The sequence below is a fragment of the Tabrizicola sp. T74 genome (genome assembly GCF_057219935.1).
The window spans coordinates 54,800-162,132 of sequence record NZ_JBXVVT010000005.1 but is presented as its reverse complement, the minus strand read 5'-3'; the positions used below and the strand labels follow the sequence as shown (position 1 = coordinate 162,132).

The 107,333-nt window shown below is 65.5% G+C and carries 121 protein-coding genes, 2 tRNA genes and 1 other RNA gene (1 of these 124 cut by a window edge); 58 read left to right on the top strand and 66 right to left on the bottom strand.

From position 1 onward, the window contains the following. Positions 1–229: 229 nt before the first annotated feature. The gene (gene lepA / locus AC2EAL_RS15600; protein ID WP_484725162.1) at positions 230–2,029 is read left to right on the top strand and encodes a translation elongation factor 4; all 1,800 of its coding nucleotides are present in this window, start codon (positions 230–232) and stop codon (positions 2,027–2,029) included. Positions 2,030–2,507: 478 nt separating this feature from the next. Further along, positions 2,508–2,981, top strand: a complete 474-nt coding sequence (locus AC2EAL_RS15595) for a hypothetical protein (protein WP_484725161.1) — start codon at positions 2,508–2,510, stop codon at positions 2,979–2,981. 30 nt (positions 2,982–3,011) lie between these two features. Here AC2EAL_RS15595 and AC2EAL_RS15590 read toward each other — a convergent pair whose 3' ends face one another. Both AC2EAL_RS15590 and AC2EAL_RS15585 read right to left on the bottom strand, forming a co-directional pair. After that, complete coding sequence (locus tag AC2EAL_RS15590) at positions 3,012–3,146, bottom strand: entericidin A/B family lipoprotein (protein WP_484725160.1); 135 nt, start codon at positions 3,144–3,146, stop codon at positions 3,012–3,014. 123 nt (positions 3,147–3,269) lie between these two features. After that, the gene (locus AC2EAL_RS15585; protein ID WP_484725159.1) at positions 3,270–3,470 is read right to left on the bottom strand and encodes a hypothetical protein; all 201 of its coding nucleotides are present in this window, start codon (positions 3,468–3,470) and stop codon (positions 3,270–3,272) included. A gap of 257 nt (positions 3,471–3,727) precedes the next feature. Between AC2EAL_RS15585 and AC2EAL_RS15580 the strand changes: the two genes are divergently transcribed. The 4 genes from AC2EAL_RS15580 to dtd are packed head-to-tail and all read left to right on the top strand — an operon-like array spanning position 3,728 to position 6,457. Then, the gene (locus tag AC2EAL_RS15580) at positions 3,728–4,036 is read left to right on the top strand and encodes a hypothetical protein (protein ID WP_484725158.1); all 309 of its coding nucleotides are present in this window, start codon (positions 3,728–3,730) and stop codon (positions 4,034–4,036) included. A gap of 49 nt (positions 4,037–4,085) precedes the next feature. Beyond that, positions 4,086–5,051, top strand: a complete 966-nt coding sequence (locus AC2EAL_RS15575) for a phosphoribosylaminoimidazolesuccinocarboxamide synthase (protein ID WP_484725157.1) — start codon at positions 4,086–4,088, stop codon at positions 5,049–5,051. A gap of 42 nt (positions 5,052–5,093) precedes the next feature. Further along, positions 5,094–6,017 carry a carbohydrate kinase family protein gene (locus tag AC2EAL_RS15570; protein ID WP_484725156.1) on the top strand — a complete coding sequence of 308 codons (924 nt, stop codon included), beginning with the start codon at positions 5,094–5,096 and terminating at the stop codon, positions 6,015–6,017. After that, positions 6,014–6,457 (top strand): D-aminoacyl-tRNA deacylase, encoded by a 444-nt coding sequence (dtd, locus tag AC2EAL_RS15565; RefSeq protein WP_484725155.1) that lies wholly within the window; start codon positions 6,014–6,016, stop codon positions 6,455–6,457. The genes AC2EAL_RS15570 and dtd overlap by 4 nt, the downstream gene beginning before the upstream one ends. Here the strand turns inward: dtd and AC2EAL_RS15560 are convergent. From AC2EAL_RS15560 to AC2EAL_RS15550, 3 genes are all read right to left on the bottom strand, one after another. Beyond that, entirely contained in the window at positions 6,454–6,984 is a 531-nt protein-coding gene (locus AC2EAL_RS15560; protein WP_484725154.1) for a hypothetical protein, read from the bottom strand. The two genes, dtd and AC2EAL_RS15560, sit on opposite strands and share 4 nt — an antisense overlap. Before the next feature lie 107 nt (positions 6,985–7,091). Beyond that, entirely contained in the window at positions 7,092–8,984 is a 1,893-nt protein-coding gene (locus tag AC2EAL_RS15555; protein ID WP_484725153.1) for an acyl-CoA synthetase, read from the bottom strand. Positions 8,985–9,095: 111 nt separating this feature from the next. Further along, positions 9,096–10,877, bottom strand: coding sequence for an ABC transporter transmembrane domain-containing protein (locus AC2EAL_RS15550; protein WP_484725152.1), 1,782 nt, complete (start codon positions 10,875–10,877; stop codon positions 9,096–9,098). Between the two features lie 116 nt (positions 10,878–10,993). Between AC2EAL_RS15550 and AC2EAL_RS15545 the strand changes: the two genes are divergently transcribed. The 4 genes from AC2EAL_RS15545 (at position 10,994) to AC2EAL_RS15530 (ending at position 15,047) form a co-directional block, all read left to right on the top strand. After that, positions 10,994–11,821 carry an alpha/beta fold hydrolase gene (locus tag AC2EAL_RS15545; RefSeq protein WP_484725151.1) on the top strand — a complete coding sequence of 276 codons (828 nt, stop codon included), beginning with the start codon at positions 10,994–10,996 and terminating at the stop codon, positions 11,819–11,821. Further along, a complete protein-coding gene (locus AC2EAL_RS15540) occupies positions 11,818–12,783 on the top strand; it encodes a threonine ammonia-lyase (protein WP_484725150.1) in 966 nt (321 codons plus the stop codon). The genes AC2EAL_RS15545 and AC2EAL_RS15540 overlap by 4 nt, the downstream gene beginning before the upstream one ends. Beyond that, entirely contained in the window at positions 12,780–13,559 is a 780-nt protein-coding gene (locus tag AC2EAL_RS15535; protein WP_484725149.1) for an alpha/beta fold hydrolase, read from the top strand. Before AC2EAL_RS15540 ends, AC2EAL_RS15535 begins: the two co-directional genes overlap by 4 nt. Positions 13,560–13,808: 249 nt before the next feature. Next, on the top strand, positions 13,809–15,047 hold the full coding sequence (locus AC2EAL_RS15530; RefSeq protein ID WP_484725148.1) for a mandelate racemase/muconate lactonizing enzyme family protein: 1,239 nt from the start codon (positions 13,809–13,811) through the stop codon (positions 15,045–15,047). Between the two features lie 81 nt (positions 15,048–15,128). Here the strand turns inward: AC2EAL_RS15530 and AC2EAL_RS15525 are convergent. Together AC2EAL_RS15525 and AC2EAL_RS15520 are read right to left on the bottom strand one after the other, a co-directional pair. Further along, positions 15,129–15,205 (bottom strand) — tRNA-Arg (locus AC2EAL_RS15525). Positions 15,206–15,237: 32 nt separating this feature from the next. Then, on the bottom strand, positions 15,238–15,702 hold the full coding sequence (locus AC2EAL_RS15520; RefSeq protein WP_484725147.1) for a GNAT family N-acetyltransferase: 465 nt from the start codon (positions 15,700–15,702) through the stop codon (positions 15,238–15,240). 145 nt (positions 15,703–15,847) lie between these two features. On the opposite strand from AC2EAL_RS15520, the gene AC2EAL_RS15515 reads away from it, so the two are divergent. Beyond that, a complete protein-coding gene (locus AC2EAL_RS15515) occupies positions 15,848–17,065 on the top strand; it encodes a hypothetical protein (protein ID WP_484725146.1) in 1,218 nt (405 codons plus the stop codon). Positions 17,066–17,068: 3 nt separating this feature from the next. On the opposite strand, the gene AC2EAL_RS15510 is transcribed toward AC2EAL_RS15515, so the two are convergent. Continuing rightward, complete coding sequence (locus AC2EAL_RS15510; protein WP_484725145.1) at positions 17,069–17,380, bottom strand: ETC complex I subunit; 312 nt, start codon at positions 17,378–17,380, stop codon at positions 17,069–17,071. Between the two features lie 231 nt (positions 17,381–17,611). Further along, positions 17,612–18,472 carry a class I SAM-dependent methyltransferase gene (locus tag AC2EAL_RS15505; protein WP_484725144.1) on the bottom strand — a complete coding sequence of 287 codons (861 nt, stop codon included), beginning with the start codon at positions 18,470–18,472 and terminating at the stop codon, positions 17,612–17,614. Between the two features lie 147 nt (positions 18,473–18,619). Between AC2EAL_RS15505 and uvrB the strand changes: the two genes are divergently transcribed. The 3 genes from uvrB to AC2EAL_RS15490 all read left to right on the top strand — a co-directional run bounded on the left by uvrB (position 18,620) and on the right by AC2EAL_RS15490 (position 22,235). Next, entirely contained in the window at positions 18,620–20,803 is a 2,184-nt protein-coding gene (uvrB, locus tag AC2EAL_RS15500; protein ID WP_484725143.1) for an excinuclease ABC subunit UvrB, read from the top strand. 1 nt (position 20,804) lies between these two features. Beyond that, a complete protein-coding gene (locus tag AC2EAL_RS15495; RefSeq protein WP_484725142.1) occupies positions 20,805–21,506 on the top strand; it encodes a hypothetical protein in 702 nt (233 codons plus the stop codon). 300 nt (positions 21,507–21,806) lie between these two features. After that, positions 21,807–22,235, top strand: a complete 429-nt coding sequence (locus AC2EAL_RS15490) for an excinuclease ABC subunit B (RefSeq protein ID WP_484725141.1) — start codon at positions 21,807–21,809, stop codon at positions 22,233–22,235. A 3-nt stretch (positions 22,236–22,238) separates the two neighbouring features. Here AC2EAL_RS15490 and AC2EAL_RS15485 read toward each other — a convergent pair whose 3' ends face one another. Next, the gene (locus AC2EAL_RS15485) at positions 22,239–22,556 is read right to left on the bottom strand and encodes an antibiotic biosynthesis monooxygenase family protein (RefSeq protein WP_484725140.1); all 318 of its coding nucleotides are present in this window, start codon (positions 22,554–22,556) and stop codon (positions 22,239–22,241) included. A 50-nt stretch (positions 22,557–22,606) separates the two neighbouring features. On the opposite strand from AC2EAL_RS15485, the gene AC2EAL_RS15480 reads away from it, so the two are divergent. Next, positions 22,607–22,795 carry a hypothetical protein gene (locus AC2EAL_RS15480; protein WP_484725139.1) on the top strand — a complete coding sequence of 63 codons (189 nt, stop codon included), beginning with the start codon at positions 22,607–22,609 and terminating at the stop codon, positions 22,793–22,795. Here the strand turns inward: AC2EAL_RS15480 and AC2EAL_RS15475 are convergent. The 6 genes from AC2EAL_RS15475 to AC2EAL_RS15450 form a co-directional block, all read right to left on the bottom strand. Beyond that, positions 22,792–23,928, bottom strand: coding sequence for a TFIIB-type zinc ribbon-containing protein (locus AC2EAL_RS15475; protein ID WP_484725138.1), 1,137 nt, complete (start codon positions 23,926–23,928; stop codon positions 22,792–22,794). The genes AC2EAL_RS15480 and AC2EAL_RS15475 overlap by 4 nt on opposite strands. A gap of 3 nt (positions 23,929–23,931) precedes the next feature. Next, positions 23,932–25,047 (bottom strand): SPFH domain-containing protein, encoded by a 1,116-nt coding sequence (locus AC2EAL_RS15470; protein WP_484725137.1) that lies wholly within the window; start codon positions 25,045–25,047, stop codon positions 23,932–23,934. 18 nt (positions 25,048–25,065) lie between these two features. Then, the gene (locus tag AC2EAL_RS15465) at positions 25,066–25,929 is read right to left on the bottom strand and encodes a DUF2927 domain-containing protein (RefSeq protein WP_484725136.1); all 864 of its coding nucleotides are present in this window, start codon (positions 25,927–25,929) and stop codon (positions 25,066–25,068) included. 89 nt (positions 25,930–26,018) lie between these two features. After that, entirely contained in the window at positions 26,019–27,191 is a 1,173-nt protein-coding gene (locus AC2EAL_RS15460) for a toxic anion resistance protein (RefSeq protein WP_484725135.1), read from the bottom strand. Positions 27,192–27,204: 13 nt separating this feature from the next. Further along, entirely contained in the window at positions 27,205–28,068 is an 864-nt protein-coding gene (locus tag AC2EAL_RS15455; protein ID WP_484725134.1) for a 5-bromo-4-chloroindolyl phosphate hydrolysis family protein, read from the bottom strand. Next, complete coding sequence (locus AC2EAL_RS15450) at positions 28,068–28,238, bottom strand: hypothetical protein (protein ID WP_484725133.1); 171 nt, start codon at positions 28,236–28,238, stop codon at positions 28,068–28,070. The genes AC2EAL_RS15455 and AC2EAL_RS15450 overlap by 1 nt, the downstream gene beginning before the upstream one ends. A gap of 120 nt (positions 28,239–28,358) precedes the next feature. On the opposite strand from AC2EAL_RS15450, the gene AC2EAL_RS15445 reads away from it, so the two are divergent. Then, the gene (locus AC2EAL_RS15445; RefSeq protein WP_484725132.1) at positions 28,359–29,327 is read left to right on the top strand and encodes a hypothetical protein; all 969 of its coding nucleotides are present in this window, start codon (positions 28,359–28,361) and stop codon (positions 29,325–29,327) included. On the opposite strand, the gene AC2EAL_RS15440 is transcribed toward AC2EAL_RS15445, so the two are convergent. Then, complete coding sequence (locus tag AC2EAL_RS15440; protein ID WP_484725131.1) at positions 29,324–30,373, bottom strand: pseudouridine synthase; 1,050 nt, start codon at positions 30,371–30,373, stop codon at positions 29,324–29,326. The genes AC2EAL_RS15445 and AC2EAL_RS15440 overlap by 4 nt on opposite strands. Positions 30,374–30,426: 53 nt before the next feature. Here AC2EAL_RS15440 and AC2EAL_RS15435 point away from each other — a divergent pair, with 53 nt between their 5' ends. The 3 genes from AC2EAL_RS15435 (at position 30,427) to AC2EAL_RS15425 (ending at position 32,271) form a co-directional block, all read left to right on the top strand. Beyond that, positions 30,427–30,891: a nucleoside deaminase gene (locus AC2EAL_RS15435; RefSeq protein WP_484725130.1), complete on the top strand. Its 465-nt coding sequence runs from the start codon at positions 30,427–30,429 to the stop codon at positions 30,889–30,891. Between the two features lie 336 nt (positions 30,892–31,227). Beyond that, positions 31,228–31,680, top strand: a complete 453-nt coding sequence (locus AC2EAL_RS15430; protein ID WP_484725129.1) for a hypothetical protein — start codon at positions 31,228–31,230, stop codon at positions 31,678–31,680. Positions 31,681–31,935: 255 nt separating this feature from the next. Next, entirely contained in the window at positions 31,936–32,271 is a 336-nt protein-coding gene (locus AC2EAL_RS15425; RefSeq protein WP_484725128.1) for a hypothetical protein, read from the top strand. A gap of 215 nt (positions 32,272–32,486) precedes the next feature. Here AC2EAL_RS15425 and AC2EAL_RS15420 read toward each other — a convergent pair whose 3' ends face one another. Then, positions 32,487–33,185 carry a metal-dependent hydrolase gene (locus AC2EAL_RS15420; protein WP_484725127.1) on the bottom strand — a complete coding sequence of 233 codons (699 nt, stop codon included), beginning with the start codon at positions 33,183–33,185 and terminating at the stop codon, positions 32,487–32,489. A gap of 55 nt (positions 33,186–33,240) precedes the next feature. Here AC2EAL_RS15420 and AC2EAL_RS15415 point away from each other — a divergent pair, with 55 nt between their 5' ends. The 10 genes from AC2EAL_RS15415 to AC2EAL_RS15370 all read left to right on the top strand — a co-directional run bounded on the left by AC2EAL_RS15415 (position 33,241) and on the right by AC2EAL_RS15370 (position 40,068). Then, the gene (locus tag AC2EAL_RS15415) at positions 33,241–33,900 is read left to right on the top strand and encodes a hypothetical protein (RefSeq protein WP_484725126.1); all 660 of its coding nucleotides are present in this window, start codon (positions 33,241–33,243) and stop codon (positions 33,898–33,900) included. Positions 33,901–33,927: 27 nt separating this feature from the next. Next, positions 33,928–34,215, top strand: a complete 288-nt coding sequence (gene gatC / locus AC2EAL_RS15410; RefSeq protein ID WP_484725125.1) for an Asp-tRNA(Asn)/Glu-tRNA(Gln) amidotransferase subunit GatC — start codon at positions 33,928–33,930, stop codon at positions 34,213–34,215. Then, on the top strand, positions 34,212–35,696 hold the full coding sequence (gene gatA, locus AC2EAL_RS15405) for an Asp-tRNA(Asn)/Glu-tRNA(Gln) amidotransferase subunit GatA (protein WP_484725124.1): 1,485 nt from the start codon (positions 34,212–34,214) through the stop codon (positions 35,694–35,696). The genes gatC and gatA overlap by 4 nt, the downstream gene beginning before the upstream one ends. A 31-nt stretch (positions 35,697–35,727) precedes the next feature. Beyond that, positions 35,728–36,486: a hypothetical protein gene (locus AC2EAL_RS15400; protein WP_484725123.1), complete on the top strand. Its 759-nt coding sequence runs from the start codon at positions 35,728–35,730 to the stop codon at positions 36,484–36,486. Between the two features lie 14 nt (positions 36,487–36,500). Further along, positions 36,501–37,214, top strand: a complete 714-nt coding sequence (locus AC2EAL_RS15395) for an N-acetylmuramoyl-L-alanine amidase (protein ID WP_484725122.1) — start codon at positions 36,501–36,503, stop codon at positions 37,212–37,214. An 11-nt stretch (positions 37,215–37,225) separates the two neighbouring features. Further along, positions 37,226–37,631: RNase P RNA component class A (gene rnpB / locus AC2EAL_RS15390), an RNA gene on the top strand. Positions 37,632–37,753: 122 nt separating this feature from the next. Further along, entirely contained in the window at positions 37,754–38,413 is a 660-nt protein-coding gene (locus AC2EAL_RS15385; RefSeq protein WP_484725121.1) for an EF-hand domain-containing protein, read from the top strand. Between the two features lie 100 nt (positions 38,414–38,513). Continuing rightward, positions 38,514–38,681, top strand: coding sequence for a 50S ribosomal protein L33 (gene rpmG / locus AC2EAL_RS15380; RefSeq protein ID WP_135448918.1), 168 nt, complete (start codon positions 38,514–38,516; stop codon positions 38,679–38,681). 150 nt (positions 38,682–38,831) lie between these two features. Next, complete coding sequence (locus AC2EAL_RS15375) at positions 38,832–39,524, top strand: VIT1/CCC1 transporter family protein (RefSeq protein ID WP_484725120.1); 693 nt, start codon at positions 38,832–38,834, stop codon at positions 39,522–39,524. Between the two features lie 31 nt (positions 39,525–39,555). Continuing rightward, positions 39,556–40,068 carry a GNAT family N-acetyltransferase gene (locus AC2EAL_RS15370; protein WP_484725119.1) on the top strand — a complete coding sequence of 171 codons (513 nt, stop codon included), beginning with the start codon at positions 39,556–39,558 and terminating at the stop codon, positions 40,066–40,068. Between the two features lie 51 nt (positions 40,069–40,119). Here AC2EAL_RS15370 and AC2EAL_RS15365 read toward each other — a convergent pair whose 3' ends face one another. Both AC2EAL_RS15365 and AC2EAL_RS15360 read right to left on the bottom strand, forming a co-directional pair. After that, a complete protein-coding gene (locus AC2EAL_RS15365; RefSeq protein WP_484725118.1) occupies positions 40,120–40,857 on the bottom strand; it encodes a Bax inhibitor-1/YccA family protein in 738 nt (245 codons plus the stop codon). A gap of 131 nt (positions 40,858–40,988) precedes the next feature. After that, positions 40,989–41,207 (bottom strand): DUF1127 domain-containing protein, encoded by a 219-nt coding sequence (locus tag AC2EAL_RS15360; protein ID WP_484725117.1) that lies wholly within the window; start codon positions 41,205–41,207, stop codon positions 40,989–40,991. A 126-nt stretch (positions 41,208–41,333) separates the two neighbouring features. Between AC2EAL_RS15360 and AC2EAL_RS15355 the strand changes: the two genes are divergently transcribed. Continuing rightward, on the top strand, positions 41,334–42,185 hold the full coding sequence (locus AC2EAL_RS15355; RefSeq protein ID WP_484725116.1) for a LysR family transcriptional regulator: 852 nt from the start codon (positions 41,334–41,336) through the stop codon (positions 42,183–42,185). Between the two features lie 3 nt (positions 42,186–42,188). Here the strand turns inward: AC2EAL_RS15355 and AC2EAL_RS15350 are convergent, their stop codons facing one another. Further along, positions 42,189–43,160, bottom strand: a complete 972-nt coding sequence (locus AC2EAL_RS15350; protein WP_484725115.1) for an NADPH:quinone oxidoreductase family protein — start codon at positions 43,158–43,160, stop codon at positions 42,189–42,191. A gap of 368 nt (positions 43,161–43,528) precedes the next feature. Between AC2EAL_RS15350 and AC2EAL_RS15345 the strand changes: the two genes are divergently transcribed. From AC2EAL_RS15345 to AC2EAL_RS15325, 5 genes are all read left to right on the top strand, one after another. Further along, positions 43,529–43,891 (top strand): helix-turn-helix domain-containing protein, encoded by a 363-nt coding sequence (locus AC2EAL_RS15345; RefSeq protein WP_484725114.1) that lies wholly within the window; start codon positions 43,529–43,531, stop codon positions 43,889–43,891. Between the two features lie 78 nt (positions 43,892–43,969). Then, positions 43,970–44,767, top strand: a complete 798-nt coding sequence (locus tag AC2EAL_RS15340; RefSeq protein ID WP_484725113.1) for an inositol monophosphatase family protein — start codon at positions 43,970–43,972, stop codon at positions 44,765–44,767. 137 nt (positions 44,768–44,904) lie between these two features. Next, positions 44,905–46,245, top strand: a complete 1,341-nt coding sequence (locus tag AC2EAL_RS15335; RefSeq protein WP_484725112.1) for an 8-oxoguanine deaminase — start codon at positions 44,905–44,907, stop codon at positions 46,243–46,245. A 72-nt stretch (positions 46,246–46,317) separates the two neighbouring features. Beyond that, the gene (locus AC2EAL_RS15330) at positions 46,318–46,887 is read left to right on the top strand and encodes a hypothetical protein (protein WP_484725111.1); all 570 of its coding nucleotides are present in this window, start codon (positions 46,318–46,320) and stop codon (positions 46,885–46,887) included. Between the two features lie 28 nt (positions 46,888–46,915). Continuing rightward, positions 46,916–47,233, top strand: a complete 318-nt coding sequence (locus AC2EAL_RS15325) for a ribonuclease E inhibitor RraB (RefSeq protein WP_484725110.1) — start codon at positions 46,916–46,918, stop codon at positions 47,231–47,233. A gap of 302 nt (positions 47,234–47,535) precedes the next feature. On the opposite strand, the gene guaD is transcribed toward AC2EAL_RS15325, so the two are convergent. Further along, positions 47,536–48,813, bottom strand: a complete 1,278-nt coding sequence (guaD, locus tag AC2EAL_RS15320; protein ID WP_484725109.1) for a guanine deaminase — start codon at positions 48,811–48,813, stop codon at positions 47,536–47,538. A 172-nt stretch (positions 48,814–48,985) separates the two neighbouring features. Here guaD and mgtE point away from each other — a divergent pair, with 172 nt between their 5' ends. Further along, the gene (gene mgtE, locus AC2EAL_RS15315) at positions 48,986–50,368 is read left to right on the top strand and encodes a magnesium transporter (protein ID WP_484725108.1); all 1,383 of its coding nucleotides are present in this window, start codon (positions 48,986–48,988) and stop codon (positions 50,366–50,368) included. Beyond that, the gene (locus AC2EAL_RS15310; protein ID WP_484725107.1) at positions 50,365–50,910 is read left to right on the top strand and encodes a 5-formyltetrahydrofolate cyclo-ligase; all 546 of its coding nucleotides are present in this window, start codon (positions 50,365–50,367) and stop codon (positions 50,908–50,910) included. Before mgtE ends, AC2EAL_RS15310 begins: the two co-directional genes overlap by 4 nt. Positions 50,911–50,968: 58 nt before the next feature. Here the strand turns inward: AC2EAL_RS15310 and AC2EAL_RS15305 are convergent, their stop codons facing one another. From AC2EAL_RS15305 to AC2EAL_RS15240, 14 genes are all read right to left on the bottom strand, one after another. Continuing rightward, complete coding sequence (locus tag AC2EAL_RS15305) at positions 50,969–52,285, bottom strand: ATPase (protein WP_484725106.1); 1,317 nt, start codon at positions 52,283–52,285, stop codon at positions 50,969–50,971. Between the two features lie 61 nt (positions 52,286–52,346). Next, the gene (locus tag AC2EAL_RS15300; RefSeq protein ID WP_484725105.1) at positions 52,347–52,856 is read right to left on the bottom strand and encodes an A24 family peptidase; all 510 of its coding nucleotides are present in this window, start codon (positions 52,854–52,856) and stop codon (positions 52,347–52,349) included. Further along, positions 52,856–53,713: a tetratricopeptide repeat protein gene (locus AC2EAL_RS15295; RefSeq protein WP_484725104.1), complete on the bottom strand. Its 858-nt coding sequence runs from the start codon at positions 53,711–53,713 to the stop codon at positions 52,856–52,858. The genes AC2EAL_RS15300 and AC2EAL_RS15295 overlap by 1 nt, the downstream gene beginning before the upstream one ends. A gap of 48 nt (positions 53,714–53,761) precedes the next feature. Continuing rightward, positions 53,762–54,322 (bottom strand): tetratricopeptide repeat protein, encoded by a 561-nt coding sequence (locus AC2EAL_RS15290; RefSeq protein ID WP_484725103.1) that lies wholly within the window; start codon positions 54,320–54,322, stop codon positions 53,762–53,764. A gap of 14 nt (positions 54,323–54,336) precedes the next feature. Then, the gene (locus AC2EAL_RS15285) at positions 54,337–55,320 is read right to left on the bottom strand and encodes a type II secretion system F family protein (protein WP_484725102.1); all 984 of its coding nucleotides are present in this window, start codon (positions 55,318–55,320) and stop codon (positions 54,337–54,339) included. Positions 55,321–55,327: 7 nt separating this feature from the next. Continuing rightward, positions 55,328–56,296 carry a type II secretion system F family protein gene (locus AC2EAL_RS15280; protein ID WP_484725101.1) on the bottom strand — a complete coding sequence of 323 codons (969 nt, stop codon included), beginning with the start codon at positions 56,294–56,296 and terminating at the stop codon, positions 55,328–55,330. Positions 56,297–56,299: 3 nt separating this feature from the next. Next, the gene (locus AC2EAL_RS15275; protein ID WP_484725100.1) at positions 56,300–57,685 is read right to left on the bottom strand and encodes a TadA family conjugal transfer-associated ATPase; all 1,386 of its coding nucleotides are present in this window, start codon (positions 57,683–57,685) and stop codon (positions 56,300–56,302) included. A gap of 74 nt (positions 57,686–57,759) precedes the next feature. Continuing rightward, positions 57,760–59,019: a CpaE/TadZ family protein gene (locus tag AC2EAL_RS15270; protein ID WP_484725099.1), complete on the bottom strand. Its 1,260-nt coding sequence runs from the start codon at positions 59,017–59,019 to the stop codon at positions 57,760–57,762. Positions 59,020–59,266: 247 nt separating this feature from the next. After that, entirely contained in the window at positions 59,267–59,926 is a 660-nt protein-coding gene (locus AC2EAL_RS15265; protein WP_484725098.1) for an OmpA family protein, read from the bottom strand. Positions 59,927–59,930: 4 nt separating this feature from the next. Continuing rightward, positions 59,931–61,325, bottom strand: coding sequence for a type II and III secretion system protein family protein (locus AC2EAL_RS15260; protein WP_484725097.1), 1,395 nt, complete (start codon positions 61,323–61,325; stop codon positions 59,931–59,933). A gap of 211 nt (positions 61,326–61,536) precedes the next feature. After that, complete coding sequence (cpaB, locus tag AC2EAL_RS15255; protein ID WP_484725096.1) at positions 61,537–62,397, bottom strand: Flp pilus assembly protein CpaB; 861 nt, start codon at positions 62,395–62,397, stop codon at positions 61,537–61,539. 146 nt (positions 62,398–62,543) lie between these two features. Next, positions 62,544–62,726 carry a hypothetical protein gene (locus AC2EAL_RS15250; protein WP_484725095.1) on the bottom strand — a complete coding sequence of 61 codons (183 nt, stop codon included), beginning with the start codon at positions 62,724–62,726 and terminating at the stop codon, positions 62,544–62,546. 213 nt (positions 62,727–62,939) lie between these two features. Continuing rightward, a complete protein-coding gene (locus AC2EAL_RS15245) occupies positions 62,940–63,140 on the bottom strand; it encodes a hypothetical protein (RefSeq protein WP_484725094.1) in 201 nt (66 codons plus the stop codon). Between the two features lie 472 nt (positions 63,141–63,612). Further along, the gene (locus AC2EAL_RS15240; RefSeq protein ID WP_484725093.1) at positions 63,613–63,813 is read right to left on the bottom strand and encodes a hypothetical protein; all 201 of its coding nucleotides are present in this window, start codon (positions 63,811–63,813) and stop codon (positions 63,613–63,615) included. A gap of 342 nt (positions 63,814–64,155) precedes the next feature. Here AC2EAL_RS15240 and AC2EAL_RS15235 point away from each other — a divergent pair, with 342 nt between their 5' ends. After that, a complete protein-coding gene (locus tag AC2EAL_RS15235) occupies positions 64,156–65,010 on the top strand; it encodes a lytic transglycosylase domain-containing protein (RefSeq protein WP_484725092.1) in 855 nt (284 codons plus the stop codon). A gap of 2 nt (positions 65,011–65,012) precedes the next feature. On the opposite strand, the gene AC2EAL_RS15230 is transcribed toward AC2EAL_RS15235, so the two are convergent. Genes AC2EAL_RS15230 through AC2EAL_RS15220 form a run of 3 tightly spaced genes read right to left on the bottom strand, consistent with a single transcriptional unit; the run spans position 65,013 to position 66,638 of the window. Next, positions 65,013–65,300 carry a GNAT family N-acetyltransferase gene (locus AC2EAL_RS15230; RefSeq protein ID WP_484725091.1) on the bottom strand — a complete coding sequence of 96 codons (288 nt, stop codon included), beginning with the start codon at positions 65,298–65,300 and terminating at the stop codon, positions 65,013–65,015. After that, positions 65,293–65,934, bottom strand: a complete 642-nt coding sequence (locus AC2EAL_RS15225; RefSeq protein ID WP_484725090.1) for a 3-oxoacid CoA-transferase subunit B — start codon at positions 65,932–65,934, stop codon at positions 65,293–65,295. Before AC2EAL_RS15225 ends, AC2EAL_RS15230 begins: the two co-directional genes overlap by 8 nt. Further along, complete coding sequence (locus AC2EAL_RS15220) at positions 65,934–66,638, bottom strand: CoA transferase subunit A (RefSeq protein ID WP_484725089.1); 705 nt, start codon at positions 66,636–66,638, stop codon at positions 65,934–65,936. Before AC2EAL_RS15220 ends, AC2EAL_RS15225 begins: the two co-directional genes overlap by 1 nt. 109 nt (positions 66,639–66,747) lie before the next feature. Between AC2EAL_RS15220 and AC2EAL_RS15215 the strand changes: the two genes are divergently transcribed. Further along, the gene (locus AC2EAL_RS15215; RefSeq protein ID WP_484725088.1) at positions 66,748–67,290 is read left to right on the top strand and encodes a LuxR C-terminal-related transcriptional regulator; all 543 of its coding nucleotides are present in this window, start codon (positions 66,748–66,750) and stop codon (positions 67,288–67,290) included. An 85-nt stretch (positions 67,291–67,375) separates the two neighbouring features. On the opposite strand, the gene AC2EAL_RS15210 is transcribed toward AC2EAL_RS15215, so the two are convergent. Continuing rightward, positions 67,376–68,410 carry a hypothetical protein gene (locus AC2EAL_RS15210; protein ID WP_484725087.1) on the bottom strand — a complete coding sequence of 345 codons (1,035 nt, stop codon included), beginning with the start codon at positions 68,408–68,410 and terminating at the stop codon, positions 67,376–67,378. Positions 68,411–68,495: 85 nt separating this feature from the next. Here AC2EAL_RS15210 and AC2EAL_RS15205 point away from each other — a divergent pair. Further along, positions 68,496–68,581, top strand: a tRNA-Leu gene (locus AC2EAL_RS15205). A gap of 19 nt (positions 68,582–68,600) precedes the next feature. Here AC2EAL_RS15205 and AC2EAL_RS15200 read toward each other — a convergent pair. Next, complete coding sequence (locus tag AC2EAL_RS15200) at positions 68,601–69,191, bottom strand: DUF1349 domain-containing protein (protein ID WP_484725086.1); 591 nt, start codon at positions 69,189–69,191, stop codon at positions 68,601–68,603. Between the two features lie 116 nt (positions 69,192–69,307). Beyond that, positions 69,308–71,476: a catalase/peroxidase HPI gene (katG, locus tag AC2EAL_RS15195; protein ID WP_484725085.1), complete on the bottom strand. Its 2,169-nt coding sequence runs from the start codon at positions 71,474–71,476 to the stop codon at positions 69,308–69,310. Positions 71,477–71,638: 162 nt separating this feature from the next. Here katG and AC2EAL_RS15190 point away from each other — a divergent pair, with 162 nt between their 5' ends. After that, positions 71,639–72,529 (top strand): hydrogen peroxide-inducible genes activator, encoded by an 891-nt coding sequence (locus AC2EAL_RS15190; RefSeq protein ID WP_484725084.1) that lies wholly within the window; start codon positions 71,639–71,641, stop codon positions 72,527–72,529. A gap of 73 nt (positions 72,530–72,602) precedes the next feature. Here AC2EAL_RS15190 and AC2EAL_RS15185 read toward each other — a convergent pair whose 3' ends face one another. Beyond that, a complete protein-coding gene (locus AC2EAL_RS15185) occupies positions 72,603–73,670 on the bottom strand; it encodes a dipeptidase (protein ID WP_484725083.1) in 1,068 nt (355 codons plus the stop codon). A 121-nt stretch (positions 73,671–73,791) separates the two neighbouring features. Here AC2EAL_RS15185 and AC2EAL_RS15180 point away from each other — a divergent pair, with 121 nt between their 5' ends. From AC2EAL_RS15180 to AC2EAL_RS15165, 4 genes are all read left to right on the top strand, one after another. After that, complete coding sequence (locus tag AC2EAL_RS15180; RefSeq protein WP_484725082.1) at positions 73,792–74,154, top strand: hypothetical protein; 363 nt, start codon at positions 73,792–73,794, stop codon at positions 74,152–74,154. 79 nt (positions 74,155–74,233) lie between these two features. After that, the gene (locus AC2EAL_RS15175) at positions 74,234–74,761 is read left to right on the top strand and encodes a copper chaperone PCu(A)C (RefSeq protein WP_484725081.1); all 528 of its coding nucleotides are present in this window, start codon (positions 74,234–74,236) and stop codon (positions 74,759–74,761) included. Between the two features lie 125 nt (positions 74,762–74,886). Next, positions 74,887–75,402, top strand: a complete 516-nt coding sequence (locus AC2EAL_RS15170) for an SAM-dependent methyltransferase (protein ID WP_484725080.1) — start codon at positions 74,887–74,889, stop codon at positions 75,400–75,402. Positions 75,403–75,461: 59 nt separating this feature from the next. After that, entirely contained in the window at positions 75,462–76,670 is a 1,209-nt protein-coding gene (locus tag AC2EAL_RS15165) for an NAD(P)/FAD-dependent oxidoreductase (protein ID WP_484725079.1), read from the top strand. A 6-nt stretch (positions 76,671–76,676) separates the two neighbouring features. Here the strand turns inward: AC2EAL_RS15165 and AC2EAL_RS15160 are convergent, their stop codons facing one another. The 5 genes from AC2EAL_RS15160 to AC2EAL_RS15140 form a co-directional block, all read right to left on the bottom strand. After that, entirely contained in the window at positions 76,677–76,832 is a 156-nt protein-coding gene (locus tag AC2EAL_RS15160) for a hypothetical protein (protein ID WP_484725078.1), read from the bottom strand. A gap of 393 nt (positions 76,833–77,225) precedes the next feature. Next, entirely contained in the window at positions 77,226–78,944 is a 1,719-nt protein-coding gene (metG, locus tag AC2EAL_RS15155) for a methionine--tRNA ligase (protein ID WP_484725077.1), read from the bottom strand. Between the two features lie 129 nt (positions 78,945–79,073). After that, complete coding sequence (locus AC2EAL_RS15150; RefSeq protein ID WP_484725076.1) at positions 79,074–79,613, bottom strand: cytochrome b; 540 nt, start codon at positions 79,611–79,613, stop codon at positions 79,074–79,076. A gap of 1 nt (position 79,614) precedes the next feature. After that, complete coding sequence (locus AC2EAL_RS15145; RefSeq protein ID WP_484725075.1) at positions 79,615–80,184, bottom strand: YceI family protein; 570 nt, start codon at positions 80,182–80,184, stop codon at positions 79,615–79,617. A 68-nt stretch (positions 80,185–80,252) separates the two neighbouring features. Beyond that, the gene (locus tag AC2EAL_RS15140) at positions 80,253–80,882 is read right to left on the bottom strand and encodes an ImuA family protein (protein WP_484725074.1); all 630 of its coding nucleotides are present in this window, start codon (positions 80,880–80,882) and stop codon (positions 80,253–80,255) included. 96 nt (positions 80,883–80,978) lie between these two features. Here AC2EAL_RS15140 and AC2EAL_RS15135 point away from each other — a divergent pair, with 96 nt between their 5' ends. The 3 genes from AC2EAL_RS15135 (at position 80,979) to AC2EAL_RS15125 (ending at position 83,158) form a co-directional block, all read left to right on the top strand. Further along, positions 80,979–82,019: an aldo/keto reductase gene (locus AC2EAL_RS15135; RefSeq protein ID WP_484725073.1), complete on the top strand. Its 1,041-nt coding sequence runs from the start codon at positions 80,979–80,981 to the stop codon at positions 82,017–82,019. 72 nt (positions 82,020–82,091) lie between these two features. After that, entirely contained in the window at positions 82,092–82,679 is a 588-nt protein-coding gene (locus AC2EAL_RS15130; RefSeq protein WP_484725072.1) for a hypothetical protein, read from the top strand. Next, complete coding sequence (locus AC2EAL_RS15125) at positions 82,667–83,158, top strand: lipocalin/fatty acid-binding family protein (RefSeq protein ID WP_484725071.1); 492 nt, start codon at positions 82,667–82,669, stop codon at positions 83,156–83,158. The genes AC2EAL_RS15130 and AC2EAL_RS15125 overlap by 13 nt, the downstream gene beginning before the upstream one ends. A 29-nt stretch (positions 83,159–83,187) precedes the next feature. Here AC2EAL_RS15125 and AC2EAL_RS15120 read toward each other — a convergent pair whose 3' ends face one another. From AC2EAL_RS15120 to AC2EAL_RS15110, 3 genes are read right to left on the bottom strand one after another with little or no spacing between them, the layout of a single operon-like run. Beyond that, positions 83,188–83,598 carry a c-type cytochrome gene (locus AC2EAL_RS15120; RefSeq protein WP_484725070.1) on the bottom strand — a complete coding sequence of 137 codons (411 nt, stop codon included), beginning with the start codon at positions 83,596–83,598 and terminating at the stop codon, positions 83,188–83,190. A gap of 54 nt (positions 83,599–83,652) precedes the next feature. Beyond that, positions 83,653–84,327: an ABC transporter ATP-binding protein gene (locus tag AC2EAL_RS15115; RefSeq protein WP_484725069.1), complete on the bottom strand. Its 675-nt coding sequence runs from the start codon at positions 84,325–84,327 to the stop codon at positions 83,653–83,655. Next, entirely contained in the window at positions 84,320–85,612 is a 1,293-nt protein-coding gene (locus tag AC2EAL_RS15110) for a lipoprotein-releasing ABC transporter permease subunit (RefSeq protein WP_484725068.1), read from the bottom strand. The genes AC2EAL_RS15115 and AC2EAL_RS15110 overlap by 8 nt, the downstream gene beginning before the upstream one ends. Before the next feature lie 206 nt (positions 85,613–85,818). On the opposite strand from AC2EAL_RS15110, the gene AC2EAL_RS15105 reads away from it, so the two are divergent. The 3 genes from AC2EAL_RS15105 (at position 85,819) to AC2EAL_RS15095 (ending at position 86,995) form a co-directional block, all read left to right on the top strand. Further along, complete coding sequence (locus AC2EAL_RS15105; RefSeq protein ID WP_484725067.1) at positions 85,819–86,088, top strand: hypothetical protein; 270 nt, start codon at positions 85,819–85,821, stop codon at positions 86,086–86,088. Positions 86,089–86,216: 128 nt separating this feature from the next. Next, entirely contained in the window at positions 86,217–86,555 is a 339-nt protein-coding gene (locus tag AC2EAL_RS15100) for an ArsR/SmtB family transcription factor (RefSeq protein ID WP_484725066.1), read from the top strand. After that, complete coding sequence (locus AC2EAL_RS15095; protein ID WP_484725065.1) at positions 86,552–86,995, top strand: SRPBCC family protein; 444 nt, start codon at positions 86,552–86,554, stop codon at positions 86,993–86,995. The genes AC2EAL_RS15100 and AC2EAL_RS15095 overlap by 4 nt, the downstream gene beginning before the upstream one ends. Positions 86,996–87,326: 331 nt before the next feature. On the opposite strand, the gene AC2EAL_RS15090 is transcribed toward AC2EAL_RS15095, so the two are convergent. The 3 genes from AC2EAL_RS15090 to AC2EAL_RS15080 form a co-directional block, all read right to left on the bottom strand. Then, entirely contained in the window at positions 87,327–88,883 is a 1,557-nt protein-coding gene (locus tag AC2EAL_RS15090; protein WP_484725064.1) for a trimethylamine methyltransferase family protein, read from the bottom strand. A gap of 104 nt (positions 88,884–88,987) precedes the next feature. Beyond that, positions 88,988–89,680 carry an HAD family hydrolase gene (locus AC2EAL_RS15085; protein ID WP_484725063.1) on the bottom strand — a complete coding sequence of 231 codons (693 nt, stop codon included), beginning with the start codon at positions 89,678–89,680 and terminating at the stop codon, positions 88,988–88,990. 25 nt (positions 89,681–89,705) lie between these two features. Next, the gene (locus AC2EAL_RS15080) at positions 89,706–89,984 is read right to left on the bottom strand and encodes a DUF3572 domain-containing protein (RefSeq protein WP_484725062.1); all 279 of its coding nucleotides are present in this window, start codon (positions 89,982–89,984) and stop codon (positions 89,706–89,708) included. Positions 89,985–90,118: 134 nt separating this feature from the next. Here AC2EAL_RS15080 and AC2EAL_RS15075 point away from each other — a divergent pair, with 134 nt between their 5' ends. Further along, a complete protein-coding gene (locus AC2EAL_RS15075; protein ID WP_484725061.1) occupies positions 90,119–91,546 on the top strand; it encodes a diguanylate cyclase in 1,428 nt (475 codons plus the stop codon). A gap of 21 nt (positions 91,547–91,567) precedes the next feature. Here AC2EAL_RS15075 and AC2EAL_RS15070 read toward each other — a convergent pair whose 3' ends face one another. The 4 genes from AC2EAL_RS15070 to AC2EAL_RS15055 are packed head-to-tail and all read right to left on the bottom strand — an operon-like array spanning position 91,568 to position 93,555. Beyond that, positions 91,568–92,077: a periplasmic heavy metal sensor gene (locus tag AC2EAL_RS15070; RefSeq protein WP_484725060.1), complete on the bottom strand. Its 510-nt coding sequence runs from the start codon at positions 92,075–92,077 to the stop codon at positions 91,568–91,570. Between the two features lie 5 nt (positions 92,078–92,082). Next, positions 92,083–92,430, bottom strand: a complete 348-nt coding sequence (locus AC2EAL_RS15065; protein ID WP_484725059.1) for a dihydroorotate dehydrogenase — start codon at positions 92,428–92,430, stop codon at positions 92,083–92,085. Beyond that, complete coding sequence (locus tag AC2EAL_RS15060; protein WP_484725058.1) at positions 92,411–93,019, bottom strand: RNA polymerase sigma factor; 609 nt, start codon at positions 93,017–93,019, stop codon at positions 92,411–92,413. The genes AC2EAL_RS15065 and AC2EAL_RS15060 overlap by 20 nt, the downstream gene beginning before the upstream one ends. A 41-nt stretch (positions 93,020–93,060) precedes the next feature. After that, entirely contained in the window at positions 93,061–93,555 is a 495-nt protein-coding gene (locus tag AC2EAL_RS15055) for an EF-hand domain-containing protein (protein ID WP_484725057.1), read from the bottom strand. Between the two features lie 200 nt (positions 93,556–93,755). On the opposite strand from AC2EAL_RS15055, the gene AC2EAL_RS15050 reads away from it, so the two are divergent. Together AC2EAL_RS15050 and AC2EAL_RS15045 are read left to right on the top strand one after the other, a co-directional pair. Then, positions 93,756–94,148 carry a DUF983 domain-containing protein gene (locus tag AC2EAL_RS15050; RefSeq protein ID WP_484725056.1) on the top strand — a complete coding sequence of 131 codons (393 nt, stop codon included), beginning with the start codon at positions 93,756–93,758 and terminating at the stop codon, positions 94,146–94,148. Beyond that, positions 94,141–94,752: an NUDIX hydrolase gene (locus AC2EAL_RS15045; protein WP_484725055.1), complete on the top strand. Its 612-nt coding sequence runs from the start codon at positions 94,141–94,143 to the stop codon at positions 94,750–94,752. Before AC2EAL_RS15050 ends, AC2EAL_RS15045 begins: the two co-directional genes overlap by 8 nt. Here the strand turns inward: AC2EAL_RS15045 and AC2EAL_RS15040 are convergent. Further along, on the bottom strand, positions 94,672–95,661 hold the full coding sequence (locus tag AC2EAL_RS15040; protein WP_484725054.1) for a fatty acid desaturase: 990 nt from the start codon (positions 95,659–95,661) through the stop codon (positions 94,672–94,674). The genes AC2EAL_RS15045 and AC2EAL_RS15040 overlap by 81 nt on opposite strands. A gap of 109 nt (positions 95,662–95,770) precedes the next feature. Here AC2EAL_RS15040 and AC2EAL_RS15035 point away from each other — a divergent pair, with 109 nt between their 5' ends. The 4 genes from AC2EAL_RS15035 (at position 95,771) to AC2EAL_RS15020 (ending at position 100,099) form a co-directional block, all read left to right on the top strand. Beyond that, positions 95,771–96,628, top strand: a complete 858-nt coding sequence (locus tag AC2EAL_RS15035; protein WP_484725053.1) for a helix-turn-helix domain-containing protein — start codon at positions 95,771–95,773, stop codon at positions 96,626–96,628. 106 nt (positions 96,629–96,734) lie between these two features. Further along, on the top strand, positions 96,735–98,462 hold the full coding sequence (locus AC2EAL_RS15030; RefSeq protein WP_484725052.1) for a DUF4153 domain-containing protein: 1,728 nt from the start codon (positions 96,735–96,737) through the stop codon (positions 98,460–98,462). Positions 98,463–98,533: 71 nt separating this feature from the next. Then, on the top strand, positions 98,534–99,109 hold the full coding sequence (locus tag AC2EAL_RS15025; RefSeq protein WP_484725051.1) for a heme NO-binding domain-containing protein: 576 nt from the start codon (positions 98,534–98,536) through the stop codon (positions 99,107–99,109). 3 nt (positions 99,110–99,112) lie between these two features. Next, a complete protein-coding gene (locus AC2EAL_RS15020) occupies positions 99,113–100,099 on the top strand; it encodes a GGDEF domain-containing protein (protein WP_484725050.1) in 987 nt (328 codons plus the stop codon). A gap of 7 nt (positions 100,100–100,106) precedes the next feature. Here the strand turns inward: AC2EAL_RS15020 and AC2EAL_RS15015 are convergent, their stop codons facing one another. From AC2EAL_RS15015 to iolG, 7 genes are all read right to left on the bottom strand, one after another. Then, positions 100,107–101,165, bottom strand: coding sequence for an ABC transporter ATP-binding protein (locus tag AC2EAL_RS15015; RefSeq protein ID WP_484725049.1), 1,059 nt, complete (start codon positions 101,163–101,165; stop codon positions 100,107–100,109). Then, a complete protein-coding gene (locus AC2EAL_RS15010) occupies positions 101,162–101,968 on the bottom strand; it encodes an ABC transporter permease (RefSeq protein ID WP_484725048.1) in 807 nt (268 codons plus the stop codon). Before AC2EAL_RS15010 ends, AC2EAL_RS15015 begins: the two co-directional genes overlap by 4 nt. Further along, positions 101,958–102,821 carry an ABC transporter permease subunit gene (locus tag AC2EAL_RS15005; protein WP_484725047.1) on the bottom strand — a complete coding sequence of 288 codons (864 nt, stop codon included), beginning with the start codon at positions 102,819–102,821 and terminating at the stop codon, positions 101,958–101,960. Before AC2EAL_RS15005 ends, AC2EAL_RS15010 begins: the two co-directional genes overlap by 11 nt. Positions 102,822–102,904: 83 nt before the next feature. Further along, a complete protein-coding gene (locus AC2EAL_RS15000; protein WP_484725046.1) occupies positions 102,905–104,119 on the bottom strand; it encodes an ABC transporter substrate-binding protein in 1,215 nt (404 codons plus the stop codon). Positions 104,120–104,227: 108 nt separating this feature from the next. Beyond that, the gene (locus AC2EAL_RS14995; RefSeq protein ID WP_484725045.1) at positions 104,228–105,682 is read right to left on the bottom strand and encodes a tagaturonate reductase; all 1,455 of its coding nucleotides are present in this window, start codon (positions 105,680–105,682) and stop codon (positions 104,228–104,230) included. Positions 105,683–105,689: 7 nt separating this feature from the next. Continuing rightward, positions 105,690–106,703: a zinc-binding alcohol dehydrogenase family protein gene (locus AC2EAL_RS14990; RefSeq protein ID WP_484725044.1), complete on the bottom strand. Its 1,014-nt coding sequence runs from the start codon at positions 106,701–106,703 to the stop codon at positions 105,690–105,692. Between the two features lie 228 nt (positions 106,704–106,931). Beyond that, a protein-coding gene (gene iolG, locus AC2EAL_RS14985) for an inositol 2-dehydrogenase (protein ID WP_484725043.1) crosses the window boundary here: on the bottom strand, positions 106,932–107,333 show its end. 600 nt of this gene lie beyond the right edge of the window; the window shows 402 of its 1,002 coding nt (coding positions 601–1,002); the start codon falls outside the window, past its right edge — the gene reads right to left on this strand; the stop codon is at positions 106,932–106,934.

Below are 107,333 nucleotides of genomic sequence, written 5' to 3'. Positions count from 1 at the left end.
GTTTGGCGGATTCTTGCCAGACCCCGCAAGCCCTCGCGTACTACTTCGCGCCCTCCTACAAGATGAAGTGGCAAGGCCTCACGGCCTTTCGGCTCCGGCGTTGCCACTGCGGCATGACGGGACAGGCGGTGGCGCGCGCTGTGCGCTGGTGCGGGGACAGGACGCCACGCTGCTTTTCCCTTGCGCATAAGCCCTTTCCGGCCTCCCCGCCGTCAGCTATATGCGCCCCATGATCACGCTCGACCGCATCCGCAATTTCTCCATCGTGGCGCATATCGACCACGGCAAATCCACGCTTGCCGACCGGCTGATCCAGTCGACGGGCACGGTCGCCGAACGCGACATGCAGGCCCAGCTCCTGGACTCGATGGATATCGAGCGCGAACGCGGCATCACCATCAAGGCCAACACGGTCCGGATCGACTACAAGGCCAAGGACGGCCAGTCCTACGTGCTGAACCTGATCGACACCCCCGGCCACGTCGACTTCGCCTATGAGGTCTCCCGCTCCATGCGTGCCGTCGAAGGCTCGCTTCTGGTGGTTGACGCCTCGCAGGGCGTTGAGGCCCAGACGCTGGCCAACGTCTACCAGGCGCTGGATGCAGGCCACGAGATCGTCCCGGTCCTGAACAAGATCGACCTTCCGGCGGCCGAGCCTGAGCGGGTAAAGCAGAACATCGAGGACGTGATCGGCCTCGACGCCTCCGACGCCATCCCGATCTCTGCCAAGACCGGCCTCGGCATCCCCGACGTCTTGGAGGCCATCGTCCACCGCCTTCCGGCCCCCAAGGGCGACCGCAACGCGCCCTTGAAGGCCATGCTGGTCGATAGCTGGTACGACGCCTACCTTGGCGTCGTCGTCATGATCCGCATCGTCGATGGCGTGGTGAAGAAGGGCGACCGCATCAAGATGATGCAGACCGGAGCGGTCTACGGCATCGACAAGCTCGCGGTCCTGAAACCCCAGATGGTCGACATCGCCGAACTGGGCCCGGGCGAAATCGGCGTCTTCACCGCCTCGATCAAACAAGTCCGCGACACCAAGGTTGGCGACACCATCACCCACGAAAAGAAACCCTGCGACCAGCCGCTCCCCGGCTTCAAACCCTCGGTCCCCGTCGTCTTCTGCGGCCTCTTCCCCGTCGACGCCAACGACTTCGAGGCGCTGCGCGACGCCATCGAGAAACTCGCCCTCAACGACGCGAGTTTCACCTACGAGATGGAGACCTCCGCGGCCTTGGGCTTCGGCTTCCGCATGGGCTTCCTCGGCCTCCTCCACCTCGAAGTCGTCCGGGACCGGCTGGAGCGCGAATACGACCTCGACCTCATCACCACCGCGCCTTCCGTGGTCTTCAAGCTCCACATGAAGGACGGCGAGGTCCGCGACCTCCACAACCCCGCCGACATGCCCGACCTCACCTACGTCGACCATATCGAGGAGCCGCGGATCAAGGCCACGATCATGGTCCCTGACGACTACCTGGGCGACATCCTGAAGCTCTGCCAGGACCGCCGCGGCATCCAGCTGAACCTCACCTATGCGGGGTCAAGGGCGATGGTCGAATACGACCTTCCGCTGGCCGAAGTGGTCTTCGACTTCTACGACCGACTGAAATCCGTCACCAAGGGCTACGCGTCGTTCGACTACCAGATCAGCGAATACCGCGAGGATAACCTGGTGAAGATGTCGATCCTGGTGAACGACGAACCCGTCGACGCCCTGTCGATGATGGTCCACCGGGATAGGGCGGAGGCCCGCGGCCGGTCAATGGTCGAAAAGCTCAAGGACCTGATCCCCCGCCACATGTTCAAGATCCCCGTCCAGGCTGCGATTGGGGGCAGGGTGATCGCCCGCGAGACGATCTCGGCCATGCGCAAGGACGTGACAGCGAAGTGCTACGGCGGCGACGCAACCCGGAAGAAGAAGCTTCTGGAGAAGCAGAAGGCCGGCAAGAAGAAGATGCGCCAGTTCGGGAAGGTCGAAATCCCGCAGGAGGCGTTCATCTCGGCGCTGAAGATGGATGGGTGAGGGGTAAACTTAGATTGGCGCACTGGGATATTGAAGTTAATGCGTAAGAAACCTAGTCGTGCCCTGTTTCGGAAGCGGTACAACTCACTGGGTGCGCCTTCCCATTGGAGAAGTTTGCTTAAGAACGCTTTGGTTGCCTTGCTCGCGCTAATTGGAATAAGCGGTGCATATCTGTTTGGGTTGACAGGCAGGTTGGATCTTGGTGGTTCTCTACTGATTGATTCGGCATTTCTTTCTGGTCACGTCTTTTCGTTTTGGATCTTTGTGGTTGGCAATGCAGCAATCTTACGCTTCTCTCTTGCTCTTGCATACCCTCTGAGAGATAGACTTTCAGAAGTACTGAGCACTCGGAGTTCGCGAAGTAGTTCTTCAATTTCTCGCCAAAGAAGAATTGCTGTTTTGGTTGTTCTTGGGTTCATTTTGGCTTTTGGCGCAATATTTTTTTTTCGGAGCTATTCTTAGGTTCTTTCTGCTTCCGGTGGCAATTCTCACCTTCTGTGTAATGGTTTTCTTGGCGCTTGCGTGCTGTGCGATAGTTCATGCAATCATCATAAGCGGGTTTTCAAGAGTAAATTGGAAGTCTCTCATGCACGACTTTGGGAACTACGTGTCCATACTTGTGCAGCCAAAAATGTACTATAGGAATCCGCACATCTTGAGCATGAATGCAGCTGCTGCAGCTTTTCTTGCCATAAGCCTGGGGGATTTAAGATTCTATTCCCTTGCCCAGGAGAAGTACTGCTTTCGCACAGACAAGACTGTCCATATTGGCGGACTAATTGGCGAGACAGGTCGGGCATACGTTATCTATTCTGGGCCAGAAATCGCCCTGCACGTTGGTGTTAAGTTCGAGCAAATGCTCCCAAAGTTTGAAAGGACGCCTGTGCTGTTGATTCCCGTAAATCGAATAGAGTCCATCTACTTGGGAAGTTGCTTAAACCAAGAAGGATGAGTTCACCTTATGGCGTTTTCAAATCGCCCCTCACATCCCCGCCTGAGCCTCATTCGCCTCCTGGCTGATCGCCTCCCCGGCGTTTTCCACGTCCTGACCCGCGCCCACGATGGTCTCGCAGGCGGTCGCGCCCAGAAGGGCAAGCAGAACGAACAGTCGGGTCATCGGTCATCTCCAGGAATGGTGTGACCCCCTCAACCGCCCCCCGCCGCGCATGTTCCCGAAAACGAAACAGGGCGCACCGCAGCGCGCCCCGTAGGTCGGGCTTCAGACCGACTCTCCCGATGATTACTTGCACACCCCGAGGTCGTCGCAGAACACCCCCGCCGCGCCGCCGATGACCGCGCCGGTCACCTTGTTGCCACCAGTGACGTCCGCCACCACCGCGCCGCCTGCCGCTCCGGCCAGGCCGCGTTCGGCGTCGGTGTCGAGGCACCCCGACAGGGCCACGGCACAGGCCAGAAGGCCCACAAGTTTCACAGTCTTCATTGCATCCCTCCAAGGTTGATCCGCCCGATCCTGCACCGGACCGTGAGGCCCCTGCACCCGGGATCGCGTCGGGCCGGGCTGGGTCGGCAGTCTTCCACCCATCTGAACAAGGCAAAGCGGCGAGCCTTTGCCGATTTGCCGAGCAAAGGGTTAACGAATTTCGACATGACCGCGCGTATGCATGGGATGCATACGCGATGCATACCGGATGTAGACGCTTAACCCCCTGTTAACCATGCCGTGTCATCCTTCGCCGCATGAAGCACCTCATCCCCTTGATCCCGCTTGTCTTTCTCGCCGCCTGTGGGGCCTCTCCGCACCCGGAGTTCTTTGGCGCCACAAGAACCGACGTTAACCTTAACGGGCGGGACTACACCGTCTTCCAGAAAGGTGAGCGGGTAGAGGTCATCCGCCTCGGCTACGCCACCCGGGGTCAGCATCAGGAAATCCGCGCCACGATGATCGAACTCATCCCTCGCGTGACCGGCTGCAAGCTGCGGGAAAGCACGCTGCAGGGCGACAGTGGCGAGATGCGCGGGTCCCTCGACTGCCCAAAGCAGCCTTGACTCGACTGGCAAAACCCCGAAGAAGCAGGCACCGCAACGGGGGCCTGCCATGCGCCAGATCGACCTTTCCCGCACCCTGCCGCAGGCGCGGATACCCGAGCTCCCCAACCCCTATTTCGGCAAGGTCCGCGACTGCTATGACCTGCCTGATGGCACGCGACTGCTGATCTCTTCCGACCGGATTTCTGCGTTCGATCAGATACTTGCGGTGATCCCCTGGAAAGGACAGGTCCTGACCCAGCTGGCGCGCTACTGGTTCGACCACACGGGTGACATCGCGGCTAACCACGTCCTCGGCTACCCCGACCCGAACGTCGTCCGTGCCAAGCGCGTCACAATCCTGCCGGTCGAAATCGTCGTCCGCGGCTACCTCGCCGGGACCACCTCCACATCGATCCTGACCCAGTACAAGGCTGGCGCGAGGGAAATGTACGGCCACACCCTGCCGGAGGGCCTGAGGGACAACGAGGCCCTGCCGCAGGCCATCATCACGCCGACCTCCAAGGCCTTCGACGGCGGGCATGACGAGCCCCTGACCGCTACCGAAATCCTGCAGTCCGGCCTGTTGACCGCCGCTCAGTGGGAGGAGGTCAGCACCAAGGCGCTTGCCCTGTTCGCCCGCGGTCGGGAGATGGCGGAAAAACGGGGTCTTATCCTGGTTGATACCAAATACGAGTTCGGCACCGATGCCGAGGGCAACATCCTCCTCGCCGATGAAATCCACACCCCCGATTCCAGCCGCTACTGGATCTCGGAAGGCTATGAAAATGCGCTGAACTGCGGCACCAGGCCCCCGAGTTTCGACAAGGACGTGATCCGCTCCTGGGTCGTTGCCCGCTGCGATCCCTACAAGGACAAGGTGCCGGATATCCCCTTGGACATGATCGAGAAAACCGCGATGGTCTACATCGACGCCTTCGAGAAGATCACCGGCCAGCCCTTCCTTCCGGATACCAGCGGCACCACGCCCCTGGACCGCATCCGGATCAACCTGAAGCCCTTCTTCACCGCCTGACTTGTTTGCGCTAACAGTAGACCCGACAAAGGGGGACACGACATGATTCTCAGCTGCGGCGAAGCCCTGATCGACATGCTCCCCCGCACCTCCACCGAAGGGGAGGCCTGCTTTGCCCCCTACGCTGGCGGCGCGGTCTTCAACACGGCGATCGCGCTTGGACGACTCGGAGCGCCATCGGCATTCTTCTCGGGCGTTTCCAATGACATGCTGGGTGAGATCCTGGCCGATACGCTGACGGCATCCAAGGTCGACACCCGCTATCTGGCGCGGTCGGACCGGCCCACGACGGTGGCCTTCGTCAAGCTGGTCGACGGCCAGGCAACCTATGCCTTCTATGACGAGGCGACGGCGGGGCGGATGCTGTCGACTGACCAGCTGCCGGTGCTTCCCACGGACGTCTCCGCGCTGTTCTTCGGGGGCATCAGCCTGGTCAACGACCCGGCGGCCAGCACCTACGAGGCGCTGCAGGCCCGTGAAAGTGCTTCCCGCGTGACCATGGTCGACCCCAACATCCGCCCCGGGTTCATCGCCGGAAAAGAGACCGCGTACCGCGCCCGGATCGATCGGATGATCGGGCGGGCCGACATCGTCAAACTGTCCGACGAAGACCTGCACTGGCTGGAAGGGCAGGGCGACCTGACCGCGCTTGCGCGGGGTATCCTGGCCAAGGGGCCGAAGGTTGTGTTCATCACCGAAGGGGCCAACGGGGCCCGGGCGGTGACGGCCACGCAGGATGTTTTCGTGGCGGCGCAAAAGGTTACCGTGGTCGACACCGTCGGCGCGGGCGACACGTTCAACGCGGGCGTCCTGGCCGCGCTGCACCAGGCAGGGGCCTTGACCAAGGCCGGGGTTGGCCAGCTGTCGGATGCCACGCTGACCGCTGCCCTAAGCCTTGGCACCCGCGCGGCAGCCGTCACGGTTGCCCGCGCCGGGGCCAACCCGCCCTGGGCTCATGAGCTGTGAGGGCGGTCGTTCAGCGCGTCAGCGAGGCTTCGGTCCGGGTCGATGGCCAGCTTCTAGGCCATACCGGCCAGGGCTTCCTGATCCTGGTCTGTGCGATGGCGGGCGACAGCGAGGCGCAGGCTGAAAAGCTGGCCACGAAGATCGCCAAGCTGCGGGTCTTCAAGGATGACCAGGGCAAGATGAACCTCTCGCTCCGCGATATCGGCGGCGGCGCGCTGGTGGTCAGCCAGTTCACCCTAGCGGCTGACCTGCGCGGCAATCGCCCCGGCTTTTCCACTGCCGCCGCGCCGGCCGAGGGCGAGCGGCTGTATCTTCATTTCAGCCAATGCCTGGCGAAAGAGGGCGTACCCGTCGCGAATGGCCGGTTCGGGGCCGACATGGCGGTGAGCCTGGTCAACGACGGGCCGGTGACCATCTGGATGGACACCGACCAGCTTTAGTTGAACGGGTTGCCCGGCGTCCGCTTGGTGATCGCGTCGCCGCATTCGACCAGAGCCGAGATCGACGCGCTGGACCCGGCCAGCGAATAGTTCTGCACATCCGCGCCGTCATCGTCCCGCAGATACAGCCGGTTGCCGCGCGCAACCTCGGTGATGAAGCTGACGCCGTCGTTGCTGTCCGGCAGGTAGAACAGCACCGAATTCTGGTAGAGTTCCGCGCCGGTCAGGCTCCACGGGGCGCGGCGGTCGATCTGCACGCCCAGGTCGGCGGTCTGGCCCTCGCCGAACTCCCATGCGGTGGAATAGAACTGCAGCTGCACCGCGCCATCCGGGAAGGTCCAGATCGAGAAGCTTTCGCCGGGCGCCTTCACTTCGGCCACGCAGCCGACCGACCCGTCATCCCAGCCGACGATCGAGACCTCCCAGTGCTTGTGCGCGAACAGAACCTCCGACTGCTGCGCCAATGCCACGCTCGCAGCCGAGGCGATACCGAAACCAACGGCAAGACCCAGACCAAATTTCATCATCCGATACCCTTAATCGATCCAGTTTTCGCTTTTTCGCGCCAAGGCGCGATTCAGGCAAATGAATATTTCAGTCATTTTCGAGGCGGGAAACCGGCCTGACGGCAGGTTCAGGCCGCCCATTCCCAAGGGTTCGAGAACTGACCCAGCACCGAGGCAATTGCCGCATCCTCGACCGGCGCCTGTTTCTGCAACTGGGCGACGAGGCCGCGCTTCTTGTCCTCGATCACTGCGGAAACCCGCGCCGGAAGGCCCGCTTCAGCCAGGGCGGCGTCGTAGGTGCGGGTGATCGCCAGGCGCCGCAGGTCGGGCTTGAACACCTTGCCCACGGCGGTCTTCGGCAGTTCCGGCAGGATTTCCAGGTACTTCGGCACCGCTGCGCGTTCGCTGATGTGTTTGGCGGCGTAGGCCATCAGGTCGTCGACTGTGGCGGACGACCCCTTCACCAGCTCGACATAGGCGCAAGGCAGCTCGCCCGCATGGGCGTCCGGCTGGCCGATGGCACCGACAAAGCCCACCGCCTCATGGCCCATCAGCGCCTCTTCGATGATTGCCGGGTCGATGTTGTGGCCACCGCGGATGATCAGGTCCTTGGCGCGGCCCGTGATGAACAGGTAGCCATCCGCATCGATCCGCCCCAGGTCACCGGTGCGCAGGAAACGCCCTTCGGCGAACAGCTCGCGATTCTTGTCGGCCTCGGTGTAGGTCGAGCCCTCGAACACGCCGGGGTTCGAGATGCAGATCTCGCCCACTTCATCCACCGCGCATTCGCGGAAGTCGGTCGCGCCCTGCTTGGTCAGGATGCGGACGTTGGTATAGGGGAACATCAATCCGACCGAGCCGATCTTCTTGACCCCGTCCGGCGGGTTGATCGAGACAAGGCAAGTGGCTTCGGTCAGCCCGTAGCCCTCGACGATCTCGATTCCGGTTTCCTTCTTGAACCGGTTGTAAAGCTCGATCGGCAGGGGGGACGAGCCCGAGAAGGCGTTCTTCAGGCTGGAGATATCGGCATTCACTGGGCGCTGCATCAGGGCGGCCAGCGCCGTGGGCACGGTGATCAGGTAGGTGACCTTGTAGCGTTCGATCAGCTTCCACAGGTTGTCGAAGACGCCCTCGCCGCGATAGCCCTGCGGGGTCGGGAACACGACATGCGCGCCGGAGCCGATCATCGACATCAGGATCGGATAGCAGGCAAAGACGTGGAACAGGGGCAGCGGGCACATCACCACGTCGGTCGGCTTGAACAGCAGCGAGGTGCCCAGCCAGCCGTTGTAGATCATGCCGCTGGCCTTGTGCTGCGCGACCTTGGGCATCCCCGTGGTGCCGCCGGTGTGGAAATAGGCGGCGACGTGATCCTTTGTCCGGTCGGCAAAGGTCAGCTTGTCGGCGGGCATCCGTGACAGCTCGGCCCGGAAATCCTTGATGTTCGCCGTGTGCTGCGGCGGGTTCTTCGGCCGGATCAACGGTACGATGACCTTCTTCAGGCCCGACAGATAGGGGACAAGGTCCACTTCCAACACGGTCTTGACGTTCGGCGCGAACTGCACCGCTTCGGACACCTTCTGCGGCAGGTCGGTCTTCGGGAAGGCCTTCAGCGTGACCACGACCTTGGCCTTTGTCTCACGCAGGATCGCGGCGATCTTCTCGGGTTCCAGAAGCGGGTTGATCGGGTTCACGATCCCGGCGACTGCACCGCCCAGAAGCGTGACGACCGTGTCCATCGAGTTCGGCAGGACGAAGGCGACGACGTCCGTCTCTCCCACGCCCAGGCTGCGGAACAGGTTGGCGGCCTGGGTGACCTGGGCATGAAGCTCGGCCCAGCTCAGGGTGACCTTCTTCGTCTCGGGGCCGGACAGCAGCTGAAAGCTGACCGCCGGTCGCGCCCCGTGGGCGGCCTTGGCGCGGCTGAGGTACTCGTAGATCGACCGGGCCTGGCCGCGATCGGCCCAAGGCTTCTCGGCTTCAATCGCACGCAGGTCCGCTGCCGTGGCGAAATTCGTCATCCCATCCTCCCCTGGTACGCACCGCTGTTGCCGCGGGCTTTTCCTGAACATGGGGATGGCAAACGACTTTGTGAAGTCGGATTGTCCCGACTGGCGCCGCAGGACGCTACGTCAGAGCGCGCCTTCGGTGAACTGCAGCCGCGCAAGCCGCGCATAAAGCCCGTCTTCGGCGACCAAAGCGTCATGCGTGCCCTGCGCGACGATCCGGCCCTGATCGAAGACCACGATGCGGTCCGCGCGCTTTACCGTGGCCAGCCGGTGCGCCACGACCAGCGTCGTGCGGCCCTCGGCCAGCTTCTCGACCGCCGCCTGCACGGCGCGCTCGCTTTCGGCGTCCAACGCGCTGGTTGCCTCGTCCAAGAGGAGGATCGGCGCGTCGCGCAGGATCGCGCGGGCGATGGCCACCCGCTGCTTCTGCCCGCCCGACAGCATCACGCCGCGTTCCCCAAGATAGCTGTCATAGCCCTGCGGCAGCGCGGTCAGGAAGTCATGCGCGGCGGCCGCCTTCGCTGCGGCCTCTACCTCGGCGTCTGTCGCGTCCAGCCGTCCGAAGCGGATGTTCTCGCGCGCCGAGGTGGCGAAGATCACCGGGTCCTGCGGCACCAGCGCAATGGCGCGGCGGAAGTCGGCTCGGGCCATGTCCGGCAGTGCAAGCCCATCCAGAGTAATCTTGCCCGCCTGCGGATCATAGAACCGCATCAGAAGCTGCAGGATCGTCGTCTTGCCTGCCCCCGACGGACCGACCAGCGCGACCGTCTCGCCCGGCTTCACCTGCAGGCTGACCCCGTTTAGCGCGCTCGCCTCCGGGCGCGCCGGATAGCGGAAGGTCACGTCCTGGAAGGCGATCTCACCCCGCACCGGGCGGGGCAGGGCGGTCGGGCGCACCGGGTCCTTGACCGAATCCTCGGTGCCCAAAAGCTCCACCAGCCGTTCCGTCGCGCCCGCCGCGCGCTGCAACTCGCCCCAGATTTCCGACAGCGCGCCCACCGCGCCGGCCACCATCACCGCATAGATCACGAACTGGATCAGCGCGCCCACCGACATCGTCTCGGCCCGCACATCCCGCGCGCCGACCCACAACACGCCGACGATCCCGGCAAAGGTCAGGAAGATCACGATGACCGTCATCACCGCCCGCGTCTTGATCCGCGCCTTGGCCGAGGCAAAGCTCTTCTCGGTCACCTCGGCAAACTGCCCACGCGTCGCGCCCTCATGGGTGAAGGCCTGCACGGTCTGCACCGAGGTCAGCGCCTCGGACGCCGAGCCCGACGAGGCCGCGATCCAGTCCTGGTTTTCCCGCGACAGGGCGCGCAAGCGGCGGCCCAGCACCACGATCGGCACGATGATCGCCGGGACGATCAGCAGCACCAGCCCGGTCAGCTTGGCCGAGGTCAGGAACAAGAGGACCAGCCCGCCGACCAGAATCAACACGTTGCGCAACGCGACCGAGACGGATGACCCGATCACCGACAGGATCAGCGTGGTGTCGGTGGTGATCCGGCTCAGGACCTCGCCGGTCAGGATGCGTTCAAAGAAGGCGGGCGACATGCCCAAGACCCGGTCGAACAGCGCGCGGCGGATGTCGGCCACCACGCGTTCCCCCAGCCGGGTCACCAGATAGTACCGCAGCCCCGTCCCGATCGCGAGAAGCGCCGCGATGACCAGGGCGGCGACGAAGTACTGATCCAGCAGGGCGGCATTGGCGTCGTTGAACCCATCCACCACCCGGCGCACGGCCAGCGGCAGGACCAGGCTCACCGACGCCGTCAGCACCAGCGCCAGCAGCGCCAGGCCCAGAAGCAGGCGATACGGCCAGAGAAACGGCACCAGACCGCGCAGCGCGCTGACCCGTTTCGACTTCGGCCGATCTTCGACCGCAGAGCTGTCCGACATCCACCCGCCCCATCCCGTTCGGGCAAGGGTTTAGTCTGCCCAAGCCGCCGCGACAAGCACCGGGCCTCTGACAGCGGGGCCTTTCCCCCACCCACGCACCGTGGCACCTTGGCGGCATGACCGCGACCCAGCACTTTTCCGCCGAAGACGGCGCGCGCATCGCCTACCGCGACGAGGGCCAGGGCCTGCCCCTGCTCTGCCTGGCAGGCCTGACGCGGACCATGGCTGATTTCGACTATCTGGTTCCGCATTTGCCGCCCGTCCGTCTGATCCGGATGGACTATCGGGGCCGGGGTGCCAGCGACTGGACCGGGGCCGCCACCTACACTGTGGCGCAAGAGGCGAAGGATGCCCTGGCGCTGCTCGACCATCTGGGGATCGCCAAGGCCGCGATCCTCGGCACCTCGCGCGGGGGGCTGATCGGGATGCTGCTTGGCGCCACGGCGCGCGACCGCCTGCTGGGCCTGATCCTGAACGACGTCGGGCCAGAGATCGCCCGCGACGGCCTGGCCCGCATCTCCGACTATGTCGGCCGCAACCCCGCCGGAAGGGCGCACCAGGCCTACGCCGAACGCCTGTCGCGCAGCCCCGGCTTCGACGGCGTCCCGATGGCGCGCTGGCTGGAGGAAGCTCGCCGCCTGTCCATTGAGACCCCGGACGGCCTGCGCATCCCCTACGACCCCGCCCTGCGTGAGGCGTTCCTGGCCGCCTTCGAAGGCCCGCCGGTCGACCTCTGGCCGCTCTTCGACGCCCTGCAGGGCCTGCCCCTCGCCCTGATCCGCGGCGCGAATTCCGACCTCCTGACCGCCGAGACCACGCAGAAGATGCGCGCCCGCCGTCCCGACATGGCCTTCGCCGAGGTCCCGGGGCGCGCCCACATCCCCTTCCTCGACGAACCCGAGGCCGTAGCGCTGATCCGCGCCTTCCTGGGAAACTTGCCATGAACATCGACATGATCGAGGCCGCCGCCGCCCGAATGGCAGGCCACGTGCGCCGCACGCCCTTCCTCAACGCGCCGCTCCTCGACAAGGCCTTGGGCCGCCGCGTCTTCGTCAAGGCCGAATGCCTGCAGGTGACCGGCAGCTTCAAGGCACGCGGCGGCTGGTCCGCCGTCTCGGCCCTTGACCCGCAGGCCCGCGCCAGGGGCGTGATCGCCTTCTCCTCCGGCAACCATGCCCAGGGCGTGGCCTATGCCGCCGCCGCGCATGGCGCGCCTTGCGTGATCCTGATGCCCTCGGACGCGCCGCATGTGAAGATCGCCAACACCCGCGCCTATGGGGCCGAGGTCGTGCTGTACGACCGCGCCACCGAAGACCGTGACGCGCTCGGCGCCCGCCTTGCGGCCGACCGCGGCCTGACGCTGGTCAAGCCCTTCGACGACCCCCAGGTCATCGCGGGGCAGGGGACCGTCGGCCTGGAACTGGCCGAACAGGCGGCGGAAGCCGGTGTGACCGAGGCCCCGGTCTTCGTCTGCTGCGGCGGGGGCGGGCTGTCTTCGGGCATCGCTTTGGCACTTCACGCCCATGCCCCCGGCCTGCAGGTCCGCACCGCTGAACCGCAGGGTTTCGACGACATGGCCCGGTCTCTGGCCAGCGGTCAGCGCCAGAAGAACCCCGCCACCACCGGCTCGATCTGCGACGCGATCCTGACCCCCAGCCCGGGCGAGTTGACCTTCCCGATCCTCTCGCGTCTTGCCGGGCCCGGAGCCGTCGTGACCGACGATCAGGCCCTGCGGGCGATGGCGCTGGCCTTCACCCATCTGCGGATCGTTCTGGAGCCGGGGGGCGCCGCCGCCTTGGCCGCCGCGCTGTTTTCCGACGACCTCCCCGACACGGTCATCGCCGTCGCAACCGGCGGCAACGTCGACCCCGCCACCTTCGCCATGGCGCTGGACCTCTTCGCGTGACGCTCGTCTGGCTGGAGGACCTGCGGCTGAACGCCGAGCTGACCGGTCCGCCAGACGCGCCGCCCGTCGTCCTGATCCATGGCTTGGGAACCGACCTGCGTCTGTGGGAAGGCCTGTTGCCCCACCTGCCGCGCCAGCGCACATTGCGCCTTGACCTGCGCGGCCACGGGCTATCGGACACGCCCCCGCCGCCCTACAGCCTTGGCACGCTGATCCGCGACGTCGAACGCTTGATGACCCATTTCGCCCTGAAGAACGCCGTCGTCCTTGGCGCGGGCGAGGGCGGGCTGATCGCTCAAGGCCTGGCGGTGAAGCGCCTCGACCTCGTCCGGGCGATGGTCCTGACCGGCTCGGCCACCCGCTTCGCCAACCCCTCGGTCTGGGACAACCGCCTCGCCCGCTTGCAGGCCCAGGGCCCCGATCTCGACGCCGAATGCGCCCAACTCCTCGGCCCGAGCTGGAAGGCCAGTCCTGCGCTGCCAACGGTCCACAAGATGCTCACCTGCACCCGCCCCGAGGGCTGGCTCGGCCTCACCGCCGCCGTCGCCACCGCCGATCTCTACCAGACGACGGCCGCGCTCACGCTCCCGACCCTCATCCTCGCCGGCGCCGACGACCGCAAGACCCCGCCGGACCTGCAGCGCGAACTGGCCGACCTCATCGCCGGCTCCCAGCTCCATCTCCTGCGCGGCGGGACTCATGTCTCGATGCTGACCCACCCGGACGGCTTTGCCGAGGCCCTGGTGGGGTTCCTCATGCGGATTGGCCATGTCTAATTGACGTTATCAAATATCCTAGCACAGCGGACCTGCATTTCTTGGCCCAAACTTGCACAAATCCCACCTTGCCCCGTTCGAGATACCTGTTCTCGGCCCCAGCCAAGTCGTGTTCCATCCGCGCCATTTCCTGTCGCGAATGAAGGGTCCGCTGCAGGCCAACGCCCCTACCTTTCCCTTCGACAAATATCCCACGGGGGTGCGGGGGTGTGAAACCCCCGCTCCTCGGCCAGCCAGAGGGGACGGGCCATGAAACTGAAGGACCTCGAGATCTTCGTCGTCGCGCCCCCCTTCCCCGGCTGGGGCGGCCGCTACTGGATCTTCCCGAAGCTCACCACCGACAATGGCATCGTGGGCTACGGCGAGTGCTACGCCTCCACGGTCGGGCCGAAGGCGATGAAAGCCGTGATCGAGGACGTCTTCGAACGCCACATGATGGGCGAGAATCCGGAAAACATCGAGTTGATGTTCCGCCGCGCCTACTCCTCCGGCTTCACCCAGCGCCCCGACCCCACCGTGATGGGCGCCTTTGCGGGGCTGGAGATCGCCTGCTGGGACATCCTCGGCAAGGCGCGCAGCCGCCCGGTCTACGCCCTTCTGGGTGGCCGCATGAACGACCGCATCCGCAGCTACACCTATCTCTACCCCGAACCCGGCAAGGAAAGCGCGGAATTCTGGGTCGACCCCGACGCCGCCGCCGAGGCCGCCGTCCGCTTCATGAACCTGGGCTTCACCGCCGTGAAGTTCGACCCCGCCGGCCCCTACACCATCCGCGGCGGCCATGAGCCCGCGATGTCCGACATCACCCGCTCCGTCGCCTTCTGCAAGGCGATCCGCGAAGCCGTGGGCGACCGTGTCGACCTCCTCTTTGGCACCCACGGCCAGTTCACCACCCCTGGCGCGATCCGGATGGGGCGAGAACTCGAACCCTACAACCCGCTCTGGTACGAGGAACCGATCCCCCCAGATAACCTCCTCGAATTCGCCGAGGTCGCCAAATCCGTCCGCGTCCCCCTCGCAACCGGGGAACGCCTGACCACCAAGTACGAATTCGGCACCCTCCTCCGCGCGGGCGGCGTCAAGATCCTGCAACCCGCGCTTGGAAGGGTCGGCGGCATCTGGGAGGCGAAGAAGATCGCCGCGATGGCCGAAATCTTCAACGCCGAGATGGCCCCGCACCTCTACGCAGGCCCCGTCGAATGGGCCGCCAACGTCCACTTCGCCGCCTCGATCCCGAACCTCCTGATCGCCGAAACGATCGAGACCGGCGGGGCCTTCCACCAGAAGCTGATCAAGAACTCGATCAAATGGGAGGACGGCTACATCCTCCCCCCCGAAGCCCCAGGCCTTGGCATCGACTTCGACGAGGACGTGGCCCGCGCACATCCCTTCACTGGCACCGGCCTGCACCTGCAGATGCAGGAAGCCCCCTGCGACTACCGCCACGGCAACCGCTTTGAAGGCGGCGCGCCAAGCTCCAAGACCTGACCACCTGTCCCGCGGATGCGCCGTCCGAGTGGCTCGATGCCGCGAGGACGGCTCCCTGTCTGAAGAAAGGCGGGAAGAAAATGGCGGGCCCAGGAGGACTCGAACCCCCAACCTCGGACTTAGAAGGTCCTTGCTCTATCCAGTTGAGCTATGAGCCCGCACGCCCGACCTTTTGCAGAAGCCGAAGGCCTCAGGCAAGCGCCTTCGTCATGAACAGCGAATTCGGGTCATCCCAATAGCCCTCGAACGGCCCGCATTCGGCAAAACCGGCCCGCTCATACAGCGCTCGCGCCGCGACGAAGGTCGGTTGGACCCCGGTCTCCAGGCTCAGCCGCAGAAAGCCGTCCTTCCGGGCCTCGGCCACCAGGTGATCCAGCATCGCCTTCGACAAGCCCCGTCCCCGCGCCTCGGCCAGGACATGCATCGACTTGATCTCGGCATGGGTGGCATCGATCCGCTTGTAGGCCCCCATCGCCAAAGGCTGACCCGCATCGCGCAGCACAAAGAACCGGATCCCCGGCGCCGCCAGCGCGCCCTTGTCCATCATGTGGATCGATTCCGGTGGGGTATCGGCATGCATGTCAGCCGTATGGCGTTCGAACAGCAGCGACAGGTCCGGGGTCAGCGGGTGCTCTTCGGCAATGGTGATCGGCATTCGGGGTCCCTCCGGCGCCATTCCTGCCGCGCCGTCCTGCGGCTGGCAAGCGGAACCCGGCCAGTTGCCGTAAGGGCAGCTTCTCCTTACTCGCGCCGACGGAAAAAGCGGGCATCCTTGTCGCACGTCCAGATCGGAGGCCCCGATGCGCCACGTCCTCGCCGCCCTCATCCTCCTCTCGCAGCCGCTATCGGCCGAAACCCGACAGCATGGCAACGTGATCTTCGACGTGCCCCCGGGCTGGGTCCTGGGCGGCACGCGCGAGGATGGCTCACTCATCCTGCGGTCGGACCTGCCGGGCGAGGAATGCGAATACTGCTGGATCTACATCACCCCCGGCACCAGGACGGGCGGTCGCGTCGACCAATGGCTTGAAACCCAAGGCGCACGTTTTGTCGACGCCGATGACGCGCCCAATGTCACGGTGATGGTCGCCCCCAAGGTCCAGAACCTGAACGGACGTCCCTCTGCCATGCTGGGCCAGACGGTCGACGGCGACCTGCAGATCCTGTTCGCTGTCCAGCTTTTCGGCCGGATGGAGCTGATCGCCTTTGACGCCCCGGCGTCGGACGAGGCCGAGCTGGCCGAAGCCATGCAAGTCTTCCAGCGCGACGTCGGGCCGCTGCTCGAAGGCGCGCGTTATGTCAGCGAGGGTGCTGCGCCCCTGCTGCCCGAGGCCGCGCCGGGGCCGCTGGACGGCCTTTACTGGGGCTTCTCGACCTCTTGGGTGATGGGCCTGGATGGCATGATGTCGATGCAGATGGACCACCAGTTCCTGACGTTTTGGCCCGACGGACGGTTCTACGACGGCACCCCGCCGCAGGGGTTGGGCGGCCTTGATCCGGCACCGGCCCTCGACGTGGGCGACATGTCCTGGGGCAACTACCGGATCGAAGGAGACAGCGTTCTCCTGACCTATGCCAGTGGCGACACATCGGAACTGTCGATGAGCGGCGAAAGCCTCGGCCGGGGCGAGGCGACGCTTTACCAGGTCGAACCCCTGCCGGACGGCACCCGAGTCGACGGCTCGCTGTCGACGTTCTTCTACTCGGGCTTTACCCCGGGCAGCGGGGTCGAGGGTGGCGTCTCGGCTTCGAACTATATCGCCTTCAACCCGGACGGGACCTGGACCCGCGACCGCTCCGGCGGGGCCTCGGCCAGCTTTGTCGATGGCGGCGGGTCCACGACCGGGGGCTTCACCACGGGCAGCAGCGGCAGCGATGCCGGCCGCTACGAAGTGAAGGACGGGATGATGATCCGCACGCCAAACGATGGATCGCCGCCGGAAACGGCGCTGATCTTCAAGGTCGGAGATGACATCATGATCGGCACGCTGACCCTGGCCAGCGGGGCTGAAAAGTAGGGTTCAGTGCGTCCAGGCGCCCTTGCGGTCGGTGGCGAAGTTCTCGCCATAGCCGCGCGGCCGGATCACAGCCTTGCGCGGCTTCGGTTGCACCAGATCGTATTCGATGCCCTTTTCCGCCGCATAGGCCTCGGCCGCCTCGCGGGTCTCGAACCGCAGCCGGACCTGGGCCTGGGTGTCCGACGATGACGTCCAGCCCATCAGCGGATCGACCTCGCGTTCCGACGCCGGGGCAAACTCCAGCACCCATTGCTGGGTCTTGGCGGTTCCCGACTGCATGGCGGTCTTGGCTGGCTGATAGATGCGGGCGCGCATGAACTGCTCCTTGGGACGTGGCCCGTGTTATTCCGAAGCTTTGGGAAAAGCGCAAGCGCCAGATTGTCCGGAAAGACTGCCGGCCAGTGTCAGAGAGTGTGGGTGGGGTGGGATCTGACGCCAGCCGGCAGGTTCAGTTGCTGCTTGCCCGATGATCTTGGCCGATCCCCGCGCGCAAATCAACCGTAAGTTGTGTCTGCGATAAAGATTCTTTTAACGGTTTAACGGGCGTCAGCCGGCGGCCCGCCCCAGCCGCAGAATCTGATAGCGGTTGTAAGTCTTGAACGCCTCGGACGTGCGGGTGGTCCCGGTCAGGCGCTGCATCAGGTTCTCGCGCCGCTGCTTCGACAGGAACAGGCCGATCACCTTGCCCAGCATCCAGTGCGCCGAAGGCTTCTTGCCGTGAATTTCCTCGGACACCCGCGTCACGCCATGCCCCAGCACGTGGAAGAACGATTGCTCCAGGTCGATCGAGGGCGCGACGGCCTCGGTAATGTCCTCGCGGGCCTCGATGGTGAAAGGTGACCCCGCGACAGCGGCCTCGAACGCGGTCAGAAAATGCCCACCTCCCGGCTGCGGACCGCCCGCCGCGCGCCCGCGGTAGGCCTCGGTCCGGAAGCAGTCGGCGATCAGGACCTTCCCGCCGGGTGCCAGAAGGCGCGCGCATTTCGGCAGGCTTTCGGCCAGCGGAATGTACTGGAAGCTTTCGGAAAACAGGCAGAGGTCGAAGGGTCCCTGACCCTGGTAGGCCTCGAAGGTGCACTCATGGACGGTGGCGCCCTTGGCCGTCTCGCGGCAGCGCGCGGCCAGGAAGGCCGAGGGCACCACGATGTCGACCGTATGCCCCAGCGCCAGAAGCTTCTTCGCCGTCTCGCCCGCGCCGCCGCCGATGTCCAGGATGCGCAACCGGCCTTCGGGCAGATAGCCGAACAGCTTGGCCGAATAGTTGTCCTGCGCCGCCCGCAGGTTGCCTGCTGTGACCTCCAGCCCGGTCCACAGCCCGTAATGCAGGTTCTCCGCCCCGGTCAGCCAGCGAATGAACGCCAGCCCGACATCCAGCCCCACGGCCCGCGTATCGATCTTCTCAGCCATGCTTCACACCTCTCGGGCTGCCTTAGCCGCTTCCCGCCGCATCGGCAACGGTTTCACCCCTAACAGCGGATCGCCGCTTGAACCGGAACAAAAAAGGATCAAATCTGATCCGTCCCCATCTGCCCCGACTCTCATGAGGCGCGCACCATGCCGCACAACAACGCCAACGCCCTGACCGAACGCCCCGATGTCCTGACCAAACCCAAGCTGGAAGGCGGCCGCAAGTTCGTCATGTCCACGCCCTTCCAGCCCGCCGGCGACCAGCCCACCGCGATAGCCGAGCTGACCGCCGGGGTGAACGCGGGCGAACGTGACCAGGTCCTCCTCGGCGCCACCGGCACCGGCAAGACCTTCACCATGGCCAAGATCATCGAGGAGACCCAGCGCCCGGCGATTATCCTCGCGCCCAACAAGACGCTCGCCGCGCAATTGTACGGGGAATTCAAGGGCTTCTTCCCCGAAAATGCCGTCGAATACTTCGTCAGCTATTACGACTACTACCAGCCCGAGGCCTATGTCGCCCGGACCGACACCTATATCGAGAAGGAATCCCAGATCAACGAACAGATCGACCGGATGCGCCACTCGGCCACCCGGGCGCTGCTGGAGCGCGACGACGTCATCATCGTCGCCTCCGTCTCCTGCATCTACGGCATCGGATCGGTCGAGACCTATTCCGCGATGACCGTCGACCTGATCGTCGGCCAGCTTTACGACCAGCGCAAGGTGATGGCCGACCTCGTCGCCCAGCAATACCGCCGCCTGGAAACCGCTTTTCAGCGCGGCGCGTTCCGGGTGCGGGGCGACAGCCTGGAGGTCTGGCCCGCCCACCTCGAAGACCGCGCCTGGCGGTTCTCTTTCTTCGGCGAGGAGCTGGAGTCGATCACCGAATTCGATCCACTCACGGGCGCCAAGACCGACAGCTTCCAGAAGATCCGCATCTACGCGAACTCGCACTACGTCACGCCGCGCCCCACCCTTCAGCAGGCGATCAAGGGCATCAAGGAAGAGCTGTTCCACCGCCTGAAGCAGCTGCAGGAGGAAGGCAAACTGCTTGAGGCGCAACGCCTGGAACAGCGCACCAACTTCGACCTGGAAATGCTAGAGGCAACGGGCAGTTGCGCGGGGATCGAGAACTACTCCCGCTACCTCACCGGCCGCGCCCCGGGCGAACCGCCACCCACGCTGTTTGAGTTCATCCCCGACAACGCCATCGTCTTCGCCGACGAAAGCCATGTCTCGGTTCCCCAGATCGGCGGCATGTACCGCGGCGACTTCCGCCGCAAGTTCACCCTCGCCGAACACGGCTTCCGCCTGCCGTCCTGCATGGACAACCGCCCGCTGAAGTTCGAGGAATGGGACGCCATGCGCCCGCAGTCCGTCTTCGTCTCCGCCACCCCCGCGGCCTGGGAGATGGAGCAAACGGGCGGCGTCTTCACCGAACAGGTGATCCGCCCGACGGGCCTTCTTGACCCCCAGGTCGAAATCCGCCCCGTGGAGATGCAGGTCGACGACCTTCTGGACGAAATCCGGAAAGTCTCGGCCCGGGGTCTGCGGACCCTCGTCACCGTCCTGACCAAGCGGATGGCCGAGGACCTGACCGATTACCTCCACGAACAGGGCATCCGCGTGCGCTACATGCACTCGGACATCGACACCATCGAACGCATTGAAATCCTGCGGGATTTACGGCTGGGAGCCTTCGACGCGCTGGTGGGGATCAACCTCCTGCGCGAAGGCCTCGACATCCCGGAATGCGGGCTGGTGGCGATCCTGGACGCGGACAAGGAAGGCTTCCTGCGGTCCGAGACCTCGCTGATCCAGACCATCGGCCGCGCGGCGCGGAACTCGGAAGGCCGGGTCATCATGTATGCCGACCGGATCACGGGTTCTATGGAGCGCGCGCTCGCCGAGACCAACCGCCGTCGCGAAAAGCAGATGGCCTACAACATCAAGCACGGCATCACGCCCGAGACGGTGAAGAAGAACGTCGAAGATGTGCTGGCGGGCCTCTGGCAGGGCGATACCGACATGAGCCGCGTGACGACTAAGGTCGACAAGCCTATGGTCGGCCAGAACCTCGCTGCCCATCTGGATGCGCTGCGCGCCCAGATGCGGAAGGCCGCCGAGAACCTGGAGTTCGAGGAAGCCGCCCGCCTGCGGGATGAGGTCAAGCGGCTGGAGGCGGTGGAACTGGCCGTCGCCGATGACCCGTTTGCGCGGCAGGAGGTCATTGAAGAGGCAGTCACCGAAGCCACTAAGATGGCCGGGCGGAGCACAGCGGGAAGGGCGGGGCAGCGGGGCGGGAAGCGGAGCAGGGGGCGGAGGTAAGTTGCAGGCAGACTGGGAACGCTACTTTGCCGAAGCGAGTGAGCGAGTCGAACTCCTTGCCATCAGTCTGCCAACAATGGTTGACGCCGTTACTTCGCCTCCATTGCAGAAGGTTGCCTACAAGTTCCTAGTCTTCAGAGAGACTTTGATCTGGAGAACTGTGGAGCTTGGGAGAGCTACTTGTCGCGAAGTCAGTGAAGACCGAGTGATATCTGCCTTCCTCTTGACGCGCGGGGTTGCCGAATGCGCCGCTGCCCTGAACTATGTGTATCGGAAAATCGATAGTTCGCTCAATTCTGGCAACATCAGTGGCCTAGATGAAGTCGCAATGCGGCTCTTGATGGGGCAAAGGCATGGTAATTGGGCGCATCAAGCGGTCAACGTTCTCACAATGGTTGATGACGTAGAACGGGAAATCCCCGGCTTCCGAGGCTTATATGATGTAATGAGTGAGTATGCGCATCCGAACTGGTCTGGCACTTCACTAGCTTTCTCGGAAATGGACCATGTTAGGCACAGAACACTCATAGGAAAGCAACAGGGCCGACAGAACGCACTCAAGAAGCAGTGCCTCAACCTGCTCAATCTCTCACTCCTCTTGTTCAGCGAAAGGTACAATGCGATTTCAGAAGTGTTTCTTGAGTTCAATGCGTTGTGTTCTGAGAAGTTTGATAAATGGCCGGGCAAAGCCTCAGGGGACTAATGTCTTGGCCATTTGACCACCGTACCTGAGACTGCAATGTTCAACGATGACAGTCAGATTTGCCCAAAGCAAATCTGACCGCGCCCGACCCGCCCCCCGGGGGCGGGCGCGACAGTGTCGCTCCCACCTCCGCGTGCCGGTCGCGGTCAGCTTTGCGCCTCGGCGTAAGTTGCGCAATGATTGCGCTCTGTTGCTCCACCACCAACCCCATCTCGCTTCCCCTCCCCTCGTGGGGAGGGGATGGGCGGGGGGCCCCAACCGCAAACTTGACGGCGGACAGCACCACACCATCTTTCTTCCATGCGCGCCCTTCTCGCCCTTGCCCTCCTCGCAACCCCTGCCCAGGCCTGGGACTTCACCGCCACGCCCATCTGCACCATCCTCAACGACACACCGACCCTGCAGGTCCGCGTGACCTACGACCCGTCCCTGCCTGAGCCCTACGCCATCACCCTGACCCGCCCCGACCCCTGGCCGGTGACCGACACCTTCGGCCTCAGCTTCAACGGCCCCGCCGCGATGACCATCGGCACCGGCCGTCACCAGCTTTCGAACGGTGGCCGGACGCTGACCGTCACCGACACGGGCTTTGGGAACGTTCTGGATGGGCTGGCCTACAACGGCACCGCAGCCGCCCTTGCGGGGGACCTTGCCGTGCCCTTCGACCTGACCGGAGCCCGCCCGGCGGTCGAGGCGTTCCGCGCCTGCGACGTCCTGCCCTCGGCCTGAGGCTCAGAACACGCCGACGATCTCGTACATCACCGGCTCGAACCCTCGACACAACTCGTTGATCCTGCGGTTCCTCTCCCGCATCTCGGGGGTACGCAGCATCGCCTGGTAGTCCTCTCGGGCCCGCCATTGGCTGTAGTTGCAGATCCGGGTGCGCGCGTCGTTCATGTGCAGCCCCGCCGCGATGAACCCGGGCTGGCGGCTGATGCAGTCCTGATAGGCCGCCTCCAGCGCCTCGACCAGGTCAAAGGCCATCGCGGGGGTCGTCTCGAAGGTGGTGATGACGGTTTGTCCTTGGAAATCCTTGACAATCTGCGGCATGTCGTCCTCCCTCTGATACAGTCAGGATGGCAGAAAGCGGGACCAAAGGCATGAAGTTTCTCGACCCGAACGATCCCTTCTTCCGCCACGCCTGGGTCCGCTGGCTGACAGTCCTCATGCCGCTCGGCTGGGGGGCGTTCGAGCTTTTCTGGCTGCAATCGCCGTTCTGGGGCGTCCTGTTCCTGGCGGCCGGGGGCTATGCCGGCTACATGCTGTTCTTCCAGCGCGACCGGGATTAGTCCATCCACTCCGGCTGCGGCAGGCCCACGGCGTCCGGGTTGGACAGATAGAGCGCCCCGAAGGCAAGGGCCGCGACCAACAGAACCGCGAAGGCGATCTTCCAGACCGACCAGGGGCGTTCACCCTGCACTTCGCCGGTCTGGCCGTTGACCAGGAAGCGATAGCTTTTGCCGTTGTACTTGTAAGCCGCCATCCAGACCGGCAACAGGATGTGCTTGAAGGTCTCGTCCGACCAGTTGGTGTCCACATCATGGACGCGCTGTTCATCGCCGCCGATGTCGCGGCGCACGTCCTGCAGGATCACGCTCGACATCCGCTCCTGCGCCTCGCGCCAGCCGTCAGCCAGACCCACCGTATAGCCCTCTGCCTGAAATCCGGCAAGGAATTCAGGAGTATACGCGGTCAGCGCGCCCAGGTCCCAGGGCGTCAGCTCATTCCCCAGCCGCGCGGGCAGGCTGCGCGAGGCCATCACCAGCACATCGTCGAAATCGCGGCTGACCCGGCCCGAGGCGGGATACCACCGGGTACGGCGCACCTGTTCCTGCCGCTGCTCCATCCGGCCATTGACGCGGACGCTGACCGTGCGGGTCTCGTAGTAATGCTCGCCCCGTTCCCCGGTATAGCGGCTGTCGGTATCGGCATCGAAAGTCCAGAACGGGACATAGACCCCATTCAACGCCCGGCCCTTCCGCGCGTATTCCAGAAGCGTGCCCGGCGCGAACCACAGGCTGCCCATCCAGCGGATCATCGCGGCCCGCGCCTCGGCTTCGGTCAGGACAAAGGGCACCAGCGCCTGCGGCTTGATGTGGCGTTCGGTTCCGGTGTCCAGCACCACGGGCGTCGCGCAGAACGGGCATTCGGTGGCATGCGTCGCGCCCGAGACCTCGACCTTGGCCCCGCAGCTGGGGCAAGAGGTCGTGCGCACCTCGACCATGTCGCCGCTGGAAAGGTCGTCCCGCAGTCCGCGCGCCAGGTCCAGCTCCTGCAAGGCCCGCGCCCGCGCGCGAGGAGCCTCGGGCGTGATGGCCTGGACATGGCCGCAATGTTCGCAGGTCAGGCTGGTCTGGCCCGGCGCATAGCGCAACTGCGCGCCGCACTGGGCGCAGGGCCAGCGGTATTCGTCCTGCGGCATGGCTTACGATTTGGGCGGCGGGGGCGGCACGCTGTCCAGAAGCCGGGCCAGGTCGGTCTCGGCGGCCATCTTCCAGCCGTCCTGACCGGGGGTCCAGACCATGGTCGCGCGCGTCAGCCGTCCCTCGGCGGCAGCCCTTGCCAGGTCCGCCTCGCCGAAGGGCCCCGACGTCGCCCCGTCCACCGCCAGATGCCACACCCTGCCCGCCGGCGGCGGTGGTGGGGGAGGCGGCGGGGGCGGGGCGACAGAAGGCTGTGTCCCGCCCCATGGCCCCGCGTTCTGCCCCATGTTCTGCGCCATGGCGGCCCCCATGCCCATGCCCATCCCGGCCCCCATGGCCTGGCCCATCGCCGAACCGGGCTGCGACATGCTTTCGGCCGCGTTGAACTGCATGTAGCGGTTCAGATCGCCCACCACCCCCATCGAGGTGCGCTTGTCCAGCGCCTTTTCCACCTCTTCCGGCAGGCTGATGTTTTCAATGTAGAATTCCGGGATCGACAACCCGTATTCGCCGACCTTGGGCGCAATCGCATTGGCGATGATCTTGCCCAGATCGGTCAGGTTCGCCGCCATGTCGAGGACCGGGTTGCCCGACTTGGCCAGCACCTGGCTCGCCTCTTGCACGATGATGTTGCGGACCTGAAAGCTGATCTCGTCCGCCGTGAACTCGCCGTCCGTCCCCACGATCTCGGTGATGAACTTGCCCGGGTCCGTGACCCGCATCGAATAGGTCCCGAAGGCGCGCAGTCGGACCGGCCCGAACTCGGGGTCGCGGGCCATGATCGGGTTCTTCGTGCCCCATTTCTGGTCGTTGAAGCGGGTGGTGTTGACGAAATAGATCTCGGACTTGAACGGCGACTGGAAGCCGTGGTCCCAGTGCTGCAGCGTGGTCAGGATCGGCATGTTGTTGGTCTCAAGCATGTAGAGACCGGGCTGGAACACGTCGGCCAGCTGCCCCTCATGGATGAAGACCGCGGCCTGGCCTTCCCGCACCGTCAGCTTGGCGCCGTACTTGATCGCCTGGCCCCGCCGGTCGAACCGCCAGACCATCGTGTCGCGCGTGTCATCCAGCCAGGAAATGACATCGATGAATTCGCCCTTGAGGAAATCGAAGACCATGGGACCCTCCGTTTGGGATCAACTTTCGCCGCCGGTCAAGCGGCGCGCAAGCGAGAAGACGATGGGACGGGCTTCCTCGGCGGTCATGCCCGGACGCAATTCGGGACTGTAGAGGATGCGCAGCAAAAGCTCGTCGTGGTCGGTCAAAAGCGCGAACTCCTCGTCGTCGTTGAAGATCGACGGGCGCGCGCGCGGGCTGTCGTTCGGCAGGCCCAGGCCCTGCGTCAGCTCCTCGTGCAGGCAGGACAGGCGCAACAGGTCGGGATGTTCGGCCCGGATCACTGCGAAGGCGCGGGTGTAGGCCCCCGTGGCGTTGTCCGCCAGGGCATAGACCAGGCAATAGGTCGTCTTGGGCATCGCCGTGATGCCAGCGACCTCGGCCGGGCCAAGGCCGGGCAGGGTGGCCCGCACCACCGGTCCCAGCGCCTCACGCTCGTCTTCGGACACGATATGGATGAAGAAGTTCGGCGCGCGTTCGTCCACCATGATCGGGTGGCCGGTGACCTTGGACAACCGGGCCGCAAAGCTGGCGATCCGCGCCCGGTCGGTCGCCTGCCGGTCGGGCGGCACGCTGGCGCCAAAGCGGATGCCGATCCGCACCGGGCCCTCCCAGCGCCGCAGGTCGGATTCGGTCTCCTGCCGGACAAACCCGCCCGACCCACGGCGGTATTCGTCGAACAGCGCGATCCGCATGAAGTTTTCCGCCAGGATCCGGTCGGTGAACTCGATCTCCGATCCGCCGTCGGTGCGCAGCATGCCCTGGGTCAGCAAGGCCTGTTGCACCTGGGCGAAATAGGCCTGGACGGCAGCGCTTTTCGCGGTCTGCGGGGTGGGCACCACGGGCAGGGGATCAGGCGGCGGCGCGACCGCGACCGGGCCCAAGCTGACGCATCCCGCCAGCGCAAGGCACGCGGCGCCGGTGACCAGACCCCTCACTATCCGTCCGCGTGCCATTCCCTGCCGCCGATGCCTCAGGCCGATGCCGGAGGGGTGATCTGACGCGCCCGGGCGGCCGCCAGCGTTTCGCGCAACTCGGCCTCCATCTTCACCAGTTCCGCCTCGGCCGCCGCCCGCCGCGCCTTGCCTTCGTCGGCGATGGCCAGGCTTTCGTTGATCGTCGCGATCAGCGTGGCATTCGCGGCCTTCACCGTCTCGATGTCGAAGACGCCCCGCTCCATCTCCTCGCGCACCACCTTGTTCGCGGCCTGCAGGTTCTCGGCATTGGCCTTCAGAAGCTCATTGGTCAGGTCGCTGGCATCCCGCACCGCCTCGGCCGCCTCTTTCGACCGCTGGATCGTCACCGCCTGCGCAAGCTGCGTCTCCCACAGCGGCACCGTGTTGACGAGGGTCGAGTTGATCTTGGTGACCAGCGACTTGTCATTTTCCTGCACCAGCCGGATCGAAGGCAGCGACTGCATCGTCACCTGCCGCGTCAGCCGCAGGTCATGCACCCGGCGCTCCAGGTCATCCCGCGCAGCGCGCAGGTCGCGCAGCTCCTGGGCCTTTATCACCTTGTCGGCCTCGGGGGCTGCCGCAACCTCGGCCTCCTTGGCCGGAATGGTCTTGCTGTCGGTCTCGGTCAGCTTCGCCTCACCGGCGGCGATGTACAGCGCCAGCTCGTTGTAGAAGGTCAGGGTCTTTTCATACAGGACATCGAGGCTCTTGATGTCCTTCAGAAGCGTGTGCTCGTGGGACAGCAGGTCGCCGGTGATCTTGTCGATCTGGCTTTGGACTTCCTCGTACTGCGCGACGAATTCCGCGAACGGGGCCGCGCGGCCCAGCAGCTTTTCCCACCAGCTCGCTTCACGCCGCAGGTCCAGCTCTTCGGACGCGAACCCCCGGATCGTGGTGACGATCTTGCGAAGCGAGTCCCCCGCAGGCCCCACGTCCTTGTTCTTCACATCCTGCAGCATCGCCTGGCTGATGACCTGCAGTTCCGCCTGGGCCGAGGAGCCGAAGCTGATGATCGACTGGGTGCTGGTCAGGTCGACCTCGGCCATCCGCTTGCGGATTTCCTCGGCCTTGGGCGCAGGCGCGGCCTCCAGCGGCACGACCTCGGCCATGGGTTCCGGCAGGATCACGGCGGTAACCTTCTCGACCTCGGTCAGAAGGGCCTGGGCACTGGATTGGACGGTCTCGGACATCGGGGTCTCCCGTTTAATGGTCAAGTTTCAACCGGTCGCGCAGGACGGCGATTTCCACGTCCAGGTCGCTGCGGCTGTTGGTAAGGAAGGTTCGCGACTTTTCCGCGAAGGTCGTCTCAAGATCGGCCAGCAGAGCCTCATAATCTGCCCGCGTCCCGGCATCGCGGGTCTGGGCATAATGGTCGGCGAACTTCACCGTCGCGTCGCGCGCGCCCATCAGGTAGACCGACAGATACTTCCGCGCCGCCGTCAGGTCGCGCGGATCGCCCTCGACCGTGCGGAAGAGGCCCCGCGCCACGGCGGCGAACTGGTCGACCCGCCGCTCCAGCCCACGGTCGCGGGCCCGCAGGATCGCGTCCTTCATCGCCGCCAGATGCGCCTCGCCTTCCTCGACCACCCGCGCCACCCGGTCGGTCTGGAAGGCATCGACGCCCTCCATCCCCTTGTCGGCCATCGGGTCCATGCCGAACGTCCCCAGATGCAACCCAGCGCCGACCAACCCGTAAAGCAGCGGATAGACCAGCCCCTGGTCTGCGATGATCCCGCCCACCGCCAGCGCCGCCCCGGTCAGGACCGCACCCAGTGCCTTGCGCGGCAGGGCCGGACGCCGCGCCACCTTGCGGGCGTTATACGCCGCCTCCGCCCGCAACCCCTCACGCGTCAGCCAGGCCGACAGCACGATCAGCCCCCCGGAGAGCAGTCCCAGCAGCATCTCGCGCGGGCCATCGCCAAAGGCGGGAAACAGGAACAGGAAGGCGGTCAGGAACAGCACCGTCGTCCGCCACAGGCCCACAGGCCGCGGCTCGGCCAGGACCGGCACGGACTTGCCCGCCCCGCCCCCGCCGGGAGAGTACTTCCCCCCGAACCGTTCCGCCATCACATGCCCCCCGACCAGGCCACATAGGCCGTCAGGGCAACCAGCAGGGTCAGCGACAGGTTCCTCAGACCGGTTCCCGACATGGCATCCCCTTTTCGTGCGTCCGTTGTCCCGACCTTAGCCGAGGTCGGCATCCCTTGCCAGCGCCGCCAGGGGGAAATCGGCGGCATTCCTCCCCGGCTCGCGCCCGGGTCAGGAACAGCCGACTTGCAAGGAATCGGCATCGCGCGCAGAGTTCGCGAATTGGAAGGCAGATTTTGATCACGTCATGATTTTGCATGGAGTGTCCGATGCTGGATGCCGAAAACACTGCCAATACCGACAGCAAGGGTCGCCGGGGCGAGGAACGCGCCTGGGGCGCGCATATGGCCGGTCTTCGGGCCAGCTATCACCGCCACGTCATCCAGCACCCTGACAGACAGGACAAGCGGATCGAGGCGCTTCTCGACCCTGCCGTGGCCGACCAGCCCGCGAACTGGCGGAACTGGGAAATCCCGAACGAGATCGAGATCCTCTTGGTCCAGCTGAAGCTGGGGGCGGATCTGGACGTGGCGCTCGACAGTGCCTTCCTGACTGCCGAAAAGATCGCCGTGCCCTCGGGCGCGGTCCTGGCCAAGCGTCGCGATCCCCAGGCCGGGGATGAGGCCAAGCAGGCGCTTCTCGCCAAGCTCCTGCGCGACACCCACAACCGCTATGCCGAACGCCGATCGGAACGCGCCGAACGGGCGCATGTCGCGCGGCGGATGACCTACCTCGGCTTCGGGCTGACCGGGGTGATCGTCGGGGTCTTCCTGGTCCTTGGCACCGGCTGGTTCGCTGTTGCGGTCGAAAAGATGCCCTTCACCGACCTGGTGAAATACAACCTGATCGTGACCACCTTCTTCGGCTTCCTCGGCGCCTATCTCTCGCGCCTGATCGCCTTCCAGAACACCGCCGTCGCCCTGTCGGTGGATGACCTGGAGAACGGCTATTCCTGGCACTTCCTGATGGTGCGGCTTCTGGTCGGCGGGCTGTCCTCGGTCATCCTCTACTTCGTCATCTCCGGCCATCTGATCGGGGGCGAGCTGTTCCCGGCCCCCGACGACGGGGCCAGTGGCGGGTTCGGCGATCTCTGGACCGTCCACAACGGGGCGGGGATGCCTTACGAGGGCCCCTCGGCGAACTTCGCCAAGCTGATCGTCTGGTGCTTCATCGCCGGGTTCTCCGAACGCTTCCTGCCCGACAGCCTGTCGGCCCTGGAAGTCAAAAGCCGCGGCTAGCCCTTCTTGGGGCCAGTGCGCGGGCCGGGCCGCGCGGCTGTACCGCGCGGTCGGGTCGGTCCGTCCGATCCCGGCCGCTCGGCCTTCCGCGCCGGGGGCCGGGTGGCCGTCTTCCAGGCTTCGGACAACTGCTTCAGCCCCTCGCCGGGCTTCAGCAGCTTGCCCTTGGCGGTCGGTTTGGCGTCGGGTTTGGCTGCCGCCTTCGCCCCCGGTTTCGCAGCTGGCTTCGCTTCGGCCTTCCGCCCCGGTCGCGGCCCACCGGGAACCTCGCTTTCCGACAGCCCCAACTGCTCGCGCAGGACCTTGGGCTTCACTTCCTCGACCTCGCCGGGCTGCAATTCGTTCAGGCGGAACGGCCCGTATGAGGTGCGGATCAGCCGGTTCACGGTCAGCCCGATGTGGTTCATCGCCCGGCGGATTTCGCGGTTCTTCCCCTCGCGCAGGCCCACCGTCAGCCAGGCGTTGGCACCCTGGTGGCGGTCCAGCTTGACCTCCATCTTCTGGAACCGCTCGCCGTCGATGGTGATGCCCTTCCGCAACGGCTCCAGGTCGGGATCCGTGGGGTTGCCCTTCACCCGCACCCGGTATTTTCGCAGCCAGCCGGTCGAGGGCAACTCCAGCCGACGCTTGAGTTCGCCGTCGTTGGTCAGGAGAAGAAGGCCCTCGGAATTCAGGTCCAGCCGCCCCACCGACATCACCCGGGGCATGTCCTCGGGCAGGTGGTCAAAGACCGTATCCCGGCCTTTCTCGTCGGCGGCCGAGGTCACCAGCCCCTCGGGCTTGTAGTAAAGCCACAGGCGCGGGGGGTCGGGTTGGCCCACGGGTTCGCCCCGGACGGTGATCTTGTCCTTCGCGGTCACGTTCAGGGCAGGCGAGGTGATGACCTTGCCGTTGACCTTCACCTCGCCCAGTTCGATCAGCCGCTCGGCCTCGCGGCGCGAGGCGATGCCGGCGCGGGACAGGACCTTGGCGATGCGCTCGCCTTCGGGGGTGTCCGCGTCTTTCGGGGTCGCCTTCGGGGCGGGGGGCTTTTCTTTTCCGGCCATGGGGCACATCCTTCGGGCCTTGTTGGCCGGGGTGGCAGGGTATCGAAGCGGGCATGAAAGAGCAACGCGAAGGCTTCCGGTCGTTCATGGGGCTGGCGCTGGAGGAGGCGCGGGCGGCTGCCTCTCGCGGCGAGGTGCCGGTGGGCGCGGTGGTCGTCCGGGGGGACGAAGTGCTTGCCCGGGCGGGGAATCGGACGCGGGAGCTGTCCGATCCGACGGCCCATGCCGAGATGCTGGCGATCCGGGAGGCGTGCCGCGTGCTGGGGTCGGAACGGCTGGTCGGCTGCGACCTTTACGTGACCCTGGAACCCTGCCCGATGTGCGCCGCCGCGATCAGTGCCGCGCGGGTGGGGCGGCTGTACTTTGGGGCGGCGGACCCGAAGTCCGGGGGGGTCACCGTGGGGGCGCGGGTCTTCAGCCACCCCCAGTGCCACCACGTGCCCGAGGTCTATGACGGGATCGGGGCAGGGGAGGCGGAGGCGCTGCTGAAGGGGTTTTTCGCAGGCAAGCGGGACTAGTGTCCACGGTGGACAAACGCTGATGGTCCAATGATTCCAGTAGCTTGGTCGCGGGCGTTAGGGATTTGGAAAGGATTTGGGTTCCGGGGCTTGGGGGTGGCAGCTGCGCGGACCACGAGGGGTCGCCCTGGGGTTGATGTTACTCTTTTCGGGGATTGGCAGGGCTGATTGCGCTGGACTTTCGCACCAGTGGGGGTGGGCCTTATTCGGCAAAACCAGTGGGTTGAACAAGGGGTGGGGGCCGCAAAAGACTCTGGTGGGAAGGGGTTTCGGGGGATTGACAGCCTCCGCCCGCGTGAGGTTGCCTGAGAGCGTGGTTAACGTTTTGGTGCGCGGATGGACGGGGTTGGAGTGAGGGGTGTGGGGAGTTATGGCACGGCAAAAGCGCCGCTGAGGCTCTTCGCCCAAACTCTTAAATCAAGTGCACGGACACTTGGACCGGAAGTCGTGCGAGCGGAGGCTTTGGTGTTTACAAGACTACGAATATTCTTGGCAAGGCTTTCGTGTGGATCAATTTTTCATGTTGCTGCGCTTCTTGTCATCAATTTTTTTCTGCTCGGCATCGTTATTGGTGCGGCTTTAGATGTTCTGACGTTCTTCATGGACTTCGAATCAGCCCAGAGAGCGCTCATGCTTCCAATAGTGTGCCTTTCTCCATTGTTCCTGTTCCCCTTGCTACTTATTGGAGAGAGAATTTGGATGTTTTCTGGCATCTATCGATTAATCGGGGCAAGAGACTACTTCTTTAGGGATAAGATCGTTAGCCTTCTACAGCCGGGAGAAAAGTAATGGTGGAGAGACCTGACCTTGAATTCCGGCGCGTTAGCGGGACAGACTGGGGCAAATTAGATGGGCCATGAAAAGTAGGGGCATGGTATGGACAAAGACGTTTCACGTTCTTCAAGCCATAACTTCTCAAAGATTCTTACTTCTCTTTCGAGACTTGGTAGGGCCGCTCTTCAACTATCTAATTGATTTAGTGTCCGAATTCTGAAATTTCTGAGGAGACCTGACCCAGAATTCGTCGCCCGCCTGTCGCTAAGAATGGACCTTCTTGCATATTGCGACTCAAGCGGAGAGATAAAGAGATACCGCATAAGAAAGAATGGAGACTTTCCGTCGCGTATTGATTTGTACGATACCTTACAATCCATCACCTTCTCTAGGCCTTCTGAAAAGATGCGCCAATTGCTCATTCCTCCGCCCTCCGACGGAAGCGTCTTGCACGATGGGGTCCTTTGGGGTTGGACACCCGATGGCGTCTACATGAGAATACTTATAGGTGATGTCTTAATGCTTCTCACATTCGAAGAAGCGGAAAGTTTACGAGAAGCTGTATTCCCAAGAAACACGATCAATGGAGCAAAATTAGATGGGTGATCCAACCAACAGTAGCTTGATCGGTTTCAACTATGAGAGCCCATTTTCTTTTGGGTTTGGCGCACTGAACTCGACGCTCGACTTCAACTTCAGTGTCCGCGCTCAGCCGGGCAGGGGACTGATGAAAAGGACCGTGGTTGATCGTGGGTAAATGTCCACGGCCAAGCCTTTGATTTCTATAGGGGCAGCTAGTGTGTCCTGCGTGGACAGGCCGCTCAGATCCGGATCGGGTCCAGGACCTCGGGCTCGATCACCTCGATCCCCGGCGGCAGGCCCGCCTTCAGGACCGAGGCGTCCTGGGCGAGAAGGCCGAAGGTCCGGTAGTGACAAGGGATCACCCAGCGGAAGTTGAACCATTTCCGCGCCGCCCAGGCCGCGCGCTCCATGTCCATCGTGTAGTGCCCGCCACAGGACAGGATGCCGATGTCGGGCTGGTGGAACTCGGCCATCCAGGCCATGTCGGCCATGATGTCGGTGTCGCCGGATAGGTAGATCGTGTGGCCTTCCCCAGCGATCATGAACCCAGCCGCGTCCCCTGCGGGGAGGAGGCCCTTGTCCCCGAAGTCAATCGAAGCGGAATGGACGGCATTGACCATCGTCACCTTCGCGCCCCCCAGCATCAGCGTCCCGCCCTTGCCGAAGCCCACCGTCTGAGCAAGGTCGTTCGCGTTCATCCACTCGGACACTTCATGGATGCAGTGGACCTTGATCCCCAGTTTCTTTGCCAGCCGCGCGGCGTCCGAGGCATGGTCGCCGTGGGCGTGGGTCAGGAGGATATGCGTCGCACCCGCGACAGCTTCGTCTTCCTTCCCCGCCGGGAACATCGGGTTGCCGGTCAGCCAGGGGTCGACCAGCAGCACGGCCTGTTCAATTTCGATGCGAAAGCCGGAATGGCCAAGCCAGGTGATCTGCATGGGTCGCTCCTTCGAATTATCTGAGGCGGGCTAACCATTCCGAAGCGACGGAGAGATGACAATGCTGGAGCCGATCGATGCCTATTGTGAGCGGACCTCCGCCGCCTATTGGGCGGAACCGGTGAATGCGGTCACGAATGCGGCCTTCCTGATTGCGGCCTTCGTGATGTGGCGGCGGACGGAAGGCATGCCCTTGGCGCGGGCGATGTGCGGGGTGCTGGCGGTGATCGGGGCGGGGTCCTACCTGTTCCACACCCATGCCAACGGGCTGACGGCGGCGCTGGATGTCGGGCCGATCCTGATCTTCATCCTTCTCTACATCTTTGCGGCGACGCGGGACCTTCTGGGGCTGGGGCCCTGGTGGGCGGCCGGCGCGGTGCTCGCCTTCTTCCCCTATGCCGCGCTGATGGTGCCGGCGTTCGACCGGGTCTTGCCCGTCCTTGGCTCCTCGGCCGGTTACGCGCCGATTCCGGTGCTGATCCTCGGCTATGCCGCGGCGCTGTGGGCCAGGGCGCCCGCGACGGCGCGGGGCCTTGCGCTGGGCGCTGCGATCCTGGTCGTCAGCCTGACCTTCCGCACGCTGGACGGGCCGCTTTGCGATCTGCTGCCCTTTGGCACGCATTTCATGTGGCACATCCTGAACGGTCTGATGCTCGGCTGGATGATCGAGGTCTATCGCCGCCACATGCTTGCAGTGCGGGGGGCGCGCGGCTAAACGAAGCCAAACCTTTAGGAGAGCCCGATGGCGATCGACATCGATACCGCCCGCAAGGTGGCAAAGCTGGCCCGGATCCGGGTCGAGGAGCAGGACTTGCCCAAGCTGGCGGGTCAGCTGTCCGGCATCCTGGGCTTCATGGAGCAGTTGAACGAGGTCGATGTCTCGGGGGTGGAGCCGATGACCTCGGTCACGCCGATGCGGCTGAAGCGCCGGAAGGACGAGGTCACGGATGGGAACATCCAGGCGCAGGTGCTGAAGAACGCGCCGGATGCGCGCGAGGGGTTCTTTGCGGTGCCGAAGGTGGTGGAATGAGCGCGAACACATGGACCATTTCGGCGGCGCGGGATGCGCTGCGGAAGGGTGAGATTTCGGCGGTCGATCTGACGATGTCCTGTCTGACGGCCATCGACGCGGGCGATGACCTGAATGCCTTCGTGCACAAGACCCCCGAGATTGCCCTGGAGCAGGCGCGGGCGGCGGATGCCAAGCTGAAGGCGGGAAATGCCCCGGCGATGTGCGGGATTCCCTTGGGTATCAAGGACCTGTTCTGCACCAAGGGGGTGCCGTCCCAGGCGGCGTCGAACATCCTGAAGGGGTTCAGGCCGGAATATGAGTCCACCGTCACGACCAAGCTCTTTGATGCGGGCGCGGTGATGCTGGGCAAGCTGAACATGGACGAGTTCGCGATGGGCTCGTCGAACGAAACCTCGGCCTACGGCAATGCGGTCAGCCCCTGGCGCCGGAAGGGGTCGAACGTCCAGCTGACCCCGGGCGGGTCCTCGGGCGGCTCGGCGGCGGCGGTTGCGGCGGACCTGTGCCTGGCGGCGACGGGGACGGATACCGGCGGGTCGATCCGGCAACCGGCGGCCTTTACCGGGATCGTCGGGATCAAGCCGACTTACGGGCGCGTCAGCCGCTGGGGGATCGTGGCCTTTGCGTCGAGCCTGGATCAGGCAGGGCCGATGACCAAGTCGGTGCGCGATGCGGCGATCATGCTGCAGGCGATGGCGGGGCATGATCCGAAGGATTCGACCAGCGCGGATATTCCGGTCCCGGATTTCGAGGCGGCGCTGACCGGGGATATCCGCGGAAAGGTCATCGGCATTCCGAAGGAATACCGGATGGGCGGGATGCCGGAGGAAATCGAGGCGCTGTGGTCTCGCGGCGTCGAGATGCTGAAGGATGCCGGCGCGGTGGTGCGGGATATTTCCCTGCCGCATACCAAGTACGCGCTGCCTGCGTATTACGTGATCGCCCCTGCCGAGGCGTCGTCGAACCTCGCGCGGTATGACGGGGTGCGGTACGGGCACCGGGCGAAGCTGACGGCGGGCGATGGCATCACCGAGATGTACGAGAAGACCCGGGCCGAGGGCTTCGGGGCCGAAGTGCAGCGCAGGATCATGGTCGGGACCTATGTGCTGTCAGCCGGGTTCTACGACGCCTATTACAACCGCGCACGGAAGGTGCGGGCGCTGATCAAGCGGGACTTCGAAGTGGTGTTTGCCGATGGGGTGGATGCGATCCTGACCCCGGCGACTCCGTCTGCGGCGTTCGGGCTGGGCGAGATGGCGGATGCCGACCCGGTCAAGATGTATCTGAACGACGTCTTCACGGTGACAGTGAATCTGGCGGGCCTGCCGGGGATCTCGGTTCCCGTGGGCTTGGACGCGCAGGGGCTGCCCCTGGGCCTGCAGCTGATCGGGCGGCCCTGGGAGGAAGATGCGTTGCTGAATTACGCACATGTGTTGGAAAGCCGCGCCGGGTTTGTGGCCAAAGCGGAAAAATGGTGGTAAGGGGCCAAAAAAGCACCCTTCGAGGCAGTGAATGAGCCGTATGTCCCTTCCCGCCGCTGGCGCAACCACCCTTGCGCTGATGCTGGCCGCCTGTACGCCGACGACCACGGACACCGGGCCGGGCGTCGGGTTCACGGACTACAACAGCTATATCCGTGGCGCGGCCCCGGCGCCGGCGGGTGCTCCGGTCACCGTCCCGCCGCCGGGCGGAGCCTTCGATCCGGCTGCTGCCGCCGCGGCCATCGACCGGGCGCAGGGCGTGGCGCCAGTGACGCTGCCCCCGGCGACCGTGACGCCTACCCCTCTGCCTGCCACCGCGGCCCCCGCTGACAGCACCGAGCGGGCGCGTGGCGGTGCCCCCGCGGGGATCAAGGAAGAATCGGGCGAGGTTGTCCACAACAACACCGGCATCTCGGACGAGCAGGACTTCAACGCCGTCTCGGCGCGGGAGACCATCGAAAGCGACAAGGAACGCATCGCGAGGAACCGGGCGGAATACATCGTGGTCCAGCCGGGCGCGCTGCCGACCCGCCCGGGCGATACCGGGCCGAACATCGTCGAATTCGCGCTGGCAACGACCCATGCACCGGGCGTGCAGATGTACAAGCGGTCGGGCCTTGGCATCCGCGACGTCAATGCGGCCTGCGGCAAGTACTCCTCGCCCGATCAGGCGCAGCAGGACTTCCTGGCCAAGGGTGGCCCGGACCGTGACCGGATGGGCGTCGACCCGGACGGCGACGGTTTCGCCTGTTCCTGGGACCCGCGCCCGTTCCGCACCGCTTTGCAGTGAGAGCGGATTAATTCATGCGGGCGCACCCGTCGCCGAACTTTGGCGACCGGCGGGGCAGGCGGGTCGAACTGGTCGTCCTGCACTATACTGCCATGCCCTCCTGCTCCGATGCGCTGCAGCGGCTGTGCGATCCGGTAGCCGAGGTGTCGGCGCATTATCTGATAGATGCCGACGGAACCGTCCTGTCCCTGGTCGATGAGGGCGCGCGGGCCTGGCACGCGGGCGCTGGGGAATGGCGGGGCGAGGCGGATGTCAATTCGCGCTCGATCGGGATCGAACTGGCAAACACTGGACGCGAACCCTTTGCCGAGCCGCAGATGGCGGCGCTGGAGCGGCTACTGGCGGACGTGATGGAGCGGCACGGGTTGGGGCCAGAGGCGGTGATTGCGCATTCCGACATGGCGCCAGACCGGAAGGGCGACCCCGGCGCGCGCTTTGACTGGCGGCGGCTGGCCTTGCAGGGGCTGGCAGTCTGGCCGGACCTGACGGGTGCCCCCCCACCCCAGCCCTCCCCCACGCGGGGGGAGGGAGGCGCTGGGCCGGATATGGCGCGCTTCCTGGCGGACCTGAGGGCCTTCGGCTACCCTGACGCTGCGCCGGAGGTCCTTCTGACGGCCTTCCGGCTGCGGTTCCGGCCCTGGGGACGGGGGCCGCTGGACGAGACCGACTGCGCGCTGGCGTCAGGGCTGCGGCGGTTTGCGGTTGACGCAACCCGCACGCATGCCTAACTGACCCCCGCGCGGAGGGCTGGATGGCCGCGGTCCCGGAAGGGGTCGAGGAAAGTCCGGACTCCCGTTGGCAAGGGTGCCGGGTAACGCCCGGCGGGGGCAACCCCAGGGAAAGCGCCACAGAGAAGAGACTGCCCTTGTTCGCAGGGGCGATGGTGAAACGGTGGGGTAAGAGCCCACCGCGGGACGGGCAACCGGACCGGCACGGCAAGCCCCACCCGGAGCAATGCCAAATAGGGGCCTCGCGCGGGGGCCGGTCCGTGGTCGAAAGGCCGGGGATACCGCCCGCAGGGACGCCAACGCCCGAGAGGCCCGGGTTGGCAGCTTGACCGCCGTGGCGACACGGTCGGCAGAGGAATGGTCATCCAGAGGGGGCAACCCCTTGGACAGAATCCGGCTTACAGGCTCTCCGCGCATTGGCTCTCGTTTCCCGCATCTGGGGCAGGATCAACTTTGCGTGCGCTTGATCCCGGTCAACGCGTCGTGGGGCGCTGCGGTCCTCAGTGGCGCAGGACGGAAATGCAGCGTGCGTTTCCGCAATGCTGGAGGACCTGAAGATGAAGGCGATTACCCTAATTGTGGTGTTGAGCATGGGCACGGCGTCGGGCGCTTTTGCCCAGGGCCAGCCCGGCTGGGGCGGCGGACCGGGACAGGGATGGTGGCAGGGCTGGGGCTGGGACATGGGACCCGGCTACATGGGCCAGGGCCAGATGGGGCCGGGCTATATGGGGCAGGGCTACGGCATGGGTCAGGGGTATGGCATGGGTCAGGGGTATGGCATGGGGCCGGGATACGGATCTGGACCCGGGGCGGCTCAGGGCTGGGGCATGGGGCAAGGCGGGATGGGTCGCGGGATGATGATGTCCGGGCTTGATGCCGACCAGAGCGGCGACATCTCGGCCGAAGAGGCCGCGGCCCATGCCGAGGCGATGTTCGCCCTGATGGATGCGAACACGGACAGCGCTTTGGAGGCGGGAGAGTTCGGTGCCGGCCGCATGGGCATGATGAGCCCTTGGGGCATGATGCCGGGCATGGAAGAGCGCCACGCCGCGCGCTTCGCGGCAAAGGACGGTGACGGCGATGGCAAGGTGACGATGGCCGAGTTCCTGACCGCCGAGAAGGCGCAGTTCGACGCCGCTGACAGTGACGGCGACGGGAAGGTCACGCCGTGGGAGTTGCGCGCGGCGATGTGGCAATAAGCGCGCCGATAGCGGTTGACTCTGCCGACTGCATGGCTAAAAGGCGGGCTTCAAGGATTTCACCGGGGGATACGGATTCCCCGATGCAGAGGAAACGACCATGGCAAAGCCCGCCACCATCAAGATCCGCCTGAACTCGACCGCGGGCACCGGCCACTTCTACGTGACCAAGAAGAACGCCCGTACGATGACCGAAAAGATGGTCATCAAGAAGTACGATCCCGTCAAGCGGGAGCATGTCGAGTACAAGGAAGGCAAGATCAAGTAAGATCTGCCGAACCCGAAGATCAGGGGCCGTGTCCGGTGGGACGCGGCCCTTTTCGTTTGACCTAAGCCCAAGCTGACGCCCGATCTGACCTATGTCATTGACCCGTGCCCTGTGACGGGCGCTTCTGGCGTCGCACAAGGGGGCCAGGTCATGGAACGCAATCACCGGGAAGAGCACTATGTCGCGCGGGTGGGCTGGCTACGGGCCGCGGTGCTGGGTGCGAATGACGGGATCGTCTCGACCGCATCGCTGATCGTGGGCGTCGCGGCGGCATCGGGTCGGTCAGAGGTGCTGGTCGCGGGGGCGGCGGGGCTGGCGGCGGGTGCGCTGTCGATGGCGGCGGGGGAGTATGTCAGCGTGTCCTCGCAGTCCGATACCGAGGCCGCCGACATTCGGCGCGAACAGGCCGAGATCGCGGCGGACCCGGCCGAGGAGTTGCGCGCGCTGGCCGTCATCTACGAGGCGCGGGGCGTGCCGCCGGACCTTGCGCGGCAAGTGGCCGAAGCGCTGCATGCGAAGGACCCGCTGGCGGCGCATGTCCGGGACGAGCTGGGGATCTTCGAGCATACCGAGGCGCAGCCATTGGTGGCGGCAGGAGCCTCGGCCCTGACCTTCGGGGTGGGGGCGGCCTTGCCGTTGGCGGCGGCGGCGCTCGCGCCCGAACCGCAAATCGCGCTTTGGGTAACAGGTCTGTCGCTGGTGTTTCTGGCGCTGCTTGGGGCGGTCGGTGCCAAGGCAGGTGGGGCCGGGGTTGGCCGTGCGGTGATGCGGGTGACCTTCTGGGGCGCCGTAGCAATGGCGGTGACCTGGGCAGTCGGACATTTCTTCGGCGCGGTGGTCTAGTCTTTTCCGCAATGCGCCCCACATCCGCGCAATGGCGCAGACAATCACCCTTCGCACCGCGGTTCCCACCGACCTGGCCGGGATCGACCGGCTTCTTGGTCGCAGCTATCCGCGGTTGCTTGCGCCCGACTATCCGCCTTCGACCCTGGTGCTGGCGGTCCCGCGCTTTGCTCGGGCGCAGCCAGAGCTTCTAGCGTCAAGCCACTATTTCGTGGCCGAGGACGCCGGTGGCCGGATTCTGGCGGCTGGCGGCTGGTCGCGGCGGAGCCCGACGGGCGGTCGCACGTCCGAAACCCTGGGCCATGTCCGCCATGTGGCGACCGATCCCGACGCGGCGCGTCAGGGACTTGGGCGAATGGTGATGGCCGGAGTGATTCAGGATGCGCGGGATGCGGGGATGATCTGGCTGGATTGTCTTTCAACGCGGACGGCAGTGCCGTTCTACCGGGCGCTTGGCTTTCAGGTAGTGCAACCGCGCGAGCTGACGCTGGCACCAGGGATCGGCTTTCCCGTGGTGCAGTTGATCCTCGATCTGCGAGGCTGAAACGAAAAGGGCCGGTCCTGCGACCGGCCCTTTCGTTACCTTGTCCTGCGGTTATTCGCGGTTGCCCAGGAACTGCAGCAGGAACATGAACAGGTTGATGAAGTTCATGTACAGGTTCAGCGCCCCCATGATGGCCGACTTGGCAAGCCATTCGGAATCCATCGCATGGGCATGGGCGATGTAGTCGTTCTTGATGTTCTGCGTGTCATAGGCGGTCAGACCCGCGAAGATCAGCACGCCGATCACCGAGATCGCGAACGCAAGGCCCGAGGAGCCGAGGAAGATGTTCACCAGCATCGCGACGACCAGGCCGATCAGGCCGATCATCAGGAAGCGGCCCATCCCCGACAGGTCACGCTTGGTCGTGTAGCCGTAAAGCGACAGACCCGCGAAACCGGCTGCGGTCGCCAGGAACGTCGTGGCGATCGAGGTGTCGGTGAAGACCTTGAAGATCCAGGCCAGCGACAGACCCATCACCGCCGCGAACACGTAGAAGAACAGCTGCGCCGCCGCCGCCGACAGGCGGTTGATCAGCGCGCCAAAGGCAAAGACCATGGCGAGAGGGGCGAACATCACCACCCAGCCCAGGATGTTCGGGCGCAGGGTCAGCGGATCGCGGAAGATCGCCAGAAGTGCGTCCGACGTGCCGACCGCCCAGGCAACGCCGGCCGTGACCAGCATCGCCACGGACATCAGCCCGTAGACCTTGTTCATGTGGGCGCGAAGCCCTTCATCAATCCGTACGCCGGCGCCTACGCCAACGCTGCGGATCGTTTCGTACTGAGCCATAGAAGCCTCCGATGTTGTCCCGAAGGGCAACGCCGGGGGAACCGGCGCGACCTCGTGCACGGAATATTGGGAACAGCGAAGCCCATTTCAAGCACCCCGCGCGCGAGAGAGCCCCGAAAACTGTCAAATATTCAGGCCTTCCAGTGCGACGGAGCGTCCCAGACCGGGCGATCGGCCTCGGCCTCGGCATCTTCGCGGGACAGGCCGATGTCACGGAGGAGATGATCGTCAAGCCGCACGAGGCTCTTGCGCGAGCGGGAGACGGCGGCGAGGGCCAGAAGACGGGCAGGCAGGGTGCGGAGAAAACCTTTGGCCAGGACGGGGTGACGAGCGATCAGGCGGGTGGACATGGCGGGCATCCTTTCATTTGCTTTGGTGATGGGGCGATGCGGTTGCATCAGGATGCTTGAACCATGCGCCTTTCTGCGGCATAATGGAAACGAATGATTGTGACCCCTTCCATCAGGATCCGTGATATGCCGCGCAACCTCGACCTGTCCGCCCTGCGCTCCTTCGTCACTGTCGCCGATGTCGGTGGGGTGACGCGGGCGGCGGGTTATCTGAACCTGACGCAGTCGGCGGTCTCGATGCAGATCAAGCGGCTGGAAGAATCGCTTGGGATGTCGCTGTTCCTGCGCGCGGCGCGGAAGCTGGCGCTGTCGCCCGAGGGTGAGCAGCTTCTGTCCTATGGCCGCCGGATGCTGGCCCTTAATGACGAGGCCTTGTCGCAGCTGGCGGCGACCTGCTGCCAGGGCGAGATCCGTCTGGGCGTGCCGCATGACGTCGTCTATCCGGTGATCCCGGGGATCCTGCGGCGCATGGCGCAGGCCTATCCGCGGGTGCGCATCAACCTGGTGTCCTCCTTCACCTTGCTGATGAAGCAGGACTTCGCGCGCGGGGCCTTCGATGTGATGCTGACGACCGAGGAAAGTCCCGACGCCGGGTCCGAGGTGCTGTCAACGCGCGATCTGGTCTGGGTCGGGGCGATCGACGGCAATGCCTGGCAGCGGCGGCCCCTGCGGTTGGGGTTCAAGGACACCTGCATCTTCCGTCCCCGGGCGCAGGCCGCGCTGGACCAGGCCGGCATCCCCTGGGAGATGGCGACCGGTGGCGAAAGCGAGCAGGCGGTCGAGGCGACGGTGGCTGCCGATCTTGCCGTGTCGGTGCGGATGGTGGGCAGCATCCCCGATGGGATGGCGCCGATTGCTGGTGACAACCAGTTGCCGCCCGTGGGGGACATGAAGCTTGGCCTCTACCGCGCAAACCGCCGCAAGGACGAGGCGATGGACCTGCTGGTATCGGAACTGCGCTGCGCCTACGGGGCGTAAGGCTCAGTCGCCCGCGCCGACCCGGATCACCACCTTGCCGGTGGCCTTGCGGTTGCGGATCAGGTCCAGGCCCTCGGGGAAGGCCTCGAACGGCAGGACGTGGCTGACATGCGGGCGGATCAGCCCCTCGGCCCGCCAGCGCAGAAGTTCGGCCATGCTGGCGGCAACGCGGTCCGGGGCGTGCGATTCAAACCCGCCGTACCAGAAGCCCGAGACCGTCAGGTTCTTCACCAGCAGAAGGTTGGCCGGAATCTGCGGCACCTCGCCCGAGGCAAAGCCGATGGCCAGAAGCCGCCCCTCGGGCTTGCAGGCGCGGAGTGCCGCGTCGAAGGCAGGGCCGCCCACGGCATCATAGACCACGTCCACGCCACCCTCGGCCCGCAGCGCCGCCTTCAGGTCCGGCGCCTCGCTGTCAATGAGCACATCCGCCCCGGCAGCCCGCGCCACCTCAAGCCGGTCAGGCCCCCGGGCCGAGGCGATCACCCGCGCGCCCAGCCGCTTGCCGATCTCGACTGCAGTCAGGCCGACTCCGCCCGCCGCGCCGGTCACGAACAGCGTCTCGCCCGCCTGCAACCTTGCAGTGTGTGTCAGTGCCAGATGCGAGGTGCCATAGGCGATGGGAAATCCGGCGGCCTCATCAAAGCCCATGCCGTCCGGGATCGGCACCAGACGGCCCGCCGCCAGCACAACCTGTCGGGCAAGCGCCCCGGCAGGGCAGGTTGCAAGCACTCGCGTACCGGGCGAAGGGCTGTCGGTGTCCGGTCCAAGGGACAGTACCACGCCCGACAGTTCCATGCCCGGAACATAGGGAAATGGGTGCCGGACCTGGTACTTTCCCTGAATCGCCAGAGTATCCGCGAAGTTGAGCCCGACTGCTTCCACCTGGACAACGATTTCGCCTTTAACGGGTACTGGCGGGCTGATATTGACCAGAACGGGCGCTAATCCCTGCTCTTTGACCTGCCAAACCTGCACTTTTGTGCCCTTTCGAGGTGGTTGTTTCTACTACCTGCAGTGTAGGCTTTGTATCCCGCCTACAGTTTCTTGCAACGCAATGATCGCGGGAATCGCATTCTGCAACGAGTTGTTAAGAAGTTGTGCAAAATGCAAAGCAAAACGCAATACCACTCTAGGGCGAGTCCTGATTCGGCATGACTCGTTCCGCGGGCTGGTGAGGACAACCACACCGTGTGTTATACGGCCGAATAATTGGACTTATCCAAAAGGACAGGTTTTGGCACCCCGAAAGTTTTTTTAATGCAAAGTGAACATGCGTCCAACTTTGGCACGGAATGTGCTTATAGAACTGCGAGGGGAACGGACACTCGTTATTGGAGTACATAATGAAGCATCCCGTAGACGCACATGTTGGCAAGCGCATCCGTCACCGCCGTTGGATGGTGGGCATGACCCAGCAGCAACTGGCTGACAAAGTGGGCATCAAGTTCCAGCAGATTCAGAAATACGAGACCGGAATGAACCGGGTCAGCGCCTCCCGGCTGTGGGACGTGGCCGATGCGCTGGGCGTTCAGATCTCGTTCTTCTTCGAAGGTCTCGCCGAAGGCCAGGTCGGTACGGCCTATGCCCACGGCGACATGATGTCGGACAAGGAAGCGCTGGAACTGGTTCGTTCCTACTACGCGATCCCCGAAGCGCAGCGCCGCCGGCTGTTCGATCTGGCCCGCGTCCTGTCCGAAGCTGCCTGACTGCCTTGACCTCGTCCCCGTGCGCGGGTTAGCGCCCGGGGACTGGGCTGAGAGGCCCGAAAGGTCAGGGAGAGGATCATGCGGGTTTCACCGGCGCTTGCGGCTGATTTGGTCGCTACCGCACATGAACTGGCAGACGTGGCACGCGTCGCGACGCTGTCGTTTTTCCGGACCCGCTCGCTTGAAGCAGAAAACAAGGAAGTTGACCGGTTCGATCCGGTCACCGCGGCGGATCGGCTCTCGGAACAGCGCATGCGCGAGGTTCTGGGGCGTCGCCGCCCGCAGGATGGCATCCTGGGCGAGGAATATGGCACCGTGGCCGGGACGACTGGCCTCACCTGGGTGCTGGATCCCATTGATGGAACCCGGGGTTATCTGTCCGGCACCCCGACCTGGGGCGTGCTCATTTCGGTTCGCGATGCCGAGGGCGTGCTCTACGGCATCATCGACCAGCCCTACATCGGCGAAAGGTTCGAAGGCGGGTTGGGACGCGCCATGATGCGCGGGCCGATGGGCGAGGCGGCGCTGGCTGTCCGCCCGGCCCGCCCCTTGGCCCAGTCCATCCTGTTCTCGACCTTCCCCGAGGTTGGCACGCCCGAGGAAGGCGCGGCCTTCCGGCGCGTGGCCTCCAAGGCCAAGCTGGTGCGCTATGGGACCGACTGCTACGCCTATGCGCTGATCGCGGCTGGCCAGATCGACCTGGTGATCGAGGCGGGGCTGCAGGCCTATGACGTGCAGGCCCCAATCGCGGTGATCGAGGCGGCGGGCGGGATCGTCACCGACTGGCAGGGCGGCCCGGTGCTGGACGGGGGCAGGGTGCTTGCCGCCGCGAGCCGTGAGGTCCACGCCGAGGCGCTACGGCTGTTGAACGCTTAAGCCTCCCGGCTTTCGCCCCGATTGCAGACCCGCTATATCTGACCTACCGTGCGTGTCCTTCTCCCTTCTGACGTGCGGTCCCCGCAGCTGTTCGGGGGGCATGGTGCCGGGCCGAAGGGTGCGCGAAAGGTGCACCCGTGTCCGATCTCTTGATCCGCAATGCCGATGTTGTCGTCACGATGAACGCTCGCCGGGCCGAATTGGCCCGGGCAGATGTCCACATCCGCGACGGTGTGATCCGTGCGGTCGGGTCGGGTCTGGTCGCCGGCGAGGCCGAGGTGATCGACGCGACCGGTTGTGTCGTCACCCCGGGCCTCGTGAACACGCATCACCACCTGTACCAGACCCTGACCCGCGCCGTGCCGGGGGGGCAGGATGCGCTCCTGTTCGGCTGGCTGAAGACGCTGTACCCAATCTGGGCGCGGTTCGGGCCCGAGGAAATGTTCACCTCGGCCCAGGTCGGGCTGGCGGAACTGGCGCTGTCGGGCTGCACGATGACTTCGGACCACCTGTACCTGTACCCCAACGGGTCGCGGCTGGACGACACCATCGCGGCGGCCGGGGAGGTGGGATTGCGCTTTCACCCGACGCGGGGGGCGATGTCGATCGGGGAGAGCGCGGGGGGCCTGCCACCGGACAGCCTAGTGGAACAGGAGCCCGCGATCCTGGAGGACATGATCCGGGTCGTCGACCAGTTCCACGATCCGCGCCCCGGGGCGATGGTGCGGGTGGGTCTTGCGCCCTGTTCGCCCTTCTCGGTCAGCCGGGATCTGATGCGGGACGCAGCCCTGCTCGCGCGGGACAAAGGGGTGATGCTGCACACCCACCTGGCCGAGAACGACGAGGACATCGCCTATTCCCTGGCCCAGTTCGGCTGCCGACCGGGCCAGTATGCCGAGGACCTGGGCTGGACCGGCGCCGATGTCTGGCATGCGCATTGCGTGAAGCTGGATGGTTCGGAAATTGAACTTTTTGCTCGATCACTGACCGGCGTTGCCCACTGCCCGTGTTCGAATTGTAGACTCGGATCCGGCATTGCCCCGGTCCGCGCGATGCGGGATGCGGGGGTGAAGGTCGGCCTTGGTGTCGATGGCTCGGCGTCGAACGACGCGGGCAACCTGGTGGCCGAGGCGCGGATGGCGATGCTCCTGCAAAGGGTGGCGAAGGGGGCCGACGCGATGGGCGCGCGCGAGGCGCTGGAGATCGCGACGCTGGGCGGGGCGCAGGTGCTGGGTCGGGATGACCTTGGGTCCATCGAGCCGGGCAAGCGGGCGGACCTGGCGATCTGGGATGTCTCGGGGATCGAGGCTGCGGGGTCCTGGGACCCGGTCGCGGCGCTGGTCCTCTGCGGGCCGACCCGGGTGCGGCATCTGATCGTCGAGGGCCGTCCGGTGGTGCGGGACGGGCAGCTGGTGACGCTGGACCTGCCACGCGTGGTGGAACGGCAGCGGCAGTTGGCGGCGCGACTGGCCGGGTAACGTCAGGGTTTCCCGCCCTTTCGCCGGACCGGGAAGGGCGGCATGGTCGGCGCATCTGATACGGAGACCCGAATGCGCCTGATCCCCAGCCTTGCCCTCCTCTGTGCCCTTGCCCTGCCCGCCGGGGCGGAGACCGTCCTGTCCGAAGCCAGCGGCAATTGGGCCGGGTCGCAGGGCACCGGCTTCAGCTTCCTCGCCCGCCTGACCCAGAACCAGGACAAGACACGGCTGACGATCTGGGGCGGCAATCCGGGCGAGGCGGCAGTGGCGACTGGTGACCCGCAGTTCGACAACCCGGAGATCGCGCTGGGCGCCTTTGCTACCAAGCAGGCGCTGGAAGTGGTCGAGACCGGAGAGGCCAGCATCCTGCAGATCGTCACCGAATATGCCGACGAGGAAGGGACCGGGCGGGTCGTCACCCAGCTCCAGTTCATCGACAACCAGTTCACCGTGGTCGGCTACTATCATGCCGGGGAATATGTCGGGCAGGCCTTCGAATGCGATGTCGACCTGTGGAAGATGACCGCGACCGAGGACGGCAAGACGCGCGCGCTGGAGCCGGTCGGGTTCGAGGCGCTGAATGCCTCAGACTGGATTTGGTCCTCGCCCTACGACCGGGGCTTCTGCACCCGCGCCGAGTAGGGTAGAACGGCGTGCCAGGAGGCCGCCCATGTCCCACGATTACAATGCCCAGCGGCGCGACACGTTCCAGACCTTCCGCCAGTCGAAGGGGGTGAGCCTGCCGAAAACGGCGGTGGTGGAGTTCGCCTTCTTTGTCGAGGAGCTGGACGCCTCGTGGCCAGCCTTCGAACGGGCGCTGCGGCTGGCGGGGTTTTCCACGCGACGGCTGAAGGACGGGGAGACGCTGATCGCCTCATTCGGGCCGATGCCGGTCACGCCGGAGGCGATCTGGGAGCGGGAACATGCGGCGACCGAGATCGCGTTGAAGCATGACTTCTACCCGGATGGGTGGGAGCTGGCGGAGTAGGCTGTCCACGCTGGGCGGGGTTTTCGGTTCTTTTGAAATCAAGGGGTTGCTCGGGGCCGTTCAGGTGGTCTTTACCATGCTGGCCGGGTTCCCCCCTCCCCGGCCCTCCCCCCATTGGGGAGAGGGGGCGCAGGGTGACCGGTCAGTGCCAGGCGGGCGGCCGTCGCGTTTGCTGGGCGGCTGTCAAATTGAGCGCCTGCGGCGCGCGCCTTTTGTCTCGGCCTTGCGCGTGAAGGACGCGCAAAACCTCGGGGAGCCTCCGGCGGGAGTATTTGGGACATGGGCAAGACCCATTGGGTCGGTCAGGGCAGGCGTTTGCCGTGCACCCAGACTTCGGCAATGGCCCGGTCATCGCCCATCATGATCGTCGGGAACAGCTGCTGCCACAGGTTTTCCGCGCGGCGGGTGGCCTGTTCGATGGCGGGGGTGGAGGCGAGGTCGACGACGATCAGGTCAGCCTCCATGCCGGGGGCGAGGTTGCCGATCTTGTCCTCGGCCCGGAGCGCGCGGGCGGAGCCTTGGGTCGCAAGCCACCAGAGCTGCGCGGGGTGGAGGGAATTGCCGCGGAGTTGGGCGACTTCGTAGGCGGCGGCCATGGTGGGCAGCATCGAGAAGTTCGAGCCGCCGCCGGTGTCGGTGGCGAGGCCGACACGAAGCCGGGTCGCGAGGGTCATGTCGAAGAGGCCGGAGCCGATGAACGTGTTGGACGTCGGGCAGTGGACAAGGCTTGCCCCGGCTTCGATCAGGCGGGCGCGCTCGCGGTCGGTCAGGTGGATGGCATGGCCGTAGACGGCACCTTCGCGGAGGAGTCCCTGCGCCTCGTAGGTGTCGAGGTAGTCGCGGGATTGCGGGAAAAGCGACTGGACCCAGGCGATCTCATCCGTCTGCTCGGAAAGGTGGGTCTGCATCAGGCAGTCGGGGTATTCGCGCCAAAGCTGGCCGAGGACGTGAAGCTGCTCGGGCGTGGACGTGGGCGAGAAGCGCGGGGTGATGACGTAGGACAGGCGGTCTTGCCCGTGCCACTTCTCCAGCAGGCGTTTCGAATCGTCGTAGGCCGATTGGGCGGTGTCCAGCAGGCCCTCGGGCGCGTTGCGGTCCATGCAGGTCTTCCCGGCAAAGACCCGCATCCCGCGGGTTTGTGCAGCGGTGAAGATGGCGTCGACGGATGCGGGGTGGATCGTCGCATAGGTGCAGACGGTGGTGGTCCCGCGCGCGAGGACGAGGTCGAGGTAGCGGTTCGCGATCTCATCCCCATAGGCCGGATCACTGAACCGCATCTCCTCGGGGAAAGTGTAGGTGTTCAGCCAGTCGATCAGCCGCTTGCCCCAGGACGCGATCATCGCGGTCTGGGGATAGTGGACATGGGCGTCGATGAAGCCGGCCGAGATGAGTTTGCGCCCGTGGTCGTGGACAGTCGCCTGCGGAAAGCGGGCGCGCAGGTCGCTGGCGTCACCCACAGCGGCGATCTTTCCGCCATCCACCGCAACGGCGCCACTGGTGTTCACACGGGCGGCGTAAAGGCCTTCGATGAAGGGGTCGCCCTTGTAGCTTAGGACTTGGCCCAGGATCAGGTCGGTCATCGTGCCCCCATGCAACCGGGCCAGCCTAGAGGGTTTCGCGCTTGGGGTAAATTTCCCGGTATCGATCATGGCTTGAAACTGTTTCGCAAAAGCGCGAAGGCGCGGAAGCAGGCAACCGGCTTTGCCCTTGCCCGGAAAACGGCCTAAGGTCGCAAGACAGCGGGAGGCGCGCATGACAGAGACGACGGTCAGGACGACGCCGGACGCGATGGATGCGGCGACGCTTGAGGCGACGCTGGACGCGGCGCTGGATGCGGCCCGGTCGGGGGATGCAGCGCGGGTCGAGGCGCTCTTGGACCCGGTGCACCCGGCCGACGTCGCCGACCTTCTGGAGCAGGTGAGCGAGACCGACCGTGAGGCGCTTTTGGCCATGGGCTCGGCCGTCATCGATGGCGAGGTCTTGTCCGAGATCAGCGATGCGATCCGCGAGGACGTGCTGGACGCACTGCCCGACGAGGTGGTGGCCGAGGCGCTGCGGGAACTCGACTCCGACGACCTCGTCGACATCGTCGAGGACCTGGAGGCCGAGGACCAGGGCCGCCTTCTGGGGGCGATGGATGCGGCCGACCGGGTGGCGGTCGAGGCGGCGCTGGCCTGGCCGGAGCAGTCTGCTGGCCGGTTGATGCAGCGCGAGCTGGTGGTGGCGCCGGAACACTGGACCGTGGGCGAAGCCATTGATTTTCTTCGCGGGGCCGACCACCTGCCGGACCAGTTCTATCACGTGATCCTGGTCGATCCGCGGATGACCCCGGTGGGTTATGTGACGCTGGGGCGCATCCTGTCTTCGGGCCGCGACGTGGCCTTGAAGGCGATCACCGAAGACAGTTTCCGCACCGTGCAGGCGACCGAGGAAGAGGCCGACGTCGCCTATATCTTCAACCAGTACCACCTGATTTCCTGCCCCGTCGTCGATGGCTCGGGCCGGTTGGTGGGGGTCATCACCATCGACGACGCGATGACCGTGCTGGACGAGGAGCACGAGGAGGACATGCTTTTGCTGGCCGGGGTGGGCGAGGAAAGCTCGATCTCGGACGGGGTGCTGGATACGGTGAAGGCGCGGTTGCCCTGGCTACTGGTCGCGCTGGTGACGGCGAACCTGGCAGCGCTGGTCATCGCGCAGTTCGAGGCGGTGATCGCGAAGATCGTCGTGCTGGCGGCGCTGATGCCGGTGGTGGCCTCGATGGGCGGCAATGCGGCGACCCAGTCGCTGACGGTGGCAGTGCGGGCGCTGGCGACGCGGGACCTGACCGGGTCGAACGCGGGGCGGGTGATCTGGCGGGAAGTGGTGGTCGGGCTGGTGAACGGAGCCGTCTTCGCGGCCGTGATGGGGGGCGCGGCCTGGGGGCTGTTCGGGGCGCCGATGATCGGGGCGGTGATCGCGCTGGCCTTGGTCATCACGCTGGTCGTCGCGGCGCTGGCGGGGGTTCTTGTGCCGCTTCTGCTCGACCGGCTGGGATTCGATCCGGCATTATCCTCGGGGACCTTCGTGATCACGCTGACCGATGTGATCGGGTTCCTGGCGTTCCTTGGGCTGGCGACGGTGATGCTGACATGACGGATGGGAAGGCTGAGGCGCGGGCGGAGGCGTTCTCGCGGCGGGCAGAGGCGTTTGCGCAGGGCCAGGGGCAGGCGGCGGAGATCCTGGCGGATTTCCTGGCGCCGCAGAAGGGCAAGGTGCTGTCGGGCTATATGCCGATGCGGACCGAGATCGACCCCTTGCCCGCGATGTCGGCGCATCAGGGGCCGGTGGGGGTGCCGGTGATCGTGGCGAAGGCCACGCCCCTGCGGTTCCGGGAGTGGTCACCGGGGTGTCGGCTGGTGGAGGGAGCGTTCAAGGCGATGATCCCCGAGGAGGGGGCCTGGGTGGAACCCGAGGTGCTGATCGTGCCGCTCCTCGCCTGGGACCGGCGGGGGTATCGGCTGGGCTATGGCGGGGGGTTCTACGACCGGACGCTGGCAGGCCTGCGGGCGCGGGGGCCGGTCATGGCGGTGGGGTTCGCCTTCGCGGCGCAGGGGGTGGATGAGGTGCCGACGGACGCGTTCGACCAGCGGCTGGATGCGGTGGTGACGGAAAAGGGCGTCACGGTCTTCGCGTGACGCCCAAAATTCTTGAGTAAGAATTTTGACAAATTCCTTGCTTAAGGAATTTGGGTCCCTAGTGAGCAATGTCCTCCTGCCGGACGAACATGTTGCCCCAGGCGCGGTCGATAAGCTCGGGCGTCATCTGGTAGGGGATGTTCTCGAACTCGCAGACTGCGATCATCTGGTCGATCAGGAAGACCGGCTGGTAGTTCGCGTAGTTGTTCTGGATCGTCGGGAACTTGACCTTCATCAGGTGCATCAGCGCGGTTTCGTCCAGCGGCATCTTCTTCTTGCGCGCGACCATCGCGAAGATCTTCAGGAAGTTCTCTTGGCTCGGCCCGTCGATCTTGATCTTGAAGAAGATACGGCGAAGTGCGGCGCCGTCGAAGATCTGGTTCGGGTGGAAGTTGGTGGAGAAGATCACCAGCGTGTCGAAGGGGACGGTGAACTTTTCGCCCGACTGTAGCGCGAGGATGTCACGGCTTTCTTCCAGCGGCACGATCCAGCGGTTGACGATCTTCTGCGGCGGTTCGGCCTGGCGGCCAAGGTCGTCGATGATGAAGATGCCGCCGGTGGCCTTGAGCTGCAGGGGCGCCTGGTAGGTGCGGGCCGTCGGGTTGTAGTTCAGGTCCAGCATGTCAAGCGACAGCTCACCGCCGGTGATGACCGAGGGGCGTTCGCAGTAGACATAGCGGTTGTCGAAGCGGTTCGAGGTGCGGCGCAAGCTGTTCGGGTCATCCACAGCCATCTCGGCCGAGGAGTGCACGATCGGGTCGTAGACGCTGATGATCTGGCCGGAATACTCGATGGCGCGGGGGACGTAGACCTTGTCGCCAAGCGCTGCACGGATGCCGTGCGAGATCGAGGATTTGCCGTTGCCGGGCGGGCCGTAGAGGAGGATCGAGCGCCCCGAGGTCACCGCGGGGCCGAGGTTGTCGATCAGGTCGGGCGGCAGGATCAGGTGGCCCATGCCGGACATCAGCTGCTCACGGTTCAGCCGGATATCGCGCACCGACTGGCGCTTGATCTGCACCGAATACTGGTCCAGCGGAACCGGCATCGCGCCGTAGTATTCCGACTGCGACAGGGCGTCGAGCGCGCGCGCCTTGCCGGCATCGGTCAGCTCGTAGGACATTTCGTTCGAAGCCGTGGCCGACATCGTGCCCATCGCGGTCAGAAGCTTTTGCGTGCGGGCAAGGTCGACCAGTTCCTGGGTCAGCGGGACCGGCAGGCAGATCAACTTGGACAGCACCGTGACCTGCGACTGGTTGGTGCGGAACATCGACTTCAACAGGATGTCCCGCATCATGATGACCGACAGGCCGGTATCTTCCAGCGAGCGGGGGGAGGGCGGCGGTTGCACGCCCGATACCGGGGCCTCAGCGTTCATGGGCAAGCTCCGTAAACAATCCAGCAAAGTTCAGCGGATTGAGTCGTAAACGTGACTTGTGTCAGCCCTGTGGCCAGATGGCGGCAAGAAGGTAGAAGATCACGATCGCCGAGAGCGCCAGACCAAAGGGAAAGTACCGCCGCTTGGTCCAGCTTTCCCAGTCCGGCGTGGCGTTCCGGACCCAGGGAAGGCTGCGCAACAGGCGGTGCAGAGCCAAGGAGCCGATCATGCTGACGAAGATGATCAGCAGGATTTCCCCGATGTTGCCGCCGACAAAGATCCCGGCCATCGCAGCGGCGAACTTGGCGTCCCCCGCCCCGAACGTGCCGGTCAGGTACAAAAGGAACCCCGCCACGAAGACGATGGCCATCAGCGCAAAGCCCCAGGCCCAGACCGTCAGCGTGGGCGCGACGTACCAGCCGAGGAGCGGCCAGACCGCCGCCATCGCCAGGACGGAGGTGTTCGGGATCTTCATCCGCTTGAGGTCCGTCAGTGCCGCCCAGATCGCAATGGGCAGCACCGGGACCAGAAGGATCAGCGCATCGGTCGGGGAAAGGATCGCTTCAGGCATCAGGTTTTCACGTTCGCATCAAGGGCTTCCAGGCTGCGCACGGCGGCCTCGAAATGCTGGGGATGGGTCTCGATCGCCTGGTTCAGCAGGCCCTTGCCCACCGAGACATCGCCCTGCTTGATCGCAGCCAATGCCATGGAATACAGCATCTCGGCCCGTTCGGTCTGGGTCATCTTCACGACCGGCAGGTCGTACTTGCGCTGGGCGGCGCGGGCCAGGACCAGGTTGTTCTTGGCGGTGAACAGCGAGGGGTCGTAGGTCAGCGCCTCGGTGAACAGCTTTTCGGCCCCCGGCGCATCGCCGCGGGTCAGCTTGGAAAAGCCCCAGTTGTTCAGAACGCCTGCGGGCGTGGTGGTCAGGCCTGCCGCGATTTCATAGAAGCTGTCGGCCTTCTTCCAGTTCTTGTCCGCATCTGCGACCATCGCTTCCAGCCGATAGCGGTCAAAGCTTTCGTGGGTCGGCGGGATCTGGTTCAGCTCGGCCTTGGCTTCGGGCCACTGGTTCGACCGGATCAGCGCATCGGCCAGCAACACACGGTCTTCGGGGGTGGCTTCGGGGTGCGCCACGGCCTGACGCCAGACCTGGGCAGCCTCGGTCGGCTTTTGCGCCCGGATCAGCGACCGTGCAAGGCCGCGCATCAGGTCGATCCGGTCGGGGTTCTCTTGCAGGGTGCGGGTGAAGTAGCTGACCGCCTCACCAGGGTCGGCGACCGTCATCATCACGTCATTCAGGTTGGATTCGTCGATGACGTTGACGTCCTTCAATGCCCGCTGGACCTCGGCGTCAGAATTCTTCTGACAGGCTGACAGGGCGACTGCGCCGCTGAGGCACAGCACTACGAAAGCCGGATGGCGCATGTTAGCGTCCTTTTTGTTGACTGCCCGTAATCTTTAACGAATTGCCGCCTAGAGATCGGAGAGTAGGACGAACTTGCCCTTTTCCTGTCGGACCAGACGGAACCCGCTGCTTTCTTGTTCTTGGGGTTGATCATACACATTCGCCTCGCTTTGCGCGATAGCGAGCATCAGATTTTCGCGGATCGAGTCCGTTTCGCCACTATCCAGCGCGAAGGCCCGCTGGAAATAGACCCGCGCCTCGCCGACGTCGCCCTGTTCCATCTTGACGACGCCCAGGTTGTTCAGCGCGGGCACGAATTCAGGGTCAAGCTCAAGCGCGCGTTCAAGAATCTGCTCGGCCTGCCCCAGGCGGCCGAGCGCCAGGTTGGCCGAGCCGATGGCTGACAGGACGTCGGCGCTGATGCCGGATTCACCCGCGCCGCGCAGATAGGCCTTGAGTGCCAGCTCATGCTCGCCCGCCTCCATCAGCCGGTGGCCGACGGTCATGCCATCGACACCGTCACGGCTGGCGTCGACGCCAAGGGGGCGGTTCCTGGAAACGTCACTGGCCGGCACACAGCCGGCCAGAAGCAGCGCAGAGCACAGTGTCAGAAGGACTGCTTCGCGCAAGTCACGTCCCGTTCTTAAAGCCCACCCGCAAGTTGCGTGAGCATTGTCACCATTCCGTAGACAGAAGGCCCGATCAGAATGACCAGAAGCGGCGGAACTGTAAACAGCATAGTGCCGAGGGTGAGTTTGGTCGGCAACATGTTGGCTTTCTCTTCCGCCCGCATGATGCGCTTGTCGCGCATGTCGGCCGAATAGACCCGCAGAGCGTCGGCTACCGAGGTACCGAACGTGGCCGACTGGATGATCGTGGTGACGAAGGAGGCCACGTCCGGCACGCCCACGCGTTCGGCCATGTCCTTCAGGACCGAGATGCGTTCCTTGCCGGCCTTGACCTCTTGCGCGACCATGTCGAATTCATCGGCCAGCGCGGGGTAACCGGCACGGCTTTCCTTGCCGACGCGGATGATCGACTGGTCAAGCGACTGGCCGGCCTCGACGCAGACGAGCATCAGATCAAGCGCGTCGGGGAAGCCCTGGATGATCTCGGTCTGGCGCTGCTTGACGCGTTTGTTCACCCAGTAACGCGGGATGTAATAGCCGATGGCGCAGGGCAAGAGGCTGTGCAGCAGGAGGTCGACGCCCGTCATCTCCTGGCTGAGCGACTTGATGAAGGCGACGATCAGCCCGCCAATCAGGAAGATGATCGCCAAGAGGAACTGGACGGCGTGGAACATCCGGACGGCGTTCTTGCCGTTGTAGCCCGCCCGCAGCATGTTCAGCTTGGCGGCCGACAGCTCTTCCTTCTTCTGCGGTTCCAGGAAGTGGGCGAACTTTTCAAGCTTGTCGACCTTTTCGGTCTTGCGCAGTGCCCGCTTCTTGTCCTTCTCGCTGGGGACGCCATGGTCCTTCAGCTCGCGGAAACGGTCGCGCTGGCGCTTCATCACGATGGGCAGCGCCATCAGGATCAGCAGCATGCCCAGCAGGCCGACAGCCAGCAGCGGGGCCATCGGACCGAAACGCTCGGTCATGCCCGACATGAGGTTCGAGAAGAATTCCATAGCCGACCTACACTTTGATGTTGGTCATCACCTTCATGTAGATGATGTTGATGATGAGGAACGTGACGACGAACAGCGCCGCCGGGATATAGGCCGAGGTGCCCTTGACCTCGTCGTAGTAGTCGGGCTGGACCACGTTGATCATGATCAGCGCGACGATGGGGAAGCCCGACAGGAACATGCCGGACCATTTCGCTTCGGCCGTGATGGCGCGGACGCGGCGGAACAGCTTGAAGCGCGCGCGGACGACCTTGGACAGGCCTTCCAGGATCTCGGCCAGGTTACCGCCCGACTGCTGCTGGATCGACACGGCGACGGCAAGGAAGCGCAGGTCCTGGCTGTCCATGCGCTCGGCGAAGGCCTTCAGCGATTCCGACACGTCGCGGCCATAGGCGGCTTCGTCCGAGATGACGCCGAATTCGGACCCCAGCGGGTCAGGGATTTCCTTGGCGACGATGCCGATGGCGGTCGAGAACGGGTGGCCGACGCGCAGCGACCGGACCATCAGTTCGATCGAGTCGGGCAGCTGTTCCTCAAGAAGCGACATGCGCTTTTGCGCCATCCGGTTCACCCAGAAGAACACGCCGCCCACGCCCATCACCACGCCCAGGACCACGCGCAGCCCGAATTCGGCGGCGGTGAAGACCGAGAGGAGCATGAAGGCGATGACCGACACCAGGGCCATGATCCCGATCAGCGCCTGGGGCGAGAAGGCGATGTTCGCCCGCTGCGCCTTCTTGGCGAGCATGGAATAGAGCGGAATGTTCCGCGCATTCAGGTGCTGGTTCATCTCCTTACGGAGCTGTTCCAGAACCTGTTCGCGGTTCGCGTTCTTTTCCAGAAGCGTCAGGCGGCGGCTGACCCGGCTGTTCAGGCTGATCGATTTGCCGAAGACGATCAGGTAGATCCCGTTGACGATCACAACGACCGCCACGAAGATCATGATGTAGATTAGGGGTGCGGCACTGATCTGCATGGCTTAGACAATCGGTTCGTAGATAGAGGCCGGGAGGTCGAAGCCCCACTGGCGGAAGCGGTCGGAATAGGCGGACCGGATGCCGGTCGCATTGAAGCGGCCGATGATCTTGCCCGACGGCTCGACCCCCAGGCGTTCAAAGCGGAAGACTTCCTGCATCGAGATGACTTCGCCTTCCATCCCGGTGATTTCGGTCACGGATGTCATGCGGCGGGTCCCGTCCTGCAGACGGCTGGCCTGCACCATCAGGTTGACGGCGCTGGCGATCTGGCTGCGGACGGCCTTCAAGGGCATTTCGATCCCGGCCATGGCGACCATGTTTTCCAGACGGCTGATCGCGTCGCGCGGGTTGTTGGCGTGGATCGTGGTCATCGAACCGTCGTGGCCGGTGTTCATGGCCTGCAGCATGTCGATGACCTCTTCACCCCGGGTTTCCCCCACGATGATGCGGTCAGGACGCATACGAAGCGCGTTCCGCAAGCAATCCCGCTGGGTCACCGCGCCCTTGCCTTCGACGTTGGCCGGGCGGCTTTCCATCCGGCCCACATGGACCTGCTGGAGCTGAAGTTCGGCCGTATCCTCAATGGTCAGCACGCGTTCGTGGTTGTCGATGAAGGACGACAGCGCGTTGAGCGTGGTCGTCTTACCGGAACCCGTACCGCCCGAAACGATGATGTTCAGCCGGCAGGACACGGCGGCCTGCAGGTAGGCGGCCATTTCCTCGGTGAAGGCGCCGAAGCGGACCAGGTCCTCGATCTTCAGCTTGTCCTTCTTGAACTTACGAATGGACACCAGCGAGCCGTCCACCGCGATCGGCGGGATCATGCAGTTGAAACGGCTGCCGTCCTGCAGACGGGCGTCGCAATAGGGGTTGGATTCATCGACCCGGCGGCCCACGGCGGACACGATCTTGTCGATGATGCGCAGAAGGTGGCGTTCGTCGCGGAAGGTGACATCCGACAGCTGCAGCTTGCCCGCGCGTTCGATGAAGATGCGCTTCGGCCCGTTGACGAGGATATCGTTGATCGTCTCGTCCTTCAGGAGCGGCTCCAGCGGGCCAAGACCCATGACTTCGTCGTACAGTTCCTGGTTCAGCGCCAGGCGGTCATCCTTGTTCAGCGCGACCGACATGTCGTCCAGCGCTTCCGAGGCGAGCGAAGCGATTTCGGACTTGAGCTGCTGCTCGCTGGCCGATTCCAGGGCCGAGAGGTTCAGGTCTTCCAGAAGACGCTTGTGAATCTCGACCTTAAGCTCGGTCAGGCGTTCCTTGCGCTTCTTTTCCTTGTCGGCAGCGACGGCCTCGGCCGCAACACGCTGCTGAGCGGCAGGCTGAGCCGGGGCGCGGGCGGCAAAGGCGGCCTTGTCAGTGGCCTGTGAGACCGGAGCCAAGCCCCCCTGGGGCGCGCTTGCACCGGCCGGCGAGTCTTTCTTGAAGCGGCTAAACACGGGTTGATCCCCCTAGATCAGGCTTTGGCGGTTTCGGTGGCTTTGTTCAGGTCGTACAAGGACTTGGCGAGCTTTTGCAGTTCCTTGCGCAGCGGGTTCTTGTTCGCGCTTTCGGCGATGGGCAGGCCGTGGTCGTTGGCCTGGGTCACCTGTTCGCCGCCATCGGGCAGCTGCACCTCGATGGCGATGTCCAGGCTTTCCGCCAGGCGCTTGACGCGGGCCTTGGCCGACAGGTCGGTGAACTTTGGCGCTCGGTTCAGCACATAGCGCACCTTGTCGTGCGGCAGGCCCTCGGCCTTCAGCGCGCGGACAAAGCGCAGGATGTTCTGGGCCGAGCGCAGGTCCAGCTCCAGGAGCGCGAAGTAGACATGGGCGCGGGTCAGCACGGCCTCGGTCCAGGCGACGACGGTCGAGGGCATGTCGACGATGACGAAGTCGAAGTTGGCCTGCGCGGTGTCGAGGATGCGGCCCACGTCTTCGGGCGTCACGACTTCCAAGGGCAGCATGTCGGCCGGAGCGGTGAAGACATGCAGCTTTTCGTTGAAGGTCAGCATCGACTTGACCAGCGAGTCGGCGTCGACGGCGGCAGTGTCGGTCAGGATCTCCAGCACGGCCTCTTTCCGGGGCAGGTCGAGATAGGTCGCGACCGAGCCGAACTGCAGATCGAAGTCGATGACGCAGACGCGCATGCCTTCGGTCTCCGGGATCAGGCACAGCTCCCACGCCAGGTTCGCGGCGAAAGTGGTGGCGCCGACGCCGCCGGCCATGCCGTGCACCGGCAGGATCACGCCGTTGCGGTCGCCCTTGGCCTTGAAGACCGGGTTGAACATGCCGGTTTCCGGGTCATAGCCGTCCGGCATGACCGGCGCGGGCTTGCGCAGACGCTCGATCGCGTCGTGCAGCGCGCCTTCGGGTAGCGGGTAGGGGACGAAGTCATCGGCCCCAAGCTTCAGCATCTGGTGCAGGACTGACGGGCTGACCTGGTTGGCGATGAGGAGGACCTTGATCTTCTTGGCCTTGGCGGCCTTGATCACGTCGTTCATCTTCGACAGTTCGGATTCGTCTTCGCTGTCGACGGCGATGGCGACGAACTGCATCCCGGTGCTGTCCGGCTGCTTGAGGAAGACCAGCGCGTCCTCGAAGTTGAGGTCGCCCCAGGCTTCGCCCAGTTCGGTTTCCATGTCGTCGATCAGAAGATCGAATCGCTGCACGTCACGCGAAATCGTGCAGGCGAGGATCGGTGCCGGATCGCTCTGAACTGTGGCTTTGCTCGTCATCTCGCGTCAGATCCTTTCGGTGCGGGCCATTTTGTACATATTTTGCAAGCAGTTAGATCAAAGATCGGCGTTGACTTCTACTTGCGGAACATTGGACCCCAGTACTCATCCTATGAGGGGGACCTTGTTCAAGAATGGTGGCGATATTTGGGCTAAAGAAGCTTCTTTCTGGGATTATCACGATTCTGGAAACGAAGAGGCCGGGTCTCTCGACCCGGCCTCTTGCGCTGTTCTGGCAGAGTTCTGATCAGCCGCCGCCGCCGGCGCCGACGCCGTCCGCCTGCTGCCCCTGGTGTTGCCGGGTGGCGCTGAAGATGTAGTCGCGCCAGATGATCTGGGCGTACTTGCCGTTCAGGACCAGCGGGTGGGACTTCACGAAGCCCGAGACCTCGGTCACCGTACGGCGGTTGCGCACTTCCGCAGCGGTGGTGTCGATCAGCGGCCGGGTTTCGCCGTAGGAGACGACAGCCTCAAGCCGCGAGCGGCTGATCCCGAGCGAGGTCAGGTAGGCGACCGCCGCCTGGGCGCGGCGCATGCCGAGCCGCTGGTTGTAGCCGGTCGAGCCAACCCTGTCGGCGTGACCGAAGACACGGAAGCGAACCTCGGGGAACTGCTTGATGAAGTTCGCCTGCTGCTGAAGGATCTGCTGCGCCTCGGCCGAAAGCTCGGCACTGTTGAAGGCGAAGTTGATCGTGTTCGGCACTTCGGCGGCGAACCGTTCGGCCAGGGCGACGGTGTAGGACAGCTCACCCGTCTGGATCAGCGTGTTGTTCATCGTCGCGTTGCCGAAATGGCCCTTGTCGACCTCGGCGCCGAGTTCACGGTCCCAGGAGACCGAGGACTCGCCGCAGGCAGTCAGCGCCAGAAGCGCGGTGGCCGCGAGGAGTTTGGGAAGCATCATGGTCATCGCCTTACTCCATCACATAGCCGTAGGAAGAGCTGAAGTCCTGCCGGGCCACTTCGGCTGCGGCACCCTTCTTCGGGGTGGACGCCACGTCGCCGAACAGGAACAGTTCGCGTTCCGTCGGGATGCGGATCCGGTCGGTCGGCAGCGCCAGCGCCTCGCCTGCCACTGGGGTGACAAGGTGGGGGGTGACGATGATGACCAGTTCGGTCTGTGCCCGCTGGTATTCCGCAGACCGGAACAGTGCGCCAAGGATCGGAATGTCGCCGATCCAGGGCAGCTGGGTGTTCAGGTCGCGGAAGTCGTCCTGCAGAAGGCCCGCGATCGCAAAGCTCTCGCCATCGCGCATTTCCACCGTGGTCGAGGTTTCGCGGCGCTTGAAGGCGTCGATCTCGAAGCCAGCGACCGAGATCCCGTTGGCCGGGTCGATCGAGGATACCGCCGCGTCGATCGTCAGGTTGATGATGTCCTGGTCGACCACCACCGGGGTGAAGTTCAGTTCCACACCGAAGGGCTTCCATTCCACCGTGACGGTATCGTCGTCCTGCGACACCGGCACCGGATATTCACCACCGGCAAGGAACTTGGCTTCCTGGCCGGACAGGGCGGTCAGGTTCGGTTCCGCCAGCGTGCGGACCAAGCCCTTGGATTCCAGCGCTTCCAGCAGGACCGAGAATTCCAGGCCGCCGATTGAGCCGCCGAACCCGAACCCACCTGCGGCGTCATCACGCAGGGTGATCGCGCCGCCGAAGGGGTTGTTCGAACCGGAGAGCCACGTCCCCGTTTCGCCGAACATCCTGCCGCCATCCCGGACCCCGATCGACGACGAAAGGTTCTTCGACACCGTGCGGTTCACTTCGGCGAAGCGCACCTTCAGCATGACCTGCTGCGTCCCGCCGACCACCATCAGGTTCGACACCCGGTCGGGGGCGTAGCGGAAGGCGAGATCAAGCGCCTTGTCCAGCTTCGCCGTCGAGGAAACCTGGCCCGACAGCACGATCCCGTCGTTCGCGGTGCGCACTTCGATGTGCTCGCCCGGAAGGATCTGCTGCAGCCGTTCCTTGAATTCGGCGATGTCGGGCGTGACGTGCACGTCGACGTTGGAAATCAGTTGCCCATCCGGCGACAAAAGCGTGAGCGTTGTGCGCCCGGGTGCCTTGCCGAGGACATAGATCGAGCGGTCCGACAGCGTCGAGATATCGGCGATGGCGGGGTTCGCAATCGACAGCTCTGCAAACGGAGTGTCGCTTTCGACGACAACGGCCCGGTTCATCGGAACGTTGAGTGCTTCAGTGGCTTGGCCCTGCATGACGCGCAGAACCTCGGCCGAAACCGGGGTCATTGCGGTCGATGCGAGACACGCACCGAGATAACCTGCTACCAGGAGTCGTTTCATGTTCATTGTGATCTGCCCTTTCGACCACGCCTCGTTTGGGTCTTGAACGCCCTTATCGCAGGCACAATGAACCAGGCCGGGTTTTTTTGCAAGAATCAATGCTTTGTGCGGTGACCTTGATGTGGATAAACTGCAACAGGTCGCAAAGGATTGGAAAAATGCAAAGGCGCGGCCCCAGATAATGTGGCCGCGCCTTCGGTTCTCGGACGCCGGGAAACTATTCCTGGCAGGGGATCTCGATGTCGGTTTCGATGACCTGACCGCCGCTGCGCTGCTTGGCGAAGCACTTCTTCTTTTCCTCGACGACCACCTCGGGGGCGACCACGACCTCTTCGATGCCAAGCAGGGTCTTGGTGTCGGTTTCGACGGTTCCCTCGACGATTTCCGTGGCGTCCGCCGCCAGCGAGAGCGTCAGCTTGCCCGTGGCCTGGGCCTGCGCGAGGCGCGCAACCTGTTCCGGCGTCGCGGCGACAGTTACCGTCTGCGCAACAGTGTCAGAGCTGACCTGCCCCTCGTTGATGGCGTTGTCGACCGCGATCACCAGGACGGCGCTTTCGATCTGCCGGGTGATCCCGCCTTCGACGCCCGAGACGTTGCCGGTCCACAGGATGTCGATGTAGTCGTCCGGCTTCACGAAGTTCGAGATGCCCGAGTTGGTGCCGACCGTGATCGCGAAGGCGCGCTTGCCCTTCTCCAGCTTGGAGGTGAGGTTCGACAGCTCACCCGGCTCGGTCACGCGGCTGGCCAGCACCGGCTCGAACGCCTCGGTCGTGCGCATGATGTAGCGCGGGCCCGGGGCGTTTTCCGGGAAGAGGACGGCCTTGTCGCGGAAGATGGTCTCGGGCAGGCTCTTTTCCGGCCAGTAGATAGCGACGACATCCTCTTCGGCCAGCGGGTCACCGTATTTCTTCGGCTTGGCGAAGACGAAGACCTCGACCAGCTTGCCCGCCTTGGCGTTGAAGGCCCGCTCGTTCTGCAGCGCGTTTTCCAGGTCGGCCATGTAGCCCTGGATCATGTAGACGGCGACGCCGGCCAGACCCATGCCCACGATCAGGACCAATGCGAATATTGCTCTCATTTTTCAACCTCGTCTTGCTTGCAGCGGGTTATTGTTTCCGGTTTAGCCTGTTTGGCGACCTTCTAATTAATGAGGGGCGCCCCATCAACCGATGCTGGCGCCCCTCTTTACAGCGTGGTCGGCCTGTGGCCGGATTGCCGTTCTGGTCAGTCCATGAAGTCCTGAGCATCCGAAACTTCTGTCGCGATGGCCGCGGCCAGGTCCGAGACCGGACTTCTGAACAACGGAAAGATCAGCATCGCTATGGTGATGATCGCGGCGGTCAGCACGACCCAGTCAACCGTAACGGCACCGGTTTCGTCCTTCAGAAAAGTGGCAAGGCGCTGCATCAAGACACTCCGGTCAAACCTGCTTCGTAACAATACAACTTTGCAGGGTGAATGCGGCGAAACTATAGCAGCGGTCAGGCATTTCGCGGTTGAGGAAAAGGGCTGTTTTGGGCAGCAAGGCCGGGTTGTCGGCCCGTGGAAGCCCCCCCCGGAAAAGGCGAGGGCCGCACCTGATAAGGTGCGGCCCAGGTGACGATCAAGTCGTCAGATCGATCAGCAGTTGGCGCCGTTCGAGGTCATGCAGGTCTGGGCTTCGCCCATTTCGGTGTCGATGGCAGCAGCCAGATCCGAAACGGCCGGGCGGACCCACGAGAAGATCAGGAGGCCGAGGCCCACGACGGCGGCGGTCAGAACCACCCAGTCAACGGTCACGGCGCCGGCTTCGTCTTTCAGGAAAGCGGAGAACTTGGTCATTTCTGGTCCCTTTCTAAGGAGTTGTCTGTCACTTCAACCGCTTCGATCAGGCCAGGTCATTGCCGTCTTCGTTCGGTATGAACACATATAGCCGTGCAAACGTGGCGAGAGTTTGGAAGCGAAAGGGAATTTGTGCGCCGCACCAACTATTTGCGAAGAATTTATCTAAACATCAGAAAGATAACGGAATTTTTTCTGTTTCGTCGGCGCGGTCGAGATTCTCTGGGCAAGATCGCGGCGCGGAGCGGCCAATCGGGGCAGACTTGTGCCGTCACGGTGGATGCGCCGCACGTTGGGTCAGAGACGACGACTGGGTGCAGCTGCGGGGCGACGGCTTGGCACCCATCGCGTCGAAACCTGGCGCTGAGGGAAGACAGGCTGCGAAAGGTGCTGAGGGAAAAGGGGATGCACAAAAGGCAAGGGCCGCACCTTTTCAGGTGCGGCCCAGATGACGATCAGATCGTCAGATCGATCAGCAGTTGGAGCCGTTCGAGGTCATGCAGGTCTGGGCTTCGCCCATTTCGGTGTCGATGGCAGCAGCCAGATCCGAAACAGCCGGGCGGACCCACGAGAAGATCAGGAGGCCGAGGCCCACGACGGCGGCGGTCAGAACCACCCAGTCAACGGTCACGGCGCCGGCTTCGTCTTTCAGGAAAGCGGAGAACTTGGTCATTTCTGGTCCCTTTCGGAGGTTAAAGCATCACTCAACCGCTTCGATCTGGCCATCCTTGGAGCCCGTGTCGTTCGGTATGGACACATATAGCCAACCAAACGTGGCAGCAGTTTGGACGCGGATCGCAGAATCTGCGCGGATCGCAGAAAAATGCGTGATTCCTCACAAGGCACGGAAAACAAAAGAAAGAATCCTTAGGAATCCCTTCACTCTTCCATGCTACGCCGTGGTTTTTCGGTCAATTTTGGCGGAATTGCCATGATTGGGCCGGAAAAGTTCTGGCGGGCCCCGCCGGATGCTGCGATTCTGCCCCCATAACAACGAGGCGAGCAGGCCCCGAAAATGCAGAAGACAGGTTTCTGGTGCGCAGCGATTCTCTGCGCTGCCGTGTGCTTTCCGGCTGCGGCCGAGGATGGCTCGTTCAAGCGGGTGAAAGTGGCCGATCTAAAGCCCGGCAAGCGGATCACCGTGCAGATCGACCCCGAGGAGCAAGCGCGCTATCTGGCGGCGCTGCCCAAGATCGATCCCACTCCGAAGCCGCGCGAGGAAGAGCCAAAGATCGCTGATAATGCGACCGGCGAGCCCGGCCCGGCCCCGGCATCCTCCTATGACTGGTACTGGGAAACCGTGCCCACCGGCATCGGGGCCGCGGCCGACCGGTTCGACCTGGCGCTGGCGACGCTTTCGCAGGGACCTGGTGGCACCGTGGTCGGTGCCCCGCGCATGCAGCATCTGCAGGAAGTGTCGGAGAAATACGGCAAGGACATCCTGCGTGCGACGCTGGATACCAATGTCTCTCCGGCGCTGGTGCTGGCGGTGATCGGCATTGAAAGTGCAGGGAAATCCGACGCGGTCAGCCATGCGGGTGCCGTCGGGCTGATGCAGCTGATCCCGGCCACGGCAGAACGGTTCGGAGTGAAGGATTCGACCGATCCAGTGCAGAACATCGAAGGCGGGGTCGCCTATCTGGACTGGCTGCTGGAGGAATTCGACAACGACCCGGTGATGGTGCTGGCGGCCTACAATGCGGGCGAGGGTGCGGTCCGGGCCAATTCTGGCGTGCCGCCCTATGCCGAAACGCGGGATTACGTGCCGAAGGTGCTGGCCGCCTGGCAGGTGGCACAGGGGCTGTGCGTCAGCCCGCCGCTCTTGGTCACCGATCCTTGTGTGTTCCGGTCAACGCTGGCGGGCGGCTGAGGTCAGACGAAGACGTCAGCCCATTCCGGGTGTTTCTTCCGGGTCGCGTTCACGAAGGGGCAAAGGGGGACGACCTTGAAACCGTCAGCCCTCGCCGCCGCGACCATGGCTTCCACCAATGCCAACCCCGCCCCGGTGCCCCGGAAGCTGTCCGGGACGCCGGTATGGTCGGCGATGATGAGCGTGGGCGTGGTGACCGAATAGGTCAGCTCGGCCTCTTCCCCGCCGTGGCGGATCACGAAGCGGCCTTTGGACGCCCCGTGTTCGCGGGTGACCTGGTGGTCAGACAAGGGTTGCCTCGGTGGCGGCACGCACCTCGGCCTCGGTCACGCCCGGGGCGCATTCCACCAGCTTCAGGCCGCCCGGCACCACGTCCAGCACGCAGAGGTTGGTGATGATCCGGTTCACCACACCCTTGCCGGTCAGGGGAAGAGTGCAGGATTTCAAGACCTTGGACTCACCGTGTTTCGAGGTGTGGTCCATCACCACCACGACGCGGCCAACGCCTGCGACAAGGTCCATCGCCCCGCCCATGCCCTTGACGAGCTTGCCGGGGATCATCCAGTTCGCGAGATCGCCGTTTTCCGCCACTTCCATCGCTCCCAGGATCGCCATGGCGATCTTGCCGCCGCGGATCATCGCGAACGACTGCGCCGAATCGAAATAGGCGGTCTGCGGCAGTTCGGTGATCGTCTGTTTTCCTGCGTTGATCAGGTCGGGGTCTTCCTCGCCCTCGAACGGAAACGGGCCCATCCCCAGCATCCCGTTTTCGGACTGCAGGGTCACGCTGATCCCTTTGGGGATGTAGTTCGACACCAGCGTCGGGATACCGATGCCAAGGTTCACATAGGTCCCATCGCGCAGTTCCTGCGCCGCGCGGGCGGCCATGCCGTGACGGTCCCAGCCTTTGGTTTCCTCGGCCATCATGCGTTCTCCCGCTTGCGGACGGTCCGCTGTTCGATGCGCTTTTCGTGTTTGCCGGTGATGATGCGGTGGACATAGATCCCCGGCAGGTGGATCGCGTCGGGGTCCAGGGACCCGAGCGGCACGATTTCCTCGACCTCCACCACACAGGTTTTCCCGCAGGTGGCGGCGGGGACGTTGAAATTCCGCGCGGTCTTGCGGAAGACGAGGTTCCCCGACGGGTCCGCCTTCCAGGCCTTCACGATCGACAGGTCGGCCACGATCCCGCGTTCCAGGATGTAGGTCTTGCCGTCGAAGTCGTGGTGTTCCTTGCCCTCGGCGATTACCGTGCCGACACCGGTCGCGGTGTAGAAGCCGGGAATGCCCGCGCCACCCGCCCGCATCCGTTCGGCCAGCGTCCCTTGCGGGTTGAATTCCAGCTCCAGTTCCCCGGACAGGTACTGGCGCATGAATTCCGCGTTCTCGCCCACATAGGACGAGATCATCTTCTTGACCTGCCGGGTTTCCAGCAGCACGCCAAGACCAAAGCCGTCGACGCCCGCGTTGTTCGAGGCGACGGTAAGGTTCTTGGTGCCTGCATCGCGGATGGCAGCGATCAGCAGTTCGGGGATGCCGCAGAGGCCGAAGCCTCCGGACGCGATCAGCATGCCGTCGTGCAGAAGCCCGTCGAGGGCCGCAGCGGCGCTGGGGTAGACCTTGTTCATTGGATTCTCCTCCCGGTTCCTTGGGGGAACGGACTGCGCGCGATCCTGAAAGATTGCGCCGGGGGCTACCATCCGTAAGAATACGTATATGGCTACGTAGAGGGCAGCAATGCGCGACTATGAACGGCTGGCCTTCCTGCACGCGCCGGATGCGACGCTGATCCTGGCCGACCGGGTGATCCTGCGGGCGTCCCTGCGGGTCGAGGCGGTGTTCGGCTGGGCCCCGAGGGAGCTTGAGGGGCAGTCGATCCGTCTGCTGTACCCCGGCCAGACGGACTATGAACTGATTGGCGAGAGGGCGCGAAAGGCGATGCAGGCGGCCCCGGTCTATCGCGACGAACGCTTCATGCGGCGGAAAGACGGGCAGGTGGTGTGGATGGAGGGGCATGGCACGGCGCTCGACCGCGACGACCCGCAGCGTCTGGCGGTCTGGACCTATCGGCCGCTGGAGAGGGAGGGGACCAGCACCTTGACCCCCACCGAACGGCGGATCGCGCGCTATCTGGTGAACGGCTTCACCTCGAAGGAGATCGCGCTGGCGATGGGCTCCTCCCCCCGGACGGTCGAGGTGCACCGGGCGAACATGATCCGGAAGATGGGGGTCCGGAACAGCTTTGAACTGGTCAGCCGATTGCTGGCGGGGGTGGGCTGACGGGGGCGCTCGTCGAGCATTTCATGCACTCCTCGCGGAAGGGCGCCCAAGCGAGGAGTGCACGAAGTGCTCGACGAGCGATTCCTTAGCCCTGACCGAGAAGGCCCCAATGCAGGAAGGCGGTGGCGTTGTGCTGGATGTAGTCGATCTGCACCTTGCGCGCGTCGTCGCCCTTCCAGAACTGGCCGTCGGCGTACCAGTCCAGCTGCAGGCCCAGGTTTTCGGCCGCATGGGCGCGGATGCGGGCGACAAGGTCGGGCGTCAGCAGCCCTGGGAGGTCGCGGGACAGAAGGAGGACGCGGGTCAGCGCCTCGGTCCGGCAGGCGATGGGGGTGGACTGGCGGCGGGCGCGGTAGTGGGCGTCGGTCAGGATCGCCTCCATCAGCCCGGTCAGGTAGGCCGACCCCAGCGCCTCGGGCACCACGCCGCGGGCGACGGCCTCGCAGGCGGCATAGGCCATCCAGTGGCTTTGTTCGGCAAACCCATAGCCCTTGCGCATAAGCGTGGTGGTGACGCGGGTCAGGTCGGGGGTGGTGGGGCCGGACATCAGCAGGCCGAAGATCGCCTCGCCGGTATAGTAGTCGGACCGGAAGGGCAGGACCGCGCCGGTCACAAAGTCGCGCTTGTGGCGGAAGTCGTCGCCGTCGATTTCGTCCAGCGCATAGGTACGCATCCGGGCCATGGTTTCCGCCAGCGGATGGGGCAGGGCGTCCGGTGGCAGGACCAGCGCGGGGATCGCCGCGACCTCGGTCAACGCCAGCAGCCCCAGACCCAGGCCCCCCAGCTTGACCGCGCCGTTGCCGACCAGGCCCAGGCTCGGCCGGTCGGGCGCGGCCCAGGGCGGCGGGGCGAGTTTCCGGCCCAGATAACCGGTGGCCCGGGCGATGGCGGACAGAAGGTCGGGGTTCGCGCTGCCGGGCCTTGTGTTCACGGCGCGGGCCATGAACCACAGCGTCCCGCAATGGCGCAAAAGGTTGTAGCCGTCCGAGGCCGCTGCAATATCACCCGCCTCATGCGCATAGACGAAGCGGCCCTTGGCCAGCACGATGCGGGCCAGATGGGCCAGGGACGCCGTCACCACGGCATCGCTGGCGGGCAAGGGGTGCGCGGTTGCTGTCATCGCGCATCAGGCTAGACCCGCAGCCGCCGACATGGCAAGGAGCGGTCTTTTCCCGGCCGAATCCAGCGGCTATGGTCGCGCGGCTGCTCGCGTGGTGAAATGGTAGACACTGGGGACTTAAAATCCCTTGGCCGGAAGGCCGTGCCGGTTCGAGTCCGGCCGCGGGCACCAATACAGACTGGTGGGGTGGTCAGCTGCCGTCGCGCAGGTCTTGCGGGGCCTTGTCGTGCAGTTGCGCTTGGCTGAAGGCCACGCTGCAGCCCTGGCCGGTCGGCGACTGCGCGATGAAGTCGATGGCCGTGACCGGCGCGGGCAGCGCGAAAAAGCGCAGGAAATCCCAGCGCGTGCCGTCGGTCGAGATGTGGAAGGCGTGGGCCTTGCCGGTCCAAAGCGTGCGCAGCCACAGTCCGGGGCCAGCGACCAGCGGGCCATTCGCGTCGTCCGACCTATCGCGGGTCACCACGCTGACGGCCATCGTCCGCAGGTCCGGCGCGCATTCGAAGGCAAGCTTGGCCCAGGCCACGCCATCAGTGCGCAGGACCAGCGCGCCAGCGTCGAACCCGGCGCGGAAGGTCGGCTGGACATGGGCGCTGACGGCCCAGGAGGCTTGGCCGACAGGCAGGCGCAGGCCCGGCAGGCGGTCGGTGCCGGGGCCTCCATCCGGGGGGACAAAGGCATCGGTGCCGGGGCCCGCATGGATCACGGCGGCATCGGGGCGGACTTCGACCTGGCCGAAATCGGTGCCGACGCGTTCAAGCGCTGCAAGGTCGATGGGGCGCATGGGACACCTCTGACTGGCCTTTGGCCAAGCCTAGTGTCCCGCGACCTTTGGCGTCAAAGGGTGAAAAGGAAACGGCCCGGGAATGACCCCGGGCCGCTGTCGTGATGTCTTGAAGGTCAGGCGCGCAGGTCGAAGCGGTCGGCTTCCATCACCTTGACCCAGGCCGAGACGAAGTCGCAGACGAACTTCTCGCGGTTGTCGTCCTGGGCATAGACCTCGGCATAGGCCCGCAGGATGGAGTTGGAGCCGAACACCAGGTCCGCCCGCGTCGCCGTCCACTTCGTAGCACCCGTCTTGCGGTCGGTAAGCTCGTACAGGTTGGTCCCCTTCGGCACCCACTTGTAGGCCATGTCCGTGAGGCCGGTGAAGAAGTCGGTGGTCAGCGCGCCGACGCGGTCGGTGAAGACCCCGTGCTTCGTGCCGCCATGGTTGGTGCCGATCACCCGCATGCCCCCAATGAGGCAGGTCATCTCATGCGCCGTCAGGCCCATGAGCTGCGCCCGGTCGAGGAGGAGTTCCTCGGCCGTCACCGCATAGTCCTTCTTCATCCAGTTGCGGAAGCCGTCGGCTTCGGGCTCCAGCACGCTGAAGCTTTCGGCATCGGTCTCTTCTTGCGTCGCGTCGCCGCGACCGGCGTGGAAGGGGACCTTCACGTCAACGCCAGCAGCCTTGGCGGCGTGTTCGACGCCGACGTTACCGGCCAGCACGATCACGTCAGCCAGCGAGGCCCCGGCTTCCTTGGCGATCGGTTCCAGCACCGACAGGACACGCGCCAGGCGGGCGGGTTCGTTGCCCTCCCATTCCTTCTGCGGGGCCAGACGGATGCGGGCACCGTTCGCGCCGCCCCGGTTGTCCGACCCGCGGAAGGTCCGGGCCGAATCCCAGGCGGTGGTGACCATGTCGCTGACCGAGAGGCCGGAGGCCGCGATCTTCGCCTTCACGGCGTCCACGTTCCAGGCGGTCGAGCCGGTGGGAACCGGGTCCTGCCAGATCAGGTCCTCGGCCGGGACCCACGGCCCCAGGTAGCGGACCTTCGGCCCCATGTCGCGGTGGGTCAGCTTGAACCAGGCGCGGGCAAAGGCGTCGGAGAACGCGGCCTGATCCTTGGCGAAGCGTTCGCTGATCTCGCGGTACTTCGGATCGACCTTCATCGCCATGTCGGCGTCGGTCATCATCGGCATGCGACGGATCGAGGGGTCCTCGACGTCCACGGGCATGTCCGCCGGATCGATGTTGATCGGCTGCCACTGCCAGGCGCCTGCGGGGGACTTCACCAGCTCCCAGTCGTACTTCAGCAGCAGGTGGAAATAGCCGCCATCCCATTTGGTCGGGTTGGTGGTCCAGGCGCCTTCCAGCCCCGAGGTGATCGCATCGCGGCCGACCGACCGCGCCGAGTGCACGTTCCAGCCAAGCCCGCCTTCTTCCAGCGCGGCACCTTCCGGCTCCGGCCCGATCAGGGCGGCGTTGTTGTTGCCATGCGCCTTGCCGACGGTGTGGCCGCCGGCGGTCAGCGCGACGGTTTCTTCGTCATCCATCGCCATGCGGGCGAAGGTTTCGCGCACGTCATGCGCGGTGCGGGCCGGGTCAGGCTGGCCGTCGACGCCTTGCGGGTTCACGTAGATCAGGCCCATGACCACGGCGGCCAGCGGGTTCTCCAGCGAGGTGCGGTCTTCCTTGGTCGGATAGCGCTGGTCGGTCAGCCATTCCTTCTCGGACCCCCAGTAGACGTCCTTTTCGGGATGCCAGATATCCTCGCGCCCGAAGCCGAAGCCGAAGGTCTTCAGGCCCATCGATTCATAGGCGATGGTCCCGGCCAGGGCCATCAGGTCGGCCCAGCTCAAGCGGTTGCCGTACTTCTTCTTGATCGGCCACAACAGGCGCCGCGCCTTGTCGAGGTTGGCGTTGTCGGGCCAGCTGTTCAGGGGGGCAAAGCGGTGGTTGCCAGTGCCCGCGCCGCCCCGGCCATCGGCCATGCGGTAAGTCCCGGCAGCATGCCAGGTCATCCGGATGAAGAGGCCGCCGTAGTGGCCCCAGTCGGCCGGCCACCAGTCCTGGCTGTCGGTCATAAGTGCTGTCAGGTCGCGCTTCAGCGCGTCGAAGTCCAGCTTCTTGACTTCCTCACGATAGTTGAACCCGGTAAAGGGGTTAACCTTGGTGTCATGCTGGTGCAGGATGTCGAGGTTCAGCGTCTTCGGCCACCAGTCCGTGACCGTCTGCGTGGTCGTGGTGATCGCGCCGTGCATGACCGGGCACTTGCCCGACCGTCCAACGTCATTGCCGTCCATCTTGCTCTCCTACCTGGCTGGTTCCGCGGATGAAAAACACCACACGCTCCGCGCCCCGAGGGGCGGCAAGCGAGTCGGTGGATCACGTCGTGACATCATCGCTAGCACCTTGCGGCGATAATAGGAATTTTCATTTTCCTATCGTCGCGATATGCTCAGCCTATGACAAAGATCACCCTCAAGCACCTGCGCTATTTCGACGCGCTGGCAAGGCATCGCCATTTCGGGCGGGCCGCTGAGGCCTCGGCGATCTCGCAGCCCGCGCTGTCGTTACAGGTGAAAGAGCTGGAGGATATCCTGGGCGCGCCGCTGGTCGAACGGGGGGCGCGGCAGGTCAGCCTGACGGGCCTGGGCGAAGAGGTCGCGGCGCGGGGGCGCGAGGTCTTGCGGGCGGTGGATGAACTTGGCGCGCTGGCGCGGGCCTCGACCGGGCCTCTGGCGGGGCGGCTTAGGCTCGGGGTGATCCCGACGGTCGCGCCCTATCTGCTGCCGCAGGTGATGCGGGAGTTGTCCGGGCGGTTCCCGGACCTGGACCTCCGCCCGCGTGAGGCGGTGACGCCCAAGCTGCTGCGCGACCTGCACGAAGGGCGGCTGGACCTGGCACTGCTCGCGCTGCCCGCGTCCGAGCCGTCGCTGGTCGAACATCCGCTTCTGGACGAGGAATTCCTGCTGGTGCGGCACGAAAGCGCCGATGGCCATCCGATCCCGCTGCTGGCGGACCTGCCCGCCGCGCCGCTGCTGCTATTGGAGGAGGGGCACTGCTTCCGCGATCAGGCGATTGCGGCCTGCAAGATGCCACGCGGTCCGGCGGGCGAGATCATGGAAGGCTCGTCCCTGTCGACCCTGGTGCAGATGGTGGGCGCGGGCATCGGGGTGACGCTGATCCCCGAAATGGCGGCGGACGTGGAACGCCGCTCAGCCCCCGTGGTCCTGCACCGCCTGCCCGAGCCGCGCCCGGGGCGGCGGATCGGGCTGGTGTGGCGGCGGTCGAATCCCCTGTCGGACCGGTTCGTCGACCTGGCCGAGGGGTTGCGGGGGGCTTTGTCCGGGTGAACTCCTCGTGCGCCTTCGGCTTCTCGTCGTGGAGCGCAGCGAGGAGTGCCGAAGGCAATCGACGAGCGGTCCGTCAGGCGCCCCAGGTGCGTTCGAGGAGCCTGAGCCAGTTGCCGTGGGCGATCTTGTCGATCAGCGCAGGTCCAAGACCCATGTCGCGCATCGCCTGGATCAGGACCGGCAACCCTTCGACCCCGCCGATGTCCCTGGGTGTCGTCGCGCCGTCGTAGTCGGACCCGATCCCGACATGATCCTCGCCCGCCAGCTTCAGCATGTGCTCGATGTGCCGCTTGACCGGGTCGAGCGTCATCTCGGGGCTTTCCTTGCCATCGGGGCGCAGGAAGCAGGTGGCGAAGTTCAGGCCCGCCATGCCGCCGCTTTCGCCGATCGCCTTCAGCTGGCGGTCGCTGAGGTTGCGGCTGGTCGGGCAGACAGCATGGGCGTTGGAATGGGTGGCGACAAGGGGCGCATCCGACAGCTTGGCCACGTCCCAGAACCCGGCCTCGTTCAGGTGGCTGAGATCCAGCATGATCTTCAGCGCGTTGCATTCGCGGACCAGTGCCTTGCCAAGGTCGGTCAGCCCCGGCCCGGTGTCGCCGGTCGAGGGATAACGGAAGGGCACACCATGACCGAAGATGGTCGGGCGGCTCCAGACCGGGCCTACGGAGCGCAGGCCCATGGCATGGAACAGGTGCAGCGCGTCGAGGTTCGGGCCGATGGCCTCGGCCCCTTCGAAATGGATCACCCCGGCCACCGCCCCGGCTGCCATGGCAGAGCGGATCTCGCCAGCCGACCGGCACCAGCGAAAGCGGCCCTCTGACACACGCTCCATCCACAGAAGATGGCCCAGCATCTCGACCGCAACCGGTTGCGCGGCTTGATGCGGAATGAGGTCGGGCAGCGGGAAATCGTAGGGCGGATTGTCCATCTTCCGCTCAAGCGCGTTCAGGTCCTCGTATTCGGGCGAGGGGATGTAGACCGCGAAGAAGCCGCCTGCGAAGCCCGATGCCTGCATCCGGGGCAGGTCGAGGTGCCCCGCACCTTCGCCGTGCAACCACAGCTTCGCTCGGTTTTCACCGGCAGCAGCGATCTTCAGGACGATGTCGTTGTGGCCGTCGAAGACGGGAACGGGGGCGGGCATGGGGCAGGGGCCTTTCGCTGGACAGGGTCGCAGTCTTTCGCCGAAGCGGCGGCAAGGCAAGGTTGAACCTGCGCGGATTTGCCGGGTTGACGGGGCGGATGGGCGCAGCCTAGGCAGGGCCATGGGATCGCGGATCATCCATCCTTGGCGCATGGTGCTGCTTGCCGTGCTGACCGTTGCCATGGTGGCAACGGGCTGGGCGCATCGGGCGGTGGGGCCGACCAGCGACCAGCTGGCCTTCATGGCAGCGACCGGGGCGACAGCCGCCGATGTCTGCGGTGATGTGGGGCAGGGCGACCGGCACGCCGATCCCTTGTGCCAGGCCTGCCAGATCAGCGGCGGGGCGGTCCTGCCAGACCCCGTCGTCGCCTCCGCCTTTCTGGACCTGACGCCCGCCGCCGGCCTCGCGCCCTTGAGTTCCAGCCGTTTCGTCGCCCGGGTCCTTGACCTGTCGCGTGCGCCGCAGGGTCCTCCGACCGTCTGAGCCATTCCGCCAGCGATACCGGTGCGGTCCCATGAGGGGCCGCCGTGACCCAACACAATTCCCGAAAAGGACCTGTCCGATGAAACGGCTTCTTGCCCTTGCCACCGCCCTCATGCTTGCCGCGCCCGTGATGGCGCATGAGATCACTGCGGGCGATCTGCAGATCATCCACCCCCATATCCCGCAGCCCGCCGCCAGCGCCAAGGCCGCCGGCGGCTTCATGGCCATCGTCAACAACGGCACCGAGGTCGAGCGTCTGCTTGGCGTCGAAAGCGACATCTCGATGAAGTCCGAGGTGCATGAAAGCAAGGTCGACGCGAACGGCGTGGGTACCATGGAACATGTCGACGCGGTCGAGATCCCGCCGGGGCAGACGGTGAATCTGGAACATGGCAGCTATCATGTGATGTTCATGGGCCTGAAGGGCACGCTGACCGAAGGCGAGATGCACAAGGCCGTGCTGATCTTCGAACGCGCGGGACGGGTAGAGATCGAGTTCCAGATCGACCCGCCGATGGGCAAGGGCGGGATGGACCATTCCAAGATGGACCATTCCGACATGCAAGGGGCGGAAGGCCATGCCGGCCACTCCATGCAGGGCGACTGAACCACCGGTCCTGCCGTTGCAGTTTTGACTCCCCTCGGCGGCCGTGAGTTCCCGTCACGGCCGCGACCATTGCGCTGTTCGGGCGATTCGATGAAGAGTCCCGCATCCGACGGAAGGGGCATCCTATGGGGCTGCAACGAACCAAGATGGAACGCGCGGGCGAGGTCACGTTGAGCTTCGACCCCGCCCGCACTGCCGATGACGCGCATTTGCGGTTCATCGGGCGGCTTCGCAGCCCCTGGGCGCGCGGCAACTGCCCGAAGAACCCGGCAGAGGCGCGCGAGGCCACGGGCACGCATGACCCGCTTGAGGCGTTCCGGGTCGAGGTCGACCCGCCGTTCCGGCCCGGCCTTGCGGGGCTGCAGCCGGGGCAGCCGGTGATCCTGCTCTACTGGACCGGGGCCGCGCGGCGCGACATGATCGTCCTCAACCCGGCCCACCGCGCCAGCCCGACCGGTGTCTTCGCCCTGCGCGCGCCCTCGCGCCCGAACCCGATTGCCATGGCCGTGGTGCGGCTTCTGGCGCTGGACATGGCCGAGGGGGTGCTGACGGTCGACGCGCTGGATGCCTTCGACGGCACGCCGCTTCTCGACATCAAGCCCTGGCTGCATTCGGTCGACATCCCTCCTGCACAAGGCTGACCGGATTTACCGCCCCCAAGGCCTGCGCTACACCGTGCGGCAAGGCGAAGGGAACGGACATGCAGGGCTTTCGGACGGAACCGGCACGGGACAATTATGACGTGGTGATCATCGGCGGGGCGATCATGGGATCGTCGACCGCCTGGTGGCTGACCCAGATGGGTCTCCCGGGCCGGGTGCTGGTGATCGAGCGCGACCCCTCCTATGAGAAGGCCGCCACGGCGCTGAGCTTTTCCTGCATCCGCCAGCAGTTCTCGACCGAGCTGAACATCCGCATCTCGCAGTTCGGGGCCGATTTCGTGCAGTCGCTGCGGGCCCAGATGGGCGGCGACGACCGGGTGCCAGAGCTGAAGATCCAGAACTTCGGCTACCTGTATCTCGCCGATGACAACGCTTTCGCCGATGTCCTGCGTGCCAACCAGAAGGTGCAGGCGGCGGCAGGGGCGGGGACGCGGCTTCTGACCCCCGACCAGATCCGGGCCGAGTTTCCCTTCATGCTGGCCGACGACCTGGTGCTTGGCAGCCTGAACACCAGGGACGAGGGCTATTTCGACGGCTACACGGTCTTCGACTGGTTCCGCCGCAAGGCCCGCGAGGCGGGGGTGGAGTATCTGGCGGACGAGGTCGCGGGGCTGGACGTCGTGGCCGGGAAGGTCACGGGGGTGCGCCTTGCCTCTGGCCGGCGGGTGGGCTGCGGGATGGTGGTGAACACTGCGGGCACCCGGGGCGCCAAGGTTGCGGCCATGGCCGGCATCGCGATCCCGATCGAGCCGCGCAAGCGTTTCAACTGGATGATCCAGGCCGAAACCCCGCTGGACCGGCCCTTGCCGCTGACCATCGACCCAAGCGGAGTCTTCGTGCGGGAAGTGGGCGGCGGGACCTACATGGCGGGCGGTCATGCCGACGTCGACCCGGCAGTGGACCACGACGACTTCGTGATGGACCCCGACATCTGGCTGGACAAGATCTGGCCCGCCATCGCGACCCGCATCCCCGCTTTCGAGGCGGTGAAGGTGGTGAACGAATGGGCCGGGCAGTACGACTACAACACGCTGGACCAGAACGCGATCACCGGCCCGCACCCCGAGGTGACGAACTTCCTGTTCCTGAACGGCTTCTCAGGCCATGGCCTGCAACAGTCCCCCGCCATGGGGCGCGCGACGGCAGAGTGGATCGTCCACGGCACCTACCGGACCCTTGACCTGCGCCCGTTCCATTATGACCGGGTTGCAGCCGGTCAGGCCATGGTCGAGGCGGCGATCATCTGAAGTGCGTCAGTCGGTTTGCAGCAGCGCGGTCGGTTGCTGGACAGAGAAGATGTCCTTGGGTGCGAAGACGAAGACCAGGACACCCACATACACGGCAAGGAACAGGGCAACGGCGGCATAGTTTCTGGCGGGACGGCTTCGCGTCGGCAGAACTTGTGTCATCTCGGGCTCTCCTTGGCAGAGGAACTGTGACTGGGCAGACAGTCGGCAGCGACTCGGGTCCGATCACAGGATGTTACCACCATTACGTGTGGCGTGATGTCCAAAGATTTCGGGATCGGCGGAATTTCTTCCCGCCAATGGACGGCTACGGCAAAAATCCGCCCGCCCCCGGCGCGTTTCTGCGGCTGCACACGAACCTTTTTCTGTCGGACGGGGAGGGCGCGAAAGACGATTCGTTTGATCGCGAATGATCTGTGCAACCTTTTGAGATCGCAGGATTTACCGTGCGGGGCGCTGGAGAGAAAATCGACCTCGCGCGTCGTCTATGCCGACGGCGCGACGCAAGGCCGGTTCTCAAGCTTTGTGCAGGTGCAGCGAACGGCGGAAAATGGCCTAGGTCCGGACGCCCGAGAACCGGGTCTGCCAGTCGGCACGTTCTTCGTCGGTGATCTTGCGGAACAGGTTCTCGGGCACTTCGAAGCCGTGGCCTGCAGGCAGGGTCCGCATCGCGGTCGAGATATCCGAGGGCCAGGTCCAGTCGTCCGACCCCACCGCCTTCATCATCGTCGCGGCGGCGTCCGGGATGAAGGGCGCCGAAAGGATCGCGTAGACCCGGATCAGGTTCAGGGCGAGGCGGACGATGGCCTGGGCCTGCTCGGGGTCGGTCTTGACGACGGACCAGGGCGCGGCGGATTGCAGGTATTCGTTGCCGATCACCCAGATCGCACGCAGCTCGCTGGCGGCCTTGCGGACCTCCATCTCGGCCATGAACTTGGTGTAATCGGCGATCCGCGCGCCAAGGTCGGCGATGAGGGCGGTCTCCAGGGGCCCGAAAGCGCCTCCGGCGGGGACCTCGTTGCCGAACTTCGACACCGCGAACTTGGTGACGCGGGAGACGAGGTTGCCCAGGACGTCGGCGAGGTCCTTGTTCACCGAGGTCTGGAAATTCTCCCAGGTGAACTCGGAGTCGCTCGACTCGGGCGCGTGGGACAGAAGCCACCAGCGCCAATAGTCGGCGGGCAGGATCGACAGGGCCTGGTCCATGAACACGCCGCGACCCTGCGAGGTCGAGAACTGGCCGCCGTCATAGTTGAGGTAATTGAAGGACTTGAGGTAGTCCACGAGCTTCCATGGCTCACCGGACCCCAGGATCGTGGCGGGGAAGCTAAGGGTATGGAAGGGGACATTGTCCTTGCCCATGAACTGGTAATAGGTCACGTCCGAAGCACCCTTGTCGGTGCGCCACCAGCGTTCCCATGCGGCGTCGTCGTGGCCGTTCGCATCGGCCCATTCGGCGGTTCCGGCGATGTATTCGATGGGGGCGTCGAACCAGACGTAGAAGACCTTGCCTTCCATCCCCGGCCAGGGCTGGTCGCCCTTCTTGACCGGGATGCCCCAGTAGAGGTCACGGGTGATGCCGCGATCCTGCAGCCCGTCGCCGTCGTTCAGCCATTTCTTGGCGATCGAGGTGGTCAGGATCGGCCAGTCGGTCTTCGAGTCGATCCAGGCCTCCAGCTTGTCCTTCAGCGCGCGCTGCTTGAGGTAGAGGTGCTTCGTCTCGCGCACCTCCAAGTTGGTGGAGCCGGAGATCGAAGAGCGCGGGTTGATCAGGTCGGTCGGGTCCAGCTGCTTGGTGCAGTTCTCGCACTGGTCGCCGCGAGCGCTTTCGTACCCGCAGTTCGGGCAGGTGCCGGTGATGTAGCGGTCGGGCAGGAAGCGGTTGTCGTCGATGGAGAAGACCTGCTTTTCGCTGACTTCGGCGATCAGGCCGTTCTCGGCCAGTTTCCCGGCGAAATGCTGGGTCAGCTTGTGGTTCCGCTGGCTGGACGACCGGCCGAAATGGTCGAAGGACAGTCGGAAGCCCTTGGCGATGTCGGCCTGCACGGCGTGCATCTCGGCGCAGTATTCCTCCACCGGCTTCCCGGCCTTGGCGGCGGCCAGTTCGGCGGGGGTGCCGTGTTCGTCGGTGGCGCAGATGAACATCACCTCATGCCCCATCGCGCGGTTGAATCGGGCAAACAAGTCGGCGGGCAACTGGGAGCCGACGAGGTTCCCCAGGTGCTTGATGCCGTTGATGTAGGGAATGGCCGAGGTAATGAGGATGCGTGCCATGTCTGCGCCTTGCGGGTGGAGTCCGGCGATTGCTTAGCCCAAGCGTTGCGAAAGGGCCAGCGGTTGGGCGGGGGACGATTTTGTCTCGCGAAAATTCGGGGGATCCGAGTTTTCGTCGAAAACTCGTGGCTACGGGCGGCCGCGGATCATCCGGGTGAGGGTGCCGTCGCCCTCCATCTCGCGCTTCAGGGCGGCCAGCATGTGGACGATGACCATGCCCATCAGCGTCTTGGCAAAGATCTCGTGCAGGATGAACCAGACGAATTCCGAGGTCTCATTGGCTTCGACGATGGCGGGGACGACGAAGGTGTTGGCGTACATCGTGTCGATCCCGCTGGCCGAGGACCCGGCCCAGCCCGCGATGGGGGTGGCGATCATCAGGGCGTAAAGCGTCCAGTGCCAGGCCTTGATGAAAAGCCGCATCCCGCCGGTGGCTTGGGGCCCAGGCGGGGGCGAGACCATGTGCCAGAGGATGCGGAGAAGGACGAGGCCAAGGGCGGTCAGCCCCATGGTCTTGTGCAAACCGTAAAGCCAGAGGTTGGCGAGGCCCGGCTCCATCGAAGCGATGCGAAGACCGAGGGCGAAGAGGCTGACAATCAGCAGTGCCATAGCCCAGTGGATCAGGCGCGTGACCAGGCCAAAGCTGTCGGGCGTGTTGCGCAGGCCCATGTCAGCCCTGGGCGTCGATGCGGGCGGTGATCAGGATGCGGACCTCGTCGCCCACCATGTCGGCCCAGCCCGTCGCGCCGAAGTCTGACCGGTTGACGCGGCCCGAAAGCCGGACGGTCAGGCGGTCGTGGTCGCCCTCTGCGCTGCCTTGCGGGCGGAAAAGCCGGGCGGTGAGGGTGACTTGCCGGGTGACACCGCGAATGGTGAGGTTGCCGGTGACCTCGGCCACCTCGCCCGCCCCCTTGACCGAGGTGCTTTCGAAGGTCATCTGCGGATGGCTTTTCGCGTCCAGCACCTTCGGGCCCCGCAGCGCCTGCGCGGCAAAGGGAAAACTGGCCGTCGCGCCGGTCACGTCCAGCGCGACCTCGACCGTGCAGTTCGCCACGTTGTCGAAGTCGAGCTTCAGGTCCGCCTTTTCCAGCGGGATCGCGCCGGTGATCTTGTCGGGGCCGAAGTCGGTCTCGAACGCCACGGTCGAATTGGCGGCGTCCATCTTGTAGGCGATGGTCGCGGCCTGGACCGGCAGCGTCAGGATCAGGGCGAAAAGGGCGGAAAGGACGGCGTTGGGCATGGCGGCCTCGCTTTGCGGCGAGGGTAGCAGGGTGCAAGGCGGCGACAAAATCAAGCTGTCGTGCGGGGTCAGGGATCGGCAAGGGGCCGCGGGTCCAGCACCTCGCCCCCCGGTGTCGTGCGCAGGGCCCAGCTGGCGGGGGGCAGAAGCCGGGCGCGCAGGCGGGTGAGGGTAAAGCTCTCCTCCTCGGACCAGAGCAGCGCGCGGCTGGGGGCGGGGGCCAGGTGCCAGCGGCTTTCCACGCCTTGCGCGCCGCCCTGGCCGGGCAAGAGGATCAGCCCCAGCGGTGCCGTCGCACCGTCGCGCCGCGCGGCCTCGGCCCCGGATTCGGCGGCCAGGTGCAGGCGGCGGGTGGGCGTCAGGGCGGGGGGCGAGAGAAGCTCGGCGATGACCAGCGGCGCGGCGCCAGAGCGGAGCGCCTCTTCCGCGGCCCAGAGCAGGCCCTCGTCGCGTGAGGCGTGCACCAGGATCAGGCGCGCGGGGTCGGCCAGCAGGGCAAGGCCCGCCGCGTTCAGCCGTTCGGCCACCCAACCGGGGCGGATCCAGACCACCGGGCCTGCCGTTTTGGCCATGATCCGGGCAGCCAGCACGATCCGCGACGGCCCGCACAGCTCATGCACCCGGCCGCGCTGCAGGGTCAGGTCCCCGGCAAGGGGCTGCTGGGCTTCGGGGCGACGGCTCTGGATCGGCAGACTCATGCGGAAAAGCTAGCGTGTTCGTGTAATGTTCTCAAGTGCGGGTCTTTGCCCTGTCACGGAACCGGCCTAGCTTTGCGCAACCAGAAGGAGCTGCCGATGAAGACCCTGACCCTAGGCAAGACCGGCCTGACCGTTTCAGAACTGTGCCTTGGCACGATGACCTGGGGGACGCAGAACACGGAAAGCGACGGCCACGCCCAGATGGACTATGCGCTGGACCAAGGCGTGACCTTCTGGGACACGGCGGAAATGTATCCGGTGAACCCGGTGCGCGCCGAAACCGCAGGGCGGACGGAAGAGATCATCGGGACCTGGATCGCTGCGCGCGGTGGGCGCGACCGGGTGGTGCTGGCAAGCAAGGTGGCGGGCAAAGGCCCGATCCTGCGGCCGGGCGAGGTCACGACCGGGGCCACGCTGCGGGCGGCCTGCGAGGCGAGCCTTAGGCGGCTCCAGACCGATTACATCGACCTTTACCAGCTGCACTGGCCGAACCGGGCACACTACCACTTCCGCCAGTCCTGGCGCTTCAGCCCGCCAAAGCTGGACCGGGCGGCGGAGACCGCGAACATGACCGACATCCTCACCACGGCGCAGGCGCTGGTGAACGAAGGCAAGATCCGCGCCATCGGGTTGTCCAATGAGACCGTCTGGGGTGCTGCGCGCTGGCTGCATCTGGCCGACACGCTGGGCCTGCCACGCATGGCCACGGTGCAGAACGAATACAGCCTTCTGTGCCGCCAGTTCGACACTGACTGGGCCGAGCTTTCGGTGATCGAGGATATGCCGCTACTGGCCTTCTCGCCCCTGGCGACCGGCTTGCTGTCCGGGAAATACGCGGGCGGGGTGATCCCCGAAGGCTCGCGCCGCAGCCTGAATGCGGACCTGTCGGGGCGGGTGACGCCGCAGGTCTTCCCGGCGGTGGCGGCCTATCTGGGGGTGGCGGCGCGGCATGGCCTTGACCCCTGCCAGATGGCCATCGCCTTCTGCCGGTCGCGGCCCTTCACCACGATCCCGATCATCGGGGCGACGACACTGGACCAGCTGAAGACCAATATCGGGGCAGCAGCGGTCACATTGTCGTCAGAGGTGCTGGAGGATATCGCGGAAACCCACCGGGCCCACCCCGCGCCATACTGAGGGCACTTGCAGGCCGGGGCGGTTCAAGGCACTGCTTGGCGCGAACCGGACAGCCCCGAACCGAGGAGCCCGATGCCGCGCCGCCTGTGCCTTGCCGTCCTGGCCCTTTGTGCCGCGTCCGTTCTGTCCGCCTGCCAGACCGGTGGTCCCGGCGGCTTGCCCGCGCCGAAGGATGGCGTAACCCCGAATGCGGTCGTGGGCAGCGAGATCGAGGTGACAGCGCTGGATGAGGCACCGGCTGCCGCGCAGCCCGCGGCCGGTGAGGCGGCGAAACCTGCCGGGCCGGATACCGCGGCGCCTCAGGCGTCCCCCGCCGAGACCGCTGAGCTGGCTGCGGACGGAGAGGCCACCGAAGCCGCGCCCGAAGCCGCCGCCGAACCTGCACCCCAGCCCGATATGACCGAGACTCCGGTCACGCCGAAATCGGAAATGCAGCTCGCCTGCGAAAAGCGGGGCGGGACGTGGTTCAGGGTCGGCAAGGGCGAAAAGCGCGCCTGTGTCCGTCAGACCAAGGATGCGGGCAAGAGCTGTGACCGGGAAAGTCAGTGCGACAGCGTCTGCCTGGCCAAATCGGGCACCTGCGCGCCGTTCAAACCGATGTACGGCTGCAACGAGATCCTGCAGGACAACGGCGCAAGGGTGACCCTGTGTCTCGAATAGTCCTGGCGCTGACCCTGCTGCTGGCCGCCTGCGCGGCGAAGCCGCCCTCAGGCTCTGCCTTCCGCGCCGCCACCGCCCCGATCTGGTCCGCCGCCGCTTTCGAGCCCGCCCGTGTCGCCGGGACTTGGCGGCAGGTCGCGGGCTTCCAGGCTGAAGGCGCGGGCTGCGGGGCAGGGGGGGTCGAGATCACTCCCACAGCCGGCGGGCTGCGGCTGGACGGCAGTCTGTGCATGGCAGGTGTCGCCCGCGATGTGTCGGGCCTTGCTGTGCCTTCAGGCCCAGGGCGGTTGACCGTCGCGGGTGAGGACTGGTGGATCCTCTGGGTCGACAGCGGCTACCGCACCATGGCCATCGGCACCCCATCGGGCCGGTTCGGCTTTATCCTAGACCGGGGAGCGATCCCCGGCGACCGGCTGACCGCCGCGCGCGAGATCTTCGACTTCAACGGCTACCGGACCGAGGCGCTGTCGGCCTTCTAAGGGCAGGGGGCGCATTGTAGGGGCGGACGTTATTCCTGCAGCCGCCGCAGATGCTCGGCGATCTGCACCAGCCGGATCGGCGTCGGTGTGGCGATCCCGTCGCCGCCGTCATAGGGCACCAGGTCCCCCTGCAACAGCGGCCCGAACTCCGGCATGGGTGAGCCCTCGTCCAGATGCCCCGGCCGCGCTCCGGTATAGCCCCAGATCTTCGCCATCACCCGCGTGGCCGGGAAGACGCCCTTGTTCCGCGCCGACAGCCCGGCCAGGTCGGCGGGCTTGCGGTCCAGCAGGGCGGCCGCCTCCCCATCGCCCTTGCCGCCCAGGCCATGGCAGGACGCACAGAAATCGGCAAAGTCCTCGGCCCCGGTGGGCACATCCGGCGTCTTGTCGACACAGGCCGCCAGCAGAAGGGCAGGCAGGATCATCCAGGCATGGCGCATTGTTCGGTCCTCCGTCACGACAGTTGACCGGGGACGTGCCGCCCTTGCCTTGATCTAAGTCACTTGACCCGCCGAAAGCCGGACAATGCGGTCCATCCGGGCGGCAAGGTCAAGGTTGTGCGTCGCGATCAAGGCCGACAGGCCCGTCGCGCGCACGAGCTCCATCAGCACCCCGAACACCTGGTCCGAGGTTGCCGGGTCCAGGTTCCCCGTGGGCTCATCGGCCAGCAGAAGCTTCGGCGCATTCGCCAGCGCCCGGCAGAAGGCCACCCGCTGCTGTTCGCCCCCTGACAGGGCCGCCGGACGGTGGTCGGCCCGCTTGTCCACGCCGACCTTGCCCAAAAGCTCCATCGCCCGCGCCTCGGCCTGCGCCTTTGGCACGCCATTGGCCAGCTGCGGGATCACCACGTTTTCCAGCGCGCTGAACTCTGGCAGCAGGTGGTGGAACTGGTAGATGAACCCCACCTCGTCCCGCCGCGCCTCGGTCCGCGCGCGGTCGGACAGCCCGCCCATCTCGCGCCCATCAAGCCGCACCACGCCGCTGTCGGCCACATCCAGAAGCCCTGCGATGTGGAGAAGCGTCGACTTCCCCGCACCTGACGGGGCGACCAGCGCCACCACCTCGCCCCTGGCCACAGTCAGCGAGGCCCCACGCAACACGATCACCTCCGACGGCTTGCCGCGGTTATACCCCTTTTCCACGCCCTCAAGCGCCAGCATCTCACTCATAGCGCAGCGCCTCGACCGGGTTCATCCGCGCCGCGCGCCGGGCCGGGAAGAAGGTGACGATGAAGGAAAGCCCCAAGGACAAGGCCACCGCCGACATCACGTCGCCGAATTGCAGCTTGGCCGGCAAGGAATAGATCCCGCGGATCGACGGGTCCCAGACCTCGGCCCCGTTGATCCAGTTGATGGCCGACATGATCTGGTCGATGTTCAGCGCGGTCAGGCAGCCCAAGGCCACCCCCGCGACGGTGCCGATCACCCCGGTGAAGGCCCCGCAGATGAAGAACACCCGCAGGACCGAGCCTTCGGTCAGCCCCATCGTCCGCAGGATGCCGATGTCGCGGCCCTTGTTCTTCACCAGCATGATCAGGCCCGACACGATGTTCATCGCCGCGATCAGCACCAGCACTGACAGAATGACGAACATCACGTTGTCCTCGATGTCGAGCGCCCGCAGGAAGGCACCCGAACTGTCCTTCCAGGTCCACAGCATTGCCACCGGCCCCGCTGCCTGCAGGATCGCATTGCCATAGCTTTCGATGGCATCGGGGTTCTCGACCATCACCTCGATCTCGTCCGCCCGGCCCTCCTTGTTGAAGAAGGACTGCGCCTCGATGAACGGCATGTAGATCCGTGTCGTATCAATGTCATAGCGCCCGGCGGTGAAGATGTAGACCACCTCGTAGGCATTGATCCGCGGGGAGAACCCCCCGCCCAGCGGGCTTCTCGGCCCGTCCGGCGAAATCAGCCGCACCCGGTCGCCGACGGTGATGCCCAGCTCCCGCGCAATGCCCGAGCCGACGGCGATGCCCTCGGGAAACCGCGCCAGATCGCCGATCGCGTCCGATCCCGCGCCGATCCGGGGAATGGTGGCGAAATCCTCGGGCGACAGGCCATAGACCTCTGCCCCCGTCGTATCTTCACGATCCGCGACCATGACCTTGCCCTTGATCAAGGGCGCCGCCCGCGTCACCCCCGGCACCTCGGCAATCGCCGCCGCCATCGCCTCGGGCGCGGTAAAGCCCCGGATCAGCTGGCCGTTGTCCCCGACGACGCCGGACGAATAGACCGTCACATGCGCATTGGCCCCGAGGATCGTATCCACGAACTCGGCCCGGAACCCCGCCCTGACCGCCAGCGTCAGGATCAGCGCGAACACCGCCAGCGTGATCCCGATCAGCGAAATCCAGGTCATCACGCTGACCCCGCCCTCGGCGCGGCGCGCGCGCAGGTACCGCCAGGCGATCATGAATTCGAAGCCCGAGAAGGGGGTGGTGCTCTTTGCCATCTGCCTTTTGCCCTTTGCCCGGGGCCGTTTGTTTGCCCGGCAACCTGAGCGAGCCCGCCCGAAACGTCAAGGCACGGACCCGTCATCGCGGATTTCCGCCCGTCTGGCACCTCGGGCCGGGAACTCGCCGCAGGGTTGCGTTACTCTGCCATTGCGGCCCCTGTCATGACACCCACGGCCGCGACCAACAGATAACGAGGGACATCATGCGTTTTTCAACGACCATCCTGGCGCTTGCCGCCACCGGCTTCCTGGCTGCCTGCACCAGCGAAGAGGCCTGCACCCAGGAAGTGGCGACGAAGAAGGCCACTGACCTGACCACCAAGATCCAGGAACTCGCGGCCTCCGATCCGGCCAAGCTGGCCGAACTCGGGCCCAAGGTCCAGGAACTGGCGACCAAGGCCGCAGCGGGCGGCGATGATCTGGACGCCACCTGCAAGGCGCTGGACGAGATGATGGCCGAACTGTCGAAGTGACGCCCCCGGTCCGGGCCGCCAGTCTGGCCTGGCCCGGGCCATTTGCCGATCCAGGGCACGGCACTCCAGCCTTCCAAACTTCAGCAATCCGTTATATAAACGATTCGTTACATAAACGGATCGCTGACATGCCCGATCTCGACCAAAGCTTCGCCGCCCTTGCCGACCCGACCCGCCGGGCCATCCTGGCTCGCCTTGCAGAAGGCGAGGCCACGGTCCAGGACCTGGCCCGCCCCTTCGCGATCAGCCAGCCCGCGATCAGCCGCCACCTTAAGGTGCTGGAGGACGCGGGCCTGATCGAGACGCGCGTCCACGGCACCGCCCGCCCGCGCCGGCTGAAGCCCGACACGATGGCGCAGCTTTGGGACTGGCTCGGCCAGTACCGCGCGCTGTGGGAGGCGCAGTTCCAACGCCTTGATGCGGTTCTCGATGCAATGGCCGACAGGTCGGAGGGACCCAAACCATGACCCAGGCCCGGATCAGCCTCGACGGCGAGACCGATGTGGTGATCCACCGCCAATTCAGCCATCCGCCCGCCAAGGTCTGGCGCGGCCTCACCGAACCCGGGCTCATCCGCCAGTGGCTGTCGCCCGACCTGACCCTCTGCCGGATGGACGCCCGCCCCGGCGGCAGCTTCCACTACGCCTGGCCAGAATTCTTCTTCTCCGGCCCCATCCTCGAAGCCAACCCGCCCCACCGCATGGTCCATGTCGAACACTTCAACGGCGACACCAGCCGGGGCCCGACCGTGACCACGACGCTTTCGCCCGAAGGGTCCGGCACCCGGATGACCGTGGTGATGCGCTACTCTGACGCTGCGGCGCGGGCGAAAGCCATCGAACAGGGCTTCACCGACGGGATCGACCAGGTCTACGGCCGGATCGAGGGCCTCGACCTTCCGGGGTGACCTGCAATCCCTCGCGCCCCGGCACGCCACCCCTCCTGCCCCTATGGCTTGCCCATTCCCAAATACTCCCGCCGGAGGCAAACACCCGAGGTCTTGCGCGTTCTTCACGCGCAAGGCCGAGACAAAAGGCGCGCGCCGCAGGCGCTCATTTTCGCAAGCGCAGGTCCCGGGACCGCCCGCCGACAGGCGCGCACTGCCGCCGTAGGGTGGGCCGTTCTGCGCCCCTAAGGCGCAGGTTGGCCCACCGTCCGCACAAGTTAAGAAACCCCTAACGTCCGCGAGCAACCCTTTGATTGCAAAGAACCATCAGCGTTTGTCCACCGTGGACAGCTCAGAAGTCGGTGGGCGCTCCGCCCTCCTGCTTCCGCCGGGCAACGAACCGCTGCAGCTCCTCCAGGTGCTCCCCCCGCATCGCAGGGGCCTCGAACTCGGCCAGGATCTGCTTGTAGATCCGGTGCGCGCGCTCCACCGTCCAGACCGACCCGTCCGCCTGCCAGGCTTCATAGTTCCGCCAGTCGCTGACGAAGGGCTGGTAGAAGGCCTGCTGATAGCGGTCCTGGGTGTGCTGGATCCCGAAGTAATGCCCCCCCGCGCCGACCTCCTTGATCGCGTCGAAGGCCAGGTCCTCGTCCCGCGTCGCGAAGGTGACCTCCTCGAAGTACCGCTGGATCATCTGCAGGACCTCGCAGTCCATGATGAACTTCTCAGGCGACGCAATCAGACCCCCCTCCAGCCAGCCCGCCGCGTGGTAGACCATGTTGGTCCGGCTCTGCACGGCCGACCACAGGGAATTCGACGTCTCCCACATCGCCTGCCCATCCGGCACGTTCGCCGCGCAGACACCCGAGGCCCGCATCGGCACGCCATAGAACCGCACCAGCTGCCCCGTCATCTGCGTTGCCCGCATGTATTCCGGCGTCCCGAAAGCCGGGGCCCCCGACTTCATGTCGACGTTCGAGGTGAAGGTCCCGATCGCCACCGGACACCCGGGCGCGATGTATTCCAGCAGCGCCACCGCCGCCAAAGCCTCGGCAATCGACAGCGCCACCGCCCCCGACATCGTGACCGGCGCCATCGCCCCCGCGAGCGTAAACGGCGTCACCACCACCGGCTGCCCGCGCTTGGCCATCCGCATCGCGCCGTCCAGCATCGGATAGTCGTGCTTCAGCGGGCTCACCGAGTTGATGTTGGTGTACATCCGGGGCTTGGCCTGGAACTCACTCTCCGTCAGCCCGCCTGCTATGCGGACCATCTCCATCACATCCTCGACCCGCTCGGCCCCGAGGCTGTAGGCATGGACGACCTTGTCGGTCAGCGTCAGCTTCTCGTACAGGCAATCCAGGTGCCGGACGGACGCATGGATATCCACCGGCTCCACCGGATAGCCGCCCGCGATGTGGATGCAGTTGAAATACTGCGTCAGCTTCATGAATTCCTTGAACGTCTCGAAGTCGCCCGAGCGCTTGCCGCGCTCCATGTCCCAAGCGTTCGGGGGCGAGGAGACGTTCACGAACAGCATGTGCTTGCCGCCCATGATCAGCTCGCGCTCCGGGTTGCGAGGCGTGATCGTGAAGGTCTCGGGTGCGCGGGCGACCATCTCCATCACGAAGTCCTCGTCCATCCGGACGTTGGTCCCGTTGACGGTGCAGCCCGCCTTCTTCAGATGCTCGACCGCCTCGGGGTTCAGGAATTCGATCCCGATGTCGCGAAGGATGCGCATCGCGGTCTTGTGGATGCGTTGCACGCCGTCGGCATCCAGCGGTTCGACCGGAGCGTCGGGGTTCACCGGGATCCGCCAGGGCATCTGGTCGATGACCGCCGTCCCCGCGCGGACCTTCATTCCGGCACGCCCACCGGCGCGCTTTCTACGGGCTGGTTCATCAGTCATCTTCGGATCTCCATTACGCATGTCCGAAGATGGGGAAGGGAAACGAAAGGCGTTACCGCGTTAGCGACAAAAACGCGTCGCTTTTCATGTCCCGCCTTGGTTCGTCAGCCCTGAAGCCCGGAAAGCCAGGCCGGAATCTCGCCGATATCGGCCAGGACCACGTCGGCGTGCGGCGCAAGCTGGTCGCGCTCGGCAACCCCGGTCAGCACCGCGACAGTGCGCATACCGGCGGCGCGACCGGCCTCCAGATCGTGGCGGCTGTCGCCCACCATGGCCACGCGAGAGGGCTGGAGGCCAAGTTGGCTGGCGAAGGCCAGGCACATGCCGGGGCCGGGTTTCGGGCCATAGCCGGAATCATAGCCCGAGATGAAATCGAAGCAGTCGGTGATGCCATGGTTCGCCAGATGCTGCCGCGCGGGGGCCTCGGAATCGTTCGTCGCCACCCCCAGCCGGAGCCCCCGGTCGCGGAGCGCCGACAGCAACGGGCGCAAAGGCACGGCCTCGGACATCGGCGCCTGGGCCGCGCTGGCGTCGATCCGGTCGGTCAGCTCGGACACCGTGACACCCGGCAGTTCGACGACCAGCGCAGCCGCGATGTCGGCGGCGGTCGCGGCGATCACCGGGCTGTCGGGCGCAAAGCTGCCGGTCGCGGGATCAAAGCCGATCGCCCGGCCCAGCCGCGCCGTGTGGTCGGCATCCCGGGACACCTGCGCCAGGAACCCTTGCGCCCACCGCCCCCAGCTGACGCGGAAGTCGAACAGCGTTCCATCCTTGTCGAACAAAAGCCCGTCGATCATCACCATTGCTTTCCGGTCAGAGTGGTCAGGTCCAAAACGTCTCGCCCCCGCCCGGCAACGCCATCCGCGCCGCCTGGGGGGCCGTGTAGGGATGACCGTGGCTGTCGCAGAAAGCAATCACCCATTGGTCATCCTGCAGCAGGAAATCCAGCACCGCCCCCTGGAACTCTGCCTCAGCGGCCCGGGCGCGGAGATCGGCAAGGCTTGCCCCGCTCGCGTTAAGAAAAAGCGGAAAGATTTCATCTTCGGTGGCAAGCCAGCCAAGGGCCTGCAGGGCCAGAACCTGTGCGGCTTCGGGGGTCATCGGCAAGCTCTCTGCAAGGAAATCAAATACATCAGCCACCTTCTGCCACCAACGGCGGAGTTTTGCATCACCCGGTAAGGATTTTCTGACGAATCTTAACGGCGAAAGGATTTGTTAACCTTCTTGACGGCAAAATGTCCGCCATCTGGTCGATGAACAAACAGCAGTGGAAGATGCCGGCACGGGTTCTCATCGTTGACGATATAGCGGCGAACCGCATCGTGCAGCAGGCCCGGCTGACCGCGGCCTTCTACCAGCCGTTGCTGGCCACAGATGGCGCGTCCTGCCTGCGGATTGCCCAGGCGGAACGGCCCGATCTCATCCTCTTGGACCTTGGCCTGCCCGACATCTGCGGGCTTGAGGTGTTGCGTCGCCTGCGCCGCGATCCGGCCTGCCGCGATATCCCGGTCATCGCGCTGACCGCGTCCGGCGGCGCGTCGGAACGGCTGGCGGCGTTTGCGGCCGGGGCGGACGACGTGATGGACCAGCCGACAAACGAACGCGTGCTGCAGGCCCGGCTGCGCAACCTGTTGCGGCTGAAGGCCGACAGCAACTTTCCGGTGCAGGATGCCTTGGCCCTGCCGGGGCTTGCCGAAGTGCCTGCCGCCTTCGATCCGCAGGGCACCATTGCCCTGGTCACCCCGCAGCACATGTCGGGCGAGGGGCTGCGCGATGCGCTGGCGGGGCAACTGCGCGACCGTCTGGTCGTGGTCTCGCGGCGCGAGGCGCTGGCCGAGCTTGCGGTGGGCGAAGGCGGCGACGCGGTGCCCGAGGTCTTTGTCCTGCAGGACGACGGGAACAATCCGATGTCGACGCTGCGGCTCTTGTCGGAACTGAAAAGCCACCAGGCGACCCGGCATGCGGCGGTCTGCGTCGTGGGTCCGGCCGGGGCGGGGGATGACGCGGCCATGGCCTTCGACCTTGGCGCGGATGACGCGGTCGGTCCGGGCGTCTCGGCCGAGGAACTGGTCCTGCGCACCCGCGGGCTTCTGCGTCGCAAGCGGCATTTCGACCAGCTGCGCGCCCGGATGCAGGACGGCTTGCGCATGGCGATGCGCGATCCGCTGACCGGGCTTTACAACCGCCGCTTCGCGGTGCCGCAGCTTGCCGCGGTGGCGGACCTCGCGCGGTCGGAAGGCTCGCCCTTTGCGGTCATGGTGCTGGACCTCGACCGTTTCAAGCAGGTCAATGACGTCTACGGCCATGCCGCCGGGGACCAGGTCCTGGTCGAAGTCGCGCACCGGCTGACGGCGCATCTGCGCGACACCGACGTTCTGGCCCGGATCGGGGGGGAGGAGTTCCTGGCCATCCTGCCGCGCACCGGCATGGCGATGGCGCGGCGGGTGGCCGAACGGCTGTGCCAGGTGATGGACGACCAGCCGGTTCGGCTGACCTCGGGCGAGGAGCTGCACGTCACCGTCTCGATCGGGGTGGCAGTTGCCGGTACGGGGGGTGAGGACAGTTTCGGTGTCGAGGGTCTGGTCGAACAGGCCGACATCGCGCTGATGGAATCAAAGGGTGCCGGGCGCAACCAGGTGACCTTCCGCCTCAGCGCGGCCTGACCGGCCCCAGGATCTGTGACCTCAATCCTTCCGGCGACCGTGCAATCCGCGCTCCAGGCGGTCGGCGAAGGCCAGGCGTTCCTCGACCGACATTTCCACCAGACGCGTCTCGATCAGGCTGCGGCCCAGTTCCAGCCGCTCGGCGTTCCGGGTCTCGATCGCGGCCAGCGCGGCCTTCATCGCGGCCGGGTCGAACGGATCGGCGCGCAGCGTGGCCAACAGCGCATCGAACTCGGCGCGGGCGGCTTCACGCGACGTGCGGAACTCGCCCGCGCGGTCCATCAGCCCCTTGCGCAGGGCGCGGCGGTCCTGGTCGCTCAGGGCCTCGCTGAAAGGCCCGAAGGACAGGTCGCGCGGCATCCCCTTGCGCGGGCCGTCGCCCAGCCAGGCGCCCAGCACCAACCCGGCAACGGCGAGGTTGATCGCGACCGAGACGATCAGCGCGGGCTTCAGCCAGCGTGAGGGTTGCCGCCCCGGCGCGGCGGGGGCCACAGGTGCAGAGGGGGAGGTGGGGCCTTGCGGGTCGGTCATCGGGGTCAGCCTTCAGTCGCCAGAAAATCGGCATCGGGGAAGAATTCGGCCACATCGGTGGTTGAGCCGGTCAGGTAGTCCAGCGTCGTCGGGCTAAGATAGCCAAGCGCGATGCCGAAGACCGCCGCCATGCCAAGCCCGGCCAGCGCCGGACCGCCGCCCAGGGCCGCCAGCAACCGCTGAAGGCGGCTGGCCCGGACCGGGGGCGGGGCCACGCGCAGGGCTGCCGGCTGCGGCTGCAAGGCCAAGGCATCGGCCAGCACACGCTCCATCAACGCGTCCGAGGGGGCGGGGGCCGCCCTGGCCGCTGTCGCCAGCAGGCGGTCAAGCTCGTCATCCTGCATCTTGGTCATCCTCATAGCCCAACTCGGCCTTCCGGCCCGCCAGGATCGCCGAAAGCGCGCGTTTGCCCCGCGCCGTCAGGCTTTCCACCGCTTCGACCCCGATCTCCATGATCGCTGCAATTTCGGGGTTCGTCATCCCTTCCAGGTGCCGCAGCACCACCGCCTGCCGTTGCCGGTCGGGGAGTTCCGCCAAAGCCGCCTCAAGTGCCGCCATCCGGTCTGCGTCCTGCAGATGCCCTTCGGCCCCTGGTGCGCCGTCCGCGACTTCGGGGGCGTCGTCCAGTGCCATCTGGCGCTTGCGGCCCCGCGCCCGCTGGCGGTCGATGCACAGATTGGTGGCGACCCGGTAGGCCCAGGTCGTTACCTTGGTTTCGCCTTGCCGCCACTCGGGCGCCACGCGCCAAAGCCGCAGCATGGTCTCCTGCGCCACGTCCTCGGCTTCGGCGCGGTCGCCGGACAGAAGCCGGGACGCATAGGCCAGGACGCGGGGGGTGACACGCTGGGTCAAGGCCAGCGCCGCGTGACGGTCTCCATTGGCATAGAGCACCATCAGCGCCTCGTCCGAGGTGTCATCGCCTGCATCGAAGGCCATCGTCATCCTGCGTCTGGTCTACCCCGGCATCCGTCCGGCGCAAAGCCTCAGTTGTTGTCGTGACCGTGACCGCGGCCTTCGCGGCGCTTGCCCATCCTTTCGGCCACTGCCTCGGCTTCTTCCTTCGAGATCGCGCCGTCGTTGTCGGTGTCGATCCGGGCGAAATGCTGGGCCATCGGACCCTCGCCCATTTCCTCGACCGACAGGGTGCCGTTGCCGTCGTCGTCCATATTCTCGATCATCCGGGCGCTGCGACGGGCCGCCATCTGAGCCATCATGTGCGCCTGCAGTTCTTCGGCGCTAAGCGCGCCGTCGCTGTTCGTATCGGCGGCGGCGAATTCGGCGGCGCGGTGCGCGGCCAGTTCATCCTGGGTGATCTTGCCGTCGGTGTTGGTGTCGATCGCGTCGAACATCTCCAACATCATCGGGCCGCGGCCTTCACCGCTCATGCCACCCATCCCGCGTTCGGCCAGGGCGGCAGAGCCCAGAACCGCGCCCATCAGGGCCAGCACGGCGACAGCGGTTTTCTTCGGTGCAGTCATCTTCATTCTCCAGTTTCGGGCCGCCAACCGGCCCCTCTGCACAGTCACACGGCACAGGCGCGGGTTTCCGTCGCGGGGTTGGCCAGAAATTGCGACACGCGGACACAGGGGTGGTCTTTCCCCTGTGATCGGGCGGCGGGGCGCTGTATGGTCCGTGGGTCCGGCCAGGTGCCGGGCGTTCTGGACCTGCTGCAATGCCGATGACCGCTGCCACCGAAGTTGAAGACCGGCCCTGGAAGCCCGCCGTGCTGCGGGGCTGGCGGCGGCGCTGCCCGAACTGCGGGGCGGGTCCGATGCTGCGCGGCTATCTGAAGGTGCGCGATGCCTGCCCGGTCTGCGGCGAGGAGCTGCACCACCACCGCGCCGACGACGGACCGGCTTACCTGACGATCCTGATCGTCGGCCACCTGCTGGCACCGGTCCTTCTGTTCACCTACACCAAGTGGCGGCCCGAGCCCCTGGTCATGGCGGTGGGGTTCACCATCGGGACGGTGGCTTTGTCCCTGTACCTTCTGCCGCGGCTGAAGGGGGCGATGGTGGCGCTGCAATGGGCCAACCGCATGCACGGCTTTGGTTCCGCCCCGCATGACTGACGAGGCGATCCGCCCAGCCGCAACGGTTGTCCTGTGGCGGGAAAGCCCGGACGGCCCGCAGGTCCTGATGGGCCAGCGCGGCGAAGGCGCGGTGTTCATGCCGTCGAAGTTCGTCTTCCCCGGCGGGCGCGTCGATCCAGAGGATGCCGCCGTACCCCGGCCCGGCTTTCTGACTGCCGACTGCAGCCGCCGCCTCACGCTGTCCAACCCGCCCGATGCCCCCGCGCCGGAAACCCTGGTGGCCACGGCACTGCGCGAGTTGACCGAAGAGACTGGCCTGAACCTGGCCGGGATGGAGCATCCCTCGCTCCGCTTCATCTTCCGTGCCATCACGCCGCCGGGCCGCACCCGCCGGTTCGACGCGCGGTTCCTCCTGGCCCATGCCGACAGCCTGGACGACAACCGCGAGGATTTCAGCCTTGCCTCCGGAGAGCTGCAGCACCTGCGCTGGCTGCCTTTGCCCGAGGCCCGCGCGCTGGACCTGCCCTTTGTGACCGAGGTCGTCCTGGCCGAGGTCTCGGCCCTAGTGGCGGGCCACGATCAGCCCGGCGTGCCGTTCTTCGACAACTCCGGCACCACCCCGCAGTTCCGCCGGCTGGTCTAGCACCCCGCCCTTGTCGACCGGGAACACCGGATGCGGCACCGGGTCCTTGGCGCGGAACAGGAACTGCCGGAAGATGTCGACATAGCTGCGGTACTGGTAGCCCTCGTTCCGGCGCAGGTAGTGGTCGCGGTTGCCGAAGTAGAGCGCGGGCAGTTTGTACCAGGCGACGCCGGGGTGCATGTGGTGGACGACATGGAAGTTGTTGTTCAGGAACAACAGGCTTAGCGGCCCCTGGCTTTCGATCACCACGGTCCGCGCCCGCGCCGCGTCATGCGCGCGGTGTTCGAGGTAAGTGCGGATCTTCAAAAGGCTCCACCCCAGGTACGCCGCCAGCAGATAGGCCCAGGCGGGCATCGTGCCGACCCATTCCAGCCAGGCCCAGACCATGGCAAGGCCCGGCAGGTGCAGCCCCCAGGCCAGCCAGACCCGCCGGTCGCCCTTGCGCATCGCGGCAAGGTCGCCCTTGGCCAGCGCCCAGGTCGAGATCGCGGGGCCGACCAGCATCCGCCCGAACAGCGTGTTGTTGAAGCGTAGAAGCGCCTTCACCGGCCCTGAAAGTCGCGCCCAGACCGCCGGATCAAGGTAGTTCGATTCCGGGTCGTCATAGGGATCGGTCAGCGCCGGGTCGAAATGGTGCTGCAGGTGCAGGTCCTTGAAGCGCAAATAGGGGACAAAGACCGTAAGCCCCGGGAACACCATCGCTTCGGACAACGTTTGCGACCGGAACGGGTGGCCGTGCAGAACCTCATGTGTCAGCGAGGAGAATTGCGCGATGGCCAGCGCGGCGGCAATGAACCCGAGAGTGGGGGACAGCGTCCAAAGCGCGGTGGTTGCCAGCGCCCAGAGGCCGTAGGTTGCGGCGAAGACGATCAAGGTGGGCCATTCGATGGCCCGGACTTCAGTATGCAAGATGGATCTCGAACAGGGTAACGTTTGTGTGACGATAGCAAGTCCACGCTCTGCCGGGTATTCAGGATATTGTAAACTCAACCCAGCAGCCGTTCTGGAAAAACAACAAGTGTCGGATAAAGTAGACAAGCGCGACCGCGCCCTGACTTTCCGCCAGCGCCTGGCCGAGGCGATGACTTCGCGCAAGGTCAGCCAGTCCGCGCTGGCCCGGGCCTGCGGGGTGGACCGCTCGACCATCTCGGCGCTGTTGCAGGACGGCACGCGCCTGCCGAACGCCCAGCTTGCCGCCGACTGCGCGCGCGCGTTGGGGATCAGCGCCGACTGGCTATTGGGTCTCTCGGGCCGCCCGGAACCGATTGCCGACCTCCTCGCCGCCTCGCTGTCGCTGACCGAGGCCCCGCGCGCCCTGATCGACGAACGCATCTTCGGCTGGCACCAGGAGGCCGCGGGTTACAAGATCCGCCATGTGCCTGCGACCCTGCCCGACATGCTGAAGACGCGCGCGCTGGTCGAATGGGAGTATGAGCCGCAGCTGGGCCGAACCGCGGAACAGGCGATCGGCGCCTTCGAGGACCGGCTGCAATGGATGCGCGGGGCGGGGTCGGACTATGAGATCGCCCTGCCGCTGCATGAACTGACCGCCTTCGCCACGGCCTCAGGCTATTACGAGGGCATCTCGGCCGAGACGCGCCTTGCGCAGCTGCGGCACCTGATAACGCTGTGCGAGCAGCTTTACCCCTCGCTCCGGCTGTGCCTTTTCGATGCGCGCAAGCTGTTTTCCGCCCCGGTCACTGTCTTTGGTCCGCTCTTGGCGGTGATCTACCTCGGCCGCCACTACCTTGCCTTCCGCGACAGTGCCCGGGTCGAGACGATCACCCAGCACTTCGACTTCCTGGTGCGCGAGGCCGAGGTTGGTGCGCGCGACATGGCCGGGCATCTGCGGGCCCTGTGCGACAGGGTGCGCTAGGGCTGGCGCTTGCGACTTGGCAACCGGGCGGAAATCCTGACTATGCGGTCAAGGCGGCCCTATGGACAGTCGCAACCGCCAACCGGGGCAACGACAGGAGGCGTGGATGAGCGACCAGATCGCGGCGCGGGCGAAGCTTGCGGGGGCAGGCGCCCTTGGGGGTCTGTTGTTCTGGGCCGTGTTGCGGGCCTTGGACAACGAATGGATCACGGACTATCCGGCACTGGTCCTGCTGGTTGCGATTTCGACGCTGTTCGGCGCGCTTCTGGGCATGGCGGGGCCGATTGGTCTTGGCCGGGCGCTGCCGCGGGCTGTGGGCCTGGCGGCGGTTGTCGGGGGCCTGGTTGCATTGACCATGCTGCGCTATGCGCGTCCGGACGACTTCATTGATGCCGTGATCCCGGTTCTGGCGCTGCTTGTCGTCGCGGCGCTGCCGGTTCCGTTCCTGATCGCCGGGGCAAAGTCCGGCTGGCGGGACTATCCGGCGCTGTTCCTTGAGGCCTGGTCGGTCGTGCTGCGCTATGCCGCTGCGGGGGCGTTCACCGGCCTGGTCTGGCTGGTGATCTTCCTGTCGGATCAGGTGCTGAACATCGTCGGCATCACGGTGATCGGTGAGCTTCTGCGGCATGATCTGGTGCCGCTGGTCCTGTCCGGTGCGATCCTGGGTCTGGGCATGGCGGTGATCCACGACCTGGCCGACCTTCTGTCGCCTTACGTCGTGCTGCGCCTGTTCCGGCTGTTCCTGCCGGTCGTGCTGGCGGTGATGGTGGTGTTCCTGATCGCCCTGCCGTTCCGCGGGCTGGAGGGGCTGGCCGGAGACCTGTCGCCGGCGCTTCTGTTGTTGACCATGGTGGCGGGGGGTATCTCGCTGGTCTCGATTGCCGTGGATCAGTCGGATGCCGAGGCCGCGCAAAGCCCGGCACTCCGCCGGTCGGCGCAGATCATGGCGGTCCTGTTGCCGCTGGTCGCGGGGCTTGCCTTCTGGGCGATCTGGCTGCGGGTGATGGATCGCGGCTGGTCGCCTGACCGGGTGTTCGTCATCCTGGTGGCGGCGGTCGGAGTGGCCTACGGGTTGGTTTATGCGGTGGCGGTGCTGCGCGGCAGCGGCTGGATGGAGCGGATCCGCCAGGGCAACATCTACATGGCGCTGGTGGCCCTGGTGCTTGCGGCCCTGTGGCTGACGCCGGTCCTGAACGCCGAACGCATCTCGGCCCGGGACCAGCTGGCCCGGTTCGATGCCGGGACCACCCCCATCGAGGCGCTTGATCCGACTGCGATCCGGGACTGGGGCAAGCCCGGGGCTGCGGTAATCGCCGAACTGGAAGTCCGCGCGAAGGAGCCTGGGCAAGAGGCCTTGGCGGCGCGACTGGCGGGTGAGTCTCTTGCACCGGCGGTCGATCGCGAGGCGCTGCTTGCCAGCGTGAAGGAGGTGATTCCGGTGCAGCCGGCGACGGCGACCGGCACCCGCGATACGTTACTCGCGGCCGCCTCGGATTCGACGCTGCAGGACTGGCAGCAGGTCTGCAAGGCGGTGCCCACGCCCGACCGACCCGGCTGCCTGATGGTGGTGGGCGATCTCTTGCCGCTGTTCCCGGGCGAAGAGGCCTTGCTGTTCCTGCCGCGCAACGTGGATTATGTCGAGATCGCGGGCCTTTACATCGGCGAGGTCGGTCAGCTGCACACCCGCAGCACAGTCCGGCCGGATGGCACCTTCATTCCAGCCTCCGAGGCCTTCGCGCTGATCCGACAGTATCAGGTGAGCCCACCCCCGCTGACAGGGGCGATGCTGAACCAGCTGGGCACCGGCGAGAAGGGACTCATAATTCTGCCGTGATCTGGCTCCACTGTAGAATTCGTTAACGGTTCCGGGATAGGGTCGCCGCAGAATGATCGACGGTGACTAAAATGGACGCGCTCTTGCTGCGATCCTTACAGAACTACGTGCTGGATACCTTCGGGTCTGCCAGATGGCAGCAAATCTGCCTGCTTGCCGAACAACCAAGCCAGACCTTCGAGCCGATGCTGCAGTATGAGGCCGGGCTGGCCGACACGGTTGCGGATATCGCTGCACGGGTGCTTGACAGACCGGTCGAGGCGATCTGGGAAGACGTCGGGATCTACCTGGTCGCGAACCCCGAACGCGAAGGCGTCCGCAGGCTGTTGCGGTTCGGGGGAGTGTCCTTCGACGACTTCCTGCATTCGCTGGAAGAACTGCCCGGCCGCGCCTGGCTGGCCCTGCCGGACGTCGAGATGCCCGAGGTCACCTTGTCCGTCGTCGGGCCGGACCGGTACGAACTGCAGTGCCGTTCGAATGTGCTGGGCGTCCAGCGCGTGCTGATCGGCGTGGTGACGGCGATGGCCGACGACTATGGGACGCTGTGTCTGATCGATGCGGGGGAGGACGGTTTCATCAATATCTCCATGCTGGACAGCCGCCACGCCGCCGGGAAGACCTTCGAACTTGCGATGCCGGAGCCTTGAGCCATGGCAGACGACCTGATCCGCCAGCGTCTGGACATGTGTGCGGCCACTCTGGCGCGCTTCATGCCAATGCATCTTCTGCTTGATTCCGAGGGTCGCGCGTTAAGCTTTGGTCCCACGCTTGCGCGGATCCTGCAGGGGGCGGCGGTGCCAGGCGCCCGGTTCGAGGATCTGTTCGAGGTACGCTCGCCCGGGGGGGCGGTCACGGTGCATGATGTCCTTGCCCGGAACGGCAACCGGTTCCGGCTGTTCCTGCGGGGCGGGACCCGGACGGCCCTGCGGGGCCTTGGCATGCGCATCCCACAGGATGGCCGCATCCTGATCAACCTGACTTTCATCGAACTGGTCTCGGCCGTCCGGGATCATGCCCTCCTGGCTTCGGATTTCGCGGCGAGCGAGATGGCAACGGACGTGCTTTTCCTCGCCGAATGGAATTCGACCGTCCTGCGTGAGCTGAAGGGTCTGACCCTGCGGCTGGACGGTGCCCGTGTCGCGGCCGAGGAGGAGGCCATGACCGACCCGCTGACCGGCCTGCGCAATCGCCGGGCCGCCGACCTGGAAATTGAACGGCTGAGCAGGGTCAAGGCCGACTTTGGGCTGATGCATATGGACCTCGACTATTTCAAGAAGGTCAACGATACGCTGGGCCACGCGGCGGGCGACTTCGTCCTGGAAAGTGTCGGGCGCATCCTGCTTGAACAGTTGCGGTCCGACGATTGCGCCGCCCGGATCGGTGGCGATGAGTTCGTGCTGATCATCGTTGGCCGCAGCGATGCCCGCACCATGATGACCGTTGCCAATCGTATCATCGCGCGGGTTCGTGAGCCGATGCTGTTTGAAGGTCAGCTGATCGACGTGTCCGCCAGCATCGGGATCGTCCGCTCGACAAACAGCATCCAATGGGACGCCGTCCAGTTGGTGGCGGCGGCCGATCGCGCGCTTTACGCGGCGAAACATGCCGGTCGTGGCAAGGCGGTACTGGCAGAGTGACGCCGGTTCAGCCCTTGGTGGGCACCGGTCCGGGCGGTGCCAGGACCCAAAGGGCGTCGGGCGGCAGCGACACCGAAAGCTCGGTGTCGGGGATCAACGTGCGGGCACTGTCCGGGGTCACCAGGGCCTGAAGGGCAAGGCCCGAAACCGCAAGCTCGACCCGCGTCAGGCTGCCCAGAAACGCCAGCGACCGAACCCGCGCAGTGCGCTGGTTCGGACCGGGGCCCAGGCGCAGCGATTCAGGCCGGATGGTCAGAAGTCCCGGCCCATCGGCGATCCCGGTCGGCAGGTCCAGCGGACCCAGGTCGCAGTCGAATTGGCCGGACCGCGCCGTACCCGAAATGAAGTTGACCCCGCCGAAGAACCGCGCGACGGCCTCGGTCGCGGGGCGGGCATAGAAGGCCTCGGGCGTGTCGTGCTGCGCAAGCCTGCCGTCCAGCAACAGGGCGATCCGGTCGGCCAAGGCCACAGCTTCAGTCTGGTCGTGGGTCACGACAATCATGGTGATCCCGGTCTCGCGCTGCAGCGTGCGGATCAGCTGGCGCATTTCGTCGCGTAGGCCCGGATCAAGGCTCGACAGCGGTTCGTCCAGCAACAGGACATCGGGCCGCAGGATGAGCGCCCGGGCCAGCGCCGCCCGCTGCGCCTGACCGCCGGACAGCTGCACCGGCTTGCGCTGGGCGAGGTCCGCCAGGCGGACGCGGGCCAGCATCTCGCGAACGCTTTTGGCGATCCGGTCCGCGGACAGGCCGCGCATCCGCAGGCCGAAGCCCACATTCTCGGCCACCGTCAGATGGGGAAACAACAGCGGGTTCTGGAACACCATCGCCACGCCGCGCCGTTCAGGCGGCAGGTCGCGGATCGACCGGTCGCCCAGCCGGATGTCGCCTCCATCCGGCGCGATCAGACCTGCGATCAGCTTCATCGTGGTGGTCTTGCCCGACCCCGAAGGGCCCAAGAGCGCCGTCAGGCTGCCGCTGGCGACCGACAGGGTCAGCCCGTGCAGGGCCGCCGGGGCAGCGGCAGAGTAGGACTTGCGCAGCTGGTCCAGGGTCAGCGCGGTCAAGGCCGCAACCCCTCGGCAAAGGCCGCGCCGCGTCCGGTCACGCCCCGTGCCGTGACAAGAAGGATCAGAAGCCCGGGCAGGATGTACAGAAGCCCAAGCGCCCCGGTCAGGTCGTTCCGCCCGGCGCTGGCATAGCTGAAGAGGAGAAGCGGCAGGGTCTGCACCCGGCCTCCGCCGATGGCGAGCGTCAGAAGGTACTGCGACCATGACACCAGGAAGGCGAAGAGTGCGGCTGTCATCAGGCCGGGCAGGATGGCGGGCAGGGTGACCGTGCGAAAGGTCTGCAGTGGCGTCGCGCCAAGGCTGCGGGCCTGCGCCTCATAATCCGGGTCAAAGCGGGAAAAGACCGCGGCCATGACCAGCACCATGTAGGGCAGGACCGGGATCAGATGCGCCAGGATCACGCCCGGCACGGTGCCGACCAGGCCCAGGCGCAGGAAGACTCCGTGCAGGCCGAAGACGATGGCGATACCGGGCAGGAAGGCGGGGGCGAGGAGAAGGAGGGTGACTAGCCGCTTGCCCCGGAACCGGTACAGCCCAAGGGCGCGCCCGGCGGGCACGCCGACCAGGGCGGCAAGGGCCGTGGTGGCCAGCGCAATGCCGGTGGTGACGGCCAGGCTGTGCAGGACGCCCGTCCGGCTGTTGAAGACCTGCGCCCAAGCCTTCAGCGACCAGGCCTGCGGCAGCAGGTCGGGAAACCGCCAGCCATGCGCGAAGGACCAGATGGCCAAGGGCAGGATCGGCAGGACCAGAAATCCGGCAAGGGCCAGGGCGGCAAGCATCCTGAACCGGTCAGCGCGCATCGCGGGTCCCCAGCCGGATGCTGCGCGCGGCCAGCGCCAGAAGCGCCAGCCCGATGGCTCCAATCAGGATCGCCATTGCCATCGCCTGCGGCTGGCGGGTCAGGTCGGTATCGGTCCATTCCTGCCAGGCCAGGACCGGCAGCGCCTTTGGCGCGTGCTGGCCAAGGACCAGCGGCACTTCGTAGGCACCGAAGGCAAAGGCGAAGACCAGCGCCGAGGCCGTCGCGAGGCCGGGCAGGATCATCGGCAAGAGGACATGGCGAACGGCCTGCCAGCGCGTGGCGCCCAGCGAGCGGGCCACGGCTTCATGGTCCTGGCCCAGGGTTTGAAGGTTGGCCAGCAGGACCAGAAGGATGAAGGGCACCTCTTTCCAGACGTAAAGCAGGATGATGCCGATGGCATAGGGGTCATGGGTCAGGACCGGGAAGTCCGCCGGCCTGCCGATCAGGCCTACGGCATGGGCCAGCCGGGCAAAGCTGCCGGATTGCGAGAAGAGGTAAGCGATGCCGATGGCGCCCACGATGTGCGGGATCGTCAGGTTCAGCTGGGCCAGAAAGCTGATGAGGGTCCGCCCGGGAAAGGTCTGCCGCAGCAGCAGGGCGGCGGCCAGCGCCAGGGTGGCGGCGATCAGGGTCGATGCGGTGGCGATCCAGAGCGACAGGGCGAGGGATTTCAGGAACCCCGGCTCGGTCAGGACGGCGGTGTAGGCGGCAAGGTCAGGCTCGGTCAGACCAAGCGCGGGCATATAGCGGAAAGACCGCATCAGGGTCAGGCCCAGCCCGGCCAGGAACAGCCCGCCCAAGAGCAGAAGCGCAGGCGCAAGCATCAGGGCAAGGCGGGGGCGGTCGGTCACGCGGGGCCTTTCGCGGTGAAGTGCAGGCAGCTTGCGTCAAGCCGGGGGGACGGGCAAGCCGGACGCGGTCGGACGGAAGGCCGTCAGTTGCCGACGTACTTCGCCCAGCCCTCCTCGATCGCGGTCAGCCAGTCGGCCTGCAGCTCGGGCAGCGCGGCCTTGGCCAGCTCTGCCGCCGGGATCACTGAGGGATGCGCCTTGATCTCGGCAAAGCCCTCTTGCACCTCGGGCGCCGTACGGCTGACCTCGATGGCGGGGGCCGCGCCCCAGACCGACGGATCGGCCTTCTTCAGCTGCGCCTCGCCCGACAGGAGGAGGTTCTGCACCACCATCGCCGCGGCCTTGTTGGGCGAGTTGAACGGGATCAGCGTATAGTTGGTGTTGCCGATCGTGCCATCCGCAAGGCCGAAGGACCGCGTCGTTTCCGGATAGGCCCCGGCATCCACCGCAAGGCCGAACTGGGCGGGGTCGTAGTTGAAGGTGAAGGCGACCTCGCCATTGGCAAAGAGCTCGTTCAGCTGGGTCACCGTGGTCGGATAGGTCGCCCCCTCGCGCCAGAGGAAGGGCTCGATCTCGTTCAGGATCGCCCAGGTCTTGGCAGCCGTCTCATCAAACTTCGCCTGGTCAAAGGGGCCAAGCAGGCTGTCCGGCCCGCCTGCTGCGTGGATGAAGACGTGGCGCAGGAAGGCCGAACCGGTGAAGTCCGGGGGCGCGGGATAGGTGAAGCGGCCAGGGTTGGCCTGGATCCAGGCGATCAGCCCGGCCATGTCGGTGGGCGGCTCGGCGACCGAGGCACTGTCATGGGCAAAGGCGAACTGCACGGTGTTCCACGGCACCTCGCAGCCCTCGACCGGCACGCCGAAGTCGTTGGCAATGGCGGGATTGTCCCAGTTCACCAGCGCGTCGTTCGGCAACAGCGCGGTGTAGCCGCAGAAGGCCAGGTCAGCCTGCTTCATCGACCGGAAATTCTCGCCGTTGATCCAGATCAGGTCGACCGACCCCGCGTCCCTCACCCCGGCCTCTTTCTCGGTCAGGACCTGGGTCACGATGTCGGCCGCATCGGTGATCGGCACGCGGTTCAGCGTGATGTCGTATTCGGCCTTCAATTGGTCCGCGACATAGCCGGAAACATAGGCGTTGATGTTGTCCGCGCCGCCCCACATGAACCAGTTGACCGTCCCGCCGCGTGCCTGTTCGACGATCTGGTCCCAGGTCATCGCCTTCAGCGCCTCACCATCGGCGGTTTCGGCGCTGGCGGCGGTCGTCAGAAGAAGCAGGGCGGCAAGGCTGCGCAGCATGGTGGCTCCGGTCGGTTTACTGGCCTTGGTTGAAACCGATACGGGTTTGAAATGCCAGTCACATGGCTGTTTTCCAATTGTAACGAACCCCCCGTCTGCCGGGTTCGGTCAATCGGCCAAAGCCGGCAGGGCGGCAAGATCGGGCGTTTCCTGCAACCATCCGGCCAGTCGGCGCAGGTCACGCGCCAGCGCAGCGGCAAGCGTCGGGTCGGTGATCGGCCTGCCCCAAAGCCGGGCCTCCCCCAACACGGCATCGGCCAACGCCTCGGGGTCGGTCAGGCGCTGCAGGCCGGCGAAGATCGCCAGCACCTCGGGCGTGTCGCGCGGTGGCAGGCCGGCGGCCCCGGGAAAGCGGCCAAGGTAGAACAGCACCCAGGCGGCGAGCGAAAGGGTCAGCCCCCTTGGCGCCATCTGATGAGCGGCCAGATGCGCGGCCATCCGGTCCAGGTTGCGGGCGCGGATCTTCGACACCGCATTCAGGCTGATGTCGTGCCAGTGATGCTGCACGAAAGGGTTGGCAAAGCGGCGCAACACCTCCTCGGCGAAGGCCTGCGTGTTGGCGCGCGGCAGGTCGAGGAAGGGCAGGATCTCGCGGTCGAACAGCCGGGTCAGGAACTGCCGGGCGGCGGGCATCTCCATCGCCGCGCCGACAGTCGGCACTCCGGCCAGCAGGGCCAGCGGGCACAGCGCGGTATGCGCCCCGTTCAGGATCGCGACCTTGCGCAGCTTCAGCTGGGTGACATCGGGGACGACGACGGTGCCCGGATCATGGTCAGCCAGCCGCGGGGCCAGGGGCGGCTGGTCCGGGCGCTGCTCGATGGCCAGGAAATGGAACAGCTCGGTCGTGGTCAGGCAGGGGTCGTGGAACCCCAGCGCCGCCTCGACTGCCGCCCGGTCCGCCTTGGGCGCGCCGGTGACGATCCGGTCGACCAGCGTGTTGTAGAACGGCACCCGTGCGTCCAGCCAGTCGAGGAACGCAGGCGGGAGGTCCCAGGCGCGGGCGTGGTCGCGGACGAGGGCCGCAAGCGTGTCACCGGCGCGGTCGGTCAACTCGCAGGGGATGACCTGCCAGCCGGGGGCATCGGGGCCGAGTGTCCGCCAGCGGTGCAAAAGGAGCGCGGTCAACTTGGCGGGAAAGCTTGCGGGCGGGGTGTCCGTCAGGCGCGCCATCGGGTCGAAGACGATCCCGGTCTCGGTCGTGTTCGACAGGATCACCGCGATCTCGGGCTGGGCCGCAAGGTCCAGTACCCGCCCCCAGTGGGCAGAGCAGTCGATCTCTTCCCGCACGACGGCGACGACCCGCGTCTCGGTCACCGGGGTCCCTTCGGCCCCAAGGCCACGCGAGACGACGGTGTAGATCCCGTCCTGGTCGTTCAGGGCCGATCCGTCGCGCCCGCCCACTGACCGCAGGATCACGATGCCCCAGTCGGTGCCCGCCGCCTGGTTCATCCGGTCGATCTTCCAGTCGATGAAGCCGCGCAGGAAATTGCCGCCGCCGAATTGCAGGATGCGCGGCGTCGGGCGCGGGCGGCCGTTCAGGTGGCGGGCAGAGATGCGGTCCATAAGCGGCCTAGCGTTCGATCAGGAATTTCAGCGTCGTCGCCCGGTCGCGTACCCAGGTGGGCAGGGCCTGCGCCGCCTCGGCGAAAGGGAAGACCCGGGTGATCAGGTCGTCAGGCGGGGTTTGGCGCGCCTCCATCCAGGCGATCACCGCGTCGAAATCGGACCGTAGTGCATTGCGCGATCCCAGGATGTCCAGTTCCTTCAGGTTGAAGAAGCGGGTCTCATAGCTGACCGGGGCCTTGGAATAGCCGATGTAGACCACCCGCCCGGCAAAGCAGGCGAGGTCGATGGCCTGGGTGAAGGTGGCGGGAAGCCCCACCGCTTCGACCACCACATCCGCGCCGTGCCCATCGGTCAGGTCGGCCACGCGGGCGGCCACATCCTCTTGCCCCGGGTCGATGCTGTGCGCCGCGCCATAGCTGCGGGCGATGCGGGTCTTGTCGCCGAAGTCGACGGCAATCACGCGCGCGCCCCGCGCCACCGCGCCGATCACCGCGCCCATGCCGATCATGCCGCAGCCCAGGACCACGACGGTGTCCCGGTTGGTGATGCGCCCCCGGTCCGCCGCGTGAAAGCCGACCGACAGCGGCTCCACCAAGGCCAGGTGACGGGGGGCGAGGCGGTCGTTCAGGATCAGCTTGCCATAGGGCAGGACAAAGCGTTCGGACAACCCGCCGTCCTGCTGCACGCCGAGCGTCCGGTTGTGGCGGCAGGCGTTGACCCGGCCGGCGCGGCAGGCGGAACAGCTGCCGCAGGCGGTGTAGGGCATCACGATGGCGCGCTTGCCCGGCGCATAGTCGGCAGAGACGTCGGGGCCGGCCTCAAGGATCACCACCCCCAGCTCATGCCCCGGTATGCGGGGCAGGCTGACCAGCGGGTTCAGCCCGGTGAAGGTCGCAAGGTCCGAACCGCAGAGCCCGATGTGGCGGACATCGACCAGCACCTCGCCCGGACCGGGGCGCGGATCGGGAACCTCGGCCATGCGGCAGGAGTTCACTCCGTCGATCAGCAATGCCTGCATGGCGGACTCCCCTCCGATCCCGGTGCCATTCTGTCATCCCGCCCAGCGGGCCGCCAGCGTCATGGTGGGGGCGATGGGGATCGCATGGCGGGTCGGATCAACAAATGGAAAAGGCCGATCCGGGGGGATCGGCCAATCCTTAACAATTGGTATACGTCCGCGAGCATCCATCTGATTCCAAAAGGTAATCAGAAAATGTCCACCGTGGACACTTTCGGCTTTTCGCGGTCAGAGGATCTCGCTCATCTTCACGACCCGGGCCTCGGCGACCGACTTCAGCGCCGCCTCGGCCAATGCCAGGGCCAGAAGCCCGTCCTCCCCCGAAGGCGAAGCCTTGGCCTTGCCCGCCATCGCATCGATGAAGGCCGCTATCTCGGCTGCATAGGCCTCTGTATAGCGGGTCATGAAGAAGTCATGCAGCGGCGGCCGGGTATAGCCCGCCCCCGTGGCCACCTCGATGCTGACGGGCCGCTGGTTCTCCGCCGCGACCGACCCCGCCGAGCCATGCACCTCGATCCGCTGGTCGTACCCATAGGTTGCCCGCCGCGAGTTCGAGATCACCGCCATCTTCCCCGTGGCCGTCTTCAGCATCACCTGGACCGAGTCGCTGTCCCCCGCCTTGCCGATCGC

Excerpts from the sequence above, each read along its gene's own strand:
- AC2EAL_RS15070 (WP_484725060.1), bottom strand. The coding sequence starts at position 92,077 with ATGACCGACCCGCAAGGCCCCACCTCCCCCTCTGCACCTGTGGCCCCC.
- AC2EAL_RS15130 (WP_484725072.1), top strand. The coding sequence starts at position 82,092 with ATGCCGCGCCGCCTGTGCCTTGCCGTCCTGGCCCTTTGTGCCGCGTCC.
- AC2EAL_RS15215 (WP_484725088.1), top strand. The coding sequence starts at position 66,748 with ATGCGCGACTATGAACGGCTGGCCTTCCTGCACGCGCCGGATGCGACG.
- uvrB (WP_484725143.1), top strand. The coding sequence starts at position 18,620 with ATGCCGCACAACAACGCCAACGCCCTGACCGAACGCCCCGATGTCCTG.
- katG (WP_484725085.1), bottom strand. The coding sequence starts at position 71,476 with ATGGACGGCAATGACGTTGGACGGTCGGGCAAGTGCCCGGTCATGCAC.
- AC2EAL_RS15470 (WP_484725137.1), bottom strand. The coding sequence starts at position 25,047 with ATGGTCTTCGATTTCCTCAAGGGCGAATTCATCGATGTCATTTCCTGG.
- AC2EAL_RS15030 (WP_484725052.1), top strand. The coding sequence starts at position 96,735 with ATGAGCGACCAGATCGCGGCGCGGGCGAAGCTTGCGGGGGCAGGCGCC.
- AC2EAL_RS15375 (WP_484725120.1), top strand. The coding sequence starts at position 38,832 with ATGGAACGCAATCACCGGGAAGAGCACTATGTCGCGCGGGTGGGCTGG.
- AC2EAL_RS15360 (WP_484725117.1), bottom strand. The coding sequence starts at position 41,207 with ATGTCCACCCGCCTGATCGCTCGTCACCCCGTCCTGGCCAAAGGTTTT.
- AC2EAL_RS15135 (WP_484725073.1), top strand. The coding sequence starts at position 80,979 with ATGAAGACCCTGACCCTAGGCAAGACCGGCCTGACCGTTTCAGAACTG.
- AC2EAL_RS15210 (WP_484725087.1), bottom strand. The coding sequence starts at position 68,410 with ATGACAGCAACCGCGCACCCCTTGCCCGCCAGCGATGCCGTGGTGACG.
- AC2EAL_RS15430 (WP_484725129.1), top strand. The coding sequence starts at position 31,228 with ATGGACGGGGTTGGAGTGAGGGGTGTGGGGAGTTATGGCACGGCAAAA.
- AC2EAL_RS15055 (WP_484725057.1), bottom strand. The coding sequence starts at position 93,555 with ATGACTGCACCGAAGAAAACCGCTGTCGCCGTGCTGGCCCTGATGGGC.
- AC2EAL_RS15025 (WP_484725051.1), top strand. The coding sequence starts at position 98,534 with ATGGACGCGCTCTTGCTGCGATCCTTACAGAACTACGTGCTGGATACC.
- AC2EAL_RS15425 (WP_484725128.1), top strand. The coding sequence starts at position 31,936 with ATGGACCTTCTTGCATATTGCGACTCAAGCGGAGAGATAAAGAGATAC.
- AC2EAL_RS15265 (WP_484725098.1), bottom strand. The coding sequence starts at position 59,926 with ATGACCATGATGCTTCCCAAACTCCTCGCGGCCACCGCGCTTCTGGCG.
- AC2EAL_RS15240 (WP_484725093.1), bottom strand. The coding sequence starts at position 63,813 with ATGACCAAGTTCTCCGCTTTCCTGAAAGACGAAGCCGGCGCCGTGACC.
- AC2EAL_RS15045 (WP_484725055.1), top strand. The coding sequence starts at position 94,141 with ATGACTGACGAGGCGATCCGCCCAGCCGCAACGGTTGTCCTGTGGCGG.
- AC2EAL_RS15345 (WP_484725114.1), top strand. The coding sequence starts at position 43,529 with ATGAAGCATCCCGTAGACGCACATGTTGGCAAGCGCATCCGTCACCGC.
- AC2EAL_RS15100 (WP_484725066.1), top strand. The coding sequence starts at position 86,217 with ATGCCCGATCTCGACCAAAGCTTCGCCGCCCTTGCCGACCCGACCCGC.
- AC2EAL_RS15590 (WP_484725160.1), bottom strand. The coding sequence starts at position 3,146 with ATGACCCGACTGTTCGTTCTGCTTGCCCTTCTGGGCGCGACCGCCTGC.
- AC2EAL_RS15330 (WP_484725111.1), top strand. The coding sequence starts at position 46,318 with ATGCGCCTGATCCCCAGCCTTGCCCTCCTCTGTGCCCTTGCCCTGCCC.
- AC2EAL_RS15175 (WP_484725081.1), top strand. The coding sequence starts at position 74,234 with ATGAAACGGCTTCTTGCCCTTGCCACCGCCCTCATGCTTGCCGCGCCC.
- AC2EAL_RS14990 (WP_484725044.1), bottom strand. The coding sequence starts at position 106,703 with ATGCAGGCATTGCTGATCGACGGAGTGAACTCCTGCCGCATGGCCGAG.
- AC2EAL_RS15050 (WP_484725056.1), top strand. The coding sequence starts at position 93,756 with ATGACCGCTGCCACCGAAGTTGAAGACCGGCCCTGGAAGCCCGCCGTG.
- AC2EAL_RS15325 (WP_484725110.1), top strand. The coding sequence starts at position 46,916 with ATGTCCCACGATTACAATGCCCAGCGGCGCGACACGTTCCAGACCTTC.
- AC2EAL_RS15170 (WP_484725080.1), top strand. The coding sequence starts at position 74,887 with ATGGGGCTGCAACGAACCAAGATGGAACGCGCGGGCGAGGTCACGTTG.
- AC2EAL_RS15110 (WP_484725068.1), bottom strand. The coding sequence starts at position 85,612 with ATGGCAAAGAGCACCACCCCCTTCTCGGGCTTCGAATTCATGATCGCC.
- AC2EAL_RS15395 (WP_484725122.1), top strand. The coding sequence starts at position 36,501 with ATGCGGGCGCACCCGTCGCCGAACTTTGGCGACCGGCGGGGCAGGCGG.
- metG (WP_484725077.1), bottom strand. The coding sequence starts at position 78,944 with ATGGCACGCATCCTCATTACCTCGGCCATTCCCTACATCAACGGCATC.
- AC2EAL_RS15280 (WP_484725101.1), bottom strand. The coding sequence starts at position 56,296 with ATGCAGATCAGTGCCGCACCCCTAATCTACATCATGATCTTCGTGGCG.
- AC2EAL_RS15545 (WP_484725151.1), top strand. The coding sequence starts at position 10,994 with ATGACCGCGACCCAGCACTTTTCCGCCGAAGACGGCGCGCGCATCGCC.
- mgtE (WP_484725108.1), top strand. The coding sequence starts at position 48,986 with ATGACAGAGACGACGGTCAGGACGACGCCGGACGCGATGGATGCGGCG.
- AC2EAL_RS15515 (WP_484725146.1), top strand. The coding sequence starts at position 15,848 with ATGCGCCACGTCCTCGCCGCCCTCATCCTCCTCTCGCAGCCGCTATCG.
- cpaB (WP_484725096.1), bottom strand. The coding sequence starts at position 62,397 with ATGAGAGCAATATTCGCATTGGTCCTGATCGTGGGCATGGGTCTGGCC.
- AC2EAL_RS15415 (WP_484725126.1), top strand. The coding sequence starts at position 33,241 with ATGACAATGCTGGAGCCGATCGATGCCTATTGTGAGCGGACCTCCGCC.
- AC2EAL_RS15480 (WP_484725139.1), top strand. The coding sequence starts at position 22,607 with ATGAAGTTTCTCGACCCGAACGATCCCTTCTTCCGCCACGCCTGGGTC.
- AC2EAL_RS15225 (WP_484725090.1), bottom strand. The coding sequence starts at position 65,934 with ATGGCCGAGGAAACCAAAGGCTGGGACCGTCACGGCATGGCCGCCCGC.
- AC2EAL_RS15065 (WP_484725059.1), bottom strand. The coding sequence starts at position 92,430 with ATGACCAAGATGCAGGATGACGAGCTTGACCGCCTGCTGGCGACAGCG.
- AC2EAL_RS15120 (WP_484725070.1), bottom strand. The coding sequence starts at position 83,598 with ATGCGCCATGCCTGGATGATCCTGCCTGCCCTTCTGCTGGCGGCCTGT.
- rpmG (WP_135448918.1), top strand. The coding sequence starts at position 38,514 with ATGGCAAAGCCCGCCACCATCAAGATCCGCCTGAACTCGACCGCGGGC.
- AC2EAL_RS15570 (WP_484725156.1), top strand. The coding sequence starts at position 5,094 with ATGATTCTCAGCTGCGGCGAAGCCCTGATCGACATGCTCCCCCGCACC.
- AC2EAL_RS15575 (WP_484725157.1), top strand. The coding sequence starts at position 4,086 with ATGCGCCAGATCGACCTTTCCCGCACCCTGCCGCAGGCGCGGATACCC.
- AC2EAL_RS15420 (WP_484725127.1), bottom strand. The coding sequence starts at position 33,185 with ATGCAGATCACCTGGCTTGGCCATTCCGGCTTTCGCATCGAAATTGAA.
- AC2EAL_RS15510 (WP_484725145.1), bottom strand. The coding sequence starts at position 17,380 with ATGCGCGCCCGCATCTATCAGCCAGCCAAGACCGCCATGCAGTCGGGA.
- AC2EAL_RS15180 (WP_484725082.1), top strand. The coding sequence starts at position 73,792 with ATGGGATCGCGGATCATCCATCCTTGGCGCATGGTGCTGCTTGCCGTG.
- AC2EAL_RS15490 (WP_484725141.1), top strand. The coding sequence starts at position 21,807 with ATGCGCGCCCTTCTCGCCCTTGCCCTCCTCGCAACCCCTGCCCAGGCC.
- AC2EAL_RS15090 (WP_484725064.1), bottom strand. The coding sequence starts at position 88,883 with ATGACTGATGAACCAGCCCGTAGAAAGCGCGCCGGTGGGCGTGCCGGA.
- AC2EAL_RS15115 (WP_484725069.1), bottom strand. The coding sequence starts at position 84,327 with ATGAGTGAGATGCTGGCGCTTGAGGGCGTGGAAAAGGGGTATAACCGC.
- AC2EAL_RS15235 (WP_484725092.1), top strand. The coding sequence starts at position 64,156 with ATGCAGAAGACAGGTTTCTGGTGCGCAGCGATTCTCTGCGCTGCCGTG.
- AC2EAL_RS15485 (WP_484725140.1), bottom strand. The coding sequence starts at position 22,556 with ATGCCGCAGATTGTCAAGGATTTCCAAGGACAAACCGTCATCACCACC.
- AC2EAL_RS15520 (WP_484725147.1), bottom strand. The coding sequence starts at position 15,702 with ATGCCGATCACCATTGCCGAAGAGCACCCGCTGACCCCGGACCTGTCG.
- AC2EAL_RS15550 (WP_484725152.1), bottom strand. The coding sequence starts at position 10,877 with ATGTCGGACAGCTCTGCGGTCGAAGATCGGCCGAAGTCGAAACGGGTC.
- AC2EAL_RS15250 (WP_484725095.1), bottom strand. The coding sequence starts at position 62,726 with ATGCAGCGCCTTGCCACTTTTCTGAAGGACGAAACCGGTGCCGTTACG.
- AC2EAL_RS15585 (WP_484725159.1), bottom strand. The coding sequence starts at position 3,470 with ATGAAGACTGTGAAACTTGTGGGCCTTCTGGCCTGTGCCGTGGCCCTG.
- AC2EAL_RS15285 (WP_484725102.1), bottom strand. The coding sequence starts at position 55,320 with ATGGAATTCTTCTCGAACCTCATGTCGGGCATGACCGAGCGTTTCGGT.
- AC2EAL_RS15060 (WP_484725058.1), bottom strand. The coding sequence starts at position 93,019 with ATGACGATGGCCTTCGATGCAGGCGATGACACCTCGGACGAGGCGCTG.
- AC2EAL_RS15450 (WP_484725133.1), bottom strand. The coding sequence starts at position 28,238 with ATGCCGCCGATTTCCCCCTGGCGGCGCTGGCAAGGGATGCCGACCTCG.
- AC2EAL_RS15455 (WP_484725134.1), bottom strand. The coding sequence starts at position 28,068 with ATGGCGGAACGGTTCGGGGGGAAGTACTCTCCCGGCGGGGGCGGGGCG.
- AC2EAL_RS15165 (WP_484725079.1), top strand. The coding sequence starts at position 75,462 with ATGCAGGGCTTTCGGACGGAACCGGCACGGGACAATTATGACGTGGTG.
- AC2EAL_RS15540 (WP_484725150.1), top strand. The coding sequence starts at position 11,818 with ATGAACATCGACATGATCGAGGCCGCCGCCGCCCGAATGGCAGGCCAC.
- AC2EAL_RS15400 (WP_484725123.1), top strand. The coding sequence starts at position 35,728 with ATGAGCCGTATGTCCCTTCCCGCCGCTGGCGCAACCACCCTTGCGCTG.
- AC2EAL_RS15145 (WP_484725075.1), bottom strand. The coding sequence starts at position 80,184 with ATGCCCAACGCCGTCCTTTCCGCCCTTTTCGCCCTGATCCTGACGCTG.
- gatC (WP_484725125.1), top strand. The coding sequence starts at position 33,928 with ATGGCGATCGACATCGATACCGCCCGCAAGGTGGCAAAGCTGGCCCGG.
- AC2EAL_RS15560 (WP_484725154.1), bottom strand. The coding sequence starts at position 6,984 with ATGATGAAATTTGGTCTGGGTCTTGCCGTTGGTTTCGGTATCGCCTCG.
- AC2EAL_RS15435 (WP_484725130.1), top strand. The coding sequence starts at position 30,427 with ATGAAAGAGCAACGCGAAGGCTTCCGGTCGTTCATGGGGCTGGCGCTG.
- AC2EAL_RS15300 (WP_484725105.1), bottom strand. The coding sequence starts at position 52,856 with ATGCCTGAAGCGATCCTTTCCCCGACCGATGCGCTGATCCTTCTGGTC.
- AC2EAL_RS15270 (WP_484725099.1), bottom strand. The coding sequence starts at position 59,019 with ATGACGAGCAAAGCCACAGTTCAGAGCGATCCGGCACCGATCCTCGCC.
- AC2EAL_RS15475 (WP_484725138.1), bottom strand. The coding sequence starts at position 23,928 with ATGCCGCAGGACGAATACCGCTGGCCCTGCGCCCAGTGCGGCGCGCAG.
- AC2EAL_RS15200 (WP_484725086.1), bottom strand. The coding sequence starts at position 69,191 with ATGCGCCCCATCGACCTTGCAGCGCTTGAACGCGTCGGCACCGATTTC.
- AC2EAL_RS15185 (WP_484725083.1), bottom strand. The coding sequence starts at position 73,670 with ATGCCCGCCCCCGTTCCCGTCTTCGACGGCCACAACGACATCGTCCTG.
- AC2EAL_RS15080 (WP_484725062.1), bottom strand. The coding sequence starts at position 89,984 with ATGACCCCCGAAGCCGCACAGGTTCTGGCCCTGCAGGCCCTTGGCTGG.
- AC2EAL_RS15555 (WP_484725153.1), bottom strand. The coding sequence starts at position 8,984 with ATGACGAATTTCGCCACGGCAGCGGACCTGCGTGCGATTGAAGCCGAG.
- AC2EAL_RS15580 (WP_484725158.1), top strand. The coding sequence starts at position 3,728 with ATGAAGCACCTCATCCCCTTGATCCCGCTTGTCTTTCTCGCCGCCTGT.
- AC2EAL_RS15370 (WP_484725119.1), top strand. The coding sequence starts at position 39,556 with ATGGCGCAGACAATCACCCTTCGCACCGCGGTTCCCACCGACCTGGCC.
- AC2EAL_RS15305 (WP_484725106.1), bottom strand. The coding sequence starts at position 52,285 with ATGAACGCTGAGGCCCCGGTATCGGGCGTGCAACCGCCGCCCTCCCCC.
- gatA (WP_484725124.1), top strand. The coding sequence starts at position 34,212 with ATGAGCGCGAACACATGGACCATTTCGGCGGCGCGGGATGCGCTGCGG.
- AC2EAL_RS15140 (WP_484725074.1), bottom strand. The coding sequence starts at position 80,882 with ATGAGTCTGCCGATCCAGAGCCGTCGCCCCGAAGCCCAGCAGCCCCTT.
- AC2EAL_RS15340 (WP_484725113.1), top strand. The coding sequence starts at position 43,970 with ATGCGGGTTTCACCGGCGCTTGCGGCTGATTTGGTCGCTACCGCACAT.
- AC2EAL_RS15310 (WP_484725107.1), top strand. The coding sequence starts at position 50,365 with ATGACGGATGGGAAGGCTGAGGCGCGGGCGGAGGCGTTCTCGCGGCGG.
- AC2EAL_RS15295 (WP_484725104.1), bottom strand. The coding sequence starts at position 53,713 with ATGCGCCATCCGGCTTTCGTAGTGCTGTGCCTCAGCGGCGCAGTCGCC.
- AC2EAL_RS15460 (WP_484725135.1), bottom strand. The coding sequence starts at position 27,191 with ATGTCCGAGACCGTCCAATCCAGTGCCCAGGCCCTTCTGACCGAGGTC.
- AC2EAL_RS15000 (WP_484725046.1), bottom strand. The coding sequence starts at position 104,119 with ATGCTGCGCAGCCTTGCCGCCCTGCTTCTTCTGACGACCGCCGCCAGC.
- AC2EAL_RS15085 (WP_484725063.1), bottom strand. The coding sequence starts at position 89,680 with ATGATCGACGGGCTTTTGTTCGACAAGGATGGAACGCTGTTCGACTTC.
- AC2EAL_RS15075 (WP_484725061.1), top strand. The coding sequence starts at position 90,119 with ATGTCCGCCATCTGGTCGATGAACAAACAGCAGTGGAAGATGCCGGCA.
- AC2EAL_RS15365 (WP_484725118.1), bottom strand. The coding sequence starts at position 40,857 with ATGGCTCAGTACGAAACGATCCGCAGCGTTGGCGTAGGCGCCGGCGTA.
- AC2EAL_RS15105 (WP_484725067.1), top strand. The coding sequence starts at position 85,819 with ATGCGTTTTTCAACGACCATCCTGGCGCTTGCCGCCACCGGCTTCCTG.
- AC2EAL_RS15355 (WP_484725116.1), top strand. The coding sequence starts at position 41,334 with ATGCCGCGCAACCTCGACCTGTCCGCCCTGCGCTCCTTCGTCACTGTC.
- AC2EAL_RS14995 (WP_484725045.1), bottom strand. The coding sequence starts at position 105,682 with ATGGACCGCATCTCTGCCCGCCACCTGAACGGCCGCCCGCGCCCGACG.
- guaD (WP_484725109.1), bottom strand. The coding sequence starts at position 48,813 with ATGACCGACCTGATCCTGGGCCAAGTCCTAAGCTACAAGGGCGACCCC.
- AC2EAL_RS15385 (WP_484725121.1), top strand. The coding sequence starts at position 37,754 with ATGCTGGAGGACCTGAAGATGAAGGCGATTACCCTAATTGTGGTGTTG.
- AC2EAL_RS15245 (WP_484725094.1), bottom strand. The coding sequence starts at position 63,140 with ATGACCAAGTTCTCCGCTTTCCTGAAAGACGAAGCCGGCGCCGTGACC.
- AC2EAL_RS15150 (WP_484725076.1), bottom strand. The coding sequence starts at position 79,613 with ATGGGCCTGCGCAACACGCCCGACAGCTTTGGCCTGGTCACGCGCCTG.
- AC2EAL_RS15445 (WP_484725132.1), top strand. The coding sequence starts at position 28,359 with ATGCTGGATGCCGAAAACACTGCCAATACCGACAGCAAGGGTCGCCGG.
- AC2EAL_RS15530 (WP_484725148.1), top strand. The coding sequence starts at position 13,809 with ATGAAACTGAAGGACCTCGAGATCTTCGTCGTCGCGCCCCCCTTCCCC.
- AC2EAL_RS15440 (WP_484725131.1), bottom strand. The coding sequence starts at position 30,373 with ATGGCCGGAAAAGAAAAGCCCCCCGCCCCGAAGGCGACCCCGAAAGAC.
- lepA (WP_484725162.1), top strand. The coding sequence starts at position 230 with ATGATCACGCTCGACCGCATCCGCAATTTCTCCATCGTGGCGCATATC.
- AC2EAL_RS15010 (WP_484725048.1), bottom strand. The coding sequence starts at position 101,968 with ATGCGCGCTGACCGGTTCAGGATGCTTGCCGCCCTGGCCCTTGCCGGA.
- AC2EAL_RS15190 (WP_484725084.1), top strand. The coding sequence starts at position 71,639 with ATGACAAAGATCACCCTCAAGCACCTGCGCTATTTCGACGCGCTGGCA.
- AC2EAL_RS15160 (WP_484725078.1), bottom strand. The coding sequence starts at position 76,832 with ATGACACAAGTTCTGCCGACGCGAAGCCGTCCCGCCAGAAACTATGCC.
- AC2EAL_RS15220 (WP_484725089.1), bottom strand. The coding sequence starts at position 66,638 with ATGAACAAGGTCTACCCCAGCGCCGCTGCGGCCCTCGACGGGCTTCTG.
- AC2EAL_RS15020 (WP_484725050.1), top strand. The coding sequence starts at position 99,113 with ATGGCAGACGACCTGATCCGCCAGCGTCTGGACATGTGTGCGGCCACT.
- AC2EAL_RS15095 (WP_484725065.1), top strand. The coding sequence starts at position 86,552 with ATGACCCAGGCCCGGATCAGCCTCGACGGCGAGACCGATGTGGTGATC.
- AC2EAL_RS15260 (WP_484725097.1), bottom strand. The coding sequence starts at position 61,325 with ATGAACATGAAACGACTCCTGGTAGCAGGTTATCTCGGTGCGTGTCTC.
- AC2EAL_RS15505 (WP_484725144.1), bottom strand. The coding sequence starts at position 18,472 with ATGGCTGAGAAGATCGATACGCGGGCCGTGGGGCTGGATGTCGGGCTG.